Origin of the sequence: Mesorhizobium sp. CA7 (assembly GCF_020165015.1) — a bacterium.
Taxonomy (GTDB): domain Bacteria; phylum Pseudomonadota; class Alphaproteobacteria; order Rhizobiales; family Rhizobiaceae; genus Mesorhizobium.
This window is the reverse complement of record NZ_JAIUHH010000003.1, coordinates 111,550-226,630: the sequence shown is the minus strand read 5'-3', so window position 1 is coordinate 226,630 and position 115,081 is coordinate 111,550. Positions and strand designations below refer to the sequence as shown.

108 protein-coding genes and 1 tRNA gene (1 of these 109 cut by a window edge) are annotated in these 115,081 nt (G+C 64.3%); 69 read left to right on the top strand and 40 right to left on the bottom strand.

Going from position 1 to position 115,081, the window contains the following annotated elements:
• Positions 1-13: 13 nt before the first annotated feature.
• The 6 genes from LB552_RS08735 to LB552_RS08710 all read right to left on the bottom strand — a co-directional run bounded on the left by LB552_RS08735 (position 14) and on the right by LB552_RS08710 (position 7,067).
• Entirely contained in the window at positions 14-1,210 is a 1,197-nt protein-coding gene (locus LB552_RS08735) for a serine hydrolase domain-containing protein (protein ID WP_224603958.1), read from the bottom strand.
• A 118-nt stretch (positions 1,211-1,328) separates the two neighbouring features.
• The gene (locus LB552_RS08730; RefSeq protein ID WP_224603956.1) at positions 1,329-2,357 is read right to left on the bottom strand and encodes an extracellular solute-binding protein; all 1,029 of its coding nucleotides are present in this window, start codon (positions 2,355-2,357) and stop codon (positions 1,329-1,331) included.
• Between the two features lie 45 nt (positions 2,358-2,402).
• Positions 2,403-3,215: an ABC transporter permease gene (locus LB552_RS08725; protein ID WP_224603934.1), complete on the bottom strand. Its 813-nt coding sequence runs from the start codon at positions 3,213-3,215 to the stop codon at positions 2,403-2,405.
• Positions 3,208-4,155, bottom strand: coding sequence for an ABC transporter permease (locus LB552_RS08720; protein WP_224603932.1), 948 nt, complete (start codon positions 4,153-4,155; stop codon positions 3,208-3,210). The genes LB552_RS08725 and LB552_RS08720 overlap by 8 nt, the downstream gene beginning before the upstream one ends.
• The gene (locus LB552_RS08715) at positions 4,155-5,258 is read right to left on the bottom strand and encodes an ABC transporter ATP-binding protein (protein WP_095766400.1); all 1,104 of its coding nucleotides are present in this window, start codon (positions 5,256-5,258) and stop codon (positions 4,155-4,157) included. Before LB552_RS08715 ends, LB552_RS08720 begins: the two co-directional genes overlap by 1 nt.
• A gap of 141 nt (positions 5,259-5,399) precedes the next feature.
• Positions 5,400-7,067, bottom strand: coding sequence for an amidohydrolase (locus LB552_RS08710; RefSeq protein WP_224603922.1), 1,668 nt, complete (start codon positions 7,065-7,067; stop codon positions 5,400-5,402).
• A gap of 251 nt (positions 7,068-7,318) precedes the next feature.
• Here LB552_RS08710 and LB552_RS08705 point away from each other — a divergent pair, with 251 nt between their 5' ends.
• The 4 genes from LB552_RS08705 (at position 7,319) to LB552_RS08690 (ending at position 10,954) form a co-directional block, all read left to right on the top strand.
• The gene (locus LB552_RS08705) at positions 7,319-7,972 is read left to right on the top strand and encodes a TetR family transcriptional regulator (protein WP_224603920.1); all 654 of its coding nucleotides are present in this window, start codon (positions 7,319-7,321) and stop codon (positions 7,970-7,972) included.
• Between the two features lie 40 nt (positions 7,973-8,012).
• Positions 8,013-9,044: a histone deacetylase family protein gene (locus LB552_RS08700; protein WP_224603918.1), complete on the top strand. Its 1,032-nt coding sequence runs from the start codon at positions 8,013-8,015 to the stop codon at positions 9,042-9,044.
• Between the two features lie 432 nt (positions 9,045-9,476).
• The gene (locus tag LB552_RS08695) at positions 9,477-10,187 is read left to right on the top strand and encodes a helix-turn-helix transcriptional regulator (RefSeq protein ID WP_095766396.1); all 711 of its coding nucleotides are present in this window, start codon (positions 9,477-9,479) and stop codon (positions 10,185-10,187) included.
• Entirely contained in the window at positions 10,184-10,954 is a 771-nt protein-coding gene (locus tag LB552_RS08690) for a helix-turn-helix transcriptional regulator (RefSeq protein WP_224603916.1), read from the top strand. Before LB552_RS08695 ends, LB552_RS08690 begins: the two co-directional genes overlap by 4 nt.
• A gap of 164 nt (positions 10,955-11,118) precedes the next feature.
• Here the strand turns inward: LB552_RS08690 and LB552_RS08685 are convergent, their stop codons facing one another.
• From LB552_RS08685 to motA, 6 genes are read right to left on the bottom strand one after another with little or no spacing between them, the layout of a single operon-like run.
• Positions 11,119-11,556 carry a hypothetical protein gene (locus LB552_RS08685; protein ID WP_095766394.1) on the bottom strand — a complete coding sequence of 146 codons (438 nt, stop codon included), beginning with the start codon at positions 11,554-11,556 and terminating at the stop codon, positions 11,119-11,121.
• Positions 11,557-11,573: 17 nt separating this feature from the next.
• Complete coding sequence (gene flhB, locus LB552_RS08680) at positions 11,574-12,656, bottom strand: flagellar biosynthesis protein FlhB (RefSeq protein ID WP_224603913.1); 1,083 nt, start codon at positions 12,654-12,656, stop codon at positions 11,574-11,576.
• Between the two features lie 24 nt (positions 12,657-12,680).
• A complete protein-coding gene (locus LB552_RS08675) occupies positions 12,681-13,703 on the bottom strand; it encodes a flagellar motor switch protein FliG (RefSeq protein WP_095766392.1) in 1,023 nt (340 codons plus the stop codon).
• Positions 13,704-13,746: 43 nt separating this feature from the next.
• Entirely contained in the window at positions 13,747-14,127 is a 381-nt protein-coding gene (gene fliN / locus LB552_RS08670; protein ID WP_140541755.1) for a flagellar motor switch protein FliN, read from the bottom strand.
• 30 nt (positions 14,128-14,157) lie between these two features.
• Positions 14,158-15,093 (bottom strand): FliM/FliN family flagellar motor switch protein, encoded by a 936-nt coding sequence (locus tag LB552_RS08665; protein WP_318012025.1) that lies wholly within the window; start codon positions 15,091-15,093, stop codon positions 14,158-14,160.
• A 34-nt stretch (positions 15,094-15,127) separates the two neighbouring features.
• Positions 15,128-16,003, bottom strand: a complete 876-nt coding sequence (gene motA, locus LB552_RS08660) for a flagellar motor stator protein MotA (protein WP_224543321.1) — start codon at positions 16,001-16,003, stop codon at positions 15,128-15,130.
• A 148-nt stretch (positions 16,004-16,151) separates the two neighbouring features.
• On the opposite strand from motA, the gene LB552_RS08655 reads away from it, so the two are divergent.
• The 32 genes from LB552_RS08655 (at position 16,152) to LB552_RS08500 (ending at position 46,764) form a co-directional block, all read left to right on the top strand.
• Complete coding sequence (locus LB552_RS08655; protein ID WP_224603900.1) at positions 16,152-17,273, top strand: DUF1217 domain-containing protein; 1,122 nt, start codon at positions 16,152-16,154, stop codon at positions 17,271-17,273.
• 7 nt (positions 17,274-17,280) lie between these two features.
• The gene (gene flgF / locus LB552_RS08650) at positions 17,281-18,003 is read left to right on the top strand and encodes a flagellar basal-body rod protein FlgF (protein WP_140688792.1); all 723 of its coding nucleotides are present in this window, start codon (positions 17,281-17,283) and stop codon (positions 18,001-18,003) included.
• Positions 18,004-18,007: 4 nt separating this feature from the next.
• Entirely contained in the window at positions 18,008-19,414 is a 1,407-nt protein-coding gene (gene fliI, locus LB552_RS08645; protein WP_224603897.1) for a flagellar protein export ATPase FliI, read from the top strand.
• Positions 19,395-20,171, top strand: coding sequence for a hypothetical protein (locus tag LB552_RS08640; RefSeq protein WP_224603895.1), 777 nt, complete (start codon positions 19,395-19,397; stop codon positions 20,169-20,171). Before fliI ends, LB552_RS08640 begins: the two co-directional genes overlap by 20 nt.
• Before the next feature lie 195 nt (positions 20,172-20,366).
• The gene (gene flgB, locus LB552_RS08635) at positions 20,367-20,747 is read left to right on the top strand and encodes a flagellar basal body rod protein FlgB (protein WP_224603446.1); all 381 of its coding nucleotides are present in this window, start codon (positions 20,367-20,369) and stop codon (positions 20,745-20,747) included.
• A 2-nt stretch (positions 20,748-20,749) separates the two neighbouring features.
• Positions 20,750-21,166 (top strand): flagellar basal body rod protein FlgC, encoded by a 417-nt coding sequence (flgC, locus tag LB552_RS08630; protein ID WP_095766383.1) that lies wholly within the window; start codon positions 20,750-20,752, stop codon positions 21,164-21,166.
• Positions 21,166-21,495, top strand: a complete 330-nt coding sequence (locus LB552_RS08625; RefSeq protein WP_095766382.1) for a flagellar hook-basal body complex protein FliE — start codon at positions 21,166-21,168, stop codon at positions 21,493-21,495. Before flgC ends, LB552_RS08625 begins: the two co-directional genes overlap by 1 nt.
• 4 nt (positions 21,496-21,499) lie before the next feature.
• Complete coding sequence (gene flgG, locus LB552_RS08620) at positions 21,500-22,288, top strand: flagellar basal-body rod protein FlgG (protein ID WP_140688781.1); 789 nt, start codon at positions 21,500-21,502, stop codon at positions 22,286-22,288.
• Positions 22,289-22,294: 6 nt separating this feature from the next.
• Positions 22,295-22,816, top strand: a complete 522-nt coding sequence (gene flgA / locus LB552_RS08615) for a flagellar basal body P-ring formation chaperone FlgA (protein ID WP_224603892.1) — start codon at positions 22,295-22,297, stop codon at positions 22,814-22,816.
• A 149-nt stretch (positions 22,817-22,965) separates the two neighbouring features.
• Complete coding sequence (locus LB552_RS08610; RefSeq protein ID WP_224603773.1) at positions 22,966-24,054, top strand: flagellar basal body P-ring protein FlgI; 1,089 nt, start codon at positions 22,966-22,968, stop codon at positions 24,052-24,054.
• A gap of 8 nt (positions 24,055-24,062) precedes the next feature.
• Positions 24,063-24,668 carry a MotE family protein gene (locus tag LB552_RS08605; protein ID WP_411965726.1) on the top strand — a complete coding sequence of 202 codons (606 nt, stop codon included), beginning with the start codon at positions 24,063-24,065 and terminating at the stop codon, positions 24,666-24,668.
• Positions 24,665-25,369 carry a flagellar basal body L-ring protein FlgH gene (flgH, locus tag LB552_RS08600; RefSeq protein ID WP_140842054.1) on the top strand — a complete coding sequence of 235 codons (705 nt, stop codon included), beginning with the start codon at positions 24,665-24,667 and terminating at the stop codon, positions 25,367-25,369. The genes LB552_RS08605 and flgH overlap by 4 nt, the downstream gene beginning before the upstream one ends.
• Positions 25,370-25,387: 18 nt before the next feature.
• The gene (gene fliL / locus LB552_RS08595) at positions 25,388-25,882 is read left to right on the top strand and encodes a flagellar basal body-associated protein FliL (RefSeq protein WP_224603886.1); all 495 of its coding nucleotides are present in this window, start codon (positions 25,388-25,390) and stop codon (positions 25,880-25,882) included.
• A complete protein-coding gene (gene fliP, locus LB552_RS08590; RefSeq protein ID WP_095766375.1) occupies positions 25,879-26,610 on the top strand; it encodes a flagellar type III secretion system pore protein FliP in 732 nt (243 codons plus the stop codon). Before fliL ends, fliP begins: the two co-directional genes overlap by 4 nt.
• A gap of 248 nt (positions 26,611-26,858) precedes the next feature.
• Entirely contained in the window at positions 26,859-27,845 is a 987-nt protein-coding gene (locus tag LB552_RS08585) for a flagellin (RefSeq protein ID WP_224514468.1), read from the top strand.
• A gap of 253 nt (positions 27,846-28,098) precedes the next feature.
• On the top strand, positions 28,099-29,169 hold the full coding sequence (locus LB552_RS08580) for a flagellin (RefSeq protein ID WP_224603875.1): 1,071 nt from the start codon (positions 28,099-28,101) through the stop codon (positions 29,167-29,169).
• 162 nt (positions 29,170-29,331) lie between these two features.
• Positions 29,332-30,990, top strand: coding sequence for a flagellar basal-body MS-ring/collar protein FliF (fliF, locus tag LB552_RS08575; protein ID WP_224603873.1), 1,659 nt, complete (start codon positions 29,332-29,334; stop codon positions 30,988-30,990).
• A gap of 3 nt (positions 30,991-30,993) precedes the next feature.
• On the top strand, positions 30,994-31,620 hold the full coding sequence (locus LB552_RS08570) for a hypothetical protein (RefSeq protein WP_224603870.1): 627 nt from the start codon (positions 30,994-30,996) through the stop codon (positions 31,618-31,620).
• On the top strand, positions 31,617-33,035 hold the full coding sequence (locus LB552_RS08565; RefSeq protein WP_224603868.1) for a MotB family protein: 1,419 nt from the start codon (positions 31,617-31,619) through the stop codon (positions 33,033-33,035). Before LB552_RS08570 ends, LB552_RS08565 begins: the two co-directional genes overlap by 4 nt.
• 122 nt (positions 33,036-33,157) lie before the next feature.
• Positions 33,158-34,576, top strand: a complete 1,419-nt coding sequence (locus tag LB552_RS08560; protein ID WP_224603865.1) for a chemotaxis protein MotC — start codon at positions 33,158-33,160, stop codon at positions 34,574-34,576.
• Complete coding sequence (locus tag LB552_RS08555) at positions 34,573-35,922, top strand: flagellar hook-length control protein FliK (protein WP_224603863.1); 1,350 nt, start codon at positions 34,573-34,575, stop codon at positions 35,920-35,922. The genes LB552_RS08560 and LB552_RS08555 overlap by 4 nt, the downstream gene beginning before the upstream one ends.
• The gene (locus tag LB552_RS08550; RefSeq protein ID WP_224524331.1) at positions 35,852-36,442 is read left to right on the top strand and encodes a transglycosylase SLT domain-containing protein; all 591 of its coding nucleotides are present in this window, start codon (positions 35,852-35,854) and stop codon (positions 36,440-36,442) included. Before LB552_RS08555 ends, LB552_RS08550 begins: the two co-directional genes overlap by 71 nt.
• Positions 36,443-36,664: 222 nt before the next feature.
• The gene (locus LB552_RS08545) at positions 36,665-37,333 is read left to right on the top strand and encodes a response regulator transcription factor (protein WP_224603859.1); all 669 of its coding nucleotides are present in this window, start codon (positions 36,665-36,667) and stop codon (positions 37,331-37,333) included.
• Between the two features lie 214 nt (positions 37,334-37,547).
• Complete coding sequence (locus tag LB552_RS08540) at positions 37,548-38,801, top strand: flagellar hook protein FlgE (RefSeq protein ID WP_224603856.1); 1,254 nt, start codon at positions 37,548-37,550, stop codon at positions 38,799-38,801.
• Between the two features lie 29 nt (positions 38,802-38,830).
• Positions 38,831-40,282 carry a flagellar hook-associated protein FlgK gene (flgK, locus tag LB552_RS08535; RefSeq protein ID WP_224603854.1) on the top strand — a complete coding sequence of 484 codons (1,452 nt, stop codon included), beginning with the start codon at positions 38,831-38,833 and terminating at the stop codon, positions 40,280-40,282.
• Positions 40,283-40,285: 3 nt separating this feature from the next.
• The gene (locus tag LB552_RS08530) at positions 40,286-41,335 is read left to right on the top strand and encodes a flagellar hook-associated family protein (protein WP_224524328.1); all 1,050 of its coding nucleotides are present in this window, start codon (positions 40,286-40,288) and stop codon (positions 41,333-41,335) included.
• A 31-nt stretch (positions 41,336-41,366) separates the two neighbouring features.
• Positions 41,367-41,714 carry a flagellar biosynthesis regulator FlaF gene (flaF, locus tag LB552_RS08525; RefSeq protein ID WP_040989989.1) on the top strand — a complete coding sequence of 116 codons (348 nt, stop codon included), beginning with the start codon at positions 41,367-41,369 and terminating at the stop codon, positions 41,712-41,714.
• Positions 41,711-42,148, top strand: a complete 438-nt coding sequence (flbT, locus tag LB552_RS08520; RefSeq protein ID WP_224603851.1) for a flagellar biosynthesis repressor FlbT — start codon at positions 41,711-41,713, stop codon at positions 42,146-42,148. Before flaF ends, flbT begins: the two co-directional genes overlap by 4 nt.
• A gap of 1 nt (position 42,149) precedes the next feature.
• Complete coding sequence (gene flgD / locus LB552_RS08515; RefSeq protein ID WP_140632323.1) at positions 42,150-42,557, top strand: flagellar hook assembly protein FlgD; 408 nt, start codon at positions 42,150-42,152, stop codon at positions 42,555-42,557.
• 121 nt (positions 42,558-42,678) lie between these two features.
• Positions 42,679-42,945, top strand: coding sequence for a flagellar biosynthesis protein FliQ (fliQ, locus tag LB552_RS08510; RefSeq protein WP_095766361.1), 267 nt, complete (start codon positions 42,679-42,681; stop codon positions 42,943-42,945).
• Between the two features lie 159 nt (positions 42,946-43,104).
• Positions 43,105-44,970 (top strand): asparagine synthase (glutamine-hydrolyzing), encoded by a 1,866-nt coding sequence (gene asnB / locus LB552_RS08505; protein WP_224603849.1) that lies wholly within the window; start codon positions 43,105-43,107, stop codon positions 44,968-44,970.
• A gap of 150 nt (positions 44,971-45,120) precedes the next feature.
• On the top strand, positions 45,121-46,764 hold the full coding sequence (locus LB552_RS08500; protein ID WP_224603846.1) for an MFS transporter: 1,644 nt from the start codon (positions 45,121-45,123) through the stop codon (positions 46,762-46,764).
• Between the two features lie 56 nt (positions 46,765-46,820).
• Here the strand turns inward: LB552_RS08500 and LB552_RS08495 are convergent, their stop codons facing one another.
• The 9 genes from LB552_RS08495 to LB552_RS08455 all read right to left on the bottom strand — a co-directional run bounded on the left by LB552_RS08495 (position 46,821) and on the right by LB552_RS08455 (position 55,749).
• Positions 46,821-47,189, bottom strand: coding sequence for a cupin domain-containing protein (locus LB552_RS08495; RefSeq protein WP_224603843.1), 369 nt, complete (start codon positions 47,187-47,189; stop codon positions 46,821-46,823).
• Between the two features lie 2 nt (positions 47,190-47,191).
• Complete coding sequence (locus LB552_RS08490) at positions 47,192-48,577, bottom strand: NAD(P)/FAD-dependent oxidoreductase (protein WP_224603823.1); 1,386 nt, start codon at positions 48,575-48,577, stop codon at positions 47,192-47,194.
• Positions 48,578-48,654: 77 nt separating this feature from the next.
• On the bottom strand, positions 48,655-49,767 hold the full coding sequence (locus LB552_RS08485) for an ABC transporter ATP-binding protein (RefSeq protein ID WP_224603821.1): 1,113 nt from the start codon (positions 49,765-49,767) through the stop codon (positions 48,655-48,657).
• Positions 49,764-50,561 (bottom strand): ABC transporter permease, encoded by a 798-nt coding sequence (locus tag LB552_RS08480; RefSeq protein WP_224603817.1) that lies wholly within the window; start codon positions 50,559-50,561, stop codon positions 49,764-49,766. Before LB552_RS08480 ends, LB552_RS08485 begins: the two co-directional genes overlap by 4 nt.
• Positions 50,561-51,430, bottom strand: coding sequence for an ABC transporter permease (locus tag LB552_RS08475; RefSeq protein WP_224543350.1), 870 nt, complete (start codon positions 51,428-51,430; stop codon positions 50,561-50,563). Before LB552_RS08475 ends, LB552_RS08480 begins: the two co-directional genes overlap by 1 nt.
• Positions 51,431-51,452: 22 nt before the next feature.
• Positions 51,453-52,526: an extracellular solute-binding protein gene (locus LB552_RS08470; protein WP_224603808.1), complete on the bottom strand. Its 1,074-nt coding sequence runs from the start codon at positions 52,524-52,526 to the stop codon at positions 51,453-51,455.
• Between the two features lie 38 nt (positions 52,527-52,564).
• Positions 52,565-53,233: a helix-turn-helix domain-containing protein gene (locus tag LB552_RS08465; RefSeq protein ID WP_224543354.1), complete on the bottom strand. Its 669-nt coding sequence runs from the start codon at positions 53,231-53,233 to the stop codon at positions 52,565-52,567.
• Between the two features lie 119 nt (positions 53,234-53,352).
• Positions 53,353-55,134, bottom strand: coding sequence for a chloride channel protein (locus LB552_RS08460; RefSeq protein ID WP_224603805.1), 1,782 nt, complete (start codon positions 55,132-55,134; stop codon positions 53,353-53,355).
• A 315-nt stretch (positions 55,135-55,449) separates the two neighbouring features.
• Positions 55,450-55,749: a putative quinol monooxygenase gene (locus LB552_RS08455; protein ID WP_224603803.1), complete on the bottom strand. Its 300-nt coding sequence runs from the start codon at positions 55,747-55,749 to the stop codon at positions 55,450-55,452.
• 125 nt (positions 55,750-55,874) lie between these two features.
• Between LB552_RS08455 and flhA the strand changes: the two genes are divergently transcribed.
• The 7 genes from flhA (at position 55,875) to LB552_RS08420 (ending at position 61,203) form a co-directional block, all read left to right on the top strand.
• Positions 55,875-57,962, top strand: a complete 2,088-nt coding sequence (gene flhA / locus LB552_RS08450; protein WP_224524281.1) for a flagellar biosynthesis protein FlhA — start codon at positions 55,875-55,877, stop codon at positions 57,960-57,962.
• Positions 57,959-58,711, top strand: coding sequence for a flagellar biosynthetic protein FliR (fliR, locus tag LB552_RS08445; protein WP_095766355.1), 753 nt, complete (start codon positions 57,959-57,961; stop codon positions 58,709-58,711). Before flhA ends, fliR begins: the two co-directional genes overlap by 4 nt.
• Positions 58,712-58,716: 5 nt before the next feature.
• Positions 58,717-59,103: a hypothetical protein gene (locus tag LB552_RS08440; RefSeq protein ID WP_224603788.1), complete on the top strand. Its 387-nt coding sequence runs from the start codon at positions 58,717-58,719 to the stop codon at positions 59,101-59,103.
• 70 nt (positions 59,104-59,173) lie between these two features.
• Positions 59,174-59,743: a rod-binding protein gene (locus LB552_RS08435; RefSeq protein ID WP_224524267.1), complete on the top strand. Its 570-nt coding sequence runs from the start codon at positions 59,174-59,176 to the stop codon at positions 59,741-59,743.
• 8 nt (positions 59,744-59,751) lie between these two features.
• A complete protein-coding gene (locus tag LB552_RS08430; RefSeq protein ID WP_140542843.1) occupies positions 59,752-60,171 on the top strand; it encodes a hypothetical protein in 420 nt (139 codons plus the stop codon).
• 30 nt (positions 60,172-60,201) lie between these two features.
• Positions 60,202-60,729, top strand: coding sequence for a hypothetical protein (locus tag LB552_RS08425; RefSeq protein ID WP_140842088.1), 528 nt, complete (start codon positions 60,202-60,204; stop codon positions 60,727-60,729).
• Positions 60,730-60,918: 189 nt separating this feature from the next.
• Positions 60,919-61,203 carry an SCP2 sterol-binding domain-containing protein gene (locus LB552_RS08420; RefSeq protein WP_027165149.1) on the top strand — a complete coding sequence of 95 codons (285 nt, stop codon included), beginning with the start codon at positions 60,919-60,921 and terminating at the stop codon, positions 61,201-61,203.
• A gap of 120 nt (positions 61,204-61,323) precedes the next feature.
• On the opposite strand, the gene LB552_RS08415 is transcribed toward LB552_RS08420, so the two are convergent.
• Positions 61,324-61,914 (bottom strand): GNAT family N-acetyltransferase, encoded by a 591-nt coding sequence (locus tag LB552_RS08415; RefSeq protein WP_263481553.1) that lies wholly within the window; start codon positions 61,912-61,914, stop codon positions 61,324-61,326.
• A 276-nt stretch (positions 61,915-62,190) separates the two neighbouring features.
• Positions 62,191-63,324, bottom strand: coding sequence for an ornithine/lysine decarboxylase (gene odc2 / locus LB552_RS08410; protein ID WP_140842090.1), 1,134 nt, complete (start codon positions 63,322-63,324; stop codon positions 62,191-62,193).
• Between the two features lie 542 nt (positions 63,325-63,866).
• Between odc2 and LB552_RS08405 the strand changes: the two genes are divergently transcribed.
• The 4 genes from LB552_RS08405 to LB552_RS08390 all read left to right on the top strand — a co-directional run bounded on the left by LB552_RS08405 (position 63,867) and on the right by LB552_RS08390 (position 67,935).
• On the top strand, positions 63,867-65,063 hold the full coding sequence (locus LB552_RS08405) for an amidase (RefSeq protein ID WP_224603786.1): 1,197 nt from the start codon (positions 63,867-63,869) through the stop codon (positions 65,061-65,063).
• 2 nt (positions 65,064-65,065) lie between these two features.
• Positions 65,066-65,965: a LysR family transcriptional regulator gene (locus LB552_RS08400; RefSeq protein WP_224603784.1), complete on the top strand. Its 900-nt coding sequence runs from the start codon at positions 65,066-65,068 to the stop codon at positions 65,963-65,965.
• Positions 65,966-66,044: 79 nt separating this feature from the next.
• A complete protein-coding gene (locus LB552_RS08395) occupies positions 66,045-66,713 on the top strand; it encodes a DUF1007 family protein (protein ID WP_140842096.1) in 669 nt (222 codons plus the stop codon).
• A 154-nt stretch (positions 66,714-66,867) separates the two neighbouring features.
• Complete coding sequence (locus LB552_RS08390; RefSeq protein ID WP_263481521.1) at positions 66,868-67,935, top strand: nickel/cobalt transporter; 1,068 nt, start codon at positions 66,868-66,870, stop codon at positions 67,933-67,935.
• Between the two features lie 65 nt (positions 67,936-68,000).
• Here the strand turns inward: LB552_RS08390 and denD are convergent, their stop codons facing one another.
• From denD to LB552_RS08370, 4 genes are read right to left on the bottom strand one after another with little or no spacing between them, the layout of a single operon-like run.
• Positions 68,001-68,975, bottom strand: coding sequence for a D-erythronate dehydrogenase (denD, locus tag LB552_RS08385; RefSeq protein WP_224524248.1), 975 nt, complete (start codon positions 68,973-68,975; stop codon positions 68,001-68,003).
• Positions 68,976-68,977: 2 nt separating this feature from the next.
• On the bottom strand, positions 68,978-69,184 hold the full coding sequence (locus LB552_RS08380) for a hypothetical protein (protein WP_224524247.1): 207 nt from the start codon (positions 69,182-69,184) through the stop codon (positions 68,978-68,980).
• Positions 69,185-69,235: 51 nt separating this feature from the next.
• Positions 69,236-70,219: a cation diffusion facilitator family transporter gene (locus LB552_RS08375; protein WP_224524246.1), complete on the bottom strand. Its 984-nt coding sequence runs from the start codon at positions 70,217-70,219 to the stop codon at positions 69,236-69,238.
• A 13-nt stretch (positions 70,220-70,232) separates the two neighbouring features.
• Positions 70,233-70,919, bottom strand: coding sequence for a GNAT family N-acetyltransferase (locus tag LB552_RS08370; RefSeq protein WP_224603763.1), 687 nt, complete (start codon positions 70,917-70,919; stop codon positions 70,233-70,235).
• Positions 70,920-71,001: 82 nt separating this feature from the next.
• Here LB552_RS08370 and LB552_RS08365 point away from each other — a divergent pair, with 82 nt between their 5' ends.
• Positions 71,002-72,186 carry a pyridoxal phosphate-dependent aminotransferase gene (locus LB552_RS08365; RefSeq protein ID WP_224524244.1) on the top strand — a complete coding sequence of 395 codons (1,185 nt, stop codon included), beginning with the start codon at positions 71,002-71,004 and terminating at the stop codon, positions 72,184-72,186.
• 12 nt (positions 72,187-72,198) lie between these two features.
• Here the strand turns inward: LB552_RS08365 and LB552_RS08360 are convergent, their stop codons facing one another.
• The 3 genes from LB552_RS08360 to LB552_RS08350 form a co-directional block, all read right to left on the bottom strand.
• Positions 72,199-72,960, bottom strand: a complete 762-nt coding sequence (locus LB552_RS08360; RefSeq protein ID WP_224603760.1) for an SDR family oxidoreductase — start codon at positions 72,958-72,960, stop codon at positions 72,199-72,201.
• Positions 72,961-73,199: 239 nt separating this feature from the next.
• Positions 73,200-73,931 (bottom strand): tellurite resistance TerB family protein, encoded by a 732-nt coding sequence (locus tag LB552_RS08355; RefSeq protein ID WP_140842112.1) that lies wholly within the window; start codon positions 73,929-73,931, stop codon positions 73,200-73,202.
• Positions 73,932-74,053: 122 nt separating this feature from the next.
• Positions 74,054-74,983 carry a rhodanese-related sulfurtransferase gene (locus LB552_RS08350; RefSeq protein WP_224604692.1) on the bottom strand — a complete coding sequence of 310 codons (930 nt, stop codon included), beginning with the start codon at positions 74,981-74,983 and terminating at the stop codon, positions 74,054-74,056.
• A gap of 158 nt (positions 74,984-75,141) precedes the next feature.
• On the opposite strand from LB552_RS08350, the gene LB552_RS08345 reads away from it, so the two are divergent.
• Entirely contained in the window at positions 75,142-75,780 is a 639-nt protein-coding gene (locus LB552_RS08345; protein ID WP_224603757.1) for a 2-dehydro-3-deoxy-phosphogluconate aldolase, read from the top strand.
• Between the two features lie 72 nt (positions 75,781-75,852).
• On the opposite strand, the gene LB552_RS08340 is transcribed toward LB552_RS08345, so the two are convergent.
• A complete protein-coding gene (locus tag LB552_RS08340) occupies positions 75,853-77,709 on the bottom strand; it encodes a DUF882 domain-containing protein (RefSeq protein WP_224603754.1) in 1,857 nt (618 codons plus the stop codon).
• 379 nt (positions 77,710-78,088) lie between these two features.
• Positions 78,089-79,636, bottom strand: a complete 1,548-nt coding sequence (locus LB552_RS08335; RefSeq protein ID WP_224603751.1) for a sigma-54-dependent transcriptional regulator — start codon at positions 79,634-79,636, stop codon at positions 78,089-78,091.
• A gap of 156 nt (positions 79,637-79,792) precedes the next feature.
• Here LB552_RS08335 and LB552_RS08330 point away from each other — a divergent pair, with 156 nt between their 5' ends.
• The 11 genes from LB552_RS08330 (at position 79,793) to LB552_RS08280 (ending at position 93,036) form a co-directional block, all read left to right on the top strand.
• On the top strand, positions 79,793-81,631 hold the full coding sequence (locus LB552_RS08330) for a M3 family oligoendopeptidase (protein ID WP_224603747.1): 1,839 nt from the start codon (positions 79,793-79,795) through the stop codon (positions 81,629-81,631).
• A 353-nt stretch (positions 81,632-81,984) separates the two neighbouring features.
• On the top strand, positions 81,985-82,689 hold the full coding sequence (locus tag LB552_RS08325) for a proton-conducting membrane transporter (protein WP_224603744.1): 705 nt from the start codon (positions 81,985-81,987) through the stop codon (positions 82,687-82,689).
• 389 nt (positions 82,690-83,078) lie between these two features.
• The gene (locus tag LB552_RS08320; protein WP_224603741.1) at positions 83,079-84,224 is read left to right on the top strand and encodes an aminodeoxychorismate synthase component I; all 1,146 of its coding nucleotides are present in this window, start codon (positions 83,079-83,081) and stop codon (positions 84,222-84,224) included.
• Positions 84,173-84,835 carry an aminotransferase class IV family protein gene (locus tag LB552_RS08315; RefSeq protein ID WP_224603724.1) on the top strand — a complete coding sequence of 221 codons (663 nt, stop codon included), beginning with the start codon at positions 84,173-84,175 and terminating at the stop codon, positions 84,833-84,835. Before LB552_RS08320 ends, LB552_RS08315 begins: the two co-directional genes overlap by 52 nt.
• A gap of 39 nt (positions 84,836-84,874) precedes the next feature.
• The gene (locus LB552_RS08310; RefSeq protein ID WP_224603721.1) at positions 84,875-85,810 is read left to right on the top strand and encodes a heme-dependent oxidative N-demethylase family protein; all 936 of its coding nucleotides are present in this window, start codon (positions 84,875-84,877) and stop codon (positions 85,808-85,810) included.
• A 131-nt stretch (positions 85,811-85,941) separates the two neighbouring features.
• Positions 85,942-87,387: a homospermidine synthase gene (locus LB552_RS08305; RefSeq protein ID WP_224603386.1), complete on the top strand. Its 1,446-nt coding sequence runs from the start codon at positions 85,942-85,944 to the stop codon at positions 87,385-87,387.
• Between the two features lie 188 nt (positions 87,388-87,575).
• Entirely contained in the window at positions 87,576-87,950 is a 375-nt protein-coding gene (locus LB552_RS08300) for a hypothetical protein (protein ID WP_224603383.1), read from the top strand.
• A 190-nt stretch (positions 87,951-88,140) separates the two neighbouring features.
• A complete protein-coding gene (locus LB552_RS08295; RefSeq protein WP_224603717.1) occupies positions 88,141-90,255 on the top strand; it encodes a bifunctional metallophosphatase/5'-nucleotidase in 2,115 nt (704 codons plus the stop codon).
• A 145-nt stretch (positions 90,256-90,400) separates the two neighbouring features.
• Entirely contained in the window at positions 90,401-91,465 is a 1,065-nt protein-coding gene (gene hemH / locus LB552_RS08290; protein ID WP_224603379.1) for a ferrochelatase, read from the top strand.
• Positions 91,466-91,600: 135 nt separating this feature from the next.
• Entirely contained in the window at positions 91,601-92,551 is a 951-nt protein-coding gene (locus tag LB552_RS08285) for an SPFH domain-containing protein (protein WP_224543403.1), read from the top strand.
• A 20-nt stretch (positions 92,552-92,571) separates the two neighbouring features.
• Positions 92,572-93,036, top strand: coding sequence for an NfeD family protein (locus LB552_RS08280; RefSeq protein WP_095766329.1), 465 nt, complete (start codon positions 92,572-92,574; stop codon positions 93,034-93,036).
• A gap of 56 nt (positions 93,037-93,092) precedes the next feature.
• Here the strand turns inward: LB552_RS08280 and LB552_RS08275 are convergent, their stop codons facing one another.
• On the bottom strand, positions 93,093-94,094 hold the full coding sequence (locus LB552_RS08275) for an SIS domain-containing protein (RefSeq protein WP_224603714.1): 1,002 nt from the start codon (positions 94,092-94,094) through the stop codon (positions 93,093-93,095).
• Positions 94,095-94,252: 158 nt separating this feature from the next.
• Here LB552_RS08275 and LB552_RS08270 point away from each other — a divergent pair, with 158 nt between their 5' ends.
• Positions 94,253-96,046 (top strand): outer membrane beta-barrel protein, encoded by a 1,794-nt coding sequence (locus LB552_RS08270; RefSeq protein ID WP_224603711.1) that lies wholly within the window; start codon positions 94,253-94,255, stop codon positions 96,044-96,046.
• Positions 96,047-96,204: 158 nt separating this feature from the next.
• Here the strand turns inward: LB552_RS08270 and galU are convergent, their stop codons facing one another.
• Positions 96,205-97,110 (bottom strand): UTP--glucose-1-phosphate uridylyltransferase GalU, encoded by a 906-nt coding sequence (galU, locus tag LB552_RS08265; RefSeq protein ID WP_224603709.1) that lies wholly within the window; start codon positions 97,108-97,110, stop codon positions 96,205-96,207.
• Between the two features lie 235 nt (positions 97,111-97,345).
• On the opposite strand from galU, the gene LB552_RS08260 reads away from it, so the two are divergent.
• The 3 genes from LB552_RS08260 to LB552_RS08250 all read left to right on the top strand — a co-directional run bounded on the left by LB552_RS08260 (position 97,346) and on the right by LB552_RS08250 (position 100,433).
• The gene (locus LB552_RS08260) at positions 97,346-98,566 is read left to right on the top strand and encodes a lytic murein transglycosylase (RefSeq protein WP_224543544.1); all 1,221 of its coding nucleotides are present in this window, start codon (positions 97,346-97,348) and stop codon (positions 98,564-98,566) included.
• 112 nt (positions 98,567-98,678) lie between these two features.
• A complete protein-coding gene (locus LB552_RS08255) occupies positions 98,679-99,896 on the top strand; it encodes a DUF459 domain-containing protein (protein ID WP_224603707.1) in 1,218 nt (405 codons plus the stop codon).
• A 192-nt stretch (positions 99,897-100,088) separates the two neighbouring features.
• A complete protein-coding gene (locus LB552_RS08250; RefSeq protein WP_224603705.1) occupies positions 100,089-100,433 on the top strand; it encodes an MAPEG family protein in 345 nt (114 codons plus the stop codon).
• Positions 100,434-100,573: 140 nt separating this feature from the next.
• Here the strand turns inward: LB552_RS08250 and LB552_RS08245 are convergent, their stop codons facing one another.
• Entirely contained in the window at positions 100,574-102,028 is a 1,455-nt protein-coding gene (locus LB552_RS08245; protein ID WP_140842147.1) for a glutamate synthase subunit beta, read from the bottom strand.
• A gap of 197 nt (positions 102,029-102,225) precedes the next feature.
• Entirely contained in the window at positions 102,226-106,962 is a 4,737-nt protein-coding gene (gltB, locus tag LB552_RS08240) for a glutamate synthase large subunit (RefSeq protein WP_224603702.1), read from the bottom strand.
• A 490-nt stretch (positions 106,963-107,452) separates the two neighbouring features.
• Here gltB and LB552_RS08235 point away from each other — a divergent pair, with 490 nt between their 5' ends.
• Both LB552_RS08235 and LB552_RS08230 read left to right on the top strand, forming a co-directional pair.
• On the top strand, positions 107,453-108,502 hold the full coding sequence (locus tag LB552_RS08235; RefSeq protein ID WP_224603700.1) for a threonine aldolase family protein: 1,050 nt from the start codon (positions 107,453-107,455) through the stop codon (positions 108,500-108,502).
• A gap of 25 nt (positions 108,503-108,527) precedes the next feature.
• Positions 108,528-109,421 (top strand): MBL fold metallo-hydrolase, encoded by an 894-nt coding sequence (locus tag LB552_RS08230; RefSeq protein WP_224603695.1) that lies wholly within the window; start codon positions 108,528-108,530, stop codon positions 109,419-109,421.
• 10 nt (positions 109,422-109,431) lie between these two features.
• Here LB552_RS08230 and LB552_RS08225 read toward each other — a convergent pair whose 3' ends face one another.
• A complete protein-coding gene (locus LB552_RS08225) occupies positions 109,432-110,184 on the bottom strand; it encodes a sulfite exporter TauE/SafE family protein (RefSeq protein ID WP_224603692.1) in 753 nt (250 codons plus the stop codon).
• A gap of 135 nt (positions 110,185-110,319) precedes the next feature.
• Positions 110,320-110,787 (bottom strand): Hsp20 family protein, encoded by a 468-nt coding sequence (locus LB552_RS08220; protein ID WP_095766320.1) that lies wholly within the window; start codon positions 110,785-110,787, stop codon positions 110,320-110,322.
• A 604-nt stretch (positions 110,788-111,391) separates the two neighbouring features.
• On the opposite strand from LB552_RS08220, the gene LB552_RS08215 reads away from it, so the two are divergent.
• Positions 111,392-112,348 (top strand): alpha/beta fold hydrolase, encoded by a 957-nt coding sequence (locus LB552_RS08215; RefSeq protein ID WP_224603690.1) that lies wholly within the window; start codon positions 111,392-111,394, stop codon positions 112,346-112,348.
• 10 nt (positions 112,349-112,358) lie between these two features.
• Here LB552_RS08215 and hisN read toward each other — a convergent pair whose 3' ends face one another.
• Both hisN and LB552_RS08205 read right to left on the bottom strand, forming a co-directional pair.
• On the bottom strand, positions 112,359-113,132 hold the full coding sequence (gene hisN / locus LB552_RS08210) for a histidinol-phosphatase (protein WP_224603687.1): 774 nt from the start codon (positions 113,130-113,132) through the stop codon (positions 112,359-112,361).
• 357 nt (positions 113,133-113,489) lie between these two features.
• Positions 113,490-114,446, bottom strand: coding sequence for an N-formylglutamate amidohydrolase (locus tag LB552_RS08205; RefSeq protein WP_095766700.1), 957 nt, complete (start codon positions 114,444-114,446; stop codon positions 113,490-113,492).
• 150 nt (positions 114,447-114,596) lie between these two features.
• Here LB552_RS08205 and cpdR point away from each other — a divergent pair, with 150 nt between their 5' ends.
• Positions 114,597-114,959 carry a cell cycle two-component system response regulator CpdR gene (gene cpdR, locus LB552_RS08200; protein ID WP_006199474.1) on the top strand — a complete coding sequence of 121 codons (363 nt, stop codon included), beginning with the start codon at positions 114,597-114,599 and terminating at the stop codon, positions 114,957-114,959.
• A 115-nt stretch (positions 114,960-115,074) separates the two neighbouring features.
• A tRNA-Val gene (locus tag LB552_RS08195) sits at positions 115,075-115,081 on the top strand (it continues 68 nt past the right edge of the window).

Sequence of the window (115,081 nt, the reverse complement as noted above, 5' to 3'; positions counted from 1 at the left end):
TTGTTTTGCGGTTTCAGGCCAGCGCGGCGGCGATGGCATGCACCGCCTTCTGCGTCGCCACCGAATAGGCGGAATTGACGAAATCCGGATAGCTCGAAAGCTTCACAACGACCATCCTGTGTTCCCAGCTCATGTGGATCAATTGGCCGAACACGCCGCGGCACATCAGCGAGCGTGAGCGCGAATCCTCGATCCAGAACTGGTTGCGATAGCTGCCGTCGGGAAGGCTCGGGCTGAAATTCGGCCCGTGCTTGCCGCTGCGCGTCGCCACGATCCAGTCGGCCGGGATCACGCCGCCGCCATTGTCGAGGATCAGTTGCCCGAAGCGGCCATAATCGCGCAGCGTCGCGTTGAAGCCACCATCGGCCAGCGCATAGCCGGCGCTATCGACGGTGAAGCAGGCGCTCTCGTCGGCGCCGAGCTTCTGCCAGAGCTCTTCCGAGACCAGCTGCGCCAAGCGCTTGCCGCTCACCCGTTCCATGATGAAGGCGAGCACGTCGGTCTCGATCGAGCGGTATTCGAATGCTTCGCCATGCGGGCGCACCTTGTCCTTCAGCCGCAGGATCAGCTCGAACAGGTGCGACGACCACGCGAAGTCCGGGTCGCTGCCCGGCGGGATCGGCTTCCAGCCGGTCGCGACATCAACCTGACCGATCTCGGAATAGCGGTCGGTATATTCCTCGGAAAAGCGCACACCCGTCGTCATGTCGAGCACGTGCTGTACCGTGGCGCCGGCCCAGCCGGTCTCGACAAGCTCCGGCAGATAGTCGGTGACCAGCTTGCCCGGATCGATCAGGCCGCGCCCGACCAGGATGCCGCACACCGCTCCGGTGATCGACTTCGCCATCGATTGCGACAGATGCAGCGTGCGCTCGTCCATGCCGTTGAAATAACGCTCATAGGCTATCCTGCCGTCCTTCAGCACCAGGAAGCCGTCGGCATAGGTTTCGTCGAGCAGGCCCGCGAGCGTCGTCGGGGCGCCGTTGCTGTCGGCCACCGGCAGATCGCCGAGGTCCATCTCCGCGCGCTCGAGGCGATGGCGATGGCCGCTGCCGCGCCACACCTCGACGGTCGGCAGAAATTCGCGGATGTGCTGGAAGGCCCAGCGGTTCCAGGGCGGCCGGTCCCAGTCGAGCTTCGGCGGCACCAGCCTGGGCGGCGAGCCCTGCATGATCGGCGGCCGCGGGTCGGAATTGCGATAGGACGACAAGATTTCCTCCCGATGCATGTCGCCCAAAATATGGGAGCGGTTCCCAGAATGACATGCACAGAAACAGTCACAAGAAAGGGAGGCCGGAGCCTCCCCTCCTTTCATACGTCGCGCGAGATTATTTGCGCAGGTTGGTCCAGATCTTGTTGTAGATCTCCACCACATCCGGCGGGCACGGCGGCACGAATTCCGGCGTCGGCGAGCCGGCCGGCGGGCTGATTTCCGGCGAGTTGGCGAACTCAGCCGGCAGGAATTTATGGCTGCCGGCGATGCCGTTGTCGTAACCGGCAAACTCGGAGATCAGCGCCGCGTTCTCAGGCGCCATGACGAAGTCCTGGAACAGCTTCGCGTTTTCGAGGTTCTTGGCGCCCTTCAGCACCGCGACATTGTCCATCCAACCTTCGATGCCTTCCTTCGGATAGGCATATTTGATCGCCGGAATCTTCTGCCGCGAACGGTAGCTGGCGCCGTTCCACTGCTCCGAGACGATGACGTCGCCGGAGGTGATCTTGGTGATGGTGTCGTAACTGAAGGTTTTCCACGACGGCTTGGCGGCCGTTAGGATGTCGTTGATTTTCTTCAAATTGGCCTTGTCGGCGCCGCAGCGCGGCACGCCGGCATAGCGCTCGGCCGCATGCATGACGGTGTTGACGTCGTCCAACATGTTGATCTGGCCCTTCAGTTCATCGGGGGGATTGAACAGGATGGCCAGCGTGTTGATGTCGCCCTTGAACTTGTCCGTATTGACGGAGAACGCGGTCGTGCCGAATTGCCACGGCACGGTATAATGGCGACCGGCGTCCCAATAGATGTTGAGGAAGCGCGGGTCTATATTCTTGCCGTTCGGCATCGCGTTGGGCTCGGTTTTTTCGAGCAGGCCCTCTTCGATCATGATCTTCACAGTGTAGTCCGACGGCACGACGATGTCGTAGCCGGAATTGCCGGCGCGCACCTTGGACAGCATGGTTTCGTTGGAATCGTAGTCGTCCAGCGTCACCTTGACATTGTACTGCTTCTCGAATTTTTCGATCAGCTTGGGGTTGGTGTAATCACCCCAATTGTAGATGTGCAGTTCGCCGTCGGCGAGCGCCGGCACTGCCCATAACAGAACGGCCGCGGAAACGGCCGCCATCAGTTTTCCAGACATTTTATGTTCTCCTTGCCTTCCCATTGTTGTGTTGGAGCTCGTGGATCATTTTGCGCGTCGCCGTGCGATCAGGAACGAAACCGAGACGAACAAGATCGACACCAGGAGCAGGATCGTCGAGATGGCGTTGATCTCCGGCGTCATCGGTCGCCGGATCTGGTTCCAGATATAAAGGGGCAGCGTCGTCTGGCCGGGGCCGGCAACGAGCTGGGTGATGGTGAAATCGTCGAAGGAGACGATGAAGGCCAGCGCCGCGCCCGACATGATGCCGGGCACCAACAGCGGCAGGGTGATCCGCTTGAAGGCGTTCCACGGCGTCGCATAGAGATCGGCGGCCGCGTATTCCAGCGTCAGGTCCATGTCCTCGAGCCGCGCCCTGATCGGCATATAGGCAAAAGGGATGCAGAACACGGTGTGGGCCAGGATCAAATTGCCGATGCCGAAATTCAGACCGAGCGTGCCGGCGATCAGCGCGAAGAAGGAAAGCGTCGCCACCGCGGTGATGATCTCCGGCACCATCAGCGGCAGGTTGATGATCATGAAAGCGGCGGCGAGCCCGCGCCATGGCTTCACGCGCGTCATGCCGATCGCCGCAAGCGTTGCGCAGATGGTCGAGACAATCGTCGCGGTCACCGAGATGATCAGCGTGTTTTTCGCAGCGCTGTGGAACTCCTCGTTGAGGAATGCGCTGCCGTACCATTTGAGCGTGACGCCTTCCCAATGCGTGACCAGCGAGCCGCTGTTCAAAGAGAAGATCATCAGGATCAGCACCGGTGTATAGAGCACCAGCAGGCAGATGATGGCGATCGAGCGGAAGCCCGGCTGGTCCTTGATATCCATGACGCGGGGCTCAGCCATGCTGCACCTTCCCCGACGTGTTGCGGACATAGAAGAACAGCGCCACCAGCACCGCCGCCATCAGGATCAGCGCCTGCGCGCATCCCAGCGGCCAGTTGCGGCCCGAGCCGAATTGCTGCGCGATCAGATCGCCGATCATCAGGTGCACGCCGCCGCCCAGGATCAGCGGCGTCACGTAGGCGCCGAGCGCCGGGATGAAGACGAGCAGGCAGCCGGCGATGATGCCGGGCTTGGACAGCGGAATGATCACCCGCCACAGCACCTGCCGGCGCGTCGCGTAAAGATCGTAGGCTGCCTCAACCAAGCGGAAGTCGAGCTTCTCCAGACTCGAATAGAGCGGCAGCACCATGAACGGCAGGAATGCGTAGAGGAGGCCGAGCTGGATGGCGAAGTTGGTGTAAAGCATCGTGATCGGTTTATCGATCACGCCGAGCGCCAGGAGCGCATTGTTGATCAGCCCCTCGTCGCGGATGATGAACATGATCGCCAGCGTGCGGACCAAAAGGTTCGACCAGAACGGGATGGTGATCAGGAGCACCCACCAGTTGCGCTGCGCCGGCGGCCGCGTCGCCATGAAATAGGCGGTCGGAAAGCCGAGCAGCAGGCAGATGATCGTCGTCACCACCGCGAACAGGAAGGAGCGCAGATAGATGATCAGGAAGTCCGGCGTGAACTGCAGCGTGTCGTCGAAAATGTCGCGCTGGAACAGGAAGTTCAGATAGGCGTCGGTCGAGAACTGCCACTGCACGCCGCCATAAGGCGCAGCGACCAGGAATGAATAGACGCAGATGATGACCAGCGGCAGCACGCCGAAAATGCCGATGATGATCAGCGCCGGCAGTGACAAGAGCCGGTTGCGCCGCGCGCTGGTTTTCACCGCCTGGGCTTCAAACAACGCGGCCTTGGAGAGCGGGGCTGAGGAGAGAGCAGCTGTCGTCATCAGTCTTTCAGGACGCGGGCGGCGTCCTCCTCGAACTGGATGCCGACCTTGGCGCCGGTCTCGTAGGTCACCGCGCTCGAACGGCTGTTCTGGTGGCGCACGATGAAATTCTCGCCGTCCCCGTCGAGTTTTACGTGGAAATGGGTGTCGGTGCCGAAATAGACGATGTTGGAGAGCGTGCCGGTAATCGTGCCCTTGGTCGGATCGGGTACCAGATCGGCATGCTCGGGACGCACCACCAGCGTCACCTCGCCGGTCGGATTGAAGCCTTCTGGATAGCCGGCACTAATCGTGGCGCTGCTGGCGAATTTGACCGTCGCCACGCCGCCCTGCTTCGACACCACAGTGCCGGGCAGGAAGTTCGTCTCGCCGATGAAGTCGGCGACGAAGCGTTCGGCAGGCCGGTCATAGATGTCGCGCGGCGTGCCGACCTGCAGGATCTTGCCGGCCGACATCACCGCGATGCGGTCGGACATGGTCAGCGCTTCCTCCTGGTCATGGGTGACGAAGATGAAGGTGATGCCGGTCTCGTTCTGCAGCCGCTTCAGCTCGATCTGCATTTCCTTGCGCAGCTTGTAGTCCAGCGCCGAGAGCGGCTCGTCGAGCAAGAGCACTTTCGGCTGCGGCGCCAGCGCCCGGGCCAGCGCCACGCGCTGCTGCTGGCCGCCTGAAATCTGGCTGGTGCGGCGGGCCTTCAGCGCCTCCATCTTGACCAGCTTCAGCATCTGGGCGACGCGCGCCTCGATCTCGGCTTTCGGCTTGCCCAGCATCTCCAGTCCGAAGCCGATATTCTGCGCCACCGTCATATGCGGGAAGAGCGCATAACTTTGGAAGACGGTGTTGACCGGGCGTTTGTAGGGCGGCAGCGGCGCGATGTCCTGGCCGTGCAGCAGAATTTCGCCGGCGGTTGGGAAATCGAAGCCGGCAATCAATCTCAGCAGCGTCGTCTTTCCGCATCCGGAGGGGCCGAGCAGTGTGAAAAACTCGTTCTCGCGGATCGACACCGATACCGTGTCGAGGGCGGCTACCTGGTTTTCGCCGGTTCCGAAAACCTTGCGAACACCGCGAACTTCGATCGCGTTCTTACCCGGTTGTTCCGGCACGATTACCCCATTGAGAGCGCCTGCTCTTGTCGGCAGGTGTGTTCCTGTTTTGATTGTCACCACAAGCCGGTCGGCTTGGCAACTGCGCAGCAGTGACTCGATCCCGAGTCCCCATTCAATTAAGCAATTCCTATGCCATCGTTAGGCTTGGTAGGTGATCCTCCCTCCACAGATGGTGGTCACCGGACGCACGGTGTGCAGCGCCTCCGGCGCGGTCGCCTCGATATCGGCCGACAAAACGACGATATCGGCGAGATATCCGGGTTTGAGGCGGCCCTTGCGATGTTCATTGAACTCCGCATAAGCGCCCTCGAGCGTGTAGCCCTCTATTGCCTCCTGCAACGAGAAGCTCTGGTCCGGCATGCCTTCTGCCCAAGGCTTGCGCATCACTGCCGCCTGGATCGACAGGATCGGATCGACCGGCGAGACCGGCCAGTCGGAAGCGAACACCACGCGCGCGCCTGCGTTTTTCAGCGTGCGCCAGGCATAGCTCAACGGCCACTTGTCGCGGCCGATGCGCGAGATCGTCGGCTCGAGCGGGAAGTTCAGTGCGCCGGGCGGATGCGCCGGCTGCATCGACGCCAACACGCCGAGCTCGGCGAAGCGCGGCACGTCGGCGGCCGTGATCACCTCGATATGCTCGACGCGATGCCGGCTGTCGCGCCGACCGTTCTTCTTCAGCGCCGCCTGATAGCCGTCGAGCACCGCCCGCACGGCGCCGTCGCCGATCGAGTGCACGGCAATCTGCAGGCCGCGCCTGTCGGCCTCGACCGCCACCTCGGCGAAATGCTCAGGCGAAAACAGCGGCTCGCCGCGCCATCCGGGGCGGTCGGCATAGTCGTCGACCATCACCGCCGTCCAGGAATCCAGCACGCCGTCATAGAAGACCTTGACCATGCCGGACGTCAGCCATTCTGAATTATAGGTCGCGGCCATTCGCGAGGCCTTTTCCAGCATCTCCAGCTTCATGAAGTTCTTGAAGTGGAACGGGATCTTGGTGCGGCAGAGCAGCCGCCCTTCCTTTTCCAGCCCGGCCAGCAGCTCCAGCTGATAGAGATTGCCGTCCATGTTCTGGATGGAGGTGATGCCATGCTTGGCGCACCACTCGAGGCCGCGATGCATCAGGTCCCGATCGGCAGCCAGTTCCTTCGCCGAAGGATAAGGATCGGGCTCCGCGCCTTCCAGGCCAAGCCGCGTCCGGTTGGCCCCGTAATGGTCGAGGACCGGTCCGAAGGCCTCGCCTTCGCGCAGCTCGCCGGCGGCGAGCCCGTCGGCCTCCATGACGATCTCGTTGCCTTGTCCGACCTCCCTGCCATTGAGCAGCCCGGCCTCTTCCAGGGCCTTGGTGTTCGCCCACATCGTATGGTGGTCCGAAGCCGACATGGCGAAGGGACGATCGGGAATGATACGGTCGAGATCGTGGCGCGTCACCGGCTCCGGCAGGATGGCGTAGTCGACGCCGGCGCCGATCAGCAGCCTGGCGTCCGGGCGCTTGGCCGCGAAATCCTGGATCGCGTCGCGCAACGCATCGAAGCCGTGCACACCTGCCAGATGCAGGTTGTCGAGTTCGGCCGCGCCGCCGAACAGATGCATATGCGCTTCGATGAAGCCCGGCAGAACGGAGCCGCCCTGCGCATCGACGACCTTTGTCGTCGGACCTTTGAGCTCCTCGATGGAAGCGCGGCTGCCGATGGCGATGATGGCGCCGTCCTTGACGGCAACAGCTTCAGCGGCGGGATTGTCGTCGTCCATGGTCAGCACACGGCCGTTGACGACCACCAGATCCGCACCACCGCCCGCAACCGACATCGCGACTCCACATTTTGCTGAGGGATCGGCAACGCCAGATCCAACGAGCCGCCGCTCCATATGGACAGCGCCGTGGGACAAATCGATGCCGATGCGCCGTCTTCGAAATTCCCCTTGTTATCGTTGAAGACAGCGTGGATAAAAGAATGCGACTGTTTATTCGCGTTTGTCAACAGCCGGAATTTGGAATGTATAGTGGACTGCACCGCGCGCCGATGGTGGGGTCGAGCGGGGAACGGGGGCAACGAGCAGTGAAGCGCAGTCTCGACCGCAAGACCAAGATAGCGCTCGAACCGCGCAAGCAGCCGCGGCAGCAACGGTCAAGCAAGGTGGTCGACAGGATTCTCGACGCAGCGCTGATCCTGACCCGCGAGCAAGGAACCAAGACCCCGACGACGCTCGCCATCGCGCAGCGCGCGGGCCTGTCAGTCGGTTCGGTCTACCAATATTTCCCCAACAAGGAAGCCATCCTGCTCGAACTCGGCAGGCGTTGGCTGTCGTCCTTTCCCGAGGTGATCGCCAAGCGCATCAAAGTCTCCCCACCCACCAACCGCGAAGAGTTTCGCCGCGAAGTGCGCAAGCTCTTCATCGACACGTCGAGGATCTATCTCGACAACGCGACCCTGATGCCGGTGATCGAGGCCATATCGGGCAACGCCGACCTGAGGCCGATCCAGGACGAATACGACAAAGAGATCATCGCCCTCTACGCAGCCTGGCTGCAGCATGTGAACCCGGCCCTCGAGGAAAAGACCGCCAAGCGACTGGGCCTGGTGATGATGGAGGTCGGGCACGCCTGCAGGCTTGTCGGACTGAAGCGGGATCGCAAGACATTCGACCTCATCGAGGACGATGTGGAAGCCATGTGGCTGGCTCTCGTGAACCCCTATCTCAACCTCGACTGATTTCGCATTTCCAACTGATTTCGCACTCCAGGGGAATTCCATGAAAACTGTCTTTTCGCCTCTCCACGCGGGCCATTCAGGCCAGATGGAACTGGTCACGTCGGCGATCGTGTCGGGTTTCGAGAAACCGTCGCGGGCCGAATTCATCAAGGCGCGGGTGGAGAGCGAGAAGCTCGGGCCGATCATCGGTCCGGTCGAGCATGATCTGACCGCCGCAAAGCGTGTGCATGAGGCTCACTACATCGATTTCCTGCCGACGGTGTGGCCGCAATGGGTCGCCGCCGGCTTCACGGGATCGGCGATGGGGTTCACCTGGCCAACCCGCGGCCTGCGCGGCGATGTGCCGCCGAAGCGCGTCGATGCCTTGCTCGGCTATTATTCCTTCGACGCCGGGGCCACCTTCGTCGAGGGCACCTGGGCGGCGATCAAGTCGTCCTATGATGTGGCACTGACCGCCGCCGCTTTGGTCAAGGACGGCGAGCGCAGCGCCTTCGCGCTTTGCCGCCCGCCCGGCCATCATGCCGGCGCTGCCTTCATGGGCGGCTACTGTTTCATCAACAACGCCGCCGTCGTCGCGCAGTGGTTCCGCGACCACGGCGCCAAGCGCCTTTCAATCCTCGATGTCGATTACCATCACGGCAACGGCACGCAGGAAATCTTCTATCGCCGCGGCGACGTCCAGGTGCTCAACCTTCATGGTGATCCGATGGTCGAGTATCCGTTCTTCCTTGGCCATGCCGACGAGCGCGGCGAAGGCGAAGGCGAAGGCTTCAACATCAATTACCCGATGCCTTTCGGCACCGATTGGGACGGCTGGAGCGCGTCGCTGGAGGACGCCTGCGCCAAGCTCACGGCCTACGCCCCCGATGTCGTCATCGTCTCGCTCGGCGTCGACACTTTCGAGAAGGACCCGATCAGCCAGTTCAAGCTGAAGAGCGTCGACTATCCCAAGATCGGTCGCCGTATCGCCAAGCTCGGCCTGCCGACGTTGTTCGTCATGGAAGGCGGCTACGCCGTGGAAGAGATCGGCATCAACGCTGTCGGCGTGCTGACCGGCTTCGAGGATCGCTAAGCCCCTTTTCAAGGCCATGCGCTCCCGGATGCAACCGGGGGCGTATTTTTTTAACGACCTCGCCTCGAAATCATCGGCTCAATTCAGCTTTGAACTACCGCCAAATAACGCGAAGACCGGCTGCTGAGTCGCAATGCGAGTCTATCGGATTCGATTTTGTCAAATCGCGTTTGATGTCAGATTCATCTGCGGGTAGATTAGACCCGAATCAGCCGGTCCACGGGGGCGCGGCGACCACCCAAAGTCTCGAGTCCGGCGCCAGGCCGGCACCAGACGCGGACGGTTTCGCGTTCCCTAAAAGGATTCGGCGCGGTTGGGCGCCGTTCGCGCCCGTGAGTGTGTCTTCGTAAACGTGACGCGTTTCGGGTCCGGCCGTTGGCTTCGCCAGCACCGGGCACAAGGATCGATTCCGGCAAGAATCCAAGAATTAAAATGAGCAGTCCCGCCGCGCTTCTCCAACCCGACGCTTCAGGCTCGCGCCTGACGTCGCGCGGCGATCTCACCAGCTTCTTCATGCAGCTCGCCGCCGATATCGGCGCCGACAGCTACATGCTGGTCGCCATCGTGCATGACCAGGACCGTAACGATGCGCGCATCGTCTCCTCCAACTGGATCTTCGACGCCATAGAGCTGATCGGCAAAAGGCTGATCGCCAATTTGGCGCTAGGCCCCTTGACCGTGGCGCCGGGCGTACGCCCGAAGCCGTTGGTGGCGGCGCACGCGCCCGACGCCGGCGCGTTGCTGACCGGCGAGGAAGCCCGCCTGCTCGACGTGCTCGGCCACGCCGAAATCTATTCGCTGCGGCTCAATGTCGGCCGGCAGCGCCTGTTCGTGCTGTTCTCGGCCGCCGAGGCAGGCAGGATCGACCTGGCCGCGCTGATGAAGGCACAGCTCAAATGCTGCTATGCGCTTTCCAGCATTCCGCAGCTGATCGCGGCGGCATCCATGCAGGATCCGCTGTCGGACCGCGAACGCGAGTGCCTGTTCTGGGTCTCGGAAGGCAAGACCACCGATGAGGTGGCCGTCATCCTCGGCGTCTCGTCGAACACCGTCAACAGCTACATCACGCACGCCATCCAGAAGTTCGCGGCCTCGAACCGCGCGATGGCGATCGCGACCGCGATCAGGAGCGGCATCATTTGAAGCACGCACAGGTCAAAGAGGCGGCCGCCGCCCTTTTCAACGATCAGCGCAATCCGTTCGGCGCCTTCTCGCTCGGCTCGGAGACCCATCAAGCGGTCACCATTCCGGATGCCGTGCGTCGCTGCCGCTGGATTGCGGTCGATATCAATGCCTCGGCGTTCGGCCTCTATTTCGTCAGCCCCTCGCCCGAGCGCGCGCGTCTCGTGGTGTGTTTCGATTCCGACTATCCCGGCACCGCTGTCGCGACCAAGTTCATCTCCGGCGCCAATGGCGAGGACATGGTGCGCCACAGCCGGCTCTCGACGGCGCCGCGTTGGTGGGCCGACGACGGCAGCGCCGGATCGCGGCAGGTCTTCCACTCGCTCGCCTGGGCCGAGCCGACCACGCCGCTGGCGCCCGGCACCAACGGCATCGCCTTTCCGGTGCATGCCGATCGCGGCCAATGCGGGCTGGTCGTCTTTCTCGGCTCGGAGATCGCGCTGTCCGACGAAACGCTGTGCGAGATCCACGCCCGCTCCTTCGCGCTTTTCGCGGCGGTCGCCCGCATCCGCCCCGGCGACACCGGCAGGGCGCGTTCAATCTCCAAGCGCGAGCTGGAATGCCTGAAGCTGACCGCCAACGGCAACACCAGCGAGGAGATCGCAAAGCTCCTCAAGCTCTCGGTGCATACCGCCAACCAGTACCTCACCCAGTCGACGCAGAAGCTCAACGCGGTCAACCGCAACCAGGCGGTCGCCAAGGCGTTGCGGCTCGGCTTGATCGAGTGACGTCACGCCTGCGGGGGCGCTGAACGGGCCGCGGCTAAAACATGTCTCCCGAAAGTGGGAACCGGTTTCGGGGCAAAGACATGCGCAAAATCAAAAGCCTAAAGCGCAGGGAGCGAATTCAAAAGATTGCGACGCGCTTTAGGTCGGCTCGCCTGCTATCAATCTCAGGGGAATGCCAGCGGCTCGGTCCTGCGGATGCGAGCCTCTTCGATCGCGTCCTCGAGCAAGGCTGTGTTGTGCTCGGGCGTCTCGCCAGGCTTCTCGAACGACACGTAGTTGACCGTCACGGCGGCCTCGTGCTCGATCAGCGTAAGCTGGAAATAGACCGTCACGCCGCGCGGCCGAAGCTCGAGGTCGAGCACGATGCGCGGGCTGCCGCTCCAGTCGACATGCGCCTCGCCGCCATGGCCGAGCCGCAGCATGCCCGGCCGGAAGTAGAGCTCGGCCGCCGAATCCACCAGGTCCGAGAGGCAGGCGAAATGCTCGAGCCGGATGAAGGCGATATAGTCGGCAACGTCGATGAGCCTCAATTCGCCCACCACGGGCTCGATGGCGCTGGCGACGATCAGCTCGCGGGAATTGGCGTGTGGTTGCCGGTCCATGGGTTAGCGGCGTCCGTTCATTGGGTTGCTTTTCGTGCTGCCTTCTTCGAGTAGACGATCCGCACCAACTCGGCGACCGCCTGATAGAATTGCGATGGGATCACGCTATCAACCGAAACTTGCTTGTACATGGAGCGCGCGAGCGCCACGTCCTCGAAGATCGGGATGTTGTTCTCCCTGGCGATCTCACGGATCTTGAGCGCCACCAGGTCCTGTCCCTTGGCCAGCACGATCGGCGCGGAATCCTCCTCGCGCACATATTTCAGCGCGATCGAATAGTGCGTCGGATTGGCGATCACCAGCGTCGCGCGCGGCACGGCCGTCATCATGCGTTTGCGCGCCCGGTCGCGCGCCAGCGAGCGCAGCCGCGACTTGACGATCGGATCGCCTTCCGACTGCTTCAGCTCGTCCTTGACTTCCTGCTTGGTCATGCGCAGGTCGCGCCGCCAGTGGAAACGCGACCAGACGATGTCGACCACCGCGATCAGCCCCATGACGAAGACGATCGCCACCAATATGTCGACGAAGATGCCGCGTATGACCAGGCCGAACGAGACCGGATTGGTGATCATGCCGGCGAGCAGCTTGCGATGATCTTCCGAGAGCGTGAAGGTCAACACCGCGATGGCAAAGCCGAGCTTGGCCAGCGACTTCAGGAACTCGACCCAGCCCTGCACGCCGAACATCCGGCTCCAGCCCTTGGCGATTGAGATGCGCGACAGCTGCGGCCTGATCCGCTCGCTGACGATTTGCGGCATGTTCTGGAACACCGAGGCGCCGATGCCGGCAACCGTCAAGAGCACCAGCAGGCTGACGACGGCGCCGCCGATCTCGAACAAGACCTGCTTGTAGAGCGAGATGACGTCGGTCTCGGTGTTCATCGGCCAGGCTTCCGGCTTTTCCAGGAACGTCGACAGGAACATGCCGAGATCGACGATCGCGTCCTTGGCGTAGAAGACGGCGAAAACCAGTATGGCGAGGAAGGAGGCAAAGATCGCGGTCTCACGCGAATTGGGCAGCTTGCCCTGTTCGATCGTGTCGCGGATCTTCTTTTCTGTGGCTTCCTCTGTTTTGGAATCCTTGTCGACCGCTTCAGCCATGGCGTCCTGACCGAGCTATGATCGTCAGGCGGCTTCGGCGGTGGCGGTCTGCGTCGAGGGCAGCTCGAAGGCCCCTTCGCGCGACAGCCGGATGGCGGCGACCGATATGCTCTTGCGCGCCGCCATGATGTCGGCAAGGGCAATGCCTTCCGATCCTTGTCCGAGCTCGGATTCGATCATGCGGCGGGAGCGTGCGCCGATCGCCGAGAGCACCGATTCGGCGAGTTCCGGCGGCGCGCCGCGCAGCGCCAGCGTGACCAGTTCTGTCGATAGCCCGTCGAACAGCAGAACCCGGGCTTTTTGCGGCAGCAGCGGCAGATCGTCGAAGGCGAACAGCCGCGACCTGACGCCGGCGAGATCTGGCGTGCCGGCTTCCTCCAGGTCCTGCATAAGGTCGTCCAGTTCCGGCTTCGCCATTTCATTGAGCATGCTGGCGACGCGCTCCTGGCCGGCAGTGGTGTCCCGGCTGGCTTTCTGCGACAGCACGCTCACGCGCAGCTGGTTCTCGACGATCCGCGATGCCGCGTCCGGGATGTTGGCCATTGTCACCATGCGCTTGATGATCTGGCTGCGCATCGGTTTTTCCATGGTGAGCAGCACGTTGGCGGCTGTCTGCGGCGCAAGCTTCGACAGCACCATGGCCGATGTCTGCGGATGCTCGCCCGCAAGGAAGGAGCCGAGACGCGCCGGCTCGAGCTTCTCGAGGTCCGGCCATATCGGCGCAGGTCCTTCCGGGACAGGCTCGAACTTCTTGTCGCCCATGATGGCGCTCATTTCCTCGGGCGACAGCGATTCGTTGAGGATCGTATCCATCCGGTCGGCTGAATCGAGCAGGCCGGCGCCCTCGGTGAACTCGGCTTCGAACTCGGCGACGATCCGTTCCAGATCAGCCTGCGGAATGGTGCGTAGGAGACGCGCGCCCTCGATCAGCGCCTTCAGCTCGTCCTGTTTGAAGAATTTGAGCAGGCGGCTGGCCGCGGGCTTGCCCATGGCCACCAATATGGCCGCCGCCTTTTGCGGACGTGTGAGCGCCAATGCCGTCGTCATGCGTGTTGTCCTCGCTGCCGATTGGTCCGCCCGCCGGCCATTCTCAGGCGCTCTTCGTCGCGGCGATGATTTCGGTGAGCCGGATACCGAACCGCGTCGGATCGCTTTCCAGCACCGTGATCTCGCCACGCGCTATTCTGCGGCCGTTGACCACGACGTCGACCGGCTCGCCGATGCGGCGGTTGAGCGCGACGGTGGAACCCTTTTGCAGCGCCATCAGCTCCGACACGGGCATCTCCGTGCTGCCGAGGATGATCTGCACGTCGACCGGAATGGTCATGATGATCGAGGAATTGGCACCCGAATACAGCGCGCCATCCGGGCGCTTTTCCTCTTCCCGCAGCACGCCGCGCAGTTCCTCGATGGCGCGGTCGAGCTGTTCGTCGGGCTGATCGGGTTCGGCTTCCACCTTGGTTTTTGCCATCTGTCGTCTCCATGAATCCCGTGCCTGGCGTCAGCCCGGCATCAGTCCGTCGATGAAATCCTGCCCGGCGTCATGCGGATGGCTGATGCGGACGGTGTAGTTCTGCCCCAGCTTGCCGAACTCGCAGACAAACAGGGTCTTGTCGCGGGCGCTGAGCCTGGCGTTGAGCTGGGCGTTCTCCTCCAATTCGATCACCTGGCCGGGCTCGAACGCGGCGAGGTCGCCGAGCGTCAGCCGGGCGAGCGGCATCGTCGCTTCGAGCCGGACGGTCGAGCGCATCACCTCTTCGGAGAAGCGGGCCCGCCAGTCGAATTCACTGGCTTCGCCTTCTTCGGTTCTGGCGGTGGCTCCGCGCGTAGACAGAAGGACGCGCTGCGGAATCATCACCGTGATGGTGCCGGTATCGGTCGGCGTGGAGACACCGAACACGATGCGGACCGCGGCGCCGTCGCGCAGCACGCGCCGCCTCGCTTCGCCGCCCGACGTCGCCTTTGGCACCGGCAGGCGCAGCTCGAGCGAGCGCTTGCCGGATCCGTTGAGCGCCGCCGCGACCTCCTGGAACACCATGGTCGCGACATCGGCCTCGATCTGCGACAGGTCGCGCTCGATCGGCGCCACCGGCTGGTCGGGATCGCCGCCGAACAGCGCGCTCACCATCACGGCCACCGCATGCGCATCCATCACCAGCGTCATGGCGTCGGCCGAGGCCGGCGAAGACACGATGGTCAGCGCGAAGGCATCGCCGGCGCGCGAACGCGCCTCTGGAACGCGGCCGACCTCTACCACTTGCAGATCGACGGTCACCGCCGCGCCGAGTTCTGCGACAAGCGCCTTCTGCAGCAACGGCAGCGCCCGCTCGGCCATGCCGCGGCCGACGCCGATCACCTGCGCCGCCTCGCCGCTGTCGCCGACGAGCCGCTCGATGATCAACTCCCGGGTTTGCGAAGGACTGCCCGGACTTGTCATGACGGCAGGCGGCCCTGTCTGCGCTGCTGCATGCTCAGGCCGCCTTCTTCTCGGCGCTGCCGGTGTTCATTGTGCTCTGCTCGACCGCATCGATGGTCGGACGTTCGTAGGAGGATATGGTTTTGCGGCCGAATTCGATCGCCACCTGCGGCAGGGCGCCGTTCATATACGCAAGCAGTGTCTGTTTGACGATGATGTAGAGGCGGTTCTTCTTTTCGCGCACCGTCTTGATCTTGGTGGCGACCGGACCGACCACGGCATAGGACAGAAAGATGCCGAGGAAGGTTCCGACGAGTGCCGCGCCGATCAGGCCGCCGAGGATTTCCGGCGACTGGTCCAGCGCACCCATCGCCTTCACCACGCCGAGCACGGCCGCGACGATGCCCAGTGCCGGCAGGCCGTCGCCGACCGCGACCATCGCGTGATAGGCCTTCAGCTTGTCGGTACGAATCGTCTGGATCTCCTCGTCCATCAGCGCCTCGATCTCATGCGAGCGGGCGTTGCCGATGATGATGATGCGGCAGTAGTCGCAGATGAAATGGGTCAGGTCGTGGTTCTTCAGCACGGTCGGAAAGGCCTGGAAGATGGCCGACTCCTCCGGATTGTCGATATGCGCCTCGACCTCGCTGCGCGACTTCGAGCGCAGCTCGCGCATCAGGCTGTGCAGGACGCCCAGCGTCTCGAGGTAGTCGCGCTCCTTCGGCACCGCCTGTTTGAAGGCTTCGAGAATGCCCTTGCCGGTATCCTTGACCGTCTTCATCGGATTGGCGACGAGAAAGGTGCCGAGCGCGGCGCCGCAGATCACCACCGCTTCCCACGGCTGCAGCAGCACATGCAGATGGCCGCCCATGGCCATGAAGCCGCCGAGAACGCAGCCGAGCGTCACCACAAGTCCGATCAGAATGCCCACGACAGGTCCTTCCGCATGTCACATCGTGGATCAGGGATAGTCCTCGTGCCTTGTGTGAGGCTTGAATCGCAGGCATGGGAAGCGATTCAGCTTCGCGCAAGGAAGTGACGCTATTGTGCGGGGATAGCTTCGGCCGGAGGCACGCCCTTTGCTTAGTACCTACCTCAGCTACCAGTTGATCGCCAAAGACATCCCCAAGTCTATCGCCCGCATCGAGCAGCAGCCGACGGTCGATCGCGACACCCAATACTATCTGGCTAACATCACCAAGGTGAAATCGATCGACGATTTCGTCAAAAACGACCGCCTGTTCAAATACGCCATGAAGGCTTACGGGCTGGAGAACATGGACTATGCCAAAGCCTTCATGGTCAAGGCGCTCAAGGAAGGCGTCTCCGATCCCAACAGCTTCGCCAACAAGCTGACCGACAAGCGCTACGCCCAATTCGTCCGCGCTTTCAACTTCGCGGCGGATGGCGCCGATGCGACGGTCTACAATCCGGCGCAGCAGCTGGTCACGAAGAATTACGCAATGCAGGCTGAGATCGCCGGTCTCGACCCGGATTCGGACTATGTGAAGGGCGAGACGACATATTATCTCGCCAACATCACCAAGGTGAAATCGGTCGACGACCTGATGTCGAACGACCGGCTCTACACCTACGCGCTGGCCGCATTCGGTCTCGACTCCGCCACCGAAGACAAGGACCTGATCAGGCAGGTCCTTGAGGGCGGTGTGCGCGATCCGGACAGCGTTGCCAACAAGCAGACCAACAAGGCCTATGCCGGGCTGGCCTCGGCCCTCAACTTCGAGCAGTACGGCGCAAATGCCACCACCTATGTTCCAGCGCAGCAGCCGACCGTCGACAAATACCTGCGCCAGACCTTGGAAGAGGACGCCGGCCAGACCAACGAGGGCGTGCGGCTGGCGCTCTATTTCCAACGCAAGGCGCCGGACATCACCAGCTGGTACGACGTGCTGGCCGACACCGCTTTGGCCAGCGTGGCGCGTACCGCGCTCGGCCTGCCCGATTCCTTCGCTACCGCCGACATCGACAAGCAGGCGCAGCTGTTCGAGCAGAAGCTCGACATCAAAGACTTCACCGACCCCGAGAAGCTCAGCAAATTCCTGACCCGCTTCACCAGCATGTACGAGATCAACCACCCCACCTCGACAGCGGTGACGTCGGTCAGCGTGCTCTTCGCGCAGCCGACCAGTGTCGGCATATCCACCGACCTGATGATGGCCATGCAGCAGTTGAAGTTCTGAGAAGATCATGCAGGATAGCCTTTACGTCGCCCTTTCCTCGCAGATCGCGCTCGAGCGCCGTCTCGACACCATCGCCGACAACGTCGCCAACGCCTCGACAATCGGCTTTCGCGCCACCGGCGTGAAGTTCGAGGACGTGGTTTCGGGCACCGGGCCGAAGTCCGTTTCCTTCGCCTCCTCCGGCAAGACCTATCTTTCCGGCGCGCATGGCGCGCTGACCGAAACCGGCAACCCGTTCGACTTCGCCGTCCAGGGCGACGCCTGGTTCGCCATCGAGACGCCCGCCGGCACGGTGATGACGCGCGACGGCCGCTTCTCCATGAACGAGAACGGCGAATTGATGTCGATAGAAGGCTACCCCGTCCTGGACGGCGGCGGCGCCCCGATCCAGCTCGATCCGCGCAACGGCCCGCCCAAGGCGGGCGCCGACGGCTCGCTCAGGCAGAACGATCAGCTGGTCGGCGCGATCGGCCTCTATAATTTCGACCCCGGCGAGAATTTCGTCCGCTACGGCAATTCGGGTGTCGTTCCGGCGCGCACGCCCGAACCCGTCACCGACCGTTCGGACGTCGGTATCGCCCAAGGATTTCTGGAAGAGTCGAACGTCAACCCGGTGCTGGAAATGACTCGGCTGATCCAGGTGCAGCGCGCTTTCGAGAACACGGCGGCGCTGATGCGGCAGACCGATTCCTCCACCGACGACGCGATCAAGACGCTCGGCTCGAAGTGACGGCATGACGACCGGCTCGTCCCTGTTGCGCGCTTCCGACAGCCCGGCGGATACTGGACGGCCCGACAGGTTGGCCGCGCTCGAACGCATCTGGCAGCGGTTCGACGATCCGCAGGCACTGCTTTCACGCGGCGGCCGCGTCGTCGAGATCTCGCCGACGCATTACAAGGTCCGCGGCCTGTCCGGGATTGCCAGGCTCGGCGACATCGTCGAGCAGCGCGGCAAGGCCGGCGCACGCCGCGGCGAGATCGTCAAGATCGGCAGCGACGAGGTGGTGGTCGCGCCTTTCGAACGCAGCGCCGACGCCGGCATCGGCGATGCCGTCTTTCGCCGCGGCCCGCTCGCCGTCGCGCCGCATGTTTCCTGGCGTGGGCGCGCCATCGATGCCTTGACCCGCGTCATTGACGGCGGACCGCCGCTGATCAGGCCGAATGCCGCCGAGGTCGCGCATCGCGCGACGCCCGGCGCCCTGGCGCGTCAGCGCGTCGGCACCGGCTTTCTCACCGGCGTCAGGGTCATAGACATCTTCACGCCGCTCTGCTTCGGCCAGCGGCTCGGCATCTTCGCCGGCTCCGGCGTCGGCAAGTCGACGCTGCTTGCGATGCTGGCCGGCGCCGAGGCCTTCGATACGGTGGTCGTGGCGCTGATCGGCGAGCGCGGCCGCGAGGTGCGCGAATTCCTCGAGGATACGATCGGCGCCCAGAGCATGGCCAAGACCGTCGCCGTCGTCGCCACCAGCGACGAAAGCGCCATGATGCGCCGGCGCGCGCCCGATACCGCCATGTGCGTGGCCGAGCATTTCCGCGACCAGGGCCATCGCGTGCTGCTGGTGCTGGATTCCATCACCCGCTTCGCCCATGCGCTGCGTGAGGTGGCGACGGGAACCGGCGAGCCGCCGGTCGCGCGCGGCTATCCGGCTTCGGTCTTCACCGACCTGCCGAAGCTGCTCGAACGAGCCGGGCCGGGAGCCGAAGGCAAGGGTTCGATCACCGCCATCATTTCCGTGTTGGTCGACGGCGACGACCACAACGATCCGGTCGCCGATTCGGTGCGCGGCATCCTCGACGGCCACGTCGTGCTCGACCGCGCGCTTGCCGAGCAGGGCCGTTATCCGCCGGTCAATCCGCTGTCGTCGATCTCGCGCCTCGCCGACAAGGCTTGGAGCGCGGAGCAGCGCATGCTGGTGACCAGGCTGAAATCGATGATCGCGCGCTTCGAGGACACGCGCGACATCCGTCTGCTGGGCGCTTACCAGAGCGGCGCCGATGCCGAGCTCGACATCGCGGTGCGCCAGGTGCCGCTGATCTACGAGGCGCTCTCGCAATCACCGAGAGATCGCGCATCGGCCGATCCGTTCGCCGACCTCGCCCGCCACCTCAAGGGGAAGCTGAATGGCGATCAAGGAGACTGAGCTCCAATACACCGAGCGCATGTTGCGCGACATGCTTGCCGAGGCCGAGGCGGCGGAGAAAGCCGCTGCTGATGAAGCAAGAATTGCCAGGAACAGAGCCGTGCGCGCCAGGACGGAGAAGGCGACGGCTCTTCTAAGCAGCGCCAACAGGCCGCATCCGCCGAGGGCGACCGCTGACATGGCGCAGGCCAGCCGCGATTCGTTGCTCGACGGGCTTTTTCCCCGCACCGAGTGGCCGGAACCGCCGAAAGCCCATTTCCCGCGCCTCGCCGACAAGAGCGCGGACCGCCGCAGCGATTTCGTCATCGCCGCGCTCGGAATCGCGCTCGGGCTGATCTGCGCCCTGTTTCCCTGGTACATCTTCTTCAACCAGGAGCAGTTCGGCGTTCAGGCCATCAAGTTCGGCGGCAGCGGCAGCAATTCCGGACGCGAGGGCGGCGGCGTTGTGGCCGAACGCAGCGGGCCGCTGACGGTCAAGGACATTCCAAATGCCGATATCGACCTGTTTGCCACCGGAACGGTGCAGGACGACCCCGCGCCGGCGCCCGGCGATCAGCCCTTCCCGGCCGCCGCTTCGGAATTCAAGATGGTGCATGCCGCCAACGGCCGCGCCATGATCGAGGACGATACCGGTCTGTGGATCGTGCAGCGCGGCTCCGTCCTACCGGATTCCAGCCGCGTCGCCTCGATCGAGCAGCGCGGCGGCAAATGGGTGATCGTCACCAGCGCCGACAAGGTGATCCAGCTCTCGAAATAGCCGCTAGAGCATGATGCCGAAAAGTGTGAAGCGGTTTTCGGTCGACGTCGTGCTCTATTCCTTGATTTAGAAGCGGATTCAGATTTCAGGTCCATAGACCTGAAATCATCCGGCTCCAGGGCGCAAGCCCACCCCGCGCAAGGTCCACGCAAGACTGGCCGCCTAGTCTTGCGCGTACTTGCCCGGGAGATTCCCATGGAACCCGTAAATCTTTTCGATCTCGCCACGCGGCAGTCGCAATGGCTGGCCGTGCGCCAGTCGGCGATTGCCTCCAACATCGCCAATGCCAACACGCCCGGCTACACCGCCAATGACGTCGAGCCCTTCGAAAAGGTCCTCGACCGGACCGCGGTAACGCTTGCCGCCACGCAGACTGGCCACCTTGGCGGCGAAAGGGCCAATGCCGGCTTCAACGTCAAGCCCGAGGACCCTGACGGCGCGATCATGCCGTCGAAGAACACCGTGGTTCTCGAACAGGAGTTGATGAAAGCCGGCGAGGTCCGCCGCTCCTTCGAGCTCAACACGGCGATCGTCAAGGCCTTCCACTCGATGATGACGATGGTGGTGAAGAGCTGATCATGGATGCGCTGACTGCAGCCCTCAAAGTCGCGGCATCCGGCCTTGGCGCCCAGTCCGAGCGGCTGCGCGTGGTCTCGGAGAACCTTGCCAACGCCCAGTCGACCGGCAGCACGCCCGGCGCCGATCCCTATCGCCGCAAGACCATCACCTTCCAGTCCGAGGTCGACCGCGCAACCGGCGGCTCGCTGGTGGAAGTCAACGCGATCTCCCGCGATCCTTCGGACTTCCCGATCGAATTCCAGCCCGGCAACGAAGCCGCCGACGCCAAAGGGTACGTCAAGATGCCCAATGTCAACACATTGGTCGAAATGGCCGACATGAGCGAGGCGAACCGCTCCTATGAAGCCAACCTGCAGGTCATCAAGCAGGCTCGCGATCTGATTTCCATGACCATCGACCTGATGAGGAACCAGTAATGATCGGCGGTATCGGGGCAATACAATTCAAGACGGCGGTTGATGGGGCGGAGCAGGCGTCACCGAACCTGCTGCAGGGCGGCGTCGGAACGCAGACCGGCGAAAGCGTCGGCAGCAGCTTCGCCGAGGTGCTCAGCCAAGCGGCGACGAAGACCGTCAACACGCTGCAGGGCGCCGAGCAGATGTCGATACAGGCCCTGAAGGGCGACGCCGATACGCGCCAGGTCGTCGATGCGGTGCTGAGCGCCCAGCAGGCGCTGCAGACCACCATCGCGATCCGCGACAAGGTCGTCTCAGCCTATCTCGAAATCAGCCGCATGAGTATCTAGCGTCATGAAAGCCCTTGCCATCGCCGCCACCGGCATGAATGCCCAGCAGACCAACCTGGAAGTCATCGCCAATAACATCGCCAACATCAACACGACCGGCTACAAGCGGGCGCGGGCCGAATTCTCCGACCTGCTCTACCAGGTCGACCGCACCCAAGGGGTGCCCAACCGTTCCAACACCTCGCTGGTGCCGGAAGGCGTCTCGATCGGTCTTGGCGTCAAGACGACGGCGGTGCGCAACGTCCACACGCAAGGCGAGCTGACCAGCACCGGCAACAGCTTCGACCTGGCGTTGACCGGCAGGGGCTGGTTCCAGATCGAGGGCGCCGATGGAGCCACGCTCTACAGCCGCGCCGGCGCCTTCAACACCAATGCCACCGGGCAGCTCGTGACGGTGGACGGGGCCAATGTCGTTCCGGCCATCACCGTGCCGACCGACGCGGTCGAGGTGATCGTCAACAAGACAGGCCAGGTCTTCGCCCGCATCCAGGGCCAGACGGACCTCCAGCTGCTCGGCCAGCTTCAGATCGCCAACTTCGCTAACGAGGCGGGCCTGGCGCCGCTCGGCGACAACCTCTTCCAGGAAACGGCCGCCTCAGGCCCGGCCAATGTGGGCGTTCCCGGCGATCCGGGCTTCGCCACGATCCAGCAGGGCTATCTCGAATCCTCCAACGTCGATCCGGTGAAGGAAATCACCGAGCTGATTTCGGCGCAGCGCGCCTACGAAATGAATTCCAAGGTCATCCAGGCCGCCGACGACATGGCCTCGGTGGTCTCCAAGAACATCAGGTAACGGATGATGGCCTGGCCGATCTCCTCCGCACTCCGTCGCGCCGTGCTGGCCACCGTCCTGGTGGCTGCCGGCACGCCGGCTTTGGCGCAGGACCCGACCGGCCAGTCGGCAAACCAGATCGCCGCCGGCCAGGTCGTCGGCGAGGCCGTGCTGATCCCCAACCGGGTCATCTATCCCGGCGAGACCATCGAGCCCGCCTCGCTCAAGCAGGTGACGCTCATCCCCGGCAAGCACAAGCCGGACGGCATGGCGACGCGCTCCGAGGAGCTTCAGGGCAAGGTTGCCAAGCGCACGCTGCTGCCCGGCCGCTACATCCCGGTGACTGCCATCCGCGACGCCTGGCTGGTCGAGCAGGGCGCTTCCGTGCAGGTCTATTTCACCGCCGGCTCGCTCACCATTTCAGCCGCCGGCGTCACGCTGCAGCCAGGTGCTGCCGGTGACCAGATCAAGATCCGCAACACCGACAGCGGCAAGATCATTTCGGGCACGGTGATGGCCGACGGCACCATCAAGGTCGGCGCTTCGTGATGCGCGCCTTTGTTCTTCTGCTGAGCGCCGCCATCGGCCTGCAGCCGGCATTGGCGGATGGGCTGACGCCCAAGGCCAAGCGGGAGCTCGCGCAGAAAAACGGCGGTGTCTACGACGATCCGGAATACGATCCGGCCACCACCCAGCGCATGTTCCGGGTCTCGACCGGGCCAAGCACGCTGCCGCCCGGCCAGGTCGCGGCGCGCATCAAGGACATCGCCCAGTTGCAGAGCGCGCGCGACAACCAGCTCGTCGGCTATGGCCTGGTCATCGGCCTCGCCGGAACCGGCGACAGCCTGCGCAACTCACCGTTCACCGAACAGTCGATCCGGGCCATGCTGGAGAATCTAGGCATTGCCACCGAAGACGGCCGAGCGCGCGCCAAGAACGTGGCGGCCGTCATCGTCACCGCCAACATGCCGCCCTTCGTCCAGTCGGGCAGCCGTATCGACATCGACGTCTCCTCGATGGGCGACGCCACCTCGCTCGCCGGCGGCACGCTGGTGATGACGCCGCTGAAGGCGGCCGACGGCGAGATCTATGCCGTCGGGCAGGGCTCGGTGATCGTCGGCGGTTTCACCGCCCAGGGCCAGGCCGAGCAGTTGACGCAAGGCGTGCCGACCGCCGGCCGCGTGCCGAACGGCGCTATCGTCGAGCGCTCGGTGCCGGCCGAGTTCGATGACCAGGGCGTGTTGACGCTGCAATTGCGCAATCCCGATTTCTCGACCGCCATCCGCATCGCCGACGCCATCAACGACTACACCTCGCAGCGCTTCGGCATGCGGGTCGCCGCCGAACGCGATGCCCGCACGGTGCAGATCAGGCGGCCGAGGAATGTCTCGGCCGCGCGTTTTTATGCCGAGATCGAAAATCTCGTCGTCGAATCCGACGCCCCTGCCCGCGTCGTCATCGACGAGCGCACCGGCACCATCGTCATCGGCAGCAATGTCAGGATCTCGCGTGTGGCGATCAGCCACGGCACCCTCACCGTGCGCATCACCGAAGCGCCGAAGGTGGTTCAGCCGGAACCCTTCTCCAGGGGTCACACCGCCGTCGAGCCCTTCACCGCCATCGAGGCGAGCCGGCCTGACGCCCGCGTTGCCGTGCTCGACGGTCCCGACCTCGAAACGCTGGTCTCGGGCCTCAATCGCCTCGGCGTGAAGCCCGACGGCATCATCGCCATCCTGCAAGGCATCAAATCGGCCGGCGCCTTGCAGGCCGATCTGGTTCTCCAATAGGCACGCCGATGATCGCGCTTTCCTCCCCAACACCCCGCCGTCACCTGAGCTTCCGGGCCATCGCAGCAATGGTTGCTCTGCTTGGCGGCACCGCTGCCCACGCGGACGAGGTACGACAGGTGTTGCCCGGCGGTCAGGCGCCCGTTCAGCCGGCCCAGCTCACACATGAAAACGCGCCGCTTCAGCCGGCTGCGCTCGCAGGCGGCAAGGCGCTGGACGAAAGCGAGATCCAGCGCTTCTGTTCCAACATCGCGGACGCCGCGCGCGACCGCCGCTACGCTCTCCAGGCCGAGGAATTGAAGCAGTTGCAGGCCGGCATCGACGAGCGCATGAAAGCGCTGGAGGCAAAGCGGGCCGAATACGAGGAATGGCTGAAGCGCCGCGAGGTGTTCCTGGCGCGCGCCGAGGACGGCGTCGTCAAGATCTATGCCGGCATGAAGCCCGATGCCGCCGCCGAACGTCTGGCGATGGTCAACGCCGAGCTCGCGGCGGCCATCCTGATGAAGCTCGATTCGCGCAAGGCCGGCGTCATCCTGAACGAAATGGACCAGAAGGCGGCGGCGACGCTCACCGGCATCATGGCCAGCGCGGCGCGAAGGGTTGATCCGTCATGAAGTTGAAATTGCTGGCCCTGATCGCCCTCGCCACCCTGGCCGGCTGCGGTACCGATCTCAGGGAGGTCGGCAGGGAGCCTGCTTTGTCGCCGGTCGGCTCCGGTATCGGCGAAGGCGGTTCCGGCCCTTACAGCTACCCCGAGCCGCCTGCCTCCCGGCCGAAGAAATTCTCGCTGTGGGACGATCGCCAGAGCCGGCTCTTTACCGATCCGCGCGCGCTGCGCGCCGGCGACATCCTGACCGTCAACATCAGGCTCAACGACAAGGCCAATTTCAAGAACCAGAACGACCGCAGCCGCACCGCCGCGCGCAAGCTTGGCTATGACATCAATCTCGGATGGGAAAAGGCAAGCACCAGCGGCAAGGGCGACGCCGGCCTGAGCTCCAGCACCGAGACCAATGCCGATGGGGAGATCAAACGTTCGGAAAACCTCGAGCTCAATGTCGCCGCCGTCGTCACAGACGTGCTGCCCAACGGCAATCTGATGATCAGGGGCTCGCAGGAGGTTCGCGTCAACTACGAGCTTCGGGTGCTAACCATCGCCGGCATGGTCCGTCCGTCCGACATCGGCGCGGAAAACACCATCCCCTACGAGCGCATCGCCGAGGCGCGCATTTCCTATGGCGGCCGTGGCCGTGTGAGCGAGGTCCAGCAGCCGGCCTATGGCCAGCAGATCCTCGACCAAGTGCTTCCCTTCTAGGACCGGGAGAGCGCTGCCGTGGCAAATGTCGAGCAAGTCCAGCCGAAAAAGGGACCTTCCCTGGCGATCCAGCTCGCCATGCTGTTGGCCATGACCGGCGCGGCCGTCGGCATGGGTTGGCTTTCCGGCGGCTATCTCCAGCAAGGCGAGACCCCGGCACCGGTGCCGGCGGCGCCGGAGAACGCCGGCGCCGCGGAAAAACCCGCCGAAGGCGGCAAGGCGGGCGCCGGGCCAGCGCTGGTGCAGCTGGCACCGATCACCACCAATCTCGCCTCGCCGTCGGAAGTCTGGATCCGGCTGGAAGCGTCGCTGCTCTACGATGCTCCGCAGCCGCAGGAAGTGACCGAGCAGATCCACCAGGACCTGCTTGCCTATGTGCGCACCCTCAAGCTGCATCAGATCGAAGGCGCCAGCGGCTACCAGCATCTCAAGGCCGATCTCGAGGAGCGCGCGGCGCTGCGCAGCGGCGGCCACGTCAAACAGGTTCTCGTCAGGACGATGCTGCTCGAATGAGAAAGTTCCTCATAGCCACGGCGCTCATCGTCGTCACCACCTCCGTCGCGGCGGCCCAGCAGCTCGATCTTGGCGGCATCGGCAAGGCCGACGGCACGACTGTCGGCTACCTGATCCAGATGTTCGGCCTGCTCACAGTGCTTTCGGTGGCCCCGGGCCTTTTGATCATGGTGACGAGCTTCACCCGCTTCGTCATCGCCTTCTCGATCCTGCGCGCCGGCATCGGCCTGCAATCGACGCCGGCCAACCTGATCCTGATCTCGCTGTCGCTGTTCATGACCTTCTATGTCATGGCGCCGACCTTCGACCAGGCCTGGAACACCGGCGTCAAGCCGCTGATGGACAACCAGATCACGCAGGGCGAGGCGTTCGAGAAAATCTCCGGCCCGTTCCGCGACTTCATGCTGCACAATGTGCGCGACAAGGATTTCGACCTCTTCGCCGACCTCGCCCGGGAGCGCGGCCAGACCGTCTCGCGCGAGACCGTCGACCTGCGCATACTGGTGCCGGCCTTCATGATATCGGAGATCCGACGCGGCTTCGAGATCGGCTTCCTGATCGTCCTGCCCTTCCTCGTCATCGATCTGATCGTTGCCACCGTCACCATGGCCATGGGCATGATGATGCTGCCGCCGACAGTGGTATCGCTGCCGTTCAAGATCCTGTTTTTCGTGCTGATCGACGGCTGGAACCTTCTGGTCGGCAGCCTGGTGCGATCCTTCACCTGATCGTTCCTGCCGGACCGCGCGCAGGCGTGTCGCCTCACCTCTCGACGGATTGAGGAACGTGCACGCAAGCCTTCCAACATTATTTTCGATTAACCGTCCGATTTAGGTCTTTGGTAGGGACTTCCCGCCATAGTCGCTCGCAGATGGCGGGTGACCCGACTGAGCGGTCATTGGCATGATGCCGCACCGTCATACCGGACATGCCGGTATGTAAAAAAAATCCGTGTAAAAAATAGGTACGAGTAACCATGGCCAGTATCATGACCAATGCCTCGGCGCTGACCGCGCTGCAGAGCTTGAACGCCACCCAAAAGAACCTCGACACCACCCAGGCCCGCATCTCGACGGGTTATCGCGTCTCGCAGGCTTCCGACAACGCCGCTTACTGGTCGATCGCCACCACGATGCGCTCCGACAACCAGGCCATGTCCACCGTCTCGGACGCGCTCGGCCTCGGCGCCTCGAAGGTCGATACCGCCTACACCGGCATGGACAGTGCGATCTCGACCATCAACCAGATCCAGCAGAAGCTGACCGCTTCCTACGGCCAGACCGATGCTTCCAAGGAAAAGACCCAGGTCGAAATCGCCGCTCTTCAGAACCAATTGAAGGCCTATGCCGACGGCGCCACCTTCTCCGGCACCAACATGCTGTCGGTCTCGACGGCTTCGGGCACGGCGGCGGACGTCAAGATCGTATCGGCCTTCAACCGCGGCGCCACCGGCGCGGTTTCGATCTCGACGATCGACGTCAACGTGGAAAGCATCAAGCTTTATGACTCGGGCGCTGCCCCGACCGCGAAGGGCATCCTCGACACAGAGCGCCTCGGCACCACCGGCGCCGCTGTCACCACGGCCTCGGCCCCGACTCTGGGCGCTGCTGCCGCCGCCACCGACACTTACTCGGTCGCCGGCCTGAAGATCTTCTCCGGCACCACCGCTGCAAGCGACACTCAGATCCAGGCGATGATGAACGTCGTCGACGCCGCGCTGAAGGACATGACCAACGCCGCCACCAAGCTCGGCGCCGCCAAGAGCTCCATCAACCTGCAGAAGACCTTCACCTCGAGCCTGATGGACTCCATCGATCGCGGCGTCGGCCAGCTCGTCGATGCCGACATGAACAAGGAATCGACCCGCCTCCAGGCGCTGCAGGTTCAGCAGCAACTCGGCGTCCAGGCGCTGTCGATCGCCAACGGCTCGTCGCAGTCGATCCTGTCGCTCTTCCGCGGCTGATCGCTCTATACTGACCGGACCAAAGCATCGGGCCGCGCCAAAAGCGCGGCCCGATTTGCGTTTGCTCAAGGCTCGCGCAACCCTCGTTCCTTAACTTCTCCGAAGCCTACTTTTAACAGGCCATTAACCATATCGCGCTAGGTATGGTTAACCAATCACTTAGTCGAATCGGCCCACCGGCACGATCGCAACCGATGGGCAGGTCGAGACCCGGCCTGTGTGGCATGCCGGCTTTTGAGAAGGAGCGAGTTTCTTGGCGAGCATCATGACAAACGCTGCGGCGTTGACTGCACTTCAAAGCCTCAACGCCACAAACAAATCGCTCGAGCAGACGCAGGCCCGGATCTCCACCGGCTACCGGGTCTCCGAGGCCTCCGACAACGCCGCCTACTGGTCGATCGCCACCACCATGCGCTCCGACAACTCGGCGCTGTCGACCGTGCAGGACGCGCTCGGCCTCGGCGCCTCGAAGGTCGACACCGCCTATACGGGCATGAACAACGTCCTTTCGACGATCGGCCAGCTGAAGACCAAGCTGCTTTCGAGCGTCGGCCAATCGGGTGCCAACAAAGCCAAGACGCAGACGGAAATCACCTCGCTTCAGGCGCAGATGAAGTCCTTCGCCGATGCCGCCACCTTCTCCGGTTCGAATTACCTTTCGGTGACGTCAACCCAAGTCGCCGCCGCCAATGATGGTGTCCAGCCCGACGCCCAGATCGTCTCCTCGTTCAACCGCTCCTCGTCCGGCGCCATCTCGCTCGGAACCATCAACATCAATGTCGAGAGCACCAAGCTGTTCGATTCCGGCCTCGCAACGGCCGTCAAGAACCAGGGCATTCTCGATCGCAAGACTTCGATCTATTCCACCGCTGCGGACCAGTCAGCATATGATGCCGCTTACGCGGCCTCGATCGCCGGCGGCGCCACCGACATCGCCGCCAACACCGCGGGCCAGGCCGCTGTGTCGGGCTCGCCCGTCAAGATCGACAACATCTCCGCCTTCAATCTCGACATCACGGCGACGGGCGTGACCGACGACATCATCACGCAGATGGTCACCAAGATCGACAATGTCATGAGTCAGCTTACCGACGCCGCCACCGTGCTCGGCGCCGCCAAGAGCTCGATCGACCTGCAGAAGACCTTCACCCAGAGCCTGATGGACTCCATCGACCGCGGCGTCGGCCAGCTCGTCGATGCCGACATGAACAAGGAATCGACCCGCCTTCAGGCGCTGCAGGTGCAGCAGCAGCTCGGCATCCAGTCGTTGTCGATCGCCAACAGCTCCTCGCAGTCGATCCTGGCGCTGTTCAAGAACGGCTAATCGGCAGAAATATTCCGACCGGCGAAAGGCCGCGCCACGGGCGCGGCCTTTTTCGTTTTTGGATAAGACCCGGGTCGACGCTTTGCTGGCACGCCTATCATCCTCGCACAAGCTTCGCGGTCTAGTCTTCCGGCGGACAGTCATGCTGGGAGCGGTTGAATCGTGCCGGAACAGATCCAGAGCGTCATCGCGAATTTGAAGAGCTTCGGCGTGAGGCGCCTGGCGCTCATGGGCGGCATCGCGGCCCTGGTCATGGCCGTCATCGGCATCGCGTCGGTCTATCTCAACCGCCCGGCCTATGAGACGCTCTATGTCGGCCTCGAGCGTTCCGACGTCAATCAGATCGGACTGGTGCTGGCCGACGCCGGCATCGGCTTCGATGTCGGCTCTGACGGCACATCCGTGATGGTGCCGGCCGGCACCACCGCGCAGGCGCGCATGCTGCTTGCCGAGAAAGGCCTGCCGACCAGCGCCAACGCCGGCTATGAGCTGTTCGACAATGTCGGCTCGCTCGGCCTCACTTCCTTTATGCAGCAGATCACCCGCGTGCGCGCTCTGGAAGGCGAGATCGCGCGCACCATCCAGTCGATCTCCGGCGTCAAAGCGGCTCGAGTCCACATCGTCATGTCCGAGCGTGCCAATTTCCGTCGCGACGAGCAGCAGCCCTCCGCCTCGGTGGTCATCCGCTACTCGGGTAGCGATGCCGAGAAGAGCGCCATGTCGATCCGCCACCTCGTCGCCGCGGCTGTTCCCGGCCTCTCGGCCGACAAGGTCACCGTGCTCGATTCCAACGGCAACCTTTTGGCCGCCGGCGACGACCCGTCCAACACGAGCGCCGCGCGCACGCTGGGCGTCGAGCAGACGGTCGAGGCGCAGATCGGCGACAACATCCGCCGCGCGCTCACCCCTTATCTCGGCCCGGACAATTTCCGCGCCAGCGTCAAGGCCGACATCAACACCGACACGCGCCAGACCGAGGAGACGATCTTCGATCCGAACTCGCGCGTCGAGCGTTCGGTGCAGTCGGTGAAGACCAACGAGGCCAGCAACCAGAAGCAGGCTTCGACCCCGACCAGCGTCGAGCAGAACCTGCCCGAGACGCAGACCACCACCACCGAGGGCCCGCAATCCACCTCGCAGAACGACCGCAAGGAAGAGATCACGAACTACGAGATCAATTCCAAGAAGATCGCCACCGTCTCCAACGGTTACACGGTCAACAAGATGTCGATCGCGGTCGTCGTCAACCAGGATCGCCTGAAGACCATTCTCGGCAAGGACGCCACGCCGGAGCAGATCGCCAAGCGAGTCGCCGAGATCCAGAAGATGGTCGCTTCGGCGACCGGCTTCGACGACAAGCGCGGCGACATCATCGACGTCTCGGCGGTCGAATTCATCAACGGCCTCGACGGCGAGCCGATAGATCAGCCTGGCATTCTCGCCTCGATCGGCACCTATACCGGCACGCTGATCAATGCCGGCGCCTTCATCGTCGTCGTCTTCCTGGTGGCGTTCTTCGGCCTCAAGCCGATGGCCGCCGCGCTGACGGCGTCGGCGAGGCCCGCGGCCATTGCCGGCCCGAGCTTCGACGACGTGCAGCGTTCCTTGCCGACGCCCGATGCGCCGGTCGCCGCGATCACCGCCGAGGCCCCGGCCGGCGCCCTGCCCGGCGCGCGCGCCGGTGCAACCCCGCTCGATGACCTGCGCCAGAAAATCCGGCCGGCGCCGCAGGACCGGCTTGCCCGCATGGTCGACCTCAACGAGGAGCGCACCGCGCAGATTCTGCGCAAATGGGCAGCCGTCCCGGAAGCCGTAGGTTAGGCCATGGCCTCCGCAGCCCTCTTCGATCTCCTGCCCGATTTTGGTTCGCGCACGCCGCGTGCCAATCAGGCGCCGACCGCGCGCGACGCCGAGCATCTGCCGGCCGCGCCGGAGCCGCAGGCCGATATCGGCGCGCTGATCGCCGAGGCCGTGGCCGACGCGGAGGCGGCGCTCGAGGCGCGCCTCGCGCTGGCCCATCAGGCAGCGCTCGACGCCGAGCGCCAGGCCAGCGACCAGGCCGCGCAGACATTCCTTGAAAGCTTCGGCGGCGATCTCGGCGCCGTCGTCGCCACGCGCATCGAGGCCATGGAGCAGCGCGTTGCCGAGCTTGCCGGCGCAACCGTCGCCCGTATCGTCGGCGGCCTTCTCAGCGACGACCTGCAGGAGCGTTCGCTCGCCGCCCTTTCCCGCGCCATCAGTGCGGCGGTCGCCGACAGCGAGGCCGTGCGCATCGCCGTCCGCGGGCCGTTGTCGCTGTTCGAGCCGCTGAAAGAGGCGCTCGGATCCCGCGCCGCCAATCTCGACTTCACCGAGGCGCCGGGCTTCGACCTGACCGTCACCATCGACGAAACGGTGTTCGAGACGCGTATCGCCGAGTGGTCGGCGTCCTTGTCGGAGGTCCTGTCATGAGCGCCGTCGAGCATGCCGACCCCCGGCACGAGATCATCATCGTCAAGCGCAATCACGACGGTCATGACGACGGCCACCATGGTGGCGTGTGGAAGATCGCCTTCGCCGACTTCATGACGGCGATGATGTGCTTCTTCCTCGTCATGTGGCTGATCAACGCCGCCAACGAGCAGACCAAGGCGGCCGTCGCCAGCTATTTCAACCCGGTCGAGCTGATCGACCGCAACTCCAGCCGCAAGGGCCTGGAAGACCTCGGCGACGGGCCGAGCAAGGTCGGGCTGACCGCGGACAACCCGCAGCAGGGCGCGACCAAAGCGGGCGATGACGGTAAGGGCGGCGCCGGTTCCTCCGAACGCCGGCAGACGAAGGCCGGGGCGCAGGATGCCCAGCTCTCCGACGAAAAGCTGTTCGCCGATCCCTACGCGGTGCTGGCAGAAATCGCCGCCGACACAGGCGTGATGCAGAACGTCAGCGCCAAGGGCGAAGGCGGCGCCCAGGCGGCCGGTCCGGCAACCGGCGCATCCGGCGGCGAATCCTATCGCGATCCGTTCGCACCGGATTTCTGGTCGCAGCAGGTGGCGGCGCCCGGCGCCGAGGCCACCGCCGAACGCGCCAGGATCGAGGGCGATCCGGTCAAGCCCGGCGAGAAGGTCGCCGCCGTCGCGGTGCCGAAGGTGAAGGTCGCTCCGGCCGCTCCTGCGCTGACGGCCGCGCCGCTGGAGCCGCTGGCAAGCCTGGAAATGACCGACGCCAAGAGCGGGCCAAAAGCTGCGCAAGGCGACGCCGGGAAGCTGTCGGGCGAAGCAAACAAGACCGAGAAAGCCCAAACCGGGAAAGCTGAAGCCGACAAGCGCGAGGCTGCAGCGGCCGACACCAAAGCCGAACCTGCGAAGGCGGAAAAGACTGAATTCGAGCAAGCCGCCGACAAAGGCGAAAAGGCGCCGAGCAAAGCCGCTCTTCAGGAAGCGGCGGATATCAAGAAGGAGCTCGCCAAGGCATTCCTGCCGGGTGAAAAGCTCGCCGACGGCGTCTCGGTCGAGGCCACCGACAAGGGCGTCGTCATTTCGATCACCGACCAGCTCGATTTCGGCATGTTCGAGATCGGCTCGGCCATGCCGCGCCGCGAGCTGGTGCTGGCGATGGAAAAGATAGGCCGCATCGTCAACGAGAAGAAGGGCACCATTACCATCAGCGGCCACACGGACGCGCGGCCGTTTCGCAGCGACACTTACGACAACTGGCGGCTGTCCACCGCGCGCGCCCATTCGGCCTACTATATGCTGGTGCGCGGGGGCGTCGACGAAAGCCGCATCACCGAGGTCGCGGGCTTCGCCGACCGGAAGCCAAAGATCGCCTCCGATCCGATGGCTGCCGCGAACCGACGCATCGAAATCCTGATGGCGGCCGGCGGATGAGGGCCAGGACCGTCATCGGCCGTTCGATGAAGCGCTTCACCGTGTCAGCGAAACGGCGAACCGCTCCATCTCTTTGCCTTGGCGCAATTCCGAACGGAAAACCGCATCACGCTTTTCCTGGGATGGCGCTGGCGCTGGCGCTGTTCGTTGCCGGGCCGTCATCGGCGGCCTTCGCGCAGGACGCCCTGCAGCCCTATCAGCTGGTACGTTCGCTGCAGCTGATCCAGGATCGCATTGCCGGCGGCGATCATGCCGCGCTGCCGATGCAGGCAAAACTCCTCGAAATGATCGACGCCCGGATGCGCAATGCCGATGCCGAGGATTTCAAGGAGCCGAAGAACTTCCGCGCTCTGCTCGTCTACGGCATGAGCGGCGGCAACCCGGTGACGGTCGCGGCGGCGGCTTCGCGCGCAATAACCGACCCGCAAAGCCTGGCCATCGCCAAAGGCGTCGTCGCCTATCTGAGCGGCCGGCCGGCCGAGGCGATCGAAATGCTGAAGCCGATCGATCCGATGGGCGTGCCCGCCGACCTCGGCGCGTTCCTGGCGCTGGTCAAGGGTTCGCTGCTTGCGACCGATGACCCTGCGGCAGCGCTGAACCTGCTCGACGAGGCGCGCCTGCTCAGCCCCGGCACGTTGGTCGAGGAGGCAGCGCTTCGACGCTCCGTGGGCATCGCGGCCGCACAGGGCGACGCCGCCCGTTTCGCGCTGGCTTCAACCCAGTATGTCGCGTCCTACCTCTATTCGCCTTACGCTAGCCAGTTCGCCGATGCCTTTGTTTCCGGCGTCATTACGCTGCACATGGCGATCAGCCAGGACAAGATCGCCGACATCACCTCGATGATGGATCCCGAGCGCGAGAAAGTGATCTACCTGCGCATCGCACGCCGTGCCGCGATCGACGGGATGACCGAGCTCTCGGCTTTCGCCTCAGCGAAGGCCGAGCTGGGCCGCAACGGCAACGGCAGCCGGGATGACCCGCGCACTCAGCTCTATTCGAGCCTTTCCATCATGACATCGGCCAATGTCGATGAAGTGCGCGCCAAGCTCGGCAAGATCGATCGCGGCAAGCTTTCGCAAAGCGACCGCGACCTGCTCGACGCCGCGCAGGCCGTGGCGGGCGAAGTGATGGCGCCGGTGAAAGCGCCCGCAAATGCCGAAGCCGCACCGACGATCGTTGCAAGAGGCGACGGAGCTAAATCCGCGACCGAAGCCTCAGCTGACCCGGCCAGTGCGGACTTGCCTCCCGTGGAGGGAGCGATGCCCGAACAGGCAGCGGTCGCGGTGAGCGATCCGCCGGTCGCGCCGAGCGACCAGGAGAAAGACACGCCGCCCGCCGCTTCGCCGCCCCCTGTCCCGCAGCCGGCGCGAACATCGGCTGAAAACCTGGCGGCCGCTCCGGCTCCGACCGGCACCGCGCCGGTGGTTAAGGCATCCGCACCGGCGACGCCCGATATGCAAGACCCGATCGATGCGGCGGTCACCAGCACGCGGCGTCAGCTCGACCAGATCGACCAACTCCTCGGAGCAGCCCCAAAATGACCAGCGTCAACCAGACCTTACCGGGCTTTGCTTCGACACAGTCCCAGTCCCGGCAGCACACTGCCGGCGACAAGGATGGGGATCAGAATTTCGGCAAGATGGTGCATGGGACCGAGAGCCCACAGGACAAGCACACGGCCGGACCGGTGATACCGAACGCGCATCCGGCAAGGCGCTTGCCGGCCAATGCCGGCAAGCATGAGCCGGATCAGGACCCGCAGGGGAAAAGCGGTTCGCAGAAGGCGACGGTTAAGTCCGCGAAGACCGACGGGCGATCCTTATCCGCGAAGCAGACCGCGGATAAGGATACCGCGGCGCAAGCCGATGATTCCACGCCGCTGCAGGACCGCTTGCCGTTGCTGATGGCGCTGGGCGACATGAAGCATTTCGCGCAATCGTCGGGCGCGGGCGGCGCTGATGGTGAAGAAGCCGCCGGCGACCACGGATCGCTGGAACTGCGGCTGCGCGCCGGCAAGCGCACGGCGATCGACAGTTCCGCCGAGCCGCTGTCGCGATCCACCCGTTCGACGGCAGCGGACGATTCCGGGCCCGATTTTGGGCAAAAGCCGGTGAAGGCGCAAATGGCTTTCGATTTGCCGGGCCGGCGTGATGCCGATGCCTTGCCGGCGCAAGGGGATGATCCGGCGGCCGGTAGCCCGTTGCCGCCGCAAGGCTGGCGGCCGGCTTCCGCATCCAAGGCTCCGCTGCAATCGCAGTCGGCCGCGCAGCAGACTCCGGGCAAGCCGTCTTCTTCCGCCGGACGCATGGAAGTCGTCAGCCAGCAGAGCTTCCCGGCGCCGGCGCAAAACCCGATCGGCCAGACGGCATCGGCGCTGGTTGAAGGGCTTGCCTCCGACAATGGCGTCCAGCAAGCCTTTGCAAGCGCTTCGACGGGCTCCCAGACGACCAATTCTGTTGCCGTTCCGACACACGTGCTGAAGATCGAGTTGCACCCTTCGGAGCTCGGATCGGTTGTCGCCAGCCTGCGGCTCTCGGGGGAGCGACTTTCGATTGAGATGAAGCCCGAGACACACGAGGCATACCGCCGTCTCACCGCCGACAGCGACGCCGTCGTCAAGTCGATGCGCAGCCTCGGCTTCGACGTCGACAAGGTCACCATCCTGCAACCCTCGGTAGCAGCGCATGCAGCCAGCCGCGCCGACGCAACCAGCGCCATGCCGATGTCGACAGGCCGTGACCAGCCTTCGTTCCAGCCTGGGAACTCGGGCGGCAACGGCGCGGGCGGCGGCCGGCAACCGGGAAGGAACAATGGCGATGGCGCACAGGAATTCGGTCGACCCGCTTCGCCTCTTCGCGAGCGTGCTGACGACGATATGTATATCTAGTTTCGCTGCCGGCGCGGCCAGCGCCGCAGCCAATCCCTGCGAGCCGGAGATCCTGCGCGCCGCCGATCGCTACGGGGTGCCCGCCGGAATCCTGTACGCCGTCGGCCTGACCGAGACCGGAAAGAAGGGCAGCCTTCAGCCTAATGCATTGAATATAGAAGGAAAAGCTGTGTTTCCTCGCAGTCGCGGCGAAGCGCTCGCCGCATTCGAGAACGCGCGTCGCGAGGGCAAGACGCTGATCGATCTCGGCTGCATGCAGATCAACCATCGCTATCACGGCGCGCAGTTCCGCAGCGTCGAGGACATGCTCGACCCGCATCGCAATGTCGACTACGCGGCGCGCTTCCTGGTCAGCCTGCATGCCCGGCACATGACCTGGTCAATGGCCGTCGCCCGCTATCATGCCGGCCCCGACAACGACCCCGCGCAGAAGGTCTATGTCTGCCGCGTCATCGCCAACATGGTCGCCACCGGCTTCGGCAAATGGACGCCGAATGCCAGCACCTTCTGCAATCAGTAGTTGTTGTACGTGAGAGCCGGTCGACCTTCGCCAGCCTGTCCCGCCGGCCCCGATATTCGTCGGTCAGCAGCTGGCGCGAATACACCAGCGCAACCGCTTTTATTACGGCTCCCAAAAAAACTCCCAAGAAAATAGCTACAAGAAATGATGGTTTTTCAGGATTCATCGAGCCGGGTACGCCTTTCCCCACGGGGCAAGTGAAATGATTCGGAGGGCGGGCCGATGATCGTGATCGTTGACGAGCGAGAGCTCGTGACAGAGGGCTACTCTTCACTTTTCGATCGCGAGGGGGTGGCCACTGCCGGCTTCGCGCCGAGCGAATTCGGCGAGTGGGTGAGTTCCGCTGCCGACACCGATCTCAGATCCGTCAGGGCCTTTCTCATCGGCGACTGCCGCGAAGGCGCGATATCGCCGCGCCAGATCCGCGACCGCACCGGCGCGCCGGTGATCGCGCTGAGCGAACATCACTCGCTCGAGCACACGCTGCGGCTGTTCGAAAGCGGCGTCGACGATGTCGTGCGCAAGCCGGTGCATATCCGTGAGATTCTAGCCCGCATCACCGCCATCCGCCGCCGCGGCTCCGAAGAGGCCGCCTATACCGAGGTCGGGTCGATGCGGATCTTCATGGACGGCCGCGATCCGGAGATCAACGGCGAGCCGCTGCCGCTGCCGCGGCGCGAGCGGCGCATCCTGGAATATCTGGCCGGCAACCGTGGCCGGCGCGTGACCAAGACCCAGGTCTTCAACGCCATCTACGGCATCTTCGACGAGGAGGTCGAGGAGAACGTGGTTGAGAGTCACATCTCGAAGTTGCGCAAGAAGCTGCGCGAGAAGCTCGGTCACGATCCGATCGATTCCAAGAGGTTCCTCGGCTACCGGCTGGTGTTTTGATGGCCGCCCTCGAGCGTGATCCCGAACCGAAGGTCAGCGAAAGCAAAAAATGGGAACCGGTTTTCGGACAAGGATCATGCTCCAACAAAGAGTCAGTGCGTGATGGCGATTCAACGAAGCGCCATCGCACTCTAGGCCCATCCCGCGCCAGCCTCGCGCAAGACACGAGGCATAATTTTACGGCCTGCTACCCAGGCACTGCGGAGATCCATCGATGAGCCTCTACGGAATGATGCGGACCGGCGTTTCCGGCATGAACGCGCAGGCCAACCGCCTCTCCGCGGTGGCCGACAACATCGCCAACTCCGACACCACCGGCTACAAGCGCTCTTCGGCCGAGTTCTCGTCACTGATCATGCCCGGCACCGGCGGCGCCTATAATTCCGGTGGCGTGACCACCACGATCCGCTCGGCCGTCAGCACGCAAGGCGTCATGACCTACACCACCTCGGTGTCCGATCTTGCCGTCAACGGCGACGGCTTCTTCGTCGTCCAGGATGCCGGCGGCACGCCCTATCTCACCCGCGCCGGTTCCTTCGTCCCGGATGCGCAGGGCCGGCTGGTCAATGCCGCGGGCTACCAGCTCATGGCCTACGACTACGCCAATGGCGATCCGGCAGCGACCGCCAACGGCTTCGAGGGCCTCGTGCCGGTGCAGATCTCCGATCAGCAAATGACGGCGACGCCGAGCACCGAGGGCCTGTTCTCCGGCAACCTGCCCGCGGGCGCGACGCCGCCCTCCGGTCCGCTGCCGTCCAGCAACAGCGCGACCGCCGAATACACGTCGAAAACGTCGCTGGTCGCCTATGACAATCTCGGCAACAAGAAGCTGCTCGACGTCTATTTCACCAAGACCGGCACCGGAACATGGGAAGTCTCAGTCTTCGATCAGTCGAAGGCGACCCCCGGCACATCCTTCCCCTATACCGGCGGTGCGCTGGGATCGGCCAACCTCACCTTCGACACCACCACCGGCAAGCTCACCGGCGCGACCACTGGCGTCTCCTTCACCGTTCCGGGCGGCCAGACCCTCAACCTCGATCTCTCCAAGCTGACCCAGCTCGGCACCGGCTTCACCGTCGCCGACGCCAAGGTCAACGGCAACGCACCGAGCTCCATCCAGAAGGTTCAGATCGGCCAGGACGGCGTCATCTACGCTCAGTTCGCGGACGGCTCGACCAAGGCGCTTTACAAGATCCCGCTTGCCGACGTTCAGAGCCCCGACAATCTCACCGCAATGCCCGGCAACATCTATGTGCAGAGCACCGACTCCGGCGCCGTCCACATCGGCTTTGCCAATGAGGGCAAGCTCGGCTCCATCGTCTCCGGGGCGCTCGAAAACTCCAACGTCGATATCGCCGAGGAACTGACCAACATGATTGCGGCGCAGCGCAGCTACACCGCCAATTCCAAGGTCTTCCAGACCGGCTCGGACCTGATGGACGTCCTCGTCAACTTGAAGAGATAAACGACGGGCGCCGCCCGTGAAAGATCAGCATGTCGCTTTCCTCCGCACTAAGCATTGCCCAATCGGCGCTCCTGGCCACGTCCAAGCAGACCAGCGTCGTATCGCGCAATGTGGCCGACGCGTCGAACCCTGACTATACCCGCCGCATCGCCGTGGTGACCAGCACGGCGCCGGGCGCCCGGGCGGTGGAAATCCAACGCGCCGCGAACGAGCTCCTGTTCCGCCAGAACCTTTCGGCGCTGTCGGCATGGAGCGGCCAGAGCGCGCTTTACAACGGCATGGATCAACTCGAACTGTCGGTCAACGGGGTCGACAACGCGTCGTCTCCCTCGACGGCCATCGCCAAGCTGCAACAATCTCTGCAGCTTTACGCCACGACGCCATCGAACCAGAACCTCGGCACCAGCGTCATCGATGCCGCCAAGCAGGTGGTGAATTCTCTCAACAGCGGCACCAAGGCGATCCAGGACTTCCGCACCCAGGCCGACAGCCAGATCGCCACCGCCGTCGACGACCTCAACTCCCTGCTCGGCCAGTTCCAGGATGCCAACAAGGCCGTCATCTCCGGCACGCGATCTGGTACCGACGTGTCCGACGCGCTCGATCAGCGCGACGCGCTCCTGAAAAAGATATCGGAATATGTCCCGGTATCGACCTTCACGCGCGGCGACAACGACATGGTCGTCACCACCAAGGACGGCACGACGCTGTTCGAGACCGTGCCGCGCTCGGTGACCTTCGCGCCGTCGGCCGGCTATTCGGCCGGCACGCCCGGCAACACGGTCTACATCGACAATGTGCCGGTCTCGGCCGGCACTGGCGACAACGCGACCGCCGACGGCAAGCTTGCGGGCCTGCTGAAGCTGCGCGACGGCGTCGCCTCAACCATGCAGAGCCAACTCGACGAGATCGCGCGCGGCCTTATCACCGCGTTTGCCGAAACCGCGCCACCGCAGCCCAATGCGGCCGGCCTGTTCACATGGTCCGGCGCGCCGGCAATCCCGGCCGCCGGCACCCTGGTCGACGGCCTCGCCGGATCGATTGGCGTCAACGTCGCCTTCGATCCGAGCGCTGGCGGCAATCCCGCGCTGTTGCGCGACGGCGGCGCCAACGGCGCGGCCTATGTCGTCAACACCGGCAACGCATCCTATTCGGACCTTCTGATCGGCTACGGCAACAAGCTCGATCAGCCGATGGCCTTCGATGCCTCGGCCGGCATCGCCGTCAGCTCCGGCGTCTCCGACTACGCGGCCAATGCCATCGGCTGGTTCGAAGGCGTGCGCCAGCAGGCCGCGACCAATGCCGACAGCAAGCAGGCGCTGGCAGCGCGAACGGCCGAGGCGCTGTCCAACGATACCGGGGTCAATGTCGACCAGGAGATGTCCCTGCTTCTCGACCTCGAGCACACCTATCAGGCCTCGGCGCATATGATGAAGACCGTGAGCGACATGCTGGACGCCCTGATGAGCGCGGTAGGATAATTCATGAAAGCGACAGCCGTTTCCTCAGCCGCCATCTCCAACGCCCTGCGTTACCAGCAAGCGAAAATGCAGGCCGACCTTGTGAAGGCGACGACGGAATCCACGACCGGCAAGGTCGCGGATGTCGGTCTGGCGCTTGGCGGGCGCACGACCCAGGCCGTCACCTTCCAGCGCGACCTCGACCGGCTGAACGGCATCGTCGATTCCAACGCGCTCGTCACCGCGCGACTGACATCGACCCAGGATTCGCTCGGCCAGATCGCCGGTGCCGCGCAGAGCTTCCTGTCGGCGCTGACCAGCGGCGTGTCGGGCGACTCCTCGACCAGCATCCTGCAGACCGCCGGCGCCTCGGCGCTGCAGCAGATGACGGGTATTTTGAACACCAGCGTCAACGGCGAATATCTGTTTGCCGGCACCAACACCGACGTCAAGCCGATCGACGATTTCAACGCCACGGGCTCGCCGGCCAAAGCCGCCTTCGATGCGGCCTTCTCGAGCTATTTCGGCTTTGCCCAAACCGACCCGGCGGCGGCCAACATCACCGCTGCCCAGATGGACGACTTCATCACCACCAAAGTCGAGCCGCAATTCCTGGGCGCCGGCTGGCAGGCCAACTGGTCGAGCGCCACCGATGAGCAGATCACCAGCCGCATCTCGCTCAACGAAACCACGCAGACCTCGGTCAGCGCCAACGAGCAGGGTATCCGCAAGCTCGCCATGGCGTCCGCCATGGTCAGCAGCCTGCTTACCGGCAGCATCAGCGAGGCCGCCCAGAACGCGGTCGTCAGCCGCGCGCAGGCGCTGGTCGGCGAAGCCATCGGCGGCATTACCCAGGTGCGGGCCGAAACGGGCCTTGCCCAGCAGCGCGTATCCGACGCCAGCGACCGCATGAAAACCCAGGTCGACCTGTTCGAGAAGCATATCGTCGATCTCGAAGGCGTCGATCCCGCGGAAGCCGCTACCCGGGTCGCCGACCTGACACAGCATATCGAGACCTCCTTCGCCTTGACCGCGCGTCTGCAGCAGCTCAGCCTGCTGAACTATCTGACTTGAACACGTAAACCGGAACGCCAGAGCGCCGACGATGTATCAATTCTCCTACGCCGACATCCAGACCGACTCCGTCGCCGATGCCAAGGACCGGGAGCGGCAGCTGCTCACCCGGTCGATCGACATGCTGGCGGCGGCAGCAGCCGTTGGCACCGAGTCGATGGAAGCCGTCGAGGCGCTGCATTTCACCAACCGCATCTGGACCACCTTCGTCGAGGATCTCGGCTCCAGCGACAACGCCCTGCCCAAGGAACTGCGCGCCAACCTGATCTCGATCGGCTTATGGCTGCTGCGCGAGACGGAAGACATCCGCCAGGGCCGCACCAACAATTTCGAAGGACTGATCGAGGTCTCCCAGATCATCCGAGACGGCATCCAATGACCAACACGCTGAAGATCTCACTAAAGCCCAACGAGAAGATCTATATCAACGGCGCGGTCATCCGCGTCGACCGCAAGGTCACCATCGAGCTGATGAACGACGTGCAGTTCCTGCTCGAAAGCCACGTCCTCCAGGCCGATCAGGCCTCTACGCCGCTCAGGCAGCTTTATTTCATCGTGCAGATCATGCTGATCAACCCGCTCGGCGCCCCCGAGGCGCGCGAGATGTTCCGCCGCTCGCTGCCGATGCTGATCGCAAGCTTCGACAACCAGGACATCTGCAACAGCCTGAAGCAGATCGACCGGATGGTCGGCGAGGATGAGATCTACGAGGCGCTGAAAGCGATCCGCGCGCTCTATCCGCTCGAGCGCAGGGTGCTCGAAGACGATGACGACATTTCCCAAACGCCGCGCGCGCTGGCTGTAGGAGCATAAAATGGCCGTCGACATGACGACAACGATCCCGGTTGGCGCCAACCAAGCCAGCCAGAAGACTTCCAAGACGGCGGTTGACTACCAGTCGTTCCTGAAGCTCCTGATCGCCGAGATGAAGAACCAGGATCCGACCAAGCCGATGGATTCCACGCAATATGTCGCGCAGCTCGCCACCTTCTCCCAGGTCGAGCAGTCGGTGCAGACCAACACCAAGCTCGACCAGATCATGCAGTCCTCGGCATTGTCGCAGGCCGATGCGCTGATCGGCCGCTCGATCACCTCGGCCGACGGCAAGACAACCGGAACGGTGGCTTCGGTGACGCTCTCCAGCAGCGGCCTGATCGCCGTGCTGCAGGACGGCACCCAGGTTCCCGTCGGCGCGGGCGTGTCGATCAAGCCGGCCGCCTGAGCATGTCTCACGAAAGTGGATCCGGTTTCGGGGCAAAGACATGCTTAAATCAAAACCAAAAACAGGTCGCGTGAACTGTTTTTCATGCGACCCGCTTTAGCGGGCTCGCGAGAGGTCAGCCATGAACGAGGCCGATGCCCTCGACATCGTCCAGTACGCCGTGTGGACGGTTCTTACCGCTTCCGCTCCCGTGGTGCTGGTGGCGATGGTCGTCGGCATCGGCATCGCGCTCATCCAGGCGCTGACACAGATTCAGGAAATCACGCTGACCTTCGTGCCGAAGATCGTCGCCATCATGCTCGTGGTGGCGCTGACCGGTCCCTTCATCGGCGGCCAGATCTCGGCCTTCACCAACGTCATCTTCGAACGCATCGAGCACGGCTTCTGACGCAAGGCCGCGAGCGTCGGGTGGCCTCCGCCCCGATCCGGATGATCTTGCAGCGGCATCTGTAGCAGCTAGATTGTGAAGCGCGCCGGCATCGGTCGGCGCCCTCGTCCTAGGCCACTTTCAGGAAGCGATGCATCAGGCAAGAACGGCCGGCGGGCCATGTGCGCAATAGCCGGCGTCTGGCGAAAGCGCGATCCGATCGGCAGCGGCGATCGTCGCGACGTCGCGCGCATGATGCAGGCATTGGCGCATCGCGGTCCCGACGATCACGACAACTGGAACGACGCCCGCCTGGCGCTCGGCCATCGCCGGCTGACCATCATCGACCCATCGCCCGCCGCGCGCGAGCCGATGTTGACCGCATCCGGCGACGGTGTGCTGTGCTACAATGGCGAGGTCTATAATTTTCGCTCGTTGCGCAAGTCGCTGGAGGCGGAAGGCCTGACGTTCCGCACGGTGTCCGACACCGAGGTGGTGCTTCAGGCCCTGCATCACTGGGGCCCGCAAAAGGCGGTGCCGTTGTTCGACGGCATGTTCTCCTTCGCCTATTTCGATGCCAGCGCCGGCGCCTTGTGGCTTGCCAGGGACAGGCTGGGCATCAAACCGATGTCGGTGGCCGAGACCGGCGACCGACTGCTGTTCGCCTCAGAGGACAAGGCGATCCTCGCCTGCCACGACTTTACCCGCCGGATCGACACGCGCGAGCTGACGCTGCGGCTGGCTTGGCAGAGCCGCGATTCGAGCTACAGCGTCTTCGACGGCATCGAGCGCCTGCCGCCGGCCGGCCTCTGGAAGATCACGGCGCAGGGCATCGAGAAGCGCCGCTTCTGGCATGTCCTCGACGTCCTCGAGACCGCGCGCATCGCCGGCGACAAGACATCCGACGCCGAACATATGGCGACGCTCCGGACGCTGCTCGAGGAAAGTGTCGAGCTGCATTGCATCGCCGATACCAGCCTTGCCACCGCCTGCAGCGGCGGCATCGATTCCGGCCTGATCACCGCGCTTGCCAAACGCTTCAGGCCTGAGATGCATGGTTACGTCGTCGACCCGAAGCTCGGCCGCAGCGAGGCCGAGGATGCAGAGCGGACCGGTCGGCATGTCGGCGTCAGCCTGCGTCGGGTGCCTTTGGACAAGGACCGGTTCCTCGAGCTCTGGCCGCGCGCGGTCTGGCACCTCGAAACCGACGGCTGGCATGCCAGCCACGCGGCGCTGCTGGCGCTTGCCGAGCAGTGCCGCGCCGACGGCGTCAAGGTGCTGCTGACCGGCGAGGGTTCCGACGAGCTTTTCGGCGGCTACAAATGGCAGGCATCCACGATCAGGCTCTGGCGCCAGTCCTGGCTGCAGCGCCTGTTCCGGTCGAAGGCCGGGCGTGACCGCAAATTCGCTGAATTGCGCCGCGCCCCGTTCCGCAACTCGATCGGTCGCGGCTCGCCGACGGACCGCGCCCTGGCGCTCAGAGCCCTGTCGCCCGAGCTGAACTTCCTGCAGATCAAGCTGTTCGACAGGTTGGACGGTGTCGCGCCGCCCGGCGATCGCGCTTTCCTGGCAAGCTGCTTTTACGACCTCTATTCGCACCTGCAGGACCTGCTGCACCGGCACGACCGGTTGAGCATGGCGGCGTCCGTCGAGCTCAGGGTGCCGTTCCTCGAGAACCGGCTGATCGACTTCGCCCTTCACCTGTCGCGCCGGCAGAAATACCGCGACGGGACCGGCAAGTGGCTGCTCAAGCAGGTCGCCGAACGCCATCTGCCGCGCGAAAACATTCGCGCCGCAAAGAACGGCTTCGAGATGGATGCCGCTTTTTCGGCTGGCACACAGGGCCTGCTGCGCGGTGGCCTGCTGCGCGACGCGATGAAATGGTCTGCTTCCGAATTGGACGACCTGATCGACATGGCAAGCAGCCATGAAACGTCGCGCCTGCGTCTCGTCGGCATGGAAATGCTGCTCAGGCTTTACATGAATGGCGAGACGGCAGGCGGCCTGACCGAGGCCCTGCATGCCGAGGCGAGAAACGCGACATAGCCAGAAGTTGGTCCAGACAGGCCAGATGCTTGGCTTAAAGCTTCGCCGACGCATTTTCGCCTTTGCCATCCTGTTGTTGGGTCGCACTCTTTGGCGAGTCGCCCGCCTGCGCGGGCGCGGCGAGCCTCTATAGCGGATGAAGGCGCAACCATGATCGACGACGAGCCGGAAAGCGAACGCGTCTCCGCGCTGGCGCCGTTCCGGCATGGCATCTTCCGCGCCGTCTGGTCGGCCAGCCTGGTGTCGAATTTCGGCGGCCTGATCCAGGGCGTGGGCGCCGCCTGGATGATGACCACGATCGCCACCTCGCCCTACCAGGTGGCGCTGGTCCAGGCCTCGACCACCTTGCCGATCATGCTGTTCGCGCTCGTTGCCGGCGCCATCGCCGACAGCTTCAACCGCCGCAAGGTGATGCTGGTGGCGCAGACCTTCATGCTGGCCGTCTCGGCGCTGTTGACCTTGTTCACCTGGCAAGGCTGGATGACGCCCTGGACGCTGCTTGCCTTCACCTTCCTGATCGACAGCGGCACGGCGCTGAACAGCCCGTCATGGCAGGCCTCGGTCGGCGACATGGTGCCGCGCGCCAAGGTGCCGGCGGCGGTCGCGCTCAATTCGCTGGGTTTCAACATCACCCGCAGCGTCGGCCCGGCCATAGGCGGCGTCATCGTCGCTGCCGCGGGTGCGGCGGCCGCCTTCGCCGCCAATGCCGCGAGCTATATCGGCCTGATCGTCGTGCTCGCCCGCTGGAAGCCGGCGCTGCCCGAGCAAACCCTGCCGCGCGAGTCACTCGGCGCGGCAATGGGCGCCGGCCTGCGCTATGTCGCCATGTCGCCCAACATCGCCAAGGTGCTGGTCCGAGGTTCGGCCTTCGGCTTCAGCGCCGGCGCGGTGCTGGCGCTTCTTCCCCTGGTGGCGCGCGATGTCGTAAACGGCGATGCGCTGACCTACGGCATCATGCTCGGCGCCTTCGGCATCGGCGCGGTCGGCGGCGCGCTGATCAGCGTGCGGCTCAGGCAGCTGCTGTCCAGCGAGACGATGGTGCGCATGGCCTTTAGCGGCTTCGCGCTATGCGCCCTCAACGCCGCCGTAAGCCACAATGCCTGGCAGACATCGGCGGGCCTGCTCATCGGCGGCGCCTGCTGGGTGATCGCGCTCTCGCATTTCAACGTCACGGTGCAGATGTCGACGCCGCGCTGGGTGGTCGGCCGCGTGCTGTCGATCTACCAGACGGCGACCTTCGGCGGCATCGCGCTGGGCAGCTGGATCTGGGGCGTCGTCGCCGACGCGCATGGCGCGGAGACCGCGTTGACCGCTGCGGCGGTCGCGATGCTCGCCGGCGGCGCCCTCGGCTTCGTCCTGCCCTTGCCGCGGCAGACGGTGCTCAACCTCGATCCGCTCAACCGTTTCAAGGAACCGATGCTGGCGCTCGACCTCAAGCCGCGCAGCGGCCCGATCGCCATCATGATCGAGTACATCATCCGCGAGGAGGACGTGCCGGAATTCCTGGCGACCATGGCCGAGCGCGGCCGCATCCGCCGCCGTGACGGCGCCCGCAACTGGACCTTGGCCCGCGACCTCGAAAATCCGTCGGTGTGGATCGAGCACTACCACACGCCGACCTGGGTCGAGTATATCCGCCACAACCGGCGCGCCACCCATGCCGACGCCGTGGTCGGCGAACGCATCCGCGCGCTGCACAGCGGCGACAACCCGCCGCGCGTGCGCCGCATGATCGAGCGTCCGACCACCGCGGGCACGACGCTTGTCTCGCCGAAGGGGCCGATCGATCACTGATCGCACGTCGTCCGAAGCCTGCTTCGGGCAAACGACATGCGCCGAAGGATCAAGGATCAGCCGGCGCTCTGGATCATGTAGAGCTTGCGCGTGGTCTCGTGGATGCGCCACTCGCCCTTCCATCCCTGCGGCAGGACGAGGAGGTCTCCCGGCCCCAGCTCACGCATCTGGCCATCGGCGCGGCTCACCGCGACGCGGCCGGAGATGATGTGGCAGATCTCCGACGAGTTCGTGCGGTCGGCGGTGAAGCGGCCAGGAGTGCATTCCCAGATGCCGATGTCGACGCTCCCGTCCGGCGACTGGAAGAAGGATCGCGCGGCCTCCAGCTGACCCCCTTCGATCGAGGTCGGTTTCGGTGAAAAGGCGCCGATGTCGGCCTTGGCGAGGTCGTGGAAAGTCGAAAGATCGATCAAGCTGGTCTCCATGGTCAATGACCGGTGAGGCTGTCCGCCAAGGCGGCAAGCTTCGAGGTATGCGCAAGCCCGGCGGCCTCGCGGTTGTCAGCGATGCGGTAGAGCTGGTACATCGAATGGACGCCCAGCCAGCGGAACGGCTCCGGCTCCCAGGGCCGTACCTTGCGGTTGACCCAGGGCAGCCGCGTCAGCTCGGTATCCTGGGCGAGCACGAGGTCGGTCAGCGTGCGCCCCGACAGGTTGGAGCTCGACACGCCGAGCCCGACATAGCCGCCGGCCCAGCCGATCCGCGTCGCGGGATCGAGTCCGACTGTGGTGCACCAGTCGCGCGGCACGCCGAGCACGCCGCACCAGGCGTGGTCGATGCGGCACCCAGCCGTCTGCGGCAGGAGCGTCGTCAGGATCGTGTGCAGCTGTTCGATCGTCGCCTGCTGCGTCTGGCCGTTGACGTCGGTGCGCGACCCGTAGCGGTAAGGCACGCCGCGGCCGCCCATGGTGATGCGCCCCTCGCGCGTGCGCTGGGCATAGCAATAGGCATGCGCGGCATTGCCGAGCAGCTCGTGCCCCTCCCAGCCGATCTTGCGCCAGAGCTCTTCCGGCAGCGGTTCTGTGACGATCTGCGCGCTGTTGAGCGCGAGCCAAGTCCGCTCCTCGCCAGGGATGCCGGCCGTGAACCCTTCGGTGGCGCGGATGATGGTTTCCGCCCGCACCGTGCCGCGATCCGTAGTCACGACGCCCTTCGCAATGGCGGTAACCGTCGTCTTCTCGTAGATCGAAACGCCTAGACGCTCGACCGCCGCCGCGAGCCCACGCACGAGCTTGGCCGGCTGCACGCGCGCCTGGCCGTGAATGACGAAGCCGCCGAGCACATTCCGGATGTTGATGCGCGCCCGGGTCGCCTCGGCGTCGAGCAGCTCGATGCGTTCGGGATCGGCATCCCAGGAGCGGATCGTCTCGCATTCCTCGCGCACGCGCTCCAGCTGCGCCGGATTGGTGGCGACCGTCAGATTGTCGACGCGGCGGATATCGGCATCGATGCCTTCCTCCGTCGCGACCCGGATCACCTCGTCGACGCAGCCGGCCATCGCCTTCTGCATGGCGGTGACGCCTTGCCGTGTCGAGGTCTTCAGATATTTCTCGCGCGACCAGCCGAAGCCGCCCGACAGCCAGCCGCCATTGCGTCCCGAGGCGCCGAAGCCGGCAAACTCGCGTTCGATGAGCACGATGCGCAGCGATGGCTTCGCCTTCTTCAGACAGTAGGCGGTCCACAGCCCCGTATAGCCGGCGCCGACGATCGCCACATCCGCCTCGATGTCGCCGGGCAAAGGCGCGCGTGGCGCGGGGATGTGACCCAGATCCGCATACCAGAACGAAATGTCGCCGTTGCGCTTGACTTGCATGGGATGGTTTCCGCCAAAGCAATTCAAGGAAAAGTGTGAAACGGTTTCCGTCCGGAATTGCGTTTAAACAAAGATGATCAGGTAAGCGGGGTGTCGGCCGTGCTATCGTCGGGCAGGAGCTTCGCATCCGCGCCGTCGAAGCACAGCTCGACCTTCTCGCCGAGCCCGAAACTTTCGCCGGCGAGCGGCGAACGCACGATCGCGGTCGAGCCGTCGCCAAGCTTCACCTCATATTTCGACCCCGAACCGAGATAGATCGCCTCGGCGATCGTTCCCGACAGCCGGTTCGTGCCGGCGGCATCCTGGCCCGGCCGGCGGATGGCAAGCTTTTCCGGCCGCAGCAGCATCACCGGACGGGCTTCGCCCGCGAGGCGACGCTGCGCGCTGACCGTCTCGCCGGCGATGGTCAGCGCCGTGCTTGTGCCGTCGCTCTTAACCTCACCGCGCAGCACGGTGGAATCGCCGATGAAGCGACCAACGAACAAAGTCGCCGGCTCGTCATAGAGCTGGCGGCCAGTGCCGACCTGCTCGATCCGCCCGCGGTTGAACACGGCGATCCGGTCCGACAGCACCAGCGCCTCCTCCTGGTCGTGCGTGACATAGACGAAGGTGGTGCCGAGCTCGCGATGGATGCGCTTGATCTCGAGCTGCAGCCATTCGCGCAGTTTCTTGTCGAGCGCGCCGAGCGGCTCGTCCATCAGAAGCAGCGGCGGATCGAAGACGATGGCGCGGGCCAGCGCCACGCGCTGCTGCTGCCCGCCCGACAGCTCACTCGGATAGCGATGCGCGAAGTCGCCCATCTTGACCATGTCGAGCGCTCTTGCGACGCGCTTCTTGCGCTCGTCCTGCTTGATGCCGCGCAATGTCAGCGGGTAGGCGACGTTGCGGCCGACGGTCATATGGGGGAACAGCGCATAGTGCTGGAAGACGACGCCGATATTGCGCTTGTGCGCGGGCACGCCGACGACGCTCTTTCCCCCGACCAAAAGCTTGCCGCTGGTCACGTCGGTAAAGCCGGCAATCACGTTGAGCGTCGTCGTCTTGCCCGAGCCGCTCGGTCCGAGCAGCGTCATGAACTCGCCGGGCTCGATCCTGAGCGAGACGCCGTCCAGCGCCTTGAAGGAGCCATAGGCCTTGCTGACCGTATCGAGGTCGATCGCGGCGCCGCGATTTTCCGCTCTCGGGTTCATAGGCGTCCCTTCCGCTCGCGGCCAAGGAGGAGCATGCCGCCGCCGATCAGGATCGTGGTGGCGAACAAAAGGATGGTGCCGACGGCCGCGACCGTCGGATCGGCGTCGCGCGTGATCGAGGAAAATATCTGCACCGGCAATGTCTTGAGATAGGGATTGGTGATGAACAGCGACACCACGATCTCATCGAAGGAGGTGGCGAAGGCGAACAGCAGGCCCGACAGGATGCCGGGCAGGATCAGCGGCAGCGTCACCGTGCGGAACGTGGTCAGCGCGCCGGCGCCGAGGCTTGCCGCCGCCGTCTCCAGCCGCCGGTCGAACACTTCGAGATTGGCCGAGACCGCGATCAGCACGAAGGGCAGCGCAAGGATGGTATGCGCCAGCACGAAGCCCGTCAGCGTGCCGACGAGCTGCGCGTCGAGATAGACGGCATAGATGCCGATGGCCAGAACGACGCCCGGCACGACCATCGGCGTCAGCATCAGCATGCGCAAGAGATTGGCCGGCCGCGCCTTCATGCGGTCGAGGCCGAAGGCGGCCAGCGTGCCGAGCACCGTCGCCAGCACCGCCACCAGCGAAGCGACCTTGAGCGAGTTGAGGAAGCTGGTCGACCATTCCGGATTGGTGGCGAAGTTCTGGTACCACTGCCAGGAAAAGCCCTGCGGCGGAAAGGCAAGCGACTTGTTCTCGTTGAACGACATCGGCACGACGACCAGCGTCGGCGCCACCAGCCAGATCGCCACGAGCAGGCAGACGAGACCGAGGATGAGGCGGGTGAGCGGCTTCATCTGCATCAGCGTCGCCCCGCTTCCCGGTGCCTGGACCGCATCACCGGGGCCGCCAGCGCCAGCAAGACGAAGGTCGCGACCAGGAGCACCACGCCCATGGCGCCGCCGCGTCCCCATTGCAGAAGGCTCAGCACCTGTGTCTGCACCAGGGTCGACAGCATGGTGGAGCGCGGTCCGCCGAGCAGCGCCGGCGTGATATAGAAACCCAGCGCCAGGATGAAGACGATGATGGCGCCGGCATAGACGCCCGGCAGCGACAGCGGCAGGTAGACCGTGAAGAAGGCGCGCGACGGCCGCGCGCCCAGGCTTCGCGCCGCTTGCACCAGCCTGAGGTCGATGCCCTTCATCACCGAATAGAGCGGCAGGATCATGAAGGGCAGCAGCACCTGCGCCATGCCGATCACCACGCCGGTCTGGGTGCGGATCAGCCGGACCCCGTCGAAGCCGGCTGATCTCAGCAGCGAATTGATGACGCCGGAATCCTGCAGCAGGATCACCCAGGAGAGCGTGCGCACCACGCCGCTCACCCAGAACGGGATCAAGACGCAAAGCACCAAGACGAGCCGCACGCGCGGCCCGACCGCGGTCATCAGATAGGCGTAAGGATAAGCGCAGGCCACACAGACCACGGTCACCCAGGCCGAAATGGTAAAGGTGCGCTGGAGCACCGTCAGGTTGACGGGCGCGCCGAAGAACCAGGCGTAGTTCTGCATGCCCCATTGCGGCTCAGACAGGCTGCGTAGCACGATGGTCAGCAGCGGGTAGCCGATCACGGCCACCAACAGGAACAGCGCCGGCAGCGTGAGCGCGTAAGGCCGCCACGCCCAGCCCGCCCGTTGCGGGGCGGAGGGGGTCGTCGGTTCGAGCGCGCTCACGGAGTTCGCCTCTCTCAGCCGGTCAGTTGCCGGCCATCAGCGCGGACCACTTCTCCTGCGCCACGGCGAAGTTCGGCACCCAGAACTTGAAGTTCTGCTTGTAGCCCTGCTTCTGGCGCTCCGGCGTGTTGGTCAGGAAGGCGGCGACGGAAGCGTCGACCTTGGGCCGCGCCTCGCTGTTGATCGGCGTGTAGGAGGTCTTCTCGGTCAGGATCTCCTGGGCATTCTTGCCGAGATAGGCGTTGAGCAGCGCGTAAGCGGCATCCGTGTCCTTGACGCCGACCGGGATCGTCATCTGGTCCATCACCACCAGCCAATCCTGCCATGCGGGTGCGTATTTGGCGCCGTTCTTGACCGCGGTCATGGCGCGGCCGGTCCACATCATCAGCATGTCGGCCTCGCCGGATTCGGCGAGCTGCTGCGATTCAGCGCCCGTCTTCCAGAAGATGGTGTCGGGGCCGAGCTTGCGGACTACGTCGATGGCCTTGTCGATATCGGCCACCGTCATTGCTTTCGGATCGCCGCCGGCAACCTTGAAGGCCTGTTCGAGCAGGCCGCCGGTCGGGCTGCCGGAGCCGTCGATGCCGCGCACGCCCGGGAACTTTTCGGCGTCGAAGAAGTCGGCCCAGCTCTTGGGCGGATTATCCTTGTACTTCTCCTTGTTGTACATCAGCACGACGCCGTAATTCATCGCCGGCACCGAACATTCGCCGACCTGGCCTTCCGGGATTTTCGAGACGTCGAGCTTGGTCAGATCGAGCTTCTGGAACAGCTTGCCGCAATAGACATAAGGCGGCAGGTCGTCGGTATCGACGACGTCCCAGGTGACATTGCCCGATTCGACCTGCGCCTGCAGCTTGGCGATCTCGGTCGGGCCGTCATTGAGCAGCTTGACGCCGGACTTGTCGACGAACTCCTTCAGCGCCGCCGTCTGGCCGTCCTGATATATGCCGCCATAGGAGACGAAGGTCAGGGTCTTGCCTTTGAGCGAGCCTTCCTTCACCTCGCCTGCCACGGGCTTGTCCTGCGCGAAGGCCGCGCCGGTCAGAACGCCGAGCGCCAGGACGGCGCCGATGCCATATCTCGATTTCAACATAACGATGACTCTCCCATTCATGCCCGCATTTTGGTCGGTTACCTGGCGGCGGGCGGTTTCCAGGTCGTGTATTGGTCGAGCTCGGCGCGCGCCGAGGTCGGCGGCGCGATGATCCACATCACTTCGGCCCGGCCGCTGCCGATGTTCTCCGTGCGATGCGGAGTGGCCGTTGTGTATTCGACGCTGTCGCCCTCTTCGAGGACATGACGCGCCTCGCCGAGCGAGACCTCGACAATGCCGCGCAGCACGATCAGCATCTCATGTGCGTCGCCATGCGTGTATTGGTCGGGGCCGGTCGAGCCGCCGATCTCGAACTCGCCGACATAGACTTCCATGTCGCTGAGCGGCGGCCGCGACAAGAGCATCTTGCGGCAGCCGTCGCTGGGCGGCAGGCTTGGGCGCTCGCTGCGCCTGAGCACGCCGTGGTGATTTTGAGCCGCGCTTTCCGCAAACAGCAGCGCGACGCTGACTCCCAGCGCGGAAGCGATCTGATTGAGCGATGCCGTGCTGGCGCCGGTCAGGCCGCGCTCGAGCTGGCTGATGAAGCTGGCGCTGGTTCCGGTCGCCTCGGCGAGGTCGCGCAAGGAAAGGCGGCGAGCAAGGCGAAGGCTCTTGAGCCGCATGCCCAGAGCCTGATGGGCAAGCGTTGCGGCCGCACCGGCGGCGTTTGCCGCCTGCGCCCGACCGTTGCCAGATGCCTTGGGCATTCATGTTCCTCCACTGAACAACTTGTACAGTGCCACTGTACAGATGGCAAGAGGCATGGTTGCGCGGTCGGGCCGCATCCTCGCGGCTGCCGAGCCAAGGCTTCAGTTGAAAGAGAGGGCTAGCCCTCACCCGACAGATCCCGCCGCGCCTTGTCAAGCTCTTCGGCATAGCGGCGCATCAGATGGCTTTCGGTGAGCAGGCCAAGCACGATGCGCTCGTCGAAATCCTCGACCACGGCAAGTTCTTCGGCCCCGGTGCGCTGGAAGGTCTCGGCGGCGGTCTGGACATTCATCGACGGCACCAGCACCGCGTCCTTGAACTGGGCGAGCGCGCTCACCGGCATTTCGCCATCGGAGCGATCGCTGTGCAGTTCCGGCACCAGCAGCATGCCGACATATTGGTCGGCCTGCTCGACGGCGATAACCCGCTGCGCCGAGCCGAGCGGGATCTCCTTGCGGAATTCGGAGAGCGTGGTCGAGGCGGGAATGGTGCGGACGTCCTTGCGCATCATTGTGCCGACGGTGAGGCTGCGCATCCAGCCGACGTCATGGGCGCTGCGGATCGTTTCGCCGCGCAGGTGGAAACGCCAGGTCGAGAAGGAGTAGCCGAAGGTCTCGCGCACCAGGATCGCCGACATGATCGAGGCGGCCAGCACCACGCCGGTGAGCGTCAGGTCGCGGGTCGACTCCAGCGCCAGGAACGTCATGGTCAGCGGACCGCCGACAACGCCCACCGCAAGCGAGGTCATGCCGACGACGGCGGCGACCGACGGGTCGATGCCGGCCGACGGCGCGGTCAGCGCCATGACGCCGGCAAAGACCTTGCCGAGCAAAGCCCCCAGGAACAGCGAGGCGAAGAACAGGCCGCCGCGGAAGCCCGAGCCGAGCGAGATGGCTGAGGCCGCCAGCTTCATCACGAAGACGCTCGCCACCACGGGAAGGGCATAATTCATGGCGAACTCGCGGTGCAGCGCGCCATGGCCGCTGGAGAGCACCTGCGGCGTGACCAGCCCAAGCAAGCCGACGAAGATGCCGCCGATGAACGGCCTGACCGACACGTCGATCGACAACCGTACAAAGAGCCGCTCGACGATGCTCACCAGATGCATGATCGCAATCGAGGCAGCCCCGCCGAGCAGCCCCAGCAGCAAGAATGGCACATACTCGCCGGCGGTCAGATTCGGCAGACCTGAGAGTTCCAGCGGGAACGGCACGCCGCCGAACATTTCCGCCGTCAGCGAGGCGGCGATCGCCGCCGCCATCACCGGGGCCACATTGGCGACGGAGTAGATGCCGATGACCAGCTCGAAACCGTAGAAGGCGCCGGTCAGCGGCGCGTCGAAGGCGGCGGCGATCGCGCCGGCCGCACCACAGCCGACCAGAATGCGCACGTCATTGCGGCGCAGGTGGAAGGCGCGGGCAAGTCGGGAAGCTACGCCGGAGCCGATCTGCGTGTAGCCGGCTTCCAATCCGACCGAGGCGCCGAAGCCGCTTGAGACCATCGTCTGCGCCACGATGATGAACGTGTCGGTGAGCGACATGCGCCCGCCATAGAGCGCGTTGGCCTCGATCGGATCGACAGGTGTGCGGAACTTGCGCTTTCTGAGCCAGATGACGGAAAGCCCGAGAAGCAGGCCGCCGATCGCCGGGAACATCGCCTGTGCCGGGTCGGCAAGCGAGAACATCGCCGAAAGCCGGCCGCCCGGCTGCACGTCGAACAGCAGGTAATGCATGCCTTGCACCAAGGCGCTCATGCCGGTGACCAGCGCGCCCGCGATGACGCCGACCATGCCGGCCATCAGCACGATCACGATGCCGCGCGCCTCGAGCACGGGGATCGAGCTGATCAGCACCGCGCGAAGCCGGCGGGCGTAAACTTGTGGGTCGTTTCTGGCAGGCAACGAAGCGGCTCGCCGGTATGCGAAAGATAAGAACTGCCGTGCCTGATACGCGCGGCGGCTTTGCGTGGCAACCGCAATGCCGACCGCATGTGGCGCCATTTTGGCGTTGCGCCAATTAGCCTTAAGCAAGACTTGCCGCGTGACCAGGAGATAGACTTAGTCGGGCACCGGTATGGTGAGAGGGCCGGAATCGTCTTGTACGACGAAGATCGCCAGCAGCTCCGCCCGCCGGCCTGTCCGCCGAGGAGGAACGCGCCGTGCGGCGCTGGCTGGTCGCGACCGCGGAGGCGGCACAGCCGTAAATGCCTCACACGATCAGGTCGGCGCGCCGCCGTCCGTCTCGAAAAGCGTGAGCTTGCGCTCGCCGATGCCGAGCTCGGCCCAGCTCGCGCGCCATTCGGCGATATGCGCCGATTTGAAATGCGCTTCGAGCGCGGCGCGGTCGCTCCAGGCCTCCGAGACATGGATGAGCCCGGCATCCAGCACATCCTGCGCGTAGGAATAGCCGAGGCAGCCCGGCTCGGCGCGGCTCGCCATGATCATGCGTTGCATCGCCGGCTTTGCCTGGTCGAGCCTGTCGGGCGGCAAGCGGACCGTGCCGATGATCAGGAGCATGCGCTTTTCCCTTCCGATAAGTGGCTAAGGCGCCGTAGCCGCTCTCCCACCTTCGCGCAAGCTTGGAGGGTTACGGTCGAGGGCCTGTCCTGTGCGTGGCGGACGGCCTGGATTTTGAGGACGACATGGCGATCAGCGAAACACTTCCGTCCGGCCTGGCGGTCAAGAACGGCCGCGACATCTTCTTCGCGCTCGGCATCGTCTTCATCCTGGCGGTGCTGTTCCTGCCGATTCCGGCCTTCCTCATCGATATTGGCCTTGCCTTCTCGATCGCGCTTTCGGTGCTGATCCTGATGGTGGCGCTGTGGATCCAGCGGCCGCTCGACTTCTCGTCCTTCCCGACCGTGCTGCTCATCGCCACCATGCTCAGGCTATCGCTCAACATTGCTACCACGCGCATGATCCTGTCGCATGGCAACGAGGGCACGCATGCCGCCGGCTATGTCATTTCGGGCTTCTCGAAGCTGGTGATGTCGAGCGACTTCGTCATCGGCCTCATCGTCTTCATGATCCTGATCGTGGTGAACTTCATTGTCATCACCAAGGGCGCGACCCGTATCGCCGAGGTCGGCGCGCGCTTCACGCTCGACGCCATTCCCGGCAAGCAGATGTCGATCGACGCCGACCTTTCCGCCGGCATGATCGACGAGAAGACCGCGCAGCTGCGCCGCCGCGAGCTGGAGGAGGAGAGCTCCTTCTTCGGCTCGATGGACGGCGCCTCGAAATTCGTGCGCGGCGACGCCATCGCCGGCCTGATCATCACCGCCATCAATATCGTCGGCGGCATCGCCATCGGCTATCTGCGCCACGGCATGGGCCTTGGCCAGGCGGCCGACGTCTTCATCAAGCTGTCGGTCGGCGACGGCCTCGTCACCCAGATCCCGGCGCTTATCGTCTCGCTCGCCGCGGGCATGCTCGTCTCCAAGGGCGGCACGCGCGGCTCGACCAACCAGGCGGTGTTCGGCCAGCTCGGCGCGCATCCGCGCGCGCTCTACGTCGCGGCCTCGCTGCTAGTCATCCTCGGTCTGATGCCCGGCCTGCCGCTTTTCCCCTTCTTCGCGCTTGCCGGCGGCATGGCCGGCCTCGGCTACATCATCCCGCTGCGCCAGAGCCGCGAGCGCGCCGCCGCCGAAGCCTTGAAGACGCAGGAGAAGGCGAACAAGGTCGAGGAAGAGAAGAACTCGGTCAAGGCCTCGCTGGTCACCGCCGAGATCGAGCTTCTGATCGGCAAGCAGCTTTCGACCAGGCTGATGGTGGCGCACCAGGAACTGGTGTTCCGCATGTCGAAGATGCGCAAGAAATTCGCCCAGCAATATGGCTTCGTGGTGCCGGAGGTGCGCGTCGCCGACGACTTCGCCATCCCGCCGAAGAGCTATCAGATCAAGGTGCACGGCACTGTGGTCGCAGAATACCAGATGCGCGTCGGCGAGATCATGGTGCTGCTCGGCACGCGCGGCGTGCCGGAAATCCCCGGCGAGGAAATCCGCGAGCCGGCCTTCGGCATGCGCGCCTATTCCGTGCTCGAAACCTTCGCCGAGGATCTGAGACGCGAGAACTTCACCTTCGCCGACAACATGTCGGTGCTGCTCACGCATCTCTCCGAGGTCATCCGCAACAACCTGCCGCAGCTTCTGTCCTACAAGGACATGAAGGCGCTCCTGGAGCGGCTCGACCCGGAATACCGCAAGCTCGCCGACGAGATATGCACCTCGCACATCTCCTATCCAGGCCTGCAGGCCGTGCTGAAGCTGCTGCTCGCCGAGCGCGTCTCGATCCGCAACCTGCATTTGATCATCGAGGCGATCGCCGAGATCGCGCCGCATGTGCGCCGCACAGAGCAGATCGTCGAGCACGTGCGCATCCGCATGGCGCAGCAGATCTGCGGCGACCTCTCCGAAGGCGGCACGCTCAAGGTGCTGCGCCTGGGCAACCGCTGGGACCTGGCCTTCCATCAGAGCCTCAAACGCGACGCCAAGGGCGAGGTGCGCGAGTTCGACATCGATCCGCGTCAGCTCGAGGAATTCGGCCAGGACGCCACCAAGGCGATCCGCAAGCATCTCGAGGCCGGCGAGCGTTTTGTGCTCGTCACCGCGCCCGACGCCCGTCCCTATGTACGCATGATCATCGAGCGGCTGTTCACGACGCTTCCCGTTCTCAGCCATGTCGAGATCGCCAAGGGCGTCGAGATCAAGGTGCTCGGAACAATCTCGTGAACGCGCTCTCGCAAGGCGTCGTCATCGCCGCCTTCCTCGCCTTCTGCCGTATCGGCGCCTGCTTCATGCTGATGCCCGGCCTGTCCAGCGCCCGCGTGCCGCTGCAGATCCGGCTGTTCGTTTCGCTCGCCGCCACCGGCGGCCTGCTCGCTTTCCTTTGGGACCGCATCTACCCGTTCGTCGATCCGCGCCCGCAGGTCCTGGCGCCGATGATCGTCTCGGAGCTCCTGGTCGGTGGCCTGATCGGCGCCATGACCAGGCTCTACATGGAGGCGCTGCGCTTCATGGGTTCGGCCATCGCCATGCTGATCGGCTATGGCGGCTCGGGCGGACCGGCGATCGAGGAGCCGGAACCGCAGGCGGCGCTTGCCGCCATCATCTCGTTCTCGGCGCTGCTTCTGCTCTTCGTCTTCGACTTCGACCACGAGATCGTCAAGGCGCTCGTCGCCTCCTACCAGGTCGCTCCGGTCAACGTGTTCTTCAACCCGCAGGCCGCCCTGGTCGACGTCACCGACACGGTGTCGGATGCGTTCTTTCTGGTCATTCGGCTCGGCAGCCCGTTCGTCGCCTATGCCATCCTGGTCAATCTGACGATCGGTTTCGTCAACAAGCTGACGCCGCAGATCCCGGTCTATTTCATCTCGCTGCCCTTCGTCATCGCCGGCGGCATGATCATCTTCTATTTCGCCGTCGGCACCTTGCTGTCGCTGTTCGTCGACGGCTTCGTCGACCTCACCCTGGCGAGATAGGCTCCATGACCGTGCGAAAGGACCGCCTGAAGAAGCTGGTCAAGGTGCAGGAGCAGTTGAAGGCGCTGCACGAGACCCGCCACGCCGGCTTCCTCGCCGCCGCCGTCAAGGCTGAAGCAGAGGCCAAGGAGCTGATCGAGCGCTTCGACACCGACAGCTCGGTGGCCGGCCTCTTTCCCGCGCTCTACCACCGGCGCATCACCGACGCGCTGGGCCGACAGCAACAGAACCTCGACAATGCCCGCCAGGAAGCGGCGCTGATCGCCACTGCGACGGCGCGCACCAACATGGTCGAGCGCGCCTACAAGGACGAGCGCCGCCGCGACGAGCGCGAACGCTCCGACCGCGAGCGGCTCGATCTGATCATGCAGAAGCGAACCTCCGACGGCTGATCATCGCAAGCCTGCCACAAGCTTCTTCAGTCATTGTGCAACTAACAAAACCGACAAAGGGCGGACTTTCTTGGCCATTTCCCCACCCAGCGACATCGTCATGGACGTTGCCCGCGCAGCGGAGCCGGCCGATGTCGAGGCCGCACGCGCGGCGCTCGCGAGAAGGGCGAATGGCACCTCGGCGCCTTTCTCTGTCGATCCATCCGCGACGGTCGATGCTGGCTCCATTCTCTCGCGCGCAACGGCCGACAAGGCGGAAGCCGCCAATCCGGCGAAGAAGTTCCAGCGCTTCGAGGCGATGGTGCTGACCACCTTCATCCAGAACATGATGCCCAAGGACACCGAGGGTGTTTACGGCAAGGGCCTGGCCGGCGACATGTGGAAGTCGCAGCTCGCCGAAAAGGTGGCCGATGTCATGGCCGCGCATGGCGGCATCGGCATCGCCAGATCGATGCTTGCCGACCATTATCTCGACGGCAAGCACAAGGTGCCGGTCGGCCCCATTGCCGGTGGAGCGCAGAAAACCGAGATCGACCGGCAGACCCGGCTTTCGACCTCGATGATCGAGGAGCTTGAGCGCAAAGCAGCACGGTCGATGACCGGCGACGAGACGATCATAAAAACAGATATCAAGATCTAGGGACCTACATGGCCGACCAAACGGAGCTTTCCAACCTTCCCGCACGCACCAGCGCAATGGAGGCGCCCGCCGCCGCGCGACCCGGCAACCTCGCCGCCATCATCGGTCGCATCGAGGAAGTCGTGGACGAGGAAACCGCCGGCATCCGCAGCGGAACGGCCTATGATCTCAAGGCCTCGAACGCGCGCAAGAGCCGGTATCTCTACGAGCTGAACCGCGCCATGAAGGGAGCCAACGAGATCGAATTCCTCGAGCAGCATCGCGAAGGCCTGCTGCGGCTGCGCCAGAAGCTGGCCAGGAACGAGGCGGCGATCCTTGCCCATCTCAACGCGGTCAACGAAGTCGCCACGCTTTTGAGGAACGCCATCCAGCGCGCCGATACCGACGGCACCTATTCGGCCGGTGAGTTCGGAATGGCGCGAGCCTGATGAGATGATCGAGGCGCAAGGACAGACCCGGTGATAAAATTCATCGCCGCCGCGCTGTGGATCTGCGCCGTGACGCTCGGCGCGGTCTTCTATTCCTTCCAGGCGGCGGGCCAGCGCGGCGCGGCCGAGCCGCCGAAGCCGATGCTGGGCGGCCTCGACTATGTCAAGACCGACATGATCTCGGTGCCGTTGCTGCGCGACGGCACGATCGAGGGCTATTTCCTCACCAAGCTCGTCTACACGGTGGAGCCGGACCAGATAAAGAAGCTGTCGATCCCGGCGCAGGCGCTGATGACCGACCAGGTCTATTCCTATCTCTATTCCAACCCGCAGATCGATTTCACCAAGAAGGAATCGATCGATCTCGACGCTTTCCGCAAGTCGATCCGCGACACCATCAACACCCGCGTCGGCGTCGAGCTGGTGCACGAGGTGCTGATCGACCAGGTCAACTTCCTGTCCAAGGACGATATCCGCGACAACGCGCTTCGGCGCCGCAAGAATGCCGGCGACACCGCGGCGGCGATGACCAAGCCTTTCCAGGCGCCGGAGCATTGACTGCCTGGCCGCGTCCGGCGGCGATAGACGGCCCAGTTCCCTCAAGCGATATGACGCATGGTGACCGCGTTGACGTAAACGTCAACTCGAAGCTATATGCGCCTGTGGTCGCGCTGGAGCGCGGCGCGTCTACCTCGCCCAGCGGCCAAGCGCCGGTGCGCGTCAACGCAACCAACGAGGAGAACCGCCATGGGCGTTCAGGAGATTGCCGACAAGATCAAGTCGCGCGTGGCAAGCGCCGGCTTCGAGCATTCGGTCAAGTTCGACACCGGCAGCGACGGCGTCATCGTCATCGACGGCGCGACCGTCTCGACCACCGACGCGCCGACCGACTGCACCGTCAAGCTGTCGCTCGACGATCTGGATTCGCTGATTGCCGGCGACCTCAATCCGACCATGGCCTTCATGTCCGGCAAGCTGAAGGTCGAGGGCGACATGACCGTCGCCATGGCGCTCAGCCAGCTGCTCGGCTGATCCTTCGCAAAAACAGCAACGCCGCCCGATGGGCGGCGTTGCTGTTTTTGTCGAACCTAAAGCAATTCCAGGAAAAGCGCGTAGCGGTTTTCCGTCCGGAATTGCGTGAAAACAAAGGCTTCAGGCGACGAAACCCAGCGCCTGTCCTTTGATCTTGCGGCCGGCGGCCTTGATCGTGCCTTTGGCGCCGTCCAACGCGCCTTCCTGCAGTTCCAGCGCCAGAAGCCGGTGCCGCTCATAGGGGCCGGGCATGGCAAGCGCCCCCGTGCGGTCGGCTGAGAAGCCGAACCGCCCGTAATAGGGCGCATCGCCGACGAGCAGGATCGCGCCATGGCCGAGCCGCGCCGCTTCGGCGAGTGCGTGCCGCATCAGCGCCGAGCCGATGCCGCCGCTCTTCAATCCCGGCTCGACCGCGAGCGGGCCGAGCAGCAGCGCTGCCGGACCGCCCTCGCCCAACCTCACATCCCACAGCCGCACCGTGCCGACGACCGCGCCCGACGCATCGCGGGCGACAAAGGCCAGGCCTTCCGAGGGCCGGCGGCCGCGCCGCAGCTTCTCGGATGACTTCTTCTTGCGCTTCGGCCCCATGGCGCGGTCGAGCAGCGCTTCGCGCGCCGCGACGTCGCCCGCGCCTTCGCCAAGAATGACGAAGGCCGGCGCCTGGGCGGCCCCCTCGTCCGGCGCGCCGCGCGAGCCAGCCTGTGCCCGCAGGGCCAGGGAGGGCGCAAACGCATTTTCAGGCGAAGTGGAAACGGGTTCGCCGTAAGAAAATGCGCCAAGAAGCACTGCCGTCGAGCCGTTCTCCCCCGCGGAGAAAAGCTCAGCCAACGGTCCGGACGAGGGGGCAATTTCAGTGGCCGCGAAGGCCGATTTGGTCAGGTATTCCATATCCGCGATCCTTCACGAGCGGAGATCTGTCCCACAAGCGAGCCCGGGCGGGCGAAGGCGCCCGGGCCGGTTTGATCTGAGCGGTTTCTTGCGAAATGCTCAGATCACGTAGGATCGGAGAGGTTCGAAGCCGTTGAAGGCGACCGCCGAATAGGTGGTCGTGTAGGCCCCGGTGCCTTCGATCAGCACCTCGTCGCCGATGGTCAGCGACAAGGGCAGCGGATAAGGTGTCTTTTCATACATCACGTCGGCCGAATCGCAGGTCGGGCCGGCGAGCACACAGGGCGCGGTCTCCGAGCCGTCATGGCGGGTGACCAGCGGATAGCGGATCGCCTCGTCCATGGTCTCGGCGAGACCGCCGAACTTGCCGATGTCGAGGAACACCCAGCGCACATTGTCGTTGTCGGCCTTCTTCGAGATCAGCACGACTTCCGACTTGATCACGCCGGCATTGCCGACCATGCCGCGTCCCGGCTCGATGATCGTCTCGGGCAGCGCGTTGCCGAAATGCTTGCGCAGGGCCGAGAAGATCGCCTGGCCGTAGGCCTGGGCCGCCGGCACGTCCTTCAGGTAACGGGTCGGGAAGCCGCCGCCCATGTTGACCATCTTCAAGACGATGCCTTCCTCGGCGAGCGTCGCGAACACCTTCCTGGCGTCGCCCAGCGCGCGATCCCAGGCCGACAGGTCGGTCTGCTGCGAGCCCACATGGAACGACACGCCATAGGCATCGAGGCCGAGGCCCTTGGCATGACGCAGCACGTCGACGGCCATCGCCGGCACGCAGCCGAACTTGCGCGACAGCGGCCATTCCGCGCCTTCGCCGTCGGTCAGCACGCGGCAGAACACGCGCGAGCCGGGAGCGGCACGCGCGATCTTCTCGACCTCTTCGACGCAGTCCACCGCGTAGAGGCGAATGCCGAGTTGGTAGGCGCGTGCGATGTCACGCTCCTTCTTGATGGTGTTGCCGAAGGAAATGCGGTCCGCCGGCGCGCCGGCATCCATCGCCATCTCGACCTCGGCAACCGATGCGGTGTCGAAGGACGAGCCCATCGCAGCAAGCAGGCGCAGGATTTCCGGCGCCGGGTTTGCTTTCACCGCATAGTAGATCTTGGAATCGGGCAACGCCTTCTCGAAGGCGCGGAAATTGTCGCGCACGACATCGAGGTCGACGACGAGGCAAGGGCCGTTCGGACGTCGGGTGGCGAGGAAATCAAGGATGCGCTGAGTGGCCATCGAGGTCTCTCCATTGGCGCCTTTCGGCGCGCACAAAGGCTGCGGAACGCGGGCGCTCAGCCTCGCGAACTCGCGGTGGACAAAGGCGGGACGGAAAATCCATGGGACCAGCCGGTGGAGACCCCGGAACCATGAAATGCCGTCTCGCGGCGGTGAACCTTGGCCTTGCCCGGCCTCGGTTCGCTTTGTCTGCCTTGGCTTGGATGGGAGACCCCGTCCGCACTGCCGGCAATGAAGGTGTGCCTCTTTAGTAACCCCGGTCTTTGGACAACCGGAAGAGAACCAGAAAGGCCCGCACCGTCGTTGCTTCAAGGTGTCCTCGGTCTTGTGGTTGGCCACTGACCGACTGGAGGGGTTGGCTCCAGTTACCTTACCGATTGCCCTCACCATTCGAGGATCGGCGGACACCCACAGGCACGTGCGACTTTGGGCAAGCGCGATATAAGAGCGAAGGGTTTCACAATCAATAAAAATCGTAAGCCCAGGTTGTAAAATTTCTGGCATCGAACAATGTTGGCCGCACCGTATCCGGAAATCGAACGATGCCAGGAACTCAAGCACCGCTGAACGCCTTCCTCGATCTGCGCCAAATGCCTGTGGCGAATGCGGAATTGGGCCCGCTCGCCGGCCTGCGCCTGGCCGTCAAGGACATCTATGACGTTGCCGGCTACCGCACCGGCTGCGGCAATCCGCAAAAATTCGAGGAGGCGCACGCCGCCTCGCGCACGGCGCAAGCGGTGCAGACGATCCTCGATGCCGGCGCGCGATTCGTCGGCAAGACCCAGACCGACGAGCTGGCCTTCTCGCTGTTCGGCCAGAACGCGCATTTCCCTTACCCGGTCAATCCCGCCGCGCCCGACCGCGTCACCGGGGGCTCCTCCTCCGGCTCGGCCGCCGCGGTTGCCGGCGGGCTGGCGAACATCGCCACCGGTTCCGACACCGGCGGCTCGATCCGCGCGCCGGCAAGCTTCTGCGGCCTGATCGGGCTGCGCACCAGCCATGGCCGCATCCCGCTCGACGGCGCGATGAAGCTGGCATCGAGCTTCGACACGTTCGGCTGGTTCGCCGACGACATCGAGACCTATGAGGCGGTCGGCAAGCTTTTGCTCGGCCGCGATCCGCACCAGCACCCGCTCAACCGCCCGCTGTCGATCCGCTGGCTTGACGCCTTCGTCACCGGCCCGGCGGAAACCGCCGAATACGCGCGCATGAAGGCACTGGCGACCGGCGTCATAGGCCAGCCGGTGGAGACCGAATACGCCTTCGCCTCTTTCCCGGACGAGCTTTACTGGTGCTTTCGACGCTTGCAGGCCTTCGAGGCCTGGCGCGAGCATGGCCCCTGGATCGCGGCCGGCGGCCGGCTCAGCCCGGGCGTCGCGGAGCGTTTCGGCTTCGGCCGCACCATCAACGCCAAAACTGCCGCCACCGAAGCCGCGCGCCGCCTGGCGTTCCGGGCCGAATTCGAGGCGCTGCTCGGCAACAACGGCTTTCTGGTCCTGCCCACCGTTCCCGGCGCAGCACCGCTTGCCGCCAGCACGCCGGAACAGTTCCAGGCTTATCGCGAAAGGGCGCTGCATCTCTTGTGCCTTTCCGGTCTTTCGGGCTTTCCGCAGATCACCTTGCCGATCGGCTCCGTCGATGGCGCGCCCTTCGGTCTTTCGCTGCTCGGCCCTTCCGGCAGCGACGTTGCCCTGATACGGCTCGGCCGCAGGATTCTCGACGCGGCACGAAAGGTCTGACCATGGATACATTGACGCGCATGCGCGCCTTCATCGACGTGGTCGAGGCGGAAGGCTTTTCGGCTGCGGCGCGCAAGATCGGCCGCTCCAAGGCGCTCTTGTCGAAATATGTGCGCGAGCTGGAGGACGAGCTCGGCGCGCTGCTCTTGAACCGCACAACGCGCCAGTTCTCGCTGACCGAAGCCGGCCACACCTATTATCAGCGCGCCTCCGAAATCGTGCGCGAGGTCGACAGCCTCGCCGAGGCTGTGCGCCAGTCTTCCGGCGACGTTCGCGGCAGGATCAAGCTGTCGGCCGCCCGCACCTTCGCAGATGCGCCGATCGGTCAGTCGCTGGTCGACTTCACCAGGCAGCATCCCGACATCGTGCTCGACATCCATCTCGACGACCGCTTCGTCGACCTTGTCGAGGAAGGCTTCGACCTTGCCGTGCGCATCTCGCGGCTGGAGAACTCCTCGCTGATCGCCAGGCGGCTGGCGCCGTTTTCGGTCAGGCTTTGCGCGTCGCCGGAGCTGATCGCCAAGCACGGCAAGCCGACACGTCCGCAGGATCTCGCCAACCTGCCCTGCATCGTCGACACCAACGGTCGCACGCTGTCCAACTGGCGCTTCAAGGGCGAAGCCGAGGACTCCATCAGCGTCGCCGTTTCGGGTCCGATCGAGGTCAACAGCCCGATTGTGGCAAGAGCCGCCGCGCTCTCCGGCCTGGGCTTTGCCATGCTGCCGGATTTCATCGCCGCCCCCGACGTCGCATCCGGCAAGCTGGTCACCGCGCTCGACGATCGTCTCCTGGCGGGTACCGGCATCTTCGCCGTCTACCCGCACCGTCGCTACCTGCCGGCCAAGGTAAGGGTCCTCGTCGATTTCCTGGTGCAGTGGTTCAAGACGCGCGACACAGCGTGATAACCCGCGTCCCAATTTCGCCCCCTTTATGTTAACTCTCGGGCCCTCACTCCCGAAGTCGATGGAATCGCGGCCCGGAATGCATCTGAAACGGCAAGCAACCATGCTGGCTTCGGCCCTCGCGGCCACGTTCGCCTCGGTCGAGCAGGCCGAGGTGCACCCGCATGTCTTCGCCGAGGCTCGCCTCGACGTGATCCTCAGCCAGGATCACCAAAGTGTGACGGCGCTGCGCCACCTTTGGCGCTTCGACGACCTTTTTTCGAGTACGGTGATGATGGAGTTCGACAAGAACTCCGATCTGAAACTTGACGACAAAGAGCTCAAGGAAGTGGCCGACACCGTCCATTCCTCGCTTGCCGAGTTCAATTACTTCCAGCTCGTCACCCAGGACGGCAAGGACGTGCCGATGGTGCCGCCGCCGCATCTGATGGCGAACTTCGACAACGACCAGCTGATCATCCTGTTCGAGTCGCAGCCGAAGACGCCGATCAAGCTCGCCGGCAAGGTCGACATCGGCGTCTACGATCCGACCTTCTATACGGCGATCGACTTCACCGACGACGCGAACCTTGCCGTCGAAGGCCTGCCATCGACCTGCACCAAAAAGGTCATCCGGCCCGATCCTGACGAGGCGATCAAGGAAAACCAGAAGACCCTGACGGAGGCGTTCTTCAACGATCCGACAGGCACCAACATGAGCAAGATTTTCGCCACCAAGCTCGAGTTGAACTGCCCGCCGGAAGGATGATTTGGTGATGAAACCGTCGCTGCGCGCAAGCAGGTTCCGCAAAAGTGTTTCACGGTTTTGCGATCGGAACCTGCGACAAACAAGGGAATCCAAGCGGATATTCGTGGGGCATCCCACGAATATCCGCTTGGCCCTCGGGCTCTTGGCCGCTGCCTTGATTGTGACCCATCTGCCTGTCGCGGCGCATGCGCAAAGCTCGCTCGGCATCGGCACCAATGACGGCATGGCGCCCACCACCACCGGTCCGTTCGCCCATATCCTGATGTGGATCAATCTGCGTCAGCAGGAGTTCTACCATTCGCTGGCGGCCGCCATGAAGGCGATGCGCCAGGACGGCAGCAAGCTTTGGCTGCTGATCGGCTTGTCCTTCGCCTATGGCATCTTCCACGCCGCCGGCCCCGGCCACGGCAAGGCGGTGATCTCCTCCTATATGGTCGCCAACGAAGTGGCGTTGAGACGCGGCATCATGCTCTCCTTCGTCTCGGCGATGTTGCAGGGCCTGACGGCGGTGGTCGTGATGATGCTTGCCTATTTCGTGCTGCGCGGCACCGCGATCTCGATGACCGACGCGGCCTGGTTCCTCGAAATCTCGAGCTACGTGCTGGTGACGCTGTTCGGCGCCTGGCTTTTGTGGCGCAAGCTCGGTCCGTCGATCCTGCGCCTGTTCGGCAGGACGCCTGCCTACAGCCTGTCGGCCGCTCATGCCGGTCATTCGCATGGCGGGCACGCAGGGCATTCGCACGCTCATGCGCATGCACTGCACGTGCATGACGATCATGATCATTCGCACGGTCACGATCACATTGATCACGACCACCACGACCATGGCCCAGGCGAAGTCTGCGACGCCTGCGGTCATTCGCATGCGCCGGACCCGGCGATGCTTTCGGGCGACCGCTTCGACTGGCGCACGGCCTGGTCGGCGGTGGCCGCCGTCGGCATCCGCCCCTGCTCCGGCGCGCTGATCGTGCTGAGCTTCGCGCTGCTCAACGGCCTGTGGGTCGGCGGACTGCTGTCCGTGCTGGCGATGTCGATCGGCACCGCGATCACCGTCTCGGCGCTGGCGACGATCGCAGTGCTGGCAAAGAACTGGGCGGTCTATTTCGCCGGCGACGGACGCCTCGGCAACCGCATCCATTCCATCGTCGAGATCGGCGGCGCGGCCTTCATCTTCCTGGTCGGCCTGCTGCTGTTGTCGGCCGGCTTGTCGGGCGGCGCCTGACCAAGCAGTGCCCAAAGCTGTATTGAGCTTCGCGTCAGCCCTGCATCACCTGGTATCGACAGACGTCAGGCGATCTTCCCGCCGAGCTCATCCTCGATATGCGCGCGGATGATTTCGTCGAAACTGCTTTCGGCGGCAAATCCCAATTCCCTCGCCCGCCTGGCCTCGAACCGCGTCGGCCAGCCTTTGACGATCGCCCAGACGGTCTCGTCGGGCTGCTCGCGGATCCGTTTCGCGACCTCGGCGCCGGCGATGCGTTCCAGCGCCTCGATCTGCTCGCCGACCGTGACGGCGACGCCCGGCATTGTGAGATTGCGGCGCGGACCAACCTTGTCGCCGTCGATCTCGGCCGCGTGGACGAGGAAATTCACCGCCGAACGCGGGCTGGCATGAGTATGCAGCACCGATCGCGGCACCGGCAGGATCGCCTCCTGGCCGGCGAGCGGCTCGCGGATGATGCCTGAGAAGAAGCTCGACGCCGCCTTGTTCGGCTTGCCAGGGCGGACGCAGATCGTCGGCAGCCGGATGCCGATGCCGTCGAAGAAACCGCGCCGCGTATAATCGGCGAGCAGCGCTTCGCTCATCTGCTTCTGCGTGCCGTAGGAGGTGAGCGGCGTCGGATGGAATTCGTCCGGGATGACGTCCGGAAACGGCGCGCCGAACACGGCGATCGACGAGGTGAAGACGAGGCGCGGCGCGAACGCCGCCAGCCGCACGGCGTCAAACAGGGTGCGCGTGCCGTCGAGATTGACGCGATAGCCGAGGTCGAAATTAGCCTCTGCCTCGCCCGAGACGATGCCCGCCAGATGGAAGATCACATCCGGGCGCGGAGCCACGAGAGCGGACATGGCGCCGGGCGCGGAAAGATCGCCGGTATGGATCGAGACATCGACGCCGGCGAGCGCCGGCGCCTGCGGCGCCACGATGTCATGCAGGTCGAGCGCCGTGATCTTTCGCCCGCGCAAGGCGCCGTCCTTGGCGAGCCGCGCGATAAGCTTGCGGCCGACCATGCCGGCCGCGCCCGTGATCAGTATTCTCATCTTCAGAGACCTTTCTTGCGCTGGCTGCGTCCGCGCAGCCACAGGACGACGAACAGACCGACCATGAAGATCGCGGCGATGACGGCCGCCAGCACCGTCGACACCTTGCCGGCGGCCAGCATGATGGCCGGCAGGAAATAGGCCGCGAGACCGAACACGAGCAGTATCACGGCCGCAGCGGTCGCCGCGTTCTTTGTGTCACGATCCATCAGCTGGCGTTCTTCAGTTCGAGGCTGTTCGGGTTCATCATCACGCCGCGATCAGTGATAGTGCCGGCGATCGCGCGGCGCATCATGCGCATGGTCGTGATCATGATGGTGGTCGTGCTCGTCATGGCTGTCCGCGCATTGGCCGAATTCGGGTTCGACAGTGGCATGCTCGATGCCATGCTCGGCCGCAAGCCGTTTCTTGATGGCGCTCACCGCCACATGCGCATCGACGCCGTCATTCAGGCAAGCATGCAGCGTCGCCATGTTGGAGGTCCCGTCGAGTGACCAGACATGCATATGATGCACCTCGCGCACGCCCTTGACAGCGCCTTCGATGTCCTTGGCGATCAGGTCGCGATCGAGGCTGGCCGGCACGCCTTCGAGCAGGACGTGGGCCGCCTGGCGCATCAGCGACCATGCCGTCGAGAGAATGAGCAGCGACACCAGCACCGACAGGATCGGATCGATGGGCGTCCAGCCGGTTGCCAGGATGATGAGGGCTGCCGCGATTGCCGCGGCCGAGCCAAGCAGGTCGCCCAGCACATGCAGGATGGCGCCGCGCATGTTGAGGCTTTCCCGATCGCCGCCATGCAGCACGAAGAAGGAGGCGATGTTGACCAGAAGGCCTGCCACCGCCACCACCAGCATCGGCCCGCCGAGCACCGGCGCCGGGTTCATCAGCCGCCCCCAGGCCTCGTAGACGATCCAGAGCGCGATGACGAAGATGGCGATGCCGTTGGTGTAGGCGACGAGCGTCTTCACCCGGGCGAAGCCATAGGTGAGACGGCCGGTGGCCGGACGGCCCGTCAGGTGGAAGGCATACCAGGCAAGACCGAGCGCGATGGCGTCCGCCAGCATGTGCCCGGCATCGGCGACCAGCGCCAGCGACCCGGTCAGCCAGCCGCCCAGTGCCTCGGCGACCATGAAGCCCGCGGTCAGGCAGGTCGCGATCAGCACCCGTTTCTTGTCGGTCGAGCCATGCACATGGCCGGCACCGGCCGGGCCGTGATCATGCGAAGCGTGGTCATGCGCCATCGCTGAACTCCTGTCACGCGCCGAAATCAGCGCGGAAATCCTCGAGCCGCCGCTTCTGAGCGCCTTCGCGGTCGAAATTCGCCGGATCGAGCCAGCCCTCATAGGCGTTGCGCAAGGCCGGCCACTCCTTGTCAATGATCGAATACCACGCCGTATCGCGGTTTTCACCCTTGACCACAAGGTGTTGCCGGAAGATGCCTTCGAACCTGAAGCCGAAGCGCTCGGCGGCGCGCTTCGAGGGCTCGTTGCGGTTGTTGCACTTCCACTCGTAACGGCGGTAGCCGAGATCGTCGAAGAGATATTTCGCAAACAGGAACTGCGCCTCGGTCGCGGCCGGCTTGCGCGAGATCAGCGGGCCCCAATAGATGTTGCCGATTTCGCCGACGCCGTTGTTGGCGTCGATGCGCATCAGCGTCTGGCGCCCGGCGATCTTGCCGCTCGCCTTGTCGATGACGGTGAAGAACAGCGGGTCCTCGCTCGCTTCGGCCTTGTCCAGCCAAGGCTGGAAGGCCGCGCGGGTTTCCGGCGGATAGTCCGGCAGCCAGGCGAAACGTCCGCCGGCGTCGGGCACCGACGACACTTCGTAAAGACCATCGCCATGCCTTGCCGCGCTCAGCGGCTCGAGCCTGACCGTGCGTCCCTCGATCGGATTTCGTTCCGGCCGCGGGCGCGGCTGCCAATTCTTCAGATCTTCCGACACGACCGCTCCAATCCGTTTGACTTTTGCCTGCGGACGGTCACAAAAACGCTCGCCCACAGAAAGAACCACAGGGACAGGAAAAATGCTCCACACGATCGCGGCCTTCGACCGTCTCGGCGAGGAAAATGCCTTTGCGGTGCTGGCGAGGGCTACCGCGCTTGCCCATCAGGGTCGTGATATCGTCAACCTCGGCATCGGCCAGCCCGACTTCAAGACGCCCCAGCACATCGTCGAGGCGGCGATCAAGGCGCTGCGCGACGGCCACCATGGCTACACGCCGGCAAACGGCCTCTTGGCCACCCGCGAGGCCGTCGTGCGCCGCACGCTGACCACCACCGGCGTCGAGGTGTCGCCCGAGAATGTGATGATCCTGCCCGGCGGCAAGCCGACCATGTTCGCCGCGATCCTGATGTTCGGCGAGGCCGGCACCGAGATCCTCTACCCCGATCCCGGCTTTCCGATCTACCGCTCGATGATCGAGTTCACCGGCGCCACTCCGGTGCCGGTTCCGATCCGCGAGGAAAACGGCTTTGCCTTCTCGGCCGACGAGACGCTGGCGCTGATCACGCCGAAGACGAGGCTGCTGATCCTCAACTCGCCCGCCAATCCGACCGGCGGCGTCACCCCGCGGGCCGAGATCGAGAAGCTGGTCAAGGGCCTGGAGAAACATCCTGAGGTCGCCATCATGTCGGACGAGATCTACGACGTCATGACCTATGACGGCGAGACCCACTGCTCGCTACTCAATTTCCCCGAGATCCGCGACCGGCTGATCGTGCTCAACGGCTGGTCGAAGACTTGGGCGATGACCGGCTGGCGCATGGGCTGGTCGATCTGGCCGAACGGCGACAAGGGCGCGCATCTCTACGACAAGGTTCGCAAGCTGGCGGTGAACTGCTGGTCCTGCGTCAACGCGCCGAGCCAGTTCGCCGGCATCGCCGCGATCGACGGCCCGCAGGACGACGTCGAGAAGATGATGCGCGCCTTCGACAACCGCAGGAAGATCGTGGTCGAAGGGCTGAACGCGCTCCCGGGCATTTCCTGCATCACGCCTAAAGGTGCCTTCTATGCCTTCCCCAATGTCTCGAAGACCGGCTGGAAGGCCAAGAAGCTTGCCTCGGCGCTGTTGGAAGACGCCGGCGTGGCGCTCATCGGCGGCCCCGATTTCGGCGTTCTCGGCGAAGGCTATATCCGGCTTTCCTATGCCAATTCGGAGGAGAACATCCTGCGCGCGCTGGAGCGGATCGAGGCGTTCCTGAACAAGTGATCGATCAGGCGCTCATCCGCGCCCGACGAATGGCATCTTCGTCGCCATCACCGTCATGAACAGCACATTGGCGTCGAGCGGCAGGCTGGCCATATGCAGCACCGCGTCGGCGACGCGCTGCACATCCATCACTGCTTCGGCGGCAATCGAGCCGTTGGCCTGCGGCACGCCCACCGTCATCGGCTGCGCCATCTCCGTCAGCGCATTGCCGATGTCGATCTGGCCGCAGGCGATGTCGAAGGGCCGGCCGTCAAGCGCCAGCGTCTTGGTGAGCCCGGTGATCGCATGCTTGGTCGCCGTGTAGGGCGCGGAGCCCGGGCGTGGCGCATAGGCCGACACCGAGCCGTTGTTGATGATCCGGCCGCCCATCGGCTTTTGCCTTCGCATCGCGCCGAAAGCCGCGCGGGCGCACAGGAACGAGCCGGTGAGGTTGACGCCCACGACATCGTTCCAGACCTCGACCGGGATCTCGTCGATCAGCGTCGACTTGTAGCCCATGCCGGCATTGTTGAAGAGCAGGTCGACGCGGCCGAAGGCCTCGAGCACGGTCTCGAACATGTCGTCGACTTCCTCGGCTTTGCTGATGTCGCAAGCGACGGCCAGTGCCTTGGCCTGCGTCTTGCCCGCATCGGCGATCGCCTCTTCCAGCAGCGTCTTGCGGCGGCCGCAGAACACCGTGTTCCAGCCTGCCTTGAGCAGCGCCGTCGCGACGCTCTTGCCGATGCCGGTGCCGGCGCCGGTAACGATGGCGGTCTTCTCTGCTATGGCTGTCATCGCCGTCCTCCGGTCATGGATGGAAAGACGTGGCATCGCAAATGCATGGGGTCATGGCAAGCCGCTGTTGGCAATAAAGAAAAGGCCAACAAAAAGGGCGGCCATTGGCGACCGCCCCGATCTGAACCGCGCTTGGGAGGAGGAAAAGCCGGTCCGACTGATTAGAATGATGCGCTTGCTGGGTTAACGGAAGATTGACGACCGGCAAGGCGTCCCCGAAGGACGTTTACCACGCCGAATCACCACGGCGAATTGGGCGCCGTTCCCGCCGGCACCTTGGCCGCCGAAACCGTCGCCTCGACATGATCGACCAGGGCGTCCGGCAGGCCGAGTCGGCCAGCGAGCAGGTCGAGATAACCGCGCTCGGTGCGCGTGTCAGGATCGATGGTGAGCCGCGAGGCGGTGTAGAGTTCGAGCTTCTGCGCATCGGTCTTGGCGCCGGCGACCAGCGCGTCGAGATCGAGCGGGCTTTCGAGCTCGGCAAGCAGGAATTTTTCCGCTTCGGCGCCGATGCCCGCGAGCTTGAGCTTGTCGGCGATCTTCTTGCGCTCGTCATCGTCGACATGGCCGTCTGCCTTCGCCGCCGAGATCATCGCCCTGACCAGCGTCAGCGTGAACTCGGCCTCGCCCTGCGGCGCCTGCGAGGGATGGAAGGCGGTGTCGGCCGGCGGCGGCAGCAGCTCCGGCTCGCCGGCGGCCGGCGCCTGCGCCGGCTCCTTGCCGGCCTTGTAGTTCTGATAAGCTTTGTAGGCGAGGCCTCCGATCGCAGCCAGGCCGCCGAGCTTGACGGCCGCGCCCGTCACCTGCCGGCCAGTGCCGGTGCCGAGCAGCACGGCTGCCAGCGCGCCGGCGGCGAGCGGATTGTCCTTTGCCATCTGCACCGCCTGCCCCGCCTTGTCGCGGACAGTCGAGCCGGTCCCGGGGATTTGCGAGCCGAGAAGGTCGTCGAGCAGCTTCTTGGGATCGAGCATCAATGCCTCCAGAATGGGCCCGGCCGAACGCGCCCGGGCAGGGTTTCGGACCGGCAAGAGGTAGGCCCCGTGCATCGACATTACAATGACGGGGCAGCTTTTCGCTCGCAGAACTGGCCGCTCTAATTGCCGATATGGCGCTTGCCGCCGCGCGCTTGCGCCAGCTCGACCTGGCGGTGGCGTTCGGCATAGCGCTCGCGATCCTCGTCGGACCGCGCTTCAAAGCAATGCGGGCATGAGACGCCGATTGCGTATTTCGGCGACAGCCGGTCCTCGACCGTCAGCGGATGCCGGCAAGCCCGGCAGAGCTCCGCCTCCCCCTCGACCAGACCATGCGAGACGGAGACCCGCTCGTCGAACACGAAACATTCGCCTTGCCAGAGGCTCTCTTCGGCCGGCACGTCCTCCAGATATTTCAGGATGCCGCCCTTGAGATGGAAAACGTTTTTGAGGCCGAGCGACTTCACATAGGCCGTCGCCTTCTCGCAGCGAATGCCGCCGGTGCAGAACATCGCCACCTTGCGGCCTTCGAGCTCTCCACGATGCTGCTCGACCCAGGCGGGGAACTCGCGGAAGCTGGTGGTCTTGGAATCGACCGCGCCCCGGAAAGTGCCGAGCGAGACTTCGTAGGCGTTGCGCGTGTCGATGACGAGCGTGTCGGCATCCGATATCAGCGCGTTCCAGTCGGCCGGCGCGACATAGGTGCCGGCGCTCGCCGCCGGATCGATGTCCTCGACGCCCATGGTGACGATCTCGCGCTTCAGCCGCACCTTCATGCGGTGGAACGGCATTTCGGCGGCGGCGCTGTATTTGACTTCGAGACCGGCAAGGCCTTCGATGGCTTGCAGATGGTCGATCAGCGCGGCAATCGCGTCCTCGCTGCCGGCAACGGTGCCGTTGATGCCTTCATGCGCCAGAAGCAGCGTGCCCTTGATGCCGCGGCCGCAGCAGAATGCGGCAAGCGGCGCGCGCAAGGCTTCGTATCCGTCGAGGCGCGCGAATTTGTAGAGCGCGGCGACCCGGACTGGCTGAATCTCCATAGCAGTTGTCATGGTCATGCCACTAGACCGTGGTGAAAGCGGTTTCAAGGCGGAGGAGGCTCAAAGGCCGTCGGCGATCCGCTGCGCGGCATCGCGACACGCGGCCCTTCGTGGACTTGGTACATCCCATCTGCTAATCGGTTTAAAACGATCGAAATGGAGACCAGCAAATGACCAGCAAGACCGAAAAGCTCCTGTCGCTTCTCAACGGTCAACCGGTCATCCCGGTGCTGAAGATCGCCAATGTCGCGGACGCGGTGCCGCTCGCCCGCGCGCTTTCGCGCGGCGGTTTGCGGGCCATCGAGATCACCTTGCGCACCGCCGATGCGCTGGAAGCGATCCGCCGTGTGGCCGCCGAGGTCGAGGAAGCCTTGGTCGGCGCCGGCACCATTCTAGACGCGAAGCAGTTCGACGAAGCAGCCCGCGCCGGTTCGAAATTCATCGTCAGCCCCGGCATCACCAGCCAGCTTCTCGACGCGGCCAAGGACAGCTCCGTGCCGCTGCTGCCCGGCGCCATCACGCCCGGCGAGATCATGGCCGCGCGCGAAGCCGGTTTGCGCTTCCTGAAATTCTTCCCGGCCGAGCAGTCCGGCGGCATCGCTTCGCTGAAGGCTTTCGCCTCGCCGCTCGCCGACGTGAAATTCTGCCCGACCGGCGGCATCACGGCCAAGAATGCCGCCGACTATCTGAGCCTGCCCAACGTCATCTGCGTCGGCGGCTCCTGGGTCGCGCCCGACGATCTCATCAAGGCCGGCAAGTGGGACGAGATCGAAGCACTGGCGCGTGAGGCGAGCAAGCTCAAGAAGTAATCGGTCCGCCGCCATAAAGCAAAAGCCGCGCTGGCGGGCCAACGCGGCTTTTCAGCGGCCACGCTGGCTCGCCTATTTCGTTTGGAAGCGCGCGATTGAGAGGAACTTCACCGCGTTACCGGTGAACCGGCTTGCGTCCGGCACCCCGCCATCCGCCTGGAAGCCGGCCGTATACACTTCGCTCGGCGGCGTATGCACGATGTTGTAGGCATAGCGCGGCGCTGTCGTCGGGTCGGATACCGTGGCAATGTTGACGCCGCTGCCCAGCGCCCAGCGCGCGGCTTGCGGCGGCGTCGCCACCACCATGGCCTTGGGCCCGGGCTTCAGATCGTGGGCAGACGCCCTGGCTTCCTTGGCCGTCGTCTTCACGCCGGCGCCAATTGCCTGCGCCGGATCGGTCCCGGCCGGGAGCGCGGCAATGGCCTGGCGCGGCGAGGCCGCATCGACGCCCGACGGATCGTTGAACGCGGAGCGCGGCTCCGGCTCGGTCAGCGACGCAAGCTGGTATTCGGCGCCGCCGACGCCATCGGCCTCGACGGTGGCATTGGCCTGTTCGAGAACGGCTTTGACCTCGTCCTGCTTGCCGGGCTGCGGCCGTGCGGTCGGCAGCACGGAGAACGCGTCGGTCGCGCTCTTGTCCTGCGAAGCCGTTTCGGCCAGCGCCAGAAGCACGCTCTTGTCCTTCGGCACCAGATCGGCCGGCGTCGCCGAGCGGTCGGGACGCCAGGTCGGCAGCGGGATGTTGTTGACCGCTACCTGGGCCGGATCGGTGCTCGCGGCCTCGGCGGCGCTGGCCGTGGCGAACGGAACCTTGTCCGGCACCGGCGCCTGCGCAGTCGAAACCGCCTGCTCCGTCGTCGCCGAGGCATCCGCCATGGCGAACGGCACGTTCTGCGGCGTCTGCTGGCCGACATCAACCTTCGGACGCGGCGCGAAATCGGGCAGCGGGATTTCCTTGGGCGGCAGGGCGGCGATGATCGTCTCCGGCGTATCCTGCTGTTGCTCGTCGGCGCCGTCATCCGCGATCTGCGGGATGCTGGCGCGCTTGGCATCCTTCGGCGAAACAATCGCGATGCCCGGAAGATTGCTGTCGCGTGCCGTGGCAGCAGTAGCGACCTGAACCTGCTTCACGGCTTTCCGCTGGGGCGCCGGGGCACTTTCGTCGGCGGCGTCGTCGGCTTCGTCGGCACCGCCGCCGAACAAGGCCGCAAGCAGGCCGCCGGAGCGCTTGGTCGAGCCGCCGGCGCTGGCCAGTTCGATGTTCGGAGTGCCGGCCCCCTTGCGGGCCTGATACGCTGCCACTGCTTGCTCATAGCCGGGCAGCGGGCGTCCGTCGCTCGGCACATGCAGCGTCTTGCCGTTGGGGAACAGGCTGACCAGTTCCTGGCGGCTGATGCCCGGCCAATGGCGCACGTTGCCGACATCCATATGCACGAAGGGCGAACCGGAAGTCGGGTAATAGCCGACGCCGCCGCCCTGCATCTTTAGGCCGATGTTGCGCAGTTTCTTCAACGGCACGCCGGGGATGTAGAAATCCATCGCCTTGCCCAGCATGTGCTGGCTCTTCTCGGCGACGCCGCGGCTGCGCGAGCGCAACAGCGCGTTGGTCGACGGCGAGCGATAGCCGCAGACGACCTGGATATAGTCGGTCGCGCCGCTTTCGCGATAGGCTTCCCAGACGAGGTCGAGCAGCCGCGGGTCCATCTTGGTCGGCTCGTTGCGGCGCCAGTCGCGCAGGATGATGTTGATCTTGCGCAGGCCTTCGGGATCGTAGCGCCCATTGCGCTTGTAGACGATCTCGGCCTTCTCGTGGGTGTGCAGGTGATAGAGCTTGAGCGTACGAACCTCGGCCCGGGCGCCCGACGTCGCCGCGGACAGAAAACCGACGGCCAAAATCACGAACGTCAGCCACCTCGGCCAGACGCTCATGTGAAAATGCCGCCCGTTGTTGTGTCGTTCGACTTTGTTCAAATCAAATGGCCTTGCAGGCTGCCGTTTGTCCCCGGATTTGACCAAACGGATGCGTCGTTTTCACATCCGAATATCGATCCTAATGGTTAATCATCGTTTATTGAAGCCGAAATGCGGTAACACCGTGGCGATATCCCGTCAAAAATGATGCACAGCATTTCGTGGTAAACCGCTGGTTTATATCAAGAATCCGGTCTCGCCGAGAACACGATCTGTTACCGTCAGCGTTAATGCGTGATCCTCGGCAACGCCAACCGCTGAAAACCCAGCGTTTTCAGGTCAAAAGCGACAATTTGATTCGGATTTTAGGCAGGCAAGCTGGTTCGAGGCTTGCCCCTCATGAGGCAAGCCGGTCGACGCGACCAGCTTCGGGATCAATGCCATATTCCTTCAACTTGCGGTAGAGTGTCGAGCGGCCGATGCCCAATCGCCGGGCGACTTCGCTCATCTGGCCGTTGTAATGGTCGATCGCAAGCTTGATCATCTCGAGCTCGACGTCGGCCAGCGCCCGCACATTGCCGCGCTCATCGAGCGCGCGAAGCGTTCCGAAACGCGGCTGCGGCCTGGCTGACGCTTCGCCGTCGGACAAGCCGGCTCCCATTGCATCTGCGACAGTCTCATCCCCTTGGCGAGTCGTGTCCGCAACCGTATCGGTGATGGCGGACCCCGGTTCCGCTCCGAGATTCACGGTTCCTTCCACCTGCGCCCGGATCTGCGGGAATTCTTCCTCGGTCAGCACGTCGCCCTCGGCAAGCACCGACGCCCGGAAGACCGCATTCTCCAGCTGGCGGATGTTGCCCGGCCAGTCATAGGCCTGGAGCATCGCAAGCGCCGTGGCCGATATGCCGGCAAGGCGGCGGCGCGGATCTGTCGGAGCGACCTTTTCCATGAAATGCCGGACCAGGTAGGGAATGTCGTCGCGGCGGTCGCGCAGCGGCGGCACGAAGATCGGGTAGACGTTCAGCCGGTAGAACAGGTCCTCGCGGAACTTGCCGTCCTTGACCTGCTGTAGAAGGTTGCGGTGCGTGGCCGAGATCAGCCTTATATCGACCTTGACGGTCGAGCGGCCGCCGACAGGATCGACCTCGCCTTCCTGCACGGCACGCAAAAGCTTGACCTGGACGTCGAGCGGCAGGTCGCCGATCTCGTCGAGGAACAGCGTGCCGGAATTCGCCTCGACGAATTTGCCGATGTGCTTATCGGTGGCGCCGGTGAAGGAGCCCTTCTCATGGCCGAACAGGATCGATTCGACCAGATTGTCGGGGATAGCGCCGCAATTGACGGTGACGAAGGGCTTTGAGCGGCGGTCGCCGCTGCCCTGGATGGCGCGCGCCACCAGTTCCTTGCCGACGCCGGATTCGCCCTCGATCAGGATCGGGATGTTGGAGGCCGCCGCCTTCTGCCCGAGGCGTATCACGCGGTCCATTGCCGGGCTGCGCGTGATCATATCCTTGAAGGTGAGGTGGCCGCCGCCGCGCCGCCGCGAAGCGCGCTTCATCTCGTCCTCGACGGCTTCCACCTTGAGCGCGTTGGAGATCGCGGTCTGCAGCCTGTCAGGCGACGCCGGCTTGACGACGAAGTCGAAGGCGCCGTGCCGCATCGCCGAGACGACGGTTTCGATGCCGCCTTGGGCGGTCTGCACGATGACGGGAATGTTGATGGCGCGCTCGCGCATCGCCTTCAGCACGCCGATGCCGTCGAGACCGGGCATGACGAGATCGAGAATGACGACGGAGACCTCGCGCGCGTTCGGCCCGTCGAGCACGTCGAGGCCGGCGGCGCCGCTATCCGTGACGATCGCGGTGTGGCCGAACTTGGTCAACGCGGCCTCAACCAGCCTGCGCTGCACCGGATCGTCATCGACTATGAGTATGGAACCTGTCATGACTGTTTGAGTTGTCCGCCCGAGAAAATCCCATGGATCATCTTGGCACAGGGTTCTAAATAAGGTTTCAAAAAACCCGGTGAACGAATTCCTTAGGATTTGACCGGCTTCTCCTTTCCCTTTGATTCTGGCCTTGGTTCAAAGAAGGTATTGTCGATGCGCATGATGTTTGGCCGGCGGCTTGCGGCCCCAGCGTCCGGCCAGGGCGCGGCGGAGCTTGGCGACCTGCCGGAGTGGAATCTCGCCGATCTCTATTCGGGCATGGAAGCGCCCGAGTTGAAGCGCGACATCGCCAAGGCGGCCAGCGACGCCATTGCCTTCGAAGCCCGCTGGAAGGGCACTTTGGCCACCGAGGCCGGGCGCGGCGGCGCCGGCCGGCTTGGCGAGGCGCTGAAAACCTATGAGGCGCTCGAGGAACTGATCGGCCGCATCGTCTCCTATGCCGGGCTCGTTTATGCCGGCAACACCGCCGATCCGCAGCGCGCCAAGCTCTATGGCGACGTCCAGGAAAAGATGACGGACGCCAGCGCCCATCTCTTGTTCTTCGCGCTCGAGCTGAACCTGATCGACGATGCGGCGATCGAGAACGCCTTGGCCGCCGACAAGGACTTCGGCCACTACCGGCCTTGGGTGCTCGACCTCAGGAAGGACAAGCCCTACCAGCTCGAGGATCGCATCGAGCAGTTGTTCCACGAAAAGTCGGTCACTGGGCGGGGCGCCTGGAACCGCCTGTTCGACGAGACGATGACCGACCTGCGCTTCGACGTCGACGGCGAGGAGCTGACGCTTGAGCCGGCGCTGAACCGACTGCAGGATGCCAATGGCGAGGTGCGGCACCGTGCTTCCGAAGCGCTCGCGGCGACCTTCCGCAAGAACCTGCGCACCTTCACCCTCATCACCAATACCTTAGCCAAGGATAAGGAAATCTCCGATCGCTGGCGCGGATTCCAGGATATTGCCGACTCGCGCCACCTCGCCAACCGCGTCGAGCGCGACGTCGTCGACGCGCTGGCCGCGGCCGTGCGCGAGGCCTATCCGCGGCTGTCGCATCGCTATTACGCGATGAAGGCGCGCTGGCTCGGCATGGAGGTGATGAACCATTGGGACCGTAACGCGCCGTTGCCGGAGACGCCGCAGGCGGTGATCCGCTGGGACGACGCCAGGGACACGGTGCTGTCCGCCTACCAGCGCTTTTCGCCCGACATGGCCGAGATCGCCCGCGGCTTTTTCGACCGCAGATGGATCGACGCGCCGGTGCGGCCGGGCAAGTCGCCCGGCGCCTTCGCCCATCCGACGGTGCCGTCGGCGCATCCTTATGTGCTGCTGAATTATATGGGCAAGCCGCGCGATGTGATGACGCTGGCGCATGAGCTCGGCCATGGCGTGCACCAGGTGCTGGCCGCCGGCCAGGGCGCGCTGATGGCCTCGACGCCGCTGACGCTGGCCGAGACCGCCTCCGTCTTCGGCGAGATGCTGACCTTCCGTTCGCTGCTCGAGCAGACCGCTGACCGCCGCGAGCGCAAGGCCATGCTCGCCCAGAAGGTCGAGGACATGATCAACACCGTCGTGCGCCAGATCGCCTTCTACGAGTTCGAGCGCAAGGTGCATGCCGAGCGCAAGAACGGCGAGCTGACCTCGGACAGGCTCGGCGAATTCTGGCTGGAGGTGCAGGCCGAGAGCCTGGGGCCCGCGATCAAGCTGCGCGAGGGCTACGAGGTCTTCTGGACCTACATCCCGCACTTCATCCACTCGCCTTTCTACGTCTATGCCTATGCCTTCGGCGATTGCTTGGTGAATTCGCTCTACGCCGTCTACCAGAATGCCGAGCGCGGATTTCAGGAGAAGTATTTCGAGATGCTGCGCGCCGGCGGCACGAAGCATCATTCGGAGCTTCTGGCGCCCTTCGGCCTCGACGCCACCGATCCCGCTTTCTGGCAGATCGGCCTTGGCGTGATCGGTTCGCTGATCGACGAGTTGGAAGCGCTCGAGAGGTGAACAGCAACGAAGGGCGCATCGGCAGCTATAGTTTAGCCAAGACGCATATTAGCAAGATCTATTCTTGCCCTAAATAGCTGTTCTTGAATAACTCTCCGGCGCATTTTTCAACTGGCTTTCGACAAGCCATATGATAGCGTCCGGCCTCAAGCTCAGCCGGATGCATCGCGCAGGCCAGAGATGGCTGGTCGCGCCGCTACGGCGAATGCGATGACGGCCGTCGGCTTCGGACAAGGCCAAACGCCGATGGCTCGATTGAAGCCGGCGATTGCGCCGATCACGGAACCTTTGACGATCCCTGGCGTGAGCTCGCCTTTCCGGGCCTCGGCCGACAGATCGGACTGGAGAGGGAAATGAGCACTTTTTTCTACATGCTCCTGGCGTTCGTTGTGGGTATCCTGGTCGGCTGGTTCATCTGGGGCCGTCTGCGCGGCGAGCTCGACAGTCTGCGTGGCGATCTCGACCGCACGCGAAGCGAGCGCGACAGGCTGCGCGCCGATAGCGATCGGTTGAAGGGCGAGCTCGATGCCAGCGGCCGTGCCCGCGCCGATCTCGAAAGCCGGCTGCGCGATGCGCCTGCCGCCAAGGCCGGCGCCGACAAGGCCGCCACGCCGGCGCCGTCGGCGCTGATGTCGACGACATCGGCGGCGGCAAAGGCCGGGCCCGCAAAGCCCGCCGCTGCAAAGAAGTCGGCCGCAACGAAGACTGCAGCGGCACCGAAGCCGGCGGCCAAGGCGGCCGCGCCAAAGAAGGCGGCAGCGCCCGCGGCAAAGAAGGCGGCAGCGCCGCAGGCCGCGTCCGGCAAGGCCGACAATCTGCGCCGCCTCATCGGCATCGGGCCGGTCAATGAAAGGCTGCTCAAAGGCCAGGGCGTCACCACCTACGCGCAGATCGCCGCCTGGACGGCCGCCGACGTCAAACGCATCGAGGAGGTGCTCAATTTCGACGGCCGCATCGCGCGTGAAAAGTGGATCGAGCAGGCGAAATTGCTGGCCGCCGGCGACGAAGCGGAGTTTGCCAGGCAGTTCCCAACAGCTGGAACCGCAAATAACACCTGAACATCTAGCCGGCGTCGCAAACGCCGTCCATTGGCCAGAGACACCCGCCACTTCGTCATCCTATGGCGTAGCGAGGAGCGAAGCGACGCAGCGCAGACCATAGGATCCATTCCGTGAAGTCGAGGCGTTGCCACGCTGCAGAATTCTGCTCCGCAGCACCCTACGATTAAGATCACGGAATGGATCCTCGGGTCTACGCGTCCGCTTTCGCGTCCGCTCCGCCCGTGGATGACGAAGTTCGGGCGTTTCCGCCATCCCTGCAGGATCAGCTACCGAAGCTTCCGCGCCAACGGGACGCCTTTGCGCCGTTCGACGCCGTTCCCTCGATTGCGCCACGCCGAACCCCCATATAGAGCGGTCGACGGCGCTTTTGTCCGCATCCGAGGCTCATGTCCCTGCCCGCAGCCATTTTCCGCAACGACGCGACCGCTCGTCAGCTGGTCTTCGATCGGCCGGATGAGATCATCGTCGCGCACGGGGCTGAAGAGTTCGGGCCTGCGCTTGAAAGAGCCCAGGCCGCCTCCGACTCCGGCAAATGGCTGGCGGGCTATTTCTCCTACGAAGCAGGTTACCTGCTCGAGCCGAAACTGGTGCCGCTGCTGCCCGATGGCCGCCGCGCGCCGTTGGTTTGCCTCGGCGTATTCGATGCGCCGGACGAGGAGGAGGTCCCGCAGTCACGGGCGTCAGCCAGCAATGGTCCAATCTTCGATGCCCGCGCAGCCTGGTCGGCCGAGGACTATGCCGGCCGTTTCGCGCGCCTTCACAACCACATTCGCAAGGGCGATTGCTATCAGGGCAACCTCACCTTCCCGGTCCGTGCGCAGTGGTCCGGAGATCCGCTTGCGGCCTTCGACGCGCTCACCGAACGCCAGCCGGTGAAATACGGTGCGCTGGTCTCGCTCGGCGATCCGATCGTCCTGTCGCGCTCGCCCGAACTGTTCTTCGAGATCGATGCCGACGGCATGATCGAAACCCATCCGATGAAAGGCACCGCGCCGCGCGGCGCGACCAAGGCCGAAGACGCCCGGCTGAAGGCCTTCCTGCGCAACGACGAGAAGAACCAGGCCGAGAACCGGATGATCGTCGACCTCCTGCGCAACGACATCTCGCTGATCAGCGAAGTCGGCACGCTGGACGTGCCGGAGCTGTTCCGCATCGAGACCTATCCGACGGTGCACCAGATGGTTAGCCGCGTGCGGGCGCGGCTTTTGCCTGGTATCGGCATCCGCCAGGTCTTCGCCGCGCTCTTCCCCTGCGGCTCGATCACCGGCGCGCCGAAAATCCGCGCCATGGAAATCCTGCACGAGCTGGAAGACGCGCCGCGAGACGTCTATTGCGGCGCCATCGGCTGGATCGCGCCAGGCGGCAGGATGCGTTTTTCGGTGGCGATCCGCACCATCTCGCTCTTTGCCGACGGCGAGGCCGTCTACAATGTCGGCGGCGGCGTCGTCTTCGATTCCACCGCCGAGGAGGAGTATCGGGAGTGCCTGTTGAAAGCGCGCTTCGCGACGGGAACGGTGCCGGCTTTGAGCTGATCGAGACCATGCGCTGGGAGCCTGGCTCGGGCTTCCTGCGCTTCGAGCGCCACCTTGCGAGACTTTATGCGTCCGCCGCCGAACTCGGCTTCGACTGCGATCCTGAACGGATCGGCGAAGTGCTTTCGAACACCGTTAGCGGACACGGAGTTGCCTTGCGCGTGCGCCTTGCCTTGCGGCGCAATGGCGAAGCGACGGCCGTGGCTCAAGCCTACGAAGCGCTGCCGGCGGACAAGGTCTGGCGGCTGCAGCTGGCGCGAATACGGCTCGATTCGGCCAACAAGCTGTTGCGCCACAAGACAAGCCTGCGCCAGGTCTACACGCAGGCGCGCGCCGAATATCTCGCCACCCGCGCCGACGAAGTGCTTTTGGCCAACGAGCGCGGCGAGCTCTGCGAGGGCACGATCACCAATCTCTTCGCCGACTTCGGCGACGGCCCGCTTGCCACGCCTCGGCTCGACTGCGGCCTTTTGCCTGGAATATTGCGCGGCGCGCTTCTGGACGAAGGCCGCGCCGTGGAAGCGATCTACAGCTTCGACGATCTGCAGGCGGCGAAGGCGATCTTCGTCGGCAACTCGCTGCGCGGGCTGATCCCGGCGCGGCTTGGCTGACGGCGCCGGAGACATAAACTGGATAGCACCCAAACAGGCATGATCATCCGCCAGCCGACCCACACGCCCTATGACGGGTCCTCGAAACTCTTCACCATCGGGCTGAAACCGCTCGACTTCGACCGCTGGATCGAGGTCGATGAATTGCTGCTGCCGCATCTGGCCGAGAAGCAACGGCTCTATGCGGAAATCCCGGAAAAGGTCTTTGTCGAGGAAGACGGCACAAGCGAGGCTCAGCGCGAAGTGCTGGACCTGCTCGTCGCGCATCTCGAAGCCGCGCATCCCGGCACGCATCGTCGCAACGGAGAGGATGTCGAGCCGGTCGGTTTCGAGACGGCAAGCGACAGGCTGCCTCCTGCCCTGCGCGAGGCGCCGCTGGCCAAGGCTTCGCTGCTCGTCCAGGAAGATCTGATCCTGATGCGCCGCGGCGAGCACGGCTGGCGGCTCGCCGCCGGCTCGCTCTGCTTCCCTTCGTCTTGGTCGCTGCAGGAAAAATTCGGCAAGCCATTGCAGGAGATTCACAAACCGGTGCCTGGATTCGGACCCGGCACGCGGCCGGCCGAGCTCATCAACCGCATGTTCGACGGCCTGCAGGGCCAGGCGGTCGAGCGCTTCAACTGGTCGATCCAGGCCGGCGATGCGCTCTATCATCCGCTCTCCAATATCGAGCGCACCGACCGCGCCACGAACCGCCCGAGCCGCTTCTCCGACGGCAACGTCAAAGCCCATGCCTTCATCCGCGTCGAACGCCAGACGCTGCGCAAGCTTCCCCGGTCGCGCGACATCCTCTTCACCATCCGCATCCATCTCGATCCGCTCAAGCTGCTCATTCGCCATCCTGACCGGGCAGCCCTGGCCGTCTCCTTCGCGGAGCAGCTCCTGGCTCTCGACCAGCAACAACTCGACTACAAGGGCCTGACCGCGGACCGCGACCGGCTGGTCGAATTCCTCAGCGGCATGGCCTGCACGCCTTAACCAAGGTGCCAGCCGGGCCTGGCCGGCGGTTGGTGCTTTTCGCTGGTTTATGACAATGATCTGTGGTTGTAGCGCTTGGCCGTCGGGCAAAAGGCCCGGCTTTGCGCGTGTTTGAAGGAGTGTGCGAAAAAATGGCGAACGAAAACTGGCCCGTTTACGGTGAAATCACCGGCCCTGTCGTGATGATCGGCTTCGGCTCGATCGGGCGGGGAACGCTGCCGCTGATCGAGCGCCATTTCAAGTTCGACAAGTCGCGCATGACGGTCATCGACCCGCGCGACACCGACCGCAAGCTGCTCGACGAGCGCGGCATCGCCTTCATGCAGGACGCGGTGACCGAGAAGAATTACAAGAAGCTGCTCACGCCGCTTCTGACCAATGGCGGCGGCCAGGGCTTTTGCGTCAACCTGTCGGTCGACACCGGCTCGGTGGACCTGATGAAATTGTGCCGCAAGCTCGGCGTGCTCTACATCGACACCGTCGTCGAACCTTGGCTCGGCTTCTATTTCGACGCCGAGGCCGACAATGCCAGCCGCAGCAACTATGCGCTGCGCGAGGCGATGATCAAGGAAAAGCAAGACAAGCCGGGCGGCCCGACGGCGGTCTCCACGTGCGGCGCCAATCCCGGCATGGTCTCGTGGTTCGTCAAGAAGGCGCTGGTCAACCTCGCCACCGATCTTGGTCTCGAGTTTTCGGAGCCCGCGCAGGAAGACCGCGAGGCCTGGGCCAGGCTTATGAAGAAGGCCGGCGTCAAGGGCATCCATATCGCCGAGCGCGACACCCAGCGCACGAAGAAGCCGAAGCCGATGAACGTGTTCTGGAACACCTGGTCGGTCGAAGGTTTTATCTCGGAGGGCCTGCAACCGGCCGAGCTCGGCTGGGGCACGCATGAAAACTGGATGCCGAAGAACGGCAAGAAGCACAAGCACGGCTCCAAGGCGGCAATCTATCTGGAACAGCCCGGCGCCAACACGCGCGTGCGCAGTTGGTGCCCGACGCCCGGCCCGCAATACGGCCTGTTGGTGACGCACAACGAGTCGATCTCGATCGCCGACTTCTTCACCGTGCGCTCGAAGAAGGGCAAGGTCCAATATCGCCCGACCTGCCACTACGCCTACCATCCCTGCAACGACGCTATGCTGTCGCTGGACGAGATGTTCGGCGCCGCCGGCAAGCCGCAGCCCGTCCACCACGTGCTCGACGAGAATGAATTGGTCGACGGCGTCGACGAGCTCGGCGTGCTGCTCTACGGCCACGACAAGAACGCCTACTGGTACGGCTCGCAGCTGTCGCTGGCCGAGGCGCGTAAGCTCGCCCCCTACCAGAACGCAACCGGCCTGCAGGTGACCTCGGCTGTGCTCGCCGGCATGGTCTGGGCGCTGGAGAACCCGACCGCCGGCATCGTCGAGGCCGACGAGATGGACTACCGGCGCTGCCTCGAAGTGCAACTTCCCTATCTCGGGCCGGTCAGGGGCTACTACACCGACTGGACGCCGCTGGATAACCGGCCGGGTCTCTTCCCCGAGGACCTGGACAAGGACGACCCGTGGCAGTTCCGCAACATTCTGGTCCGATAGCAGCCGGACCTACCGGAGCAATTCGAGGAAAAGTGTGAAACGGTTTTCCGTCCGGATTTGTGTGAAAACAAGGGGATAGAGCGGCTCGCCGTTTCCGCGAAACGGTGGAGACGCTCTCCCTCTGCGCCTTGCAATCGCCCGGAAATCGGGCGATTGAGTATCGGCGGACTGAGGAGAGGATTTTCAAAATGACCATTGCGCGCAAACTGCTTTCGGCAGGCGCCGCGGCAAGCCTTCTGGCTGCGGCCGCCTGCACCACCACCGGCCCCGCGGACCAGCCTTCGATGGCGGCGCCGAAGGGCGTCGAGGGCAACTGGATCGACGCCAAGGGCACCGGCCTGTCGACCTTCGCGGCCGGCAGCTTCACCACCGTCGCCACCGACACCGGCCAGAAACTGTCGGAAGGCAGCTACACCATGACCGGAGCGACCTCGGTCGAGATCCACGGCACCTCGCTGATCCGCCAGACGCCGGTCAGCTTCAACTGCCTGATGGTCTCCATCAGCCAACTCAATTGCACCAGCGCCGCCGGCCAGAATTTCGTGCTGACGCGCCGGGCTTGAGCGTTCGCAAATCGTCAGCTGACAGGGCCGGCGGCGCAAGCCGCCGTCCTTTTTTGTGCCGGCAAACATCTCCCTGATTTGTGCTTGCATCGACCGGAACCCGATGTGAACATGACCGGAGCTGACTGTTATTTTCCAGTCAAGCGAGGGCGTTAAGCATATTCGAAGTCAGCTTATTCGGGAGACGATGATGAAGAAGATTGCCGCGATCCTAGCCCTGTCGGCCTCGGCGCTCGGCCTGTCGGCAGGCGTGTCTTTTGCCGACTACACGCTGAACATCCTGCATTTCAACGATTGGCACAGCCGCATCGAAGGCAACAACAAATACGAGTCGACCTGCTCCGCCGACGAAGAGACCAAGGGCGAATGCATCGGCGGCGCCGGCCGGCTGATCACGGCGATCGCTCAGGAGCGCAAGAAGCTCGAAGGGCAGAACCTGCTCTTGCTCAATGCCGGCGACAGCTTCCAGGGATCGCTGTTCTACATCACCTACAAGGGTGCGGCGGAAGAGGAATTCCTCAATCAGATCAAGCCCGACGCGGTAACGCTCGGCAACCACGAGTTCGACGACGGCGAGACCGCGCTGGTTCCCTATCTCGACAAGGCGAAGTTCCCGATCGTCAGCGCCAATGTCGTGCCCAACGACAAGTCCGGCGCGAAGGACAAGATCAAGCCTTCGATCGTCGTCGAGGTCGGTGGCCAGAAGATCGGCATCGTCGGCGCCGTCACCAACGACACGCCGGAACTCGCCTCGCCCGGCCCGAACATCGCCATCGCCGACGATGTCAAGTCGATCACGGCCGAGGTCGAGAAGCTCAAGGCACAAGGCATCAACAAGATCATCGCGGTCACCCATATCGGCTACAGGCGCGAGCGCGACGTCATAGCGAAAATCCCGGGTGTCGACGTGGTGGTCGGCGGCCACAGCCACACCCTTCTGTCGAACACCGATCCGAAGGCCGAGGGACCATACCCGACGATGGTCGACAACCCCGACGGTTACAAGGTGCCGGTGGTGCAGGCGGCGTCCTATTCGAAATATCTCGGCGAGTTCAAGGCCGTGTTCGACGACAACGGCGTCGTCAAGGAGGCGAGCGGCGCGCCGATCTATCTCGACAAGTCGATCACCCCCGATCCCGCCGTTCTTGCCCGCATCAAGGAGCTCGGCGCGCCGATCGAGGCGCTGAAGAACAAGGAGGTGGCCGAGACCACCAAGGCCATCGACGGCAGCCGCGAGAATTGCCGCGCGCGCGAATGCGAGATGGGCAATCTCGTCTCCGACGCCATTCTCGACCGCACCAAGGGCCAGGGCGTCGAAATCGTCATCTCGAATGGCGGCGGCCTGCGCGCCTCGATCGACCAGGGCACGGTGACTATGGGCGAGGTGCTGACCGTGCTGCCCTTCCAGAACACGCTGGCCACTTTCAAGATCTCGGGCAAGGACCTGGTTGTGGGCCTTGAAAACGGCCTCAGCCAGATCGAGGACGGCGCCGGCCGCTTCCCGCAGGTTGCCGGCATCAAATATTCCTTCGACAGATCCGTCGCGCCCAATGCCGGCCGCGTCAAATCGGTCGAGGTGATGGAGAACGGCGCCTGGACGCCGATCAGCCCGGACAAGCAGTACCTCGTCGCCACCAACAACTACGTCCGCCAGGGCGGCGACGGCTACAAGGTTTTCGCCGACAAGGCGACCGATGCCTATGACTACGGCCCCGGCCTGGAGCAGGTGGTGGCCGACTATCTCGGCGCCCACCGTCCCTATACGCCCAAGCTCGACGGCCGCATCACCGAGCTTGCGGCGGCGGCGGCCGAGCCGGCCAAGCCTGCGGAAGCGGCGAAGCCTGCCGAGACCGCCCCCGCCACCCAGGCGCCTGCGGCCGGGGCAGCAAAACCAGCCGAGACTGCGCCGGCAAACAGCGAGCCGGCGATGCCGGCTCCGCCTTCCGGTTCCAGCGACATTGCCGGCACGCCGCCGGCGGTTTCAACTGAAACCGCTCCGGCCGCGCCCACCGAGACCGCGAAACCGGCCGAAACCGCGCCCGCGGCGCCGGCCGCGGAACCGGCAAAGCCTGCCGAGGCTGCGCCGGCAACCCCTGCTCCCGCCACCGAACCCGCCAAGTCCGCTGAAGCGAAGCCGGCAGAAACCAGCCACACCATCGCCGCCGGCGATACCTATTGGGACCTGGCCAAGAAAGCCTATGGCGACGCCACCAAGTGGAAGCTCATCTCCGAAGCCAACAAGGATTATAAGCCGCGTCGCCTGCCGCTCGGCGCGACGCTGACCATCCCGCCGGCCGCGAAGTAACGCCTGGGCCGGGACTGATCGCACCCGTCCGGGCAACCGGGCGGGTGTTCCTTTTTGAGGTCCTGACGCGATAAGGTGCGGCCAGACGCAGCATTGAAAACCGGCAGGGCATCGCTAGGTTCCGCGGCGCTACCGGAGACTGTTGATGACCATTGCCAACCCCACCGATGCCAAAGCCGCAAAGGCCGTCGGCCTGCCGCCGGCGCATGCCGCGCCGGTCAGGCCGGGCAAGATCGGCATCATGCTGGTCAATCTCGGCACGCCCGACGGCACAGACTTCAGGCCGATGTGGCGCTACCTGCGCGAATTCCTCTCCGATCCGCGCGTCATCGAGCTCAACAAGGCGATCTGGTATCCGATCCTGTATGGACTGGTGCTGACGACCCGGCCGAAAAAATCCGGCGCCAACTACGCCCGTATCTGGAACCGGGAGATGAACGAGTCGCCGCTGCGCACTTTCACCCGCGCTCAAGGTCAGAAGCTGGCCGCCGCACTTACCGATCTGCCCGATGTGGTGGTCGACTGGGCGATGCGCTACGGCAATCCCTCGGCGGCAAGCGTCACTCAGAAGCTGGTCGACCAGGGCTGCGACCGCATCCTCACCTTTCCGCTCTATCCGCAATATTCGGCGACGACGACGGCGACCGCCAACGACCAGCTGTTTCGCGCGCTGATGAAGATCAGGCGCGCGCCGGCGATCCGCAGCGTGCCGCCCTATTATGACGAACCGGTCTATATCGACGCGCTTGCGCGTTCGATCGAGCAGCACCTGGCGACCCTCGACTTCGTGCCGGAGGTGGTGATCGCCTCCTATCACGGCATCCCCAAGCCCTATTCCGACAAGGGCGATCCCTACGGGACGCATTGCCTGGAGACCACGCGGCTGCTGCGGGCAAGGCTCGGCTGGGACGAGAACAAGCTCATCGCCACCTTCCAGTCGCGTTTCGGCGCGCAGGAATGGCTGCAGCCTTACACCGATGTCACCGTCGAGAAACTGGCCAAGAACGGCGTGAAATCGATCGCCATCGTCAATCCCGGTTTCTCCGTCGACTGCATCGAGACGCTGGACGAGATCGGCCGCGAGGCCGCCGAAACCTTCCATCACGCCGGCGGCGAGAATTTTGCGCACATCCCCTGCCTCAACGACAGCGCCGAGGGCATGGCGGTCATCGAAGCGCTGGCCCGGCGCGAGCTTTCCGGCTGGGTGTGACCGGTTTCACCGACAGGCTCGAAACCGGTGCGCAAAAGCCTTCGCTAACCAATATTCCCGATCACCTGATTGTAACGCTGCGGAAACACACTTAAGTGATTCCGTGAGGTCGCCGCCTTTTGAGGGAGAAACGAAATGGGCTTCAGCGGTTTCGATATTGCCATCATTGTTCTTGTCTTCCTGGTCATCATCCTTCTTTTCAAAGGCATCAAGACGGTGCCGCAAGGCTATAATTACACGGTGGAACGCTTCGGCCGGTACACCAAGACGCTGACGCCTGGCCTGAACATCATCAACCCCATCTTCGAGCGCGTCGGCGCCAAGATGAATATGATGGAGCAGGTGCTCGACGTGCCGACGCAGGAGATCATCACCCGCGACAACGCCATCGTCGGTGTCGACGGCATCGCCTTCTACCAGATCCTCAATGCCGCGCAGGCCGCTTATCAGGTGGCCGGGCTGCAGAACGCCATTCTCAACCTGACCATGACCAACATCCGTACCGTCATGGGCTCGATGGACCTCGACGAATTGCTGTCCAATCGCGACGCCATCAACGAGCGCCTGTTGCGCGTCGTCGACGAGGCGGCGCATCCGTGGGGCATCAAGATCACCCGCGTCGAGATCAAGGACATCAATCCGCCGGCCAATCTGATCGAATCTATGGGCCGCCAGATGACGGCCGAGCGCAACAAGCGCGCCCAGATCCTGGCCGCCGAAGGCCTCAAGCAGTCGCAGATCCTCGAGGCCGAGGGCCGCAGGGAAGCAGCCTTCCGCGACGCCGAGGCGCGCGAGCGCTCGGCCGAAGCGGAGGCCAAGGCGACGCAGGTCGTGTCGGAAGCCATCGCCAAGGGCGACGTGCAGGCGCTCAACTACTTCATCGCCCAGAAATATACCGAGGCGTTGACCAGGATCGGCTCGGCCACGAACAGCAAGGTGGTGCTGATGCCGCTTGAAGCCTCGTCGCTGATCGGAACGCTCGGCGGCATCGGCGAGATCGCCAAGGAAGTTTTCAGGAGTGAAGGTACGGCCGGCGCGCAGCGGCAGGCCGCACGCCCGCCGCTGGTTCGGCCGAACGAAACCTGAGATCATAGGAGGCTGCTCCCATGTTCGACCGTATCGTTTCCGAACTCGGCCCGTGGAACTGGATGGTTCTGGGCTTCGTGCTCCTGGTGATGGAGATCGTCGCGCCGGGCGTCTTCATGCTGTGGATCGGCATCGCCGCGCTCATCGTCGGCGCCGTGTCGCTGGCGATATGGGACGCCGCTTTCTGGACCTGGCAGGTGCAGGTGCTGGCGTTCCTGATCCTGTCGCTGATCTCGGCTTTCGTCGGCAAGAAACTGATGGCCGGCCGCCACGACGATGCCGACCAGCCGCTGCTCAACCGCCGCGGCGCGCAGATGGTGGGCAAGCTGGCGACGCTGGCCGAGCCGATCAAGGACGGCCGCGGCCGCATCAAGCTCGGCGACACGCTGTGGCGCGTTTCCGGTCCTGACCTCCCTGCCGGCACGCAAGTGCGCGTTGTCGGCGCCGCCGACACCGACCTGGAGCTGACGGTCGAGGCGGCTTGAACCGAGACAGGTATCGGACGGGCTGAAACTAAGGCAATTCCTGGAAAAGTGCGTGGCTAGGCTGCGCCAATGCGCAGCAGGTCGTGGAAGTGAACTACGCCCACCGGCATTTTGTCTTTGGTCACGACCAGCGCGCCGATATTGTGCTCGTTGAGCATGGCGATCGCCGTGCCCGCCAGCGTCTGCGGATCGATCGTCTTGGGCGTGCGGGTCATGACCTCATCGACGGTCACGTCGGCCAGATTGCGATGCAGATTGCGTGCAACGTCGCCGTCGGTCACGATCCCGACCAGTTTGCCGCTCGTATCGACGATGCAGACGCACCCGACTTTCTTCTGCGACAGCGTCATCACCGCTTCCGGCATCTTGGTGCCGAGCAGGGCGAGCGGCACCTGATCGCCGGTCCGCATGATCTCCGACACCAGGGTCAGGTTGGCGCCAAGCTGCCCGCCGGGGTGCAAGGTTCGGAAGTGATCCGGCGTGAAGCCCCGCGCTTCGAGCAGAGCGATGGCCAACGCGTCGCCCAGTACGAGTTGGAGAAGCGTCGATGTCGTCGGAGCCAGCCCGTGCGGACAAGCCTCGGGCACGACCGGCAGCAGCAAGACCACATCGGCCGCACGCGCCAGCGCCGAGCTCTCGCCGGAAGTAATGGCGATCAGCGGGATGGAAAAACGCCTCGAATAGGCGACGATGCCCATCAATTCCTTGCTTTCGCCCGACCACGACATGGCGATGATGGCGTCGTCCTTGGCGATCATGCCGAGATCGCCGTGATTGGCCTCGGCGGGATGGACGAAAAAGGCTGGCGTGCCGGTCGAGGCAAGCGTCGCGGCGATCTTGGCGCCGATATGGCCGCTCTTGCCGACGCCGGTGACGATGACGCGGCCCTCGATCCGCGAGATCAGGTCGATCGCGGCGGCAAAAGGCTCGGTCAGCCCGTTTGCGAGCGCGGCGGCCAGGGCCGCCACGCCGGTCTGCTCCGTCGCAACCGTTCTCAGCGCCGATTCGATCGCGGCCTGCCTGTCCGGCTGCTTTCTTTCTGGGGACCCCGCATGCATGGCGCAAGCGATTAGCGCTTTGCCGCGCCCCTGTCCAACGGAATTGCCTTCAACCTCCGATTGGGGGCCCAGAGGCGGCTCTCTCAACCCTCCGTTAACCATCCGCATTTACGGTTCGGTAAGTATGGCGCAACCGCGCCGCGCAAGCAGTGGTGACGATGTCCGGGGGCCAGCCTGAAACGAAAATCGGTCGAAGCGGCCTTGCCGTTGCAGCACTGCTGCTGACGGCAAGCGCGCTTGCCATGCTGCATCCCGCCCCGGCATTCTCGCAGGAAACCGAGCTGCGCGGCGAGGTCTCCGAATCGGCCATACTCGCCGACCAGCAGCGCAAGGCCAGGCAGTTGCGGGCGCGGGGATCGCAGGGTCAGACCCCGCCCGCCGCCGCTGCCGTCCAGGACACGGCATCGACGACCTATCAGCCGTCAAGCCCCGGCGCCGTTCCCGATGACGATCAGACGGCGGGCGCGACGGACAGCATCTTCGATCAGCCGCAGGCAACGGACGATCCATTGGCCGACACGAGGGCTCCGGTAAAACCCCGCCGACCTTCGACGGCAAAGCAGCGTGCTCAGGACGCCAAGGCCGGCGCCAAAACCGCCGACAAGAAAAAGGCCAAGAAGAAAACCGGCGAAGCGACGGACAGCACGACCACCGCCGCGACCGCCGGCACAGGCAACCGGACCGACGCCACCGCCACCGACGACAATGACGGCAGCAACCGCCGTGCCGTCACCATCGACAGCGTCGACAAGCAGAAGCTGGACCCCGGTCAGGAGCGCACCGCCTCCATAGAAGGCCTGAAAGTCAAGCCGGAGGAGGATCCCTTCGCCGCGCCGGGCATCAAGGTCGGCACCTTTCTCTTCCGGCCGACGCTCGAGCAGGGCTTCACCGCGACCTCCAATGCCGATTCCAGCAGCACCGGCAAATCGGCGGTTCTGTCCGAGACGGCGCTGCGCTTCACCGCGACCTCCGACTGGCGCGAGAATTCGGCTTTGATTACCGGCTACGGCCAGTTCCGCAACACCGTCTCTGGCCAGAAGATCAACGACGCGCAGGGCCGTATCGAGGGCCAGCTCAACGTCGACCTCGACAACGAGCTGCGCGCCATCGCCAAGCTGGGCTATGAAGCCGCGCCAGAATCGGCCTCCTCGCCGGATGCGATCGCCGGTGTCACCCAACAGCCGCTGCGCCAGACCGTCGACGGCAGCCTCGGTCTCGAAAAGAGTGTCGGCAAGATGCGCTACGCGCTGACCGGCGCGGTCTCGCATGATTTCTACGGCGATGCCGAACTCTCCGACGGCACCACCGTTTCGCAGAAGGATCGCGACTCCACGCTCTACACCGCGACCTTGCGCACCGGCTACGAGATTTCGCCGGCGCTGACGCCGTTCACGGAAGTCGAGGCCGGGCGGCGCCTCTATGACCTGCGCGTCGACACCGACGGCTTTGAGCGATCCTCGACCAGGCTTGGCGCGCGCGCCGGGCTCGAGCTCGACATGGGCGAGAAGCTATCCGGCGAATTTTCCGTCGGCTGGCTGCGCGAGGCGATCGACGACAACCGCCTTCCGGCCGTAGCGGGTCCGAGCATCGATGCCGACCTCAAATGGTCGCCCGAGCGCGGCACCACTATAGGCCTGACCGGCAAGACCAGGGTCGAAACAACCACGACGGCTAATGAGAGCGGCGATATCCTCTACTCCGGCCGTCTGACCGGCGAGCGCCAGATCCGCGCCAATCTGACGGCGAACTCGGCGCTCGGCCTCGACTGGCGCGATTACACCGGCTCCGACGGCCACGATTTGATCCTGAGCGCCGAGGCCGGACTGACCTGGTGGCTGAACCGCTATGCCGGGGTCACCACCAGGGTAAGGACGGAGAAGCTGACCAGCAACCTGCCTGGCCGCGACTATACGACCAACAGTGTCTATCTCGGCCTGAAGGTCCAGCGCTGAAGGGCAGCAACCGCCAAGCCTATGCCGAGATTCAGGTCAGGCCGAGTCGAGAACGGTGGGTTCCGAGAACCGGAGCGGAGCGTACTCAAAGTACGTGAGCACCGGAAGTGCAGGAAACTGCCGTTCGCAGACCGGCCTCACCTGAATATCAGCATAGGCTAAGACGCGGCGCCGCGCCGCTCTACCGGCCGCACCTCGTCCAGCAGCGTGCGGATGACGCCGGCCATGCTTCCGTTCATGTCGCTACGCCAGAGCGCGAAGGCGACATTGGCCTCGACGAAACCTTCCGGCGAGCCGCAATCGAACGTGCGCCCCTTGTAGTGATAGCCGTAGAAGGGCTGCTCTTTCTCCAGCTTCAGCATCGCGTCGGTCAGCTGAATCTCGTTGCCGGCGCCACGCTCCTGGCTCTCCAGGATGCCGAAGATTTCCGGCTGCAGGATGTAGCGGCCGTTGATGTAAAGATTGGAGGGCGCGGTCCCCTGTTTCGGCTTCTCCACCATGCCGGTGATGCGGAAGCCGTGATGCGCGTCCTCGCCGCGGCCGACGATGCCGTACTTATGCGCTTCCGCCGGATCGCATTCCTGCACGGCGACGATATTGTTGCCTGTCTCGGCATAGAGTTCGACCATACTCTTCGTGCAGCTCTTTTCCGACTGCATGATCATGTCCGGCAAAAGCAAGGCGAACGGCTCCTCGCCGACCAGCTCGCGGGCGCACCAGACGGCGTGGCCAAGGCCCATCGGCACCTGCTGGCGCGTGAAGCTCGTCTGTCCCGGCGCCGGCTGAAGCCGCTGCAGGCGGGCGAGCTGATCGTCCTTGCCGCGCTGGGCAAGCGTGTCATACAGCTCGAACTGTACGTCGAAATGGTCCTCGATGACCGCCTTGTTGCGTCCGGTCACGAAGATGAAATGCTCGATGCCGGCCTCACGTGCCTCATCGACCACATATTGGATGACCGGCCGGTCGACGACGGTGAGCATTTCCTTCGGGATGGCCTTGGTGGCCGGAAGAAACCGCGTGCCGAGGCCGGCGACCGGGAAAACTGCCTTGCGAACGCGCTTCATGCTGACACCCCCTGCGTTTCAGCCAATTATCCGCTCGGCGGCACGCTCCGCAATCCCCCAAACATTTCCCGACGGAAATCATTTTCACGCCGGAATGTTGGATTAAGGGCGAGCAGTGAACGTGAGAACTAAAAGCCGCGACACCTCTTTTCGTTCCCCGCGGGACCTATGGTAAACCAAATGCTAACCCGGTTCGGCGTTGAATGATCTTCCTGATTTGACGAAGGAGGAAATGATGTCCGTTCGCAACACCGCGAGGCGCCTGACGGCACTGGCGACGGCCGCCGGCCTCACGCTGGCCTTGCTGATGCCCGCCGGACCCGCTTTCGCCGATGCCGGATTCCGCCAGTGGGTCTCGGATTTCCGCGCAACCGCGGTGGCGGGCGGCGTTTCGGGGGCGGTCTACGATCAGTCCATGAGAGGCATCGAGCCCGACCCGGTCGTGCTGGAAAAGGCCCGCACCCAGCCGGAATTCACCGCGCCCGCCTGGGACTATTTCGACAACCGCGTGCACGACCAGGCAGTCGCCAACGGCCAGGCGATGGCGAAGAAATGGAGGCCGTGGCTCGATCGCATCGAGGCGCGGTTCGGTGTCGACCGCAACATCCTTTTGGCCATCTGGTCGATGGAATCGAACTATGGCGAGACGCTCAAGCGCGACGACATCATGCGCAACGTCGTCCGCTCGCTGGCGACGCTTGCCTATGGCGATCCGAAGCGGTCGAAATATGCCCGCACCCAATTGATCGCGGCCTTGAAGATCCTGCAGACCGGCGACATCGATGAAAGCCATCTGATGGGCTCCTGGGCAGGCGCGATGGGCCAGACCCAATTCATCCCGACCAGCTACCAGCGCTATGCGGTCGACATGGACGGCAATGGCAAGCGCGACATCTGGAGTTCGATCCCCGACGCGCTGGCGACCTCCGCCAATCTGCTCAAGAAGAACGGCTGGCAGGCCGGCAAGACCTGGGGCTATGAGGTCTCCATACCGGCAGGCAAATTGCCCGGCGGCGCAAAGACGATCGCCCAATGGCAGGCGCTCGGCGTCGTCAGGGCCAGCGGCAAGCCGTTCAAGAACCTGACCGACAAGGCGACGTTGAAAGTGCCGGACGGCCGGGGTGGACCCGCCTTCCTGATGATCAGGAATTTCTCCGTCATCAAGGCCTACAACAACGCCGACAAATACGCTTTGGCCGTGGGCCTTCTGGCCGACGAGATCGCCGGCGGCACCGGCCTGGTGCAGGACTGGCAGCGGCCTTTCACCAAGCTCAGCTTCGAGGAACGGCAGGAACTGCAGAAGCGGCTTTCAGATCACGGCTACTATGACGGCAAGTTCGACGGCAAGATCGGCGACGGCTCGAAAGCCGCCATCATGGCCTACCAGGCCAAGGTCGGCTTGAACCAGGATGGCTATCCGAGCCTGGAAGTGCTCAAATGGCTCCGCAAGCAGTAAAGCCTGGGGAAGCGCCAGCATCCTCTCAAAGACGGCAAGGATGCTGTAGCGCTTCGGCTTGCGCATGACTTTCCCACGTCTTCCGGTCATGCGCCAAGGGATGGAGAGGTGTTTGGTTTCGGTTGCGCGTATCAGGCAGGGCATTCGCCGGGCGCCGATCCTGATTCTCGCCCTGGCCGTGCTCGTCGTCACTGCCGCGGGCGCCTTCCACGCACCGGCATTCGCGCAGGAGGAAAGCCGCGGCTGGTCGTTGCGTGACCTTCTGTTCCCGCGCCGCAGCGAACGCGTCGAGCCACCGTTCGAAATCCAGAAATCAAGGCCGAAACCGAAGAAGAAATCCAAGCCGCGCCCGCCGGCCGAGCCGGAAACGCCGATCGTCGAGAAGACGAACGATGCCCGTGTCGTGCTGGTGGTCGGCGATTTTCTGGCGGGCGGGCTGGCCGAGGGCCTGGACACCGCCTTTGCCGACAATCCCGCCGTCAGGATTGTCGCCCGCGCCAACGGGTCGTCGGGCTTCGTTCGCGACGATTTCTATAACTGGCCGGTCGAGATCAAGTCGCTGATCGAGACCGAGAAGCCGTCGGCCGTGATCGTCATGCTGGGCTCCAATGACCGCCAGCAGATGCGGGTCGGCGAAGTGCGCGAGCAGCCGCGCTCGGAGAACTGGACCAAGGAATACGAGCGCCGCGCCGATGCGCTCGGCAAGGCCATCCAGGACACCAAGGTGCCGTTCCTGTGGGTCGGCATGCCGGCTTTCGGTATGTCGAAGATGAACTCGGACATGCTCGCCTTCAACGACATCTACCATTCGGTCGCCGAAAAGCATGGCGGCGAATTCGTCGACGTCTGGGACGGCTTCGTCGACGAGAACGGCGCTTTCGTCACCTCCGGCCCGGACATCAACGGCCAGCCTGTTCGCCTGCGTTCCGATGACGGCATCAACGTCACCAAGGCCGGCAAGCGCAAGCTCGCCTTCTATACGGAAAAGCCGCTGGCGAAGATTCTGGGCCTGGCAGCGCCCGGAAGCGTCACGACCGTGTCGGCGCCGGCCGGCGCTCCGGTCGAGGCGCCGAAGCCGGCCGCGGCGCCCGTCATCGTCGACCGCACCGCGCCGATGCTGCTCGGCGACCCGGCGCTCGACGGCGGCACCGAGCTGCTCGGTGCCGCGCAGCCGGCCAGGGCCGATCCGAACCTGCCAGGCGAAAAACTGATCGTCGAAGGCAAGGCGCCCGCCGCCTCGCCCGGCCGCGCCGACGATTTTTCGTGGCCGCCGAAGACGCAGCCGGCGACAGCAGCCGTCGAGTCGGACTCCACGCCCGCCAGCCCTTAATCGACGTCCATCGGATTCGTCGGGATATCCGTTAAGGAGATCACCCTTAGATCGTCCTGCGCGAAAGCGATTTCACGCCAGGCCGAACAATGGCATTGTTCTATTCGGCTGGGATTACAGGGGCGAATATATCGGCGACGGGCTATGCCTTGCTTGGCTTCCTAACTTGGAACCCTCCTCCTGCTTGTATGGATGGAGATCCTGCGCACCCATCTTGTGGTGCGTGGGCGCATCCCGGCAAATGGCTTCACGCCGGATAACGCAGGTCTTTCGCCCTTTTTGCAGCGGCTTGCGCGAGCCCACGCCAATTGCATTGAGGGACTCCCGATATTCGGGGGCCTCATGGGCGTGGCCATGATGACTTCGCGGACGGGGATCACCGACCCACTTGCATACTGGTTTATCGCCGCGCGGCTAATCCAGTCGGCCATTCATCTGGCGTCGACAAGTCCAAACGCGGTCAAGGCTCGATTTTCCGCGTTCGCGGTCCAGATGGCCATCGGCCTCTACTGGGCGGCAAAGTTGCTGGCCGGTTAGGCGCTTCAAGAAGCTAGAGCATGATCCCGAGAAAGTGGGAACCGGTTTTCGGATAAAGATCATGCTCCAACAAAGAGTTAGACCGTGACGGCGATTCAACGAAACGCCATCAGGGTCTAACGGCTGAGTGCTTTGAAGCCTTACCGCGGCAGCACCGTCGATCCCATCAGCGCCTCGTCGATCGAGCGCGCCGCCTGGCGGCCCTCACGGATCGCCCACACCACCAGCGACTGGCCGCGGCGCACGTCGCCCGCCGCATAGAGCTTGTCGACGCTGGTCCTGTAGTCGCGATCGTTGGCCTCGACATTGTTCGAGCGGCGGCTGTCGGTGACGACTTTGATCTTGCCGTCGAGCTCCTTCATCAGGCTGTCGCCCGCCGGACCGGCGAAGCCGATGGCGATGAAGGCGAGATCGGCACGGATGACGAACTCGCTGCCGGCGATCGGCTTGCGCTTGTCGTCGACCTCGCAGCAGCGAACACCGGTCAGCTGGCCTTCCTCGCCGATGAACTCGAGCGTCGCCACCTGGAATTCGCGCTCGGCGCCCTCGGCCTGCGAGGAGGACGTGCGCATTTTCGTCGCCCAGTAGGGCCAGACGGCAAGCTTGTCTTCCTTCTCCGGCGGCTGCGGGCGGATGTCGAGCTGCGTCACGCGCACCGCGCCCTGGCGGAAGGCGGTGCCGATGCAGTCGGACGCGGTGTCGCCGCCGCCGACGACCACGACATGCTGGCCACCGGCAATGATCGGGTGCGAGGGCCAGGCCACCGACTGGATCGGCTCGCCGCCGACGCGACGGTTCTGCTGCACCAGATAGGGCATGGCGTCATATACGCCGCTGAGATCGCTGCCCGGAATGCCGGCCGGACGCGGCGTCTCCGAACCGCCGCAATAGAGCACAGCGTCGAATTCCCCGAGCAGATCGGCCGCTTTGATGTCGACGCCGACATTGACGCCGCAATGGAAGGTCACCCCCTCGCCCTGCATCTGCTCGATGCGCCGGTCGATATAGTGCTTCTCGATCTTGAAGTCCGGTATGCCGTAGCGCATCAGCCCGCCGGGGCGGCTTTCGCGCTCATAGACATGCACGTCATGACCGGCGCGGCCGAGCTGCTGCGCCGCTGCCATGCCGGCCGGGCCTGAGCCGATGACGGCAACGCGCTTGCCGGTCTTCCTTTCCGGCGGATAGGGCCGGATGTGGCCGGTCTCATAGGCCTTGTCGGCGATCGCCTGCTCGACCGTCTTGATGGCGACCGGAATGTCCTCGAGGTTCAGCGTGCAGGCTTCCTCGCAAGGCGCGGGGCAGATGCGGCCGGTGAACTCCGGGAAATTGTTGGTCGAGTGCAGGTTGCGGATCGCGCTGTCCCAGTCGCCATTGTAGACGAGGTCGTTCCAGTCCGGGATCTGATTATGGATCGGGCAGCCGGTCGGCCCGTGGCAGAACGGAATGCCGCAATCCATGCAACGCGCGGCCTGTTTCTCAACCTCCTTGTCAGACATCGGCAGCGTGAATTCGCGGAAATGCCGGATGCGGTCGGAGGCCGGCTGGTACTTGTGCACCTGCCGGTCGATCTCGAGAAAGCCTGTTACCTTGCCCATAGTCCAGTCCCTGCTGTCCGAAGGCACGCTTTTGCAGCGCACCCGTTAACCCCATAAGGCTGCCATGGCAACCGCGACCTGTTGGAGCATGACCTTCGCCGAAAACCCGTTCCCATTTGTCGGGATCATGCTCTGGAGGTCAGGATTGTTGGTGAGGAGGCCGGCCGGAAAGTCATCTTCCCGGCCGTGCCCGAAACCTATTCCGCCGCCACGCTCATGCGCATGCGTTCCATCTCGATCAGTGCGCGGCGATATTCCACCGGCATGATTTTCCGGAATTTCGGCCTAAAATTCTGCCAGTCGTCGAGGATCTCGCGGCCGCGCACCGAACCGGTGAAATGCACGTGGTTCGAGATCAGCTGGTAAAGCCGCTCCTCGTCATGGCTGGTCATGTCGCCGGAGACGTCGACGCGGCCCTTGTGGTCGAGGTCGCCGCCGTGATGGAGCAGCTTCTCCATCAGGTCGTCCTCTTCCGGGACAGGCTCGAGCTCGACCATCGCCATATTGCAGCGCTCGGCGAAATCGCCCTTCTCGTCCAGCACATAGGCGACGCCGCCCGACATCCCGGCCGCGAAGTTGCGCCCGGTCTTGCCGAGCACGACGACGATGCCGCCGGTCATGTATTCGCAGCCGTGGTCGCCGACGCCCTCGACGACGGCCGCCACGCCGGAATTGCGCACGGCGAAACGCTCACCGGCGACGCCGGCGAAATAGGCCTCGCCTTCGGTGGCGCCGTAGAGCACCGTGTTGCCGACGATGATCGAGTCCGCCGCGACGATCTTGGCCTCTTGCGGCGGGCGGATGACGATGCGGCCGCCCGACAGGCCCTTGCCGACATAGTCGTTGCCGGCGCCGACCAGCTCGAAGGAGACGCCGCGCGCCAGGAAGGCGGCGAAGGACTGGCCGGCGGTGCCGGTCAGCTTCACCTTGATCGTGTCCTCGCGCAGGCCCTTGTGCTTGAAACGCTTGGCGACTTCACCCGACAGCATGGCGCCGACAGATCGGTCGACATTGCGGATCGGCAGCTCGATGGTGACCGGCTGCTTGGCGTCCAGCGCCGGCTTCGCCAGCTCGATCAGCTTGCGGTCGAGCACGTCGTCGATCGGATGCTTCTGCCGCTCGGTCCAGTGCAGCGCCTCGTGCGGCGCGTCCGGCTTGAAGAACATCTTCGAGAAGTCGAGCCCGCGCGCCTTCCAGTGCTGGATGACGTCGCGCTTTTCCAGGAGATCGGTGTCGCCGATGATCTGGTCGATATGGGTGAAGCCCATCTCGGCAAGCAGCCCCCGCACCTCTTCCGCCACATAGAAGAAGAAGTTGATGACGTGCTCGGGCGTGCCCTTGAAGCGCTTGCGCAGCACCGGGTCCTGCGTCGCCACGCCGACCGGGCAGGTGTTGAGGTGGCACTTGCGCATCATGATGCAGCCGGCCGCGATCAGCGGCGCGGTCGAGAAGCCGAACTCGTCGGCGCCGAGCAGCGCGCCGATGATGACGTCGCGCCCGGTGCGCAAGCCGCCATCGACCTGCAGCGCGACGCGCGAGCGCAAGCCGTTGAGCACCAGCGTCTGATGCGTTTCGGCAAGGCCCATTTCCCACGGGCTGCCGGCATGCTTGAGCGAGGTCAGCGGCGAAGCGCCGGTACCGCCGTCATAACCGGAGATGGTGATGTGGTCGGCGCGCGCCTTGGCGACGCCCGCCGCGACCGTGCCGACGCCGACCTCCGACACCAGCTTGACCGAGACATCGGCCGCCGGATTGACGTTCTTCAGATCGTAGATCAGCTGCGCCAGATCCTCGATCGAATAGATGTCGTGATGCGGCGGCGGCGAGATCAGGCCGACGCCGGGCGTCGAGTGCCTGACCTTGGCGATGGTCGCGTCGACCTTGTGTCCGGGCAGCTGGCCGCCCTCGCCGGGCTTGGCACCCTGTGCCACCTTGATCTGCATGACATCGGAATTGACCAGATATTCCGCCGTGACGCCGAAGCGGCCCGACGCGACCTGCTTGATCGCCGACCGTTCCGGGTTCTTGCCGCCGCCGGGCAGCGGCAGATAGCGGTCGGCCTCTTCGCCGCCCTCGCCGGTGTTGGACTTGCCGCCGATGGCGTTCATGGCGCGCGCCAGCGTGGTGTGCGCTTCCCTGGAGATCGAGCCGAACGACATCGCCCCGGTCGAGAAGCGCTTGACGATCTCGGCCGCCGGCATGACGTCCTCGATCGCGACCTTCTTGCGGCCGGTCTCTTCCGCTGTTCTGATCTTGAACAGGCCGCGAATGGTCTGGGCGCGCGCGGTCGCGCTGTCGATCTGCGCCGAATACTCCTTGAACGTATCCCAGGAGCCCTGCCGCACGGCGTGCTGCAGGCTGGCGACGGCATCGGGCGACCACATATGCGCCTCGCCGCGCATGCGGAACATGTATTCGCCGCCGACCTCGAGATTGTTGCGCAGCACCGGATCGCTGCCGAAGGCATCGCTGTGGCGGCTAAGCGTCTCGGTGGCGATCTCGTCCAGGCCGACGCCTTCGATCAGCGTCGCCGTGCCGGTGAAATACTTCTCGACGAAGTCTGACTTCAGCCCGATAGCGTCGAAGATCTGCGCGCCGCAATAGGACTGGTAGGTCGAGATGCCCATCTTGGACATCACCTTGAGGATGCCCTTGCCGATCGACTTGATGTAGCGCGAGACCACCTCGTATTCGTCGACCTCTTCCGGCAGCTCGCCACGCTTGTGCATGTCGAGCAGCGTGTCGAAGGCGAGATAGGGATTGATCGCCTCGGCGCCGTAGCCTGCCAGGCAGCAGAAATGATGCACCTCGCGCGGCTCGCCGGATTCCACCACGAGGCCGACCGCGGTGCGCAGGCCCTTGCGGATCAGGTGATGGTGCACGGCCGCCGTCGCCAGCAGCGAGGGAATGGCGATGCGGTCCGGGCCGACCTGGCGGTCAGACAGGATGATGATGTTGTAGCCGCCGGCGACCGCCGCCTCCGCGCGCTCGCAGAGCCGGTCGATGGCGCCTTGCATGCCGGCGGCGCCCTCGTTCGAGCCATAGGTGATGTCGATCGTCTTGGTGTCGAAACGGTCCTCGGTGTGGCCGATCGAGCGGATCTTTTCCAGATCGCCATTGGTCAGGATCGGCTGGCGCACCTCGAGCCGCTTGCGGCGCGACGTGCCGACGAGATCGAAGATGTTGGGCCGCGGCCCGATGAACGATACCAGGCTCATCACCAGCTCCTCGCGGATCGGGTCGATCGGCGGGTTGGTGACCTGGGCGAAGTTCTGCTTGAAATAGGTGTAGAGCAGCTTCGACTTGTCCGACATCGCCGAGATCGGCGTGTCGGTGCCCATCGAGCCGACGGCTTCCTGGCCGGTGGTGGCCATCGGCGCCATCAAAAGCTTGGTGTCTTCCTGCGTGTAGCCGAAGGACTGCTGGCGATCGAGCAGGCTGACATCCTTGCGCAGCGCGCGCGGCTCGACCGGCTTCAGATCTTCCAGGATCAGCTGCGTGTTGGCGAGCCAGGTCTTGTAGGGGTGCCTGGTCGCGATCTCCGACTTGATCTCCTCGTCGGAGACGATGCGGCCCTTGGCGAGATCGATGAGCAGCATGCGGCCGGGCTGCAGCCGCCACTTCTGCACGATCTTTTCCTCCGGCACCGGCAGCGCGCCGGCCTCCGACGCCATGATGACGCGGTCGTCGTCGGTGACGATATAGCGCGCCGGGCGCAGGCCGTTGCGGTCGAGCGTGGCGCCGATCTGGCGGCCGTCGGTGAACACCACCGCCGCAGGCCCGTCCCACGGCTCCATCAGCGCCGCATGGTACTCGTAGAAAGCCTTGCGGTCGGCATCCATGAGCTTGTTGCCGGCCCAGGCTTCCGGAATCAGCATCATCATGGCGTGGGTGAGCGAGTAGCCGCCCTGGAACAGGAACTCGAGCGCGTTGTCGAAGCACGCCGTGTCCGATTGGCCTTCATAGGAGATCGGCCAGAGCTTCGAGATGTTGTTGCCGAACAATTCGGAATCGACCGAGGCCTGGCGCGCCGCCATCCAATTGTTGTTGCCGCGCACGGTGTTGATCTCGCCGTTATGCGCGACCATGCGATAGGGATGCGCCAGCTTCCACGACGGGAAGGTGTTGGTCGAGAAACGCTGGTGGACGAGGATCAGCGCCGTCTCGAAACGTGGATCCTTGAGGTCCTTGTAATAGGCGCCGACCTGATAGGCCAGGAACATGCCCTTGTAGACGATGGTGCGCGCCGACAGCGACACGCAATAGGCGCCGACATCCTTGTTGTCGTTCTCGGCATAGATGCGGCCCGAGATCACCTTGCGCAGCAGATAAAGCCGCGCCTCATACTCCTCGTCGTCCGGGATGTCGGCCGTACGGCCGATGAACACCTGCCGATGGAAGGGCTCCGACGCCACGATATCCGGCGCCTTCGACAGCGATGAATTGTCGACCGGCACGTCGCGGAAGCCGATGAGCGGCAGCCCTTCCGACTGCGCGGATTCGGCGATGATCTCTTCGATATGGGCGCGCAGCGCCGCGTCCTGCGGCATGAACCAGTGGCCGACGCCATATTGGCCGGCCGGCGGCAGTTCGACGCCCACGACCGCCATTTCCTCGCGGAAGAAAGCGTCCGGGATCTGCACCAGCACGCCGGCGCCGTCGCCGACCAGCGGATCGGCGCCGACGGCGCCGCGATGGGTGAGGTTTTCCAGCATCGCCAGGCCGTCCTCGACGATCCCGTGCGATTTCACGCCCTTCATATTGGCGATGAAGCCGACGCCGCAGGCGTCGTGCTCGTTGCGCGGATCATAGAGGCCCTGCGCGGTCATGCCGTTGGCGGTTCGCAGCCCTTTGGTCAGGACGGTATTTTTAACGGCTGCCGCTTTCGTCTGCGCGGCCTGGCCGTTGATCGCAGATGGCGTCAGTTCCGTCATCGTCCTATCCTCCGTTCTCCACCTTGGCCCCGATTGTCTCAGGACGCTGGTTTGCCTTGGGAAGCATGATGCTTCCCCTTCATGTTGCTGCACGTCTCGCGAAATCCACCGAACCAAACGGCTATACGCCCGGTTCGCATCCGGTATCGTACAGGCCAGAGCCGGGCCGTCTACCCGCCGCTCGCGACAATGGCCGGAATGGCAGCGATGATACGCCAGTCCGGCCTGTTTTGTGCGACAAAATAAGACAGCACTACTGTCCTAAATTTTTTATGGCAGAAATCAAACAGCCGCACAAGACCGATTCACAAAAAACTTGGGCGTGCCACGACATAAAATTTCGCGAAAGGCGCCGGAAACGCAAGCTTTGGTCCAGGCATTTTGGCGTCGATTGCTGGCTTCACCGCTTTGCCCACGATTGGCCCTTGCGCTTCGACTGCCGAAGCGGTCAAGTCCCGCCGCTTTCGCCAATCACGATACGGATTTCTCGATGTTCTTTGCATCCGACAACTGGGCCGGCGTCCACCCCGACATTTCGGCCAATCTGTCGCGCCATGCCGCCGGCACCGCTGTCGCTTATGGCGACGGCGATCTGGACCGCGCCGTCTATCGCCGCTTCAGCGAGATCTTCGATCGTGAGGTGCAGGTCTTCTTCGCTGCGACCGGGACCGCGGCCAACGCGCTTTCGATGGCGGCGTTGAACCGCATAGGCGGCATCGCGCTCTGCCATTCCGAGGCGCATATGAATGTCGACGAATTCGGCGCGATGGGTTTCTATACCGGCGGCGCGCGCATGGCGCCGGTGCCGGGACCGCTGGGGCGCATGAATCCGGAGGCTCTCGACCGGGCCATCAAGCGCTATTCGCAGGATCTGGCTCCCGCCGGCCAGCCGATGGCGGTCACCGTCACCCAGGCGACCGAGGTCGGCACGGTCTACAGCGTCGACGATGTCAAGGCGATCGCCGAGGTCAGCCGCCGCCATAAGCTGCCTCTGCACATGGACGGCGCGCGCTTCGCCAATGCGATTGCGGCGACCGGCGTCAGCCCGGCCGAAATGACCTGGAAGAGCGGCGTCGATCTTATCTCCTTCGGCGGCACCAAGAATGGCTGCTGGATGGCCGATGCGGTCGTGGTTCTCAATCCGGATGCCGGCAAGGATCTGCGCCTGCTGCGCCAGCGCGCCGGACAGACTTTTTCCAAGGCCCGCTTCATCTCGGCCCAGTTCGAGGCCTATTTCACCGACGATCTGTGGTTGAGGATGGCAGGCCACGCCAATGCGATGGCCGCGCATCTGGCCGAGACGATCGAGGATGCGCCGGCCGGCAGGCTCGCCTGGCTGCCGCAGGCCAACGAAGTGTTCGCCATCCTCAGCCGTGAGACCGCCGACAAGCTGCAGGCGGCCGGCGCCAAATTCTACGAATGGGGCGTTCCGCAGGGTTTTGACGGCCATCTCGGCGACAAGGAAGCGATCTACCGCTTCGTCGCCAGCTTCGCCACCACGACGCAAGAGATCGACCGTCTCGGCCAGTTGCTTGGCTGAGCTTGCGGCACTCGGGAGCAGCCAGATGACCAAGCCGCCTCTCGGCTCGACGATGCGGCTGGTCCGTCCGGCGCCGAACGTGCTGGGCTTCTATGACGGCCGCATCGAAGGCGTTCGCATCTGGTCGCACGAGCCGAACTGGCTTGACGACGGCGCTTACACGCTTGGCATCTGCACCTATGCGATCGTCGACGGCTCGCAGGCGCTTGTCTATGATACGCACATATCCCTGCCCCATGCCCGCTTCGTCCGGAAAACCCTCCAAGAGATGGGTGTGACCTCGATGCGCGTCGTGCTCAGCCACTGGCATGACGATCATATCGCCGGCAACGAGGTGTTTGAGGATTGCGAGATCATCGCCAACCGCCTCACCGCCTTGGCGCTCGAACGCGGCCGGGCCGACATCGAGGGCGGTAATCCGCCGATCAAGCCGCTCGTGCTGCCCAACAGGGTTTTCGACAACAGCCTCAGCCTGACGGTCGGGGCGGTCCCCATCGAACTGCGCCAGGTCGAGATCCACAGCCATGACGGCACGGTGCTGCTGATGCCCGACGCCGGCCTGCTTTTGGCAGGCGACACGCTGGAAGACTCCGTCACCTATGTGTCGGAGCCGGAGCGCCTGAGCGAGCATCTGGTCGACCTTGGGCGCATGTCCAGTTGGCAGTTCGATCGAATTCTGCCCAACCACGGTTCCTTTGAGGCGATCGAAGCCGGCGGCTATGACAGAAGCTTCATCGACGCCACCGAGGCTTACGTCCGAAAGCTGCTTGCTTGCCGGCAAGACCCCGACCTAGCCAAGCAGGATCTGCGGACCTTCGGCGCCGAGATTTTCGCCACCACGGTGGCCGAGTATTTCGCGCCATACGAAGCCGTTCACCGGCGGAATGTCGAAGCCGTTCTTGCGGCAAATAATAAGTAGGCCCCTGCAGCTAGGCCACAAAGGGCCGCAGCAACAACTCGACGCCGAGCAGGACCAGAAAAATCAGGAACCAGCGGCGAAAAGTTGCCGGGCTGATCTTCCGGCGCAGGATTTGCCCCAGCCACATGCCGAGCAGGGCCGGCAGCACGGCAAGCGAGGACATCGCCAGATGTCCCGCCTCGAAGACGCCATGCGAGGCAAGGCCCAGCGCCAGGGCGATCGTCGACACCGTGAAGGAAAGACCGAGCGCCTGGATCAGATCGTCCCGGCTCAAGCCCAGCGCCTGGATGTAAGGCACGGCAGGCACCACGAAGACCCCGGTGCCGCCCGTGACCAGGCCGGTGAGGAGACCCACGGCCGGCGACGACCAGCGCTCGCTTTTCTCGGGAACGACAGGCTGCCGCGCGAGCAGGCTATAGGCGGCATAGACGATCAATGCGGCGCCGAGGCCGGCGGTCGTCCATTTGACATTGTCGCTGGCGAGCAGCCGCGAGCCGGCGATCGTGCCGATCAGAATGCCCGCCATCATCAGCCAAAGCCGGCGCAGGACCGCCGAAAAACTCGGGCCGGCGAAAAGCTGCCAGACATTGCTGACGAAGGACGGCACGATCAGCAGCGACGCCGCGGTCACCGGCGGCAGGATGGTGCCAAGCAATCCCATGGCCAGCGTCGGCAGGCCCATGCCGGTGACGCCTTTGACGATACCGGCGAGCAGGAAAGTGATTGTAACGGTGAGTGTCAGCAGCAGGGAAAAATCGGACATCGCCCTTCATGATCCGCCGCTGCATGCTTCAAAAGAGCCAGAACGGCGCGTTGCCGGTGGCACAATAAAAAGCGGCGCCTCGCGGCGCCGCTTTCGTCTCGGGAGGGAGACGTTGTCTGCTACGGGCCCCGCGGGTTACGCGGCGGCCTTGGTTTCGATCTGCTTGGCCTTGTCCGCGGACGAGGTGATCGCGATCTTGCGCGGCTTCAGCTCCTCGGGAATGTTGCGCTTGAGGTCGACGAAGAGCAGGCCGTTCTTCAGCGTGGCGCCTTCCACTTCGACGTGGTCGGCGAGCTGGAAGCGGCGCTCGAAGGACCTCGAGGCGATGCCGCGGTAAAGCAGCTCGGAACCCTCGCTGTTGTTCTCTTCCTTGCGCTCGCCCTTGACGGTCAGCACGTTGCGGTGGGCTTCGATCGAAATCTCGTCTTCCGAGAAGCCGGCAACGGCCATCGAGATGCGATAGGCGTTCTCGCCCGTGCGCTCGATATTATAGGGCGGATAGGTCTGTGCGGTCTCGGGCTGGCCGAGCGAATCGAGCATTGTGAACAGCCGGTCGAAGCCGACGGTCGAACGATAAAGCGGGGAAAAATCAACGTGACGCATGAGTGTTCTCCTTTTGAGCAACATGGTTTGCGTATGACCCGGTGCGAAACCCTCGAAAGGCGTTCCGGATAGGCCAGCGGCCCCGACATCGGCGGCCACAGCACTCATTTGGGAAGCTCAAAAAGCCATTTCAAGGTTTTCCTGGCCACGTTCATGAACGGTGGATGAACCACGGCTTCGGCATCCGTTCAGTCATGCGGCATTAGGCTTCGGTCAAGTTCGAGCAATTCCAGGAAAAGTGTGAAGCGGTTTTCCGTCCGGAATTGCGTCGAGACAGAGAGACAAGCGGCGCCCCCCTTCCCTGCGCCGCGACGAGGCCGAACCGGGTGCAACGTCCCTTCCTCCCGGATCGACAGAGGCCGGAAGTGCACCGCAGGCACTTCCGGCCTTCCCGCGCTACAGCGCCGCGCGTCCTCTGGACGCGCTAAGGACGCAGTAGCACTTTTGATTTCGCGCATGATCCTTTCCGAAATCGATTCCGATTTTTCGGGGTCATGCGCGGCAACCGCGTAAATCCTCGCAACGCCTTTGCTTTTGCCGCCTGGCCGTCTATCACCATGCCGACGCCTCGCCCGTCCGGGCAAAGAACAAGCAACGACGCCGCATGACGGATCTTTTCCATCTGACCGAGGACAATCCCGCGCCGCAGAATGCCGCGGGCGGCTTCTTCACCACACGCGACGGCAAGAAGATCCGCTATGGCGTCTTTGCCGCGGTCAGCCGCCCGCTGCAGGGCACGGTGGTTCTGCTGACCGGGCGCAACGAATGCATCGAGAAATATTTCGAGACCATCCGCGATCTCGCCGATCGCGGCTTCGGCGTCGCCATCCTCGACTGGCGCGGCCAGGGCGATTCCAGCCGCCTGCTGCGTGACCGCCAGCGCGGCTATGTCCGCAGCTTCCGCGACTATACGCGCGATCTCGAGCAATTCTTCGAAGAAATCGTGCTGCCCGACTGCCGCGGCCCCTATTACATCCTCGCGCACTCCACGGGCGCGGTGATTGCGCTGCTTGCCTCGCCGTCGATGGTCAACCGGGTGCGACGCATGGTGCTGCTGGCTCCTTTTCTCGAGGTGCCGGACCTGCCGGTCTCGATCGCCACGGTCCGGCGCGTCTGCACGGTCTTTTGCGCGCTGGGTCTCGGCCGGCTCTATGCCGCGCTCGGTCCGCGCCCGAAAGTGCCGCCCGCTTTCGAGGTGAACAAGGTGACCTCGGATCCTGCGCGCTACCGGCGCAATGTCGGAATCTACGAGGCCTGGCCGCAGCTCGCGCTCGGCGGTCCAACCATCCGCTGGCTGAGGGCCGCCGCCGCGGCCGCGAAAGCCGTCAGCGATCCGGATTTCATGGCAAGGGTGAAGGTGCCGATGCTGATCGTCGCCGCCGGCGCCGACCGGGTGGTCTCGACCAAGGCGGTGGAGGCCTATGCCAGGAAACTGCGCGTCGGCTCGCTGTTGATGATTGACGGCGCGCAACACGAGATCCTGCAGGAGAAGGACATCTACCGCGAGCAGCTCCTGGCGGCTTTCGACGCCTTCGTCCCCGGCACGGGTGATGCTCCTTGAGCGCGCCCGATCAGCCGCGCAGCGCCGCCATCGCTGCCGCGTGAAGCTCGGGCGTCGCTGCCGCCAGTATGTCGCCGCCCTTCTCCGCCGGCCCGCCTTCGAAAGTGGTGATGACGCCGCCGGCCTTCTCGATGATCGGGATCAGCGCGACGATGTCGTAGGGCTTCAGTCCCGGGTCGGCGACGATATCGATGCTGCCGGCCGCCAGCATGGCGAAGGCGTAGCAATCGGTGCCGTAGCGGGCGAGCTGCACCTTTGTCTCGAACTGGTCGTAGCGCTTGCGCGCATCGCCCTGGAACAATGCCGGCGTAGTCGTGAACAGCGTCGCTTGCGCGAGTTCGGTCGTCTTGCGGGTCGCGAGCCGGCGCGGGCCGCCAGGTCCTTCATAATGCGACCCGGAAGCGTTGGCGTAGAACAGCTCACCGGTGAAGGGTTGCGACATCATGCCGGCGACTGCCTCGCCGTCGACGGTCAGTCCGACCAGCGTTCCCCACACTGGGATGCCGGAAATGAAGGCGCGGGTGCCGTCGATCGGGTCGATCACCCAGACATGTCGGCTGGCGAGGTTGTGGCTGCCATGCTCCTCGCCGAGGATGCCGTGCTCGGGATATTCGGACGAAATCAGCGTCCGGATCGCGCGCTCGGCTTCGCGATCGGCCTCCGTTACCGGATCGAAGCTACCCGCAAGCTTGTTGGTGACCGCCCCCTGGCTGCGGAAGCGCGGCAGGGTTTCGGCGGCGGCGGCATGCGCGATGCGCCGCATGAAATCGGTGCTGATATCCAAGTCGCTCTCCCCCATCGCGGCCGTTGCCGGCTGCCTGTTTCTCGCCGAACAGGCGCGCTGAAGACCGGTCAGACGCCCGTTTTCTGTTGCCCGAATGTCACATCTGAGCCGCCGAAGCGGAATTTCCACATCATATTGAATTAAAAAAGCCCGCTGTCGATTGACATTTGTGCGGCGCACAATAATTTTGTCATCGGACAGGTTTTCCTGTCCATGCCCTCCTTGGGCGTTTCCTCCCTAGACTTCGACCGTGTCGTGAAAACGATGCGGTCTTTTTTTCAGGCAATTCCAGGAAAGTGTGAAGCGGTTTTCCGTCCGGAATTGCGTATACAAGAACTCGGCGCGCCAACCGCGCCGTCATTCCGCCGCAAGCGGCAAATCGACGAAATGGTGGTCGGGCATCGACATCAGGTCGGCCGAGAAGCGGGTCAGGTCGCAGGCCAAGGCGTCGAAGCCGGCCGATTTCTGGAACGTCCGCTCGTCCATGTAAAGCCCGCGATTGACCTCGATCTGCAACGCATGCAGATGCCGCGCCGGCCTGCCGTAATGTTCGGTGATGAACCCTCCCGCATAGGGCTTGTTATGCGCGACGGTGTAGCCCATGCGGACAAGCAGGCCGATGGCCATCTCGGTGAGCGCCGGCGAGGCCGAAATTCCGAACCGATCGCCGATGATGAAGTCGGGCCGCACGCCGTTGTCGCCGACGCGTATGCTGGCCGGCATAGAGTGGCAGTCAATCAGCACGGCATAGCCGAACCTGGCATGCGTTCTGGTCAGGAGCCGCTTCAGCGTCTCGTGATAAGGCTTGTACACCGCTTCGATGCGCGCCACGGCCTCAGCCAGCGGCAGGCGGCCGGGATAGATATCGAGGCCTTCGCCGACAAGCTTCGGCACCGTGCCCAGCCCGCCGGCGACACGCGCCGAACGGATGTTGCAGAAGGACGGGACCGGCTCCGCGAACATGCGCGGATCGAGTTCCCACGGCTCGCGGTTGACGTCGAGATAGGCGCGCGGAAAATTGGCCGCCAGCAGTGGCGCGCCGAGCGGCACGGCGCCGCCGAAAAGCTCCTCGACATAGCAGTCCTCCGACCGGCGGATGGCGTTGCGGTCAAGCCGCGCCATGGCCAGGAAGCGCTCCGGATAGTGGCGGCCGCTATGCGGTGAGTTGAACAGGAAAGGGACGCGCTGCTCGGCGCCCGATCGGATTTCGAAGGGTGGGACGACCGAAAAATCCTCGGCTGCCGTTTTCAATTTGCACGAACCAGGAAACAGCACTGCATCATGACGTAAAACTTGCCACCTTGCGTGCGGCATGTCCAGCATTTCGGGCGACGAAACCGCAGCTTGAACCGGATGCGGGACAGCCTTCATTCACTTGATGTTTACCGACACATCCTCATATACAGCATGGTTAACAGCCTTGCCCGGCGGCAGGCTTGGGGCGGGTGATTCGGACGGGATATGATGGCACGCATTCTGCTGGCGGAAGACGACGACGATATGCGCCGCTTCCTCGTCAAGGCGCTGGAACGCGCCGGCTACCAGGTAAGCGATTTCGACAATGGCGCCAGCGCCTATGAGCGGCTGCGCGAAGAGCCTTTTTCGCTGCTGCTGACCGACATCGTCATGCCGGAGATGGACGGCATCGAGCTTGCCCGCCGTGCCACGGAGATCGATCCGGATCTCAAGGTGATGTTCATCACCGGCTTTGCCGCAGTCGCGCTCAATCCGGATTCCAAGGCGCCCAAGGACGCCAAGGTGCTGTCGAAGCCCTTCCACCTGCGCGATCTCGTCAATGAGGTCGAGAAGATGCTGCAGGCGGCCTGAGCCACTTCGGCAGGCATCGACGATGCGCCGTGCCGATGCGACAAACGGAAGCCGTCTTTCCACATTCCCGCTATTGACGCGCCGGATCAAAAGTGGTGTATGCGCGGCTTCGGATGGGCGTG

Bases quoted from the DNA above. Each gene is read 5' to 3' on its own strand.
- LB552_RS08730 (WP_224603956.1), bottom strand. From the start codon at position 2,357: ATGTCTGGAAAACTGATGGCGGCCGTTTCCGCGGCCGTTCTGTTATGG.
- LB552_RS08725 (WP_224603934.1), bottom strand. From the start codon at position 3,215: ATGGCTGAGCCCCGCGTCATGGATATCAAGGACCAGCCGGGCTTCCGC.
- LB552_RS08720 (WP_224603932.1), bottom strand. From the start codon at position 4,155: ATGACGACAGCTGCTCTCTCCTCAGCCCCGCTCTCCAAGGCCGCGTTG.
- LB552_RS08710 (WP_224603922.1), bottom strand. From the start codon at position 7,067: ATGTCGGTTGCGGGCGGTGGTGCGGATCTGGTGGTCGTCAACGGCCGT.
- LB552_RS08700 (WP_224603918.1), top strand. From the start codon at position 8,013: ATGAAAACTGTCTTTTCGCCTCTCCACGCGGGCCATTCAGGCCAGATG.
- LB552_RS08695 (WP_095766396.1), top strand. From the start codon at position 9,477: ATGAGCAGTCCCGCCGCGCTTCTCCAACCCGACGCTTCAGGCTCGCGC.
- LB552_RS08685 (WP_095766394.1), bottom strand. From the start codon at position 11,556: ATGGACCGGCAACCACACGCCAATTCCCGCGAGCTGATCGTCGCCAGC.
- flhB (WP_224603913.1), bottom strand. From the start codon at position 12,656: ATGGCTGAAGCGGTCGACAAGGATTCCAAAACAGAGGAAGCCACAGAA.
- LB552_RS08675 (WP_095766392.1), bottom strand. From the start codon at position 13,703: ATGACGACGGCATTGGCGCTCACACGTCCGCAAAAGGCGGCGGCCATA.
- fliN (WP_140541755.1), bottom strand. From the start codon at position 14,127: ATGGCAAAAACCAAGGTGGAAGCCGAACCCGATCAGCCCGACGAACAG.
- LB552_RS08665 (WP_318012025.1), bottom strand. From the start codon at position 15,093: ATGACAAGTCCGGGCAGTCCTTCGCAAACCCGGGAGTTGATCATCGAG.
- flgF (WP_140688792.1), top strand. From the start codon at position 17,281: ATGCAGGATAGCCTTTACGTCGCCCTTTCCTCGCAGATCGCGCTCGAG.
- fliI (WP_224603897.1), top strand. From the start codon at position 18,008: ATGACGACCGGCTCGTCCCTGTTGCGCGCTTCCGACAGCCCGGCGGAT.
- LB552_RS08640 (WP_224603895.1), top strand. From the start codon at position 19,395: ATGGCGATCAAGGAGACTGAGCTCCAATACACCGAGCGCATGTTGCGC.
- flgB (WP_224603446.1), top strand. From the start codon at position 20,367: ATGGAACCCGTAAATCTTTTCGATCTCGCCACGCGGCAGTCGCAATGG.
- flgC (WP_095766383.1), top strand. From the start codon at position 20,750: ATGGATGCGCTGACTGCAGCCCTCAAAGTCGCGGCATCCGGCCTTGGC.
- LB552_RS08625 (WP_095766382.1), top strand. From the start codon at position 21,166: ATGATCGGCGGTATCGGGGCAATACAATTCAAGACGGCGGTTGATGGG.
- flgG (WP_140688781.1), top strand. From the start codon at position 21,500: ATGAAAGCCCTTGCCATCGCCGCCACCGGCATGAATGCCCAGCAGACC.
- flgA (WP_224603892.1), top strand. From the start codon at position 22,295: ATGGCCTGGCCGATCTCCTCCGCACTCCGTCGCGCCGTGCTGGCCACC.
- LB552_RS08610 (WP_224603773.1), top strand. From the start codon at position 22,966: ATGTTCCGGGTCTCGACCGGGCCAAGCACGCTGCCGCCCGGCCAGGTC.
- LB552_RS08605 (WP_411965726.1), top strand. From the start codon at position 24,063: ATGATCGCGCTTTCCTCCCCAACACCCCGCCGTCACCTGAGCTTCCGG.
- flgH (WP_140842054.1), top strand. From the start codon at position 24,665: ATGAAGTTGAAATTGCTGGCCCTGATCGCCCTCGCCACCCTGGCCGGC.
- fliP (WP_095766375.1), top strand. From the start codon at position 25,879: ATGAGAAAGTTCCTCATAGCCACGGCGCTCATCGTCGTCACCACCTCC.
- LB552_RS08585 (WP_224514468.1), top strand. From the start codon at position 26,859: ATGGCCAGTATCATGACCAATGCCTCGGCGCTGACCGCGCTGCAGAGC.
- LB552_RS08570 (WP_224603870.1), top strand. From the start codon at position 30,994: ATGGCCTCCGCAGCCCTCTTCGATCTCCTGCCCGATTTTGGTTCGCGC.
- LB552_RS08565 (WP_224603868.1), top strand. From the start codon at position 31,617: ATGAGCGCCGTCGAGCATGCCGACCCCCGGCACGAGATCATCATCGTC.
- LB552_RS08560 (WP_224603865.1), top strand. From the start codon at position 33,158: ATGGCGCTGGCGCTGGCGCTGTTCGTTGCCGGGCCGTCATCGGCGGCC.
- LB552_RS08555 (WP_224603863.1), top strand. From the start codon at position 34,573: ATGACCAGCGTCAACCAGACCTTACCGGGCTTTGCTTCGACACAGTCC.
- LB552_RS08550 (WP_224524331.1), top strand. From the start codon at position 35,852: ATGGCGCACAGGAATTCGGTCGACCCGCTTCGCCTCTTCGCGAGCGTG.
- LB552_RS08545 (WP_224603859.1), top strand. From the start codon at position 36,665: ATGATCGTGATCGTTGACGAGCGAGAGCTCGTGACAGAGGGCTACTCT.
- LB552_RS08540 (WP_224603856.1), top strand. From the start codon at position 37,548: ATGAGCCTCTACGGAATGATGCGGACCGGCGTTTCCGGCATGAACGCG.
- flgK (WP_224603854.1), top strand. From the start codon at position 38,831: ATGTCGCTTTCCTCCGCACTAAGCATTGCCCAATCGGCGCTCCTGGCC.
- LB552_RS08530 (WP_224524328.1), top strand. From the start codon at position 40,286: ATGAAAGCGACAGCCGTTTCCTCAGCCGCCATCTCCAACGCCCTGCGT.
- flaF (WP_040989989.1), top strand. From the start codon at position 41,367: ATGTATCAATTCTCCTACGCCGACATCCAGACCGACTCCGTCGCCGAT.
- flbT (WP_224603851.1), top strand. From the start codon at position 41,711: ATGACCAACACGCTGAAGATCTCACTAAAGCCCAACGAGAAGATCTAT.
- flgD (WP_140632323.1), top strand. From the start codon at position 42,150: ATGGCCGTCGACATGACGACAACGATCCCGGTTGGCGCCAACCAAGCC.
- fliQ (WP_095766361.1), top strand. From the start codon at position 42,679: ATGAACGAGGCCGATGCCCTCGACATCGTCCAGTACGCCGTGTGGACG.
- asnB (WP_224603849.1), top strand. From the start codon at position 43,105: ATGTGCGCAATAGCCGGCGTCTGGCGAAAGCGCGATCCGATCGGCAGC.
- LB552_RS08500 (WP_224603846.1), top strand. From the start codon at position 45,121: ATGATCGACGACGAGCCGGAAAGCGAACGCGTCTCCGCGCTGGCGCCG.
- LB552_RS08495 (WP_224603843.1), bottom strand. From the start codon at position 47,189: ATGGAGACCAGCTTGATCGATCTTTCGACTTTCCACGACCTCGCCAAG.
- LB552_RS08490 (WP_224603823.1), bottom strand. From the start codon at position 48,577: ATGCAAGTCAAGCGCAACGGCGACATTTCGTTCTGGTATGCGGATCTG.
- LB552_RS08485 (WP_224603821.1), bottom strand. From the start codon at position 49,767: ATGAACCCGAGAGCGGAAAATCGCGGCGCCGCGATCGACCTCGATACG.
- LB552_RS08480 (WP_224603817.1), bottom strand. From the start codon at position 50,561: ATGCAGATGAAGCCGCTCACCCGCCTCATCCTCGGTCTCGTCTGCCTG.
- LB552_RS08470 (WP_224603808.1), bottom strand. From the start codon at position 52,526: ATGTTGAAATCGAGATATGGCATCGGCGCCGTCCTGGCGCTCGGCGTT.
- LB552_RS08465 (WP_224543354.1), bottom strand. From the start codon at position 53,233: ATGCCCAAGGCATCTGGCAACGGTCGGGCGCAGGCGGCAAACGCCGCC.
- LB552_RS08455 (WP_224603803.1), bottom strand. From the start codon at position 55,749: ATGCTCCTGATCATCGGCACGGTCCGCTTGCCGCCCGACAGGCTCGAC.
- flhA (WP_224524281.1), top strand. From the start codon at position 55,875: ATGGCGATCAGCGAAACACTTCCGTCCGGCCTGGCGGTCAAGAACGGC.
- LB552_RS08440 (WP_224603788.1), top strand. From the start codon at position 58,717: ATGACCGTGCGAAAGGACCGCCTGAAGAAGCTGGTCAAGGTGCAGGAG.
- LB552_RS08430 (WP_140542843.1), top strand. From the start codon at position 59,752: ATGGCCGACCAAACGGAGCTTTCCAACCTTCCCGCACGCACCAGCGCA.
- LB552_RS08420 (WP_027165149.1), top strand. From the start codon at position 60,919: ATGGGCGTTCAGGAGATTGCCGACAAGATCAAGTCGCGCGTGGCAAGC.
- odc2 (WP_140842090.1), bottom strand. From the start codon at position 63,324: ATGGCCACTCAGCGCATCCTTGATTTCCTCGCCACCCGACGTCCGAAC.
- LB552_RS08405 (WP_224603786.1), top strand. From the start codon at position 63,867: ATGCCAGGAACTCAAGCACCGCTGAACGCCTTCCTCGATCTGCGCCAA.
- LB552_RS08400 (WP_224603784.1), top strand. From the start codon at position 65,066: ATGGATACATTGACGCGCATGCGCGCCTTCATCGACGTGGTCGAGGCG.
- LB552_RS08395 (WP_140842096.1), top strand. From the start codon at position 66,045: ATGCATCTGAAACGGCAAGCAACCATGCTGGCTTCGGCCCTCGCGGCC.
- denD (WP_224524248.1), bottom strand. From the start codon at position 68,975: ATGAGAATACTGATCACGGGCGCGGCCGGCATGGTCGGCCGCAAGCTT.
- LB552_RS08380 (WP_224524247.1), bottom strand. From the start codon at position 69,184: ATGGATCGTGACACAAAGAACGCGGCGACCGCTGCGGCCGTGATACTG.
- LB552_RS08375 (WP_224524246.1), bottom strand. From the start codon at position 70,219: ATGGCGCATGACCACGCTTCGCATGATCACGGCCCGGCCGGTGCCGGC.
- LB552_RS08365 (WP_224524244.1), top strand. From the start codon at position 71,002: ATGCTCCACACGATCGCGGCCTTCGACCGTCTCGGCGAGGAAAATGCC.
- LB552_RS08360 (WP_224603760.1), bottom strand. From the start codon at position 72,960: ATGACAGCCATAGCAGAGAAGACCGCCATCGTTACCGGCGCCGGCACC.
- LB552_RS08355 (WP_140842112.1), bottom strand. From the start codon at position 73,931: ATGCTCGATCCCAAGAAGCTGCTCGACGACCTTCTCGGCTCGCAAATC.
- LB552_RS08350 (WP_224604692.1), bottom strand. From the start codon at position 74,983: ATGACAACTGCTATGGAGATTCAGCCAGTCCGGGTCGCCGCGCTCTAC.
- LB552_RS08345 (WP_224603757.1), top strand. From the start codon at position 75,142: ATGACCAGCAAGACCGAAAAGCTCCTGTCGCTTCTCAACGGTCAACCG.
- LB552_RS08340 (WP_224603754.1), bottom strand. From the start codon at position 77,709: ATGAGCGTCTGGCCGAGGTGGCTGACGTTCGTGATTTTGGCCGTCGGT.
- LB552_RS08335 (WP_224603751.1), bottom strand. From the start codon at position 79,636: ATGACAGGTTCCATACTCATAGTCGATGACGATCCGGTGCAGCGCAGG.
- LB552_RS08330 (WP_224603747.1), top strand. From the start codon at position 79,793: ATGCGCATGATGTTTGGCCGGCGGCTTGCGGCCCCAGCGTCCGGCCAG.
- LB552_RS08325 (WP_224603744.1), top strand. From the start codon at position 81,985: ATGAGCACTTTTTTCTACATGCTCCTGGCGTTCGTTGTGGGTATCCTG.
- LB552_RS08320 (WP_224603741.1), top strand. From the start codon at position 83,079: ATGTCCCTGCCCGCAGCCATTTTCCGCAACGACGCGACCGCTCGTCAG.
- LB552_RS08310 (WP_224603721.1), top strand. From the start codon at position 84,875: ATGATCATCCGCCAGCCGACCCACACGCCCTATGACGGGTCCTCGAAA.
- LB552_RS08305 (WP_224603386.1), top strand. From the start codon at position 85,942: ATGGCGAACGAAAACTGGCCCGTTTACGGTGAAATCACCGGCCCTGTC.
- LB552_RS08300 (WP_224603383.1), top strand. From the start codon at position 87,576: ATGACCATTGCGCGCAAACTGCTTTCGGCAGGCGCCGCGGCAAGCCTT.
- LB552_RS08295 (WP_224603717.1), top strand. From the start codon at position 88,141: ATGAAGAAGATTGCCGCGATCCTAGCCCTGTCGGCCTCGGCGCTCGGC.
- hemH (WP_224603379.1), top strand. From the start codon at position 90,401: ATGACCATTGCCAACCCCACCGATGCCAAAGCCGCAAAGGCCGTCGGC.
- LB552_RS08285 (WP_224543403.1), top strand. From the start codon at position 91,601: ATGGGCTTCAGCGGTTTCGATATTGCCATCATTGTTCTTGTCTTCCTG.
- LB552_RS08280 (WP_095766329.1), top strand. From the start codon at position 92,572: ATGTTCGACCGTATCGTTTCCGAACTCGGCCCGTGGAACTGGATGGTT.
- LB552_RS08275 (WP_224603714.1), bottom strand. From the start codon at position 94,094: ATGCATGCGGGGTCCCCAGAAAGAAAGCAGCCGGACAGGCAGGCCGCG.
- LB552_RS08270 (WP_224603711.1), top strand. From the start codon at position 94,253: ATGTCCGGGGGCCAGCCTGAAACGAAAATCGGTCGAAGCGGCCTTGCC.
- galU (WP_224603709.1), bottom strand. From the start codon at position 97,110: ATGAAGCGCGTTCGCAAGGCAGTTTTCCCGGTCGCCGGCCTCGGCACG.
- LB552_RS08260 (WP_224543544.1), top strand. From the start codon at position 97,346: ATGTCCGTTCGCAACACCGCGAGGCGCCTGACGGCACTGGCGACGGCC.
- LB552_RS08250 (WP_224603705.1), top strand. From the start codon at position 100,089: ATGGAGATCCTGCGCACCCATCTTGTGGTGCGTGGGCGCATCCCGGCA.
- LB552_RS08245 (WP_140842147.1), bottom strand. From the start codon at position 102,028: ATGGGCAAGGTAACAGGCTTTCTCGAGATCGACCGGCAGGTGCACAAG.
- gltB (WP_224603702.1), bottom strand. From the start codon at position 106,962: ATGACGGAACTGACGCCATCTGCGATCAACGGCCAGGCCGCGCAGACG.
- LB552_RS08235 (WP_224603700.1), top strand. From the start codon at position 107,453: ATGTTCTTTGCATCCGACAACTGGGCCGGCGTCCACCCCGACATTTCG.
- LB552_RS08230 (WP_224603695.1), top strand. From the start codon at position 108,528: ATGACCAAGCCGCCTCTCGGCTCGACGATGCGGCTGGTCCGTCCGGCG.
- LB552_RS08225 (WP_224603692.1), bottom strand. From the start codon at position 110,184: ATGTCCGATTTTTCCCTGCTGCTGACACTCACCGTTACAATCACTTTC.
- LB552_RS08220 (WP_095766320.1), bottom strand. From the start codon at position 110,787: ATGCGTCACGTTGATTTTTCCCCGCTTTATCGTTCGACCGTCGGCTTC.
- LB552_RS08215 (WP_224603690.1), top strand. From the start codon at position 111,392: ATGACGGATCTTTTCCATCTGACCGAGGACAATCCCGCGCCGCAGAAT.
- LB552_RS08205 (WP_095766700.1), bottom strand. From the start codon at position 114,446: ATGCCGCACGCAAGGTGGCAAGTTTTACGTCATGATGCAGTGCTGTTT.
- cpdR (WP_006199474.1), top strand. From the start codon at position 114,597: ATGGCACGCATTCTGCTGGCGGAAGACGACGACGATATGCGCCGCTTC.